This window comes from Streptomyces sp. BK340 (assembly GCF_007827595.1).
Lineage (GTDB): Bacteria > Actinomycetota > Actinomycetes > Streptomycetales > Streptomycetaceae > Streptomyces.
This window is the reverse complement of record NZ_VISR01000014.1, coordinates 1-114204: the sequence shown is the minus strand read 5'-3', so window position 1 is coordinate 114204 and position 114204 is coordinate 1. Positions and strand designations below refer to the sequence as shown.

General features: G+C 72.0%; 103 protein-coding genes, 1 rRNA gene and 2 pseudogenes (1 of these 106 only partly in view). 39 read left to right on the top strand and 67 right to left on the bottom strand.

The window, feature by feature from the left end; genetic code table 11:
• On the top strand, positions 1-140 hold the end of the coding sequence (locus FB157_RS24245) for a helix-turn-helix transcriptional regulator (RefSeq protein ID WP_145882728.1). It extends 568 nt beyond the left edge of the window; the window shows 140 of its 708 coding nt (coding positions 569-708); its start codon lies off the left edge, out of view; the stop codon is at positions 138-140.
• Between the two features lie 324 nt (positions 141-464).
• Positions 465-1397: a DMT family transporter gene (locus tag FB157_RS24240; RefSeq protein WP_145882727.1), complete on the top strand. Its 933-nt coding sequence runs from the start codon at positions 465-467 to the stop codon at positions 1395-1397.
• A gap of 3 nt (positions 1398-1400) precedes the next feature.
• On the opposite strand, the gene FB157_RS24235 is transcribed toward FB157_RS24240, so the two are convergent.
• From FB157_RS24235 to FB157_RS24190, 10 genes are all read right to left on the bottom strand, one after another.
• Complete coding sequence (locus FB157_RS24235; RefSeq protein WP_145882726.1) at positions 1401-2483, bottom strand: Zn-dependent alcohol dehydrogenase; 1083 nt, start codon at positions 2481-2483, stop codon at positions 1401-1403.
• A 15-nt stretch (positions 2484-2498) separates the two neighbouring features.
• On the bottom strand, positions 2499-3887 hold the full coding sequence (locus FB157_RS24230; protein WP_145882725.1) for an aldehyde dehydrogenase family protein: 1389 nt from the start codon (positions 3885-3887) through the stop codon (positions 2499-2501).
• 196 nt (positions 3888-4083) lie between these two features.
• Positions 4084-4581: a hypothetical protein gene (locus FB157_RS24225; protein WP_145882724.1), complete on the bottom strand. Its 498-nt coding sequence runs from the start codon at positions 4579-4581 to the stop codon at positions 4084-4086.
• Positions 4578-5957, bottom strand: coding sequence for an ABC transporter ATP-binding protein (locus FB157_RS24220; protein ID WP_145882723.1), 1380 nt, complete (start codon positions 5955-5957; stop codon positions 4578-4580). The genes FB157_RS24225 and FB157_RS24220 overlap by 4 nt, the downstream gene beginning before the upstream one ends.
• 218 nt (positions 5958-6175) lie before the next feature.
• Positions 6176-6862: a class F sortase gene (locus FB157_RS24215; RefSeq protein ID WP_145882722.1), complete on the bottom strand. Its 687-nt coding sequence runs from the start codon at positions 6860-6862 to the stop codon at positions 6176-6178.
• Positions 6849-7562: a hypothetical protein gene (locus tag FB157_RS24210; RefSeq protein ID WP_145882721.1), complete on the bottom strand. Its 714-nt coding sequence runs from the start codon at positions 7560-7562 to the stop codon at positions 6849-6851. Before FB157_RS24210 ends, FB157_RS24215 begins: the two co-directional genes overlap by 14 nt.
• A gap of 157 nt (positions 7563-7719) precedes the next feature.
• Positions 7720-9114 carry a CitMHS family transporter gene (locus FB157_RS24205; RefSeq protein ID WP_145882720.1) on the bottom strand — a complete coding sequence of 465 codons (1395 nt, stop codon included), beginning with the start codon at positions 9112-9114 and terminating at the stop codon, positions 7720-7722.
• A gap of 123 nt (positions 9115-9237) precedes the next feature.
• Positions 9238-11469 carry a molybdopterin oxidoreductase family protein gene (locus tag FB157_RS24200; RefSeq protein ID WP_145882719.1) on the bottom strand — a complete coding sequence of 744 codons (2232 nt, stop codon included), beginning with the start codon at positions 11467-11469 and terminating at the stop codon, positions 9238-9240.
• Between the two features lie 140 nt (positions 11470-11609).
• Positions 11610-12227: a TetR/AcrR family transcriptional regulator gene (locus FB157_RS24195; RefSeq protein ID WP_145882718.1), complete on the bottom strand. Its 618-nt coding sequence runs from the start codon at positions 12225-12227 to the stop codon at positions 11610-11612.
• Positions 12228-12312: 85 nt separating this feature from the next.
• On the bottom strand, positions 12313-12849 hold the full coding sequence (locus FB157_RS24190; RefSeq protein WP_145882717.1) for a hypothetical protein: 537 nt from the start codon (positions 12847-12849) through the stop codon (positions 12313-12315).
• 155 nt (positions 12850-13004) lie between these two features.
• On the opposite strand from FB157_RS24190, the gene hmgA reads away from it, so the two are divergent.
• The 3 genes from hmgA to FB157_RS24175 are packed head-to-tail and all read left to right on the top strand — an operon-like array spanning position 13005 to position 16327.
• Complete coding sequence (hmgA, locus tag FB157_RS24185) at positions 13005-14342, top strand: homogentisate 1,2-dioxygenase (protein WP_145882716.1); 1338 nt, start codon at positions 13005-13007, stop codon at positions 14340-14342.
• Between the two features lie 45 nt (positions 14343-14387).
• A complete protein-coding gene (locus FB157_RS24180) occupies positions 14388-15137 on the top strand; it encodes a GntR family transcriptional regulator (protein WP_145882715.1) in 750 nt (249 codons plus the stop codon).
• A 26-nt stretch (positions 15138-15163) separates the two neighbouring features.
• A complete protein-coding gene (locus tag FB157_RS24175) occupies positions 15164-16327 on the top strand; it encodes a type ISP restriction/modification enzyme (protein ID WP_145882714.1) in 1164 nt (387 codons plus the stop codon).
• On the opposite strand, the gene FB157_RS24170 is transcribed toward FB157_RS24175, so the two are convergent.
• Positions 16209-16679, bottom strand: coding sequence for a nucleotidyltransferase domain-containing protein (locus FB157_RS24170; RefSeq protein ID WP_145882841.1), 471 nt, complete (start codon positions 16677-16679; stop codon positions 16209-16211). The two genes, FB157_RS24175 and FB157_RS24170, sit on opposite strands and share 119 nt — an antisense overlap.
• Positions 16680-16931: 252 nt before the next feature.
• Positions 16932-17642, bottom strand: coding sequence for a TetR/AcrR family transcriptional regulator (locus FB157_RS24160; RefSeq protein ID WP_145882713.1), 711 nt, complete (start codon positions 17640-17642; stop codon positions 16932-16934).
• Between the two features lie 63 nt (positions 17643-17705).
• On the opposite strand from FB157_RS24160, the gene FB157_RS24155 reads away from it, so the two are divergent.
• The 3 genes from FB157_RS24155 to FB157_RS24145 are packed head-to-tail and all read left to right on the top strand — an operon-like array spanning position 17706 to position 20682.
• A complete protein-coding gene (locus FB157_RS24155; protein ID WP_145882712.1) occupies positions 17706-18662 on the top strand; it encodes an ATP-binding cassette domain-containing protein in 957 nt (318 codons plus the stop codon).
• Positions 18659-19441 carry an ABC transporter permease gene (locus FB157_RS24150; RefSeq protein ID WP_145882711.1) on the top strand — a complete coding sequence of 261 codons (783 nt, stop codon included), beginning with the start codon at positions 18659-18661 and terminating at the stop codon, positions 19439-19441. Before FB157_RS24155 ends, FB157_RS24150 begins: the two co-directional genes overlap by 4 nt.
• Positions 19442-19485: 44 nt before the next feature.
• Entirely contained in the window at positions 19486-20682 is a 1197-nt protein-coding gene (locus tag FB157_RS24145; RefSeq protein ID WP_145882710.1) for a CaiB/BaiF CoA-transferase family protein, read from the top strand.
• A gap of 53 nt (positions 20683-20735) precedes the next feature.
• On the opposite strand, the gene FB157_RS24140 is transcribed toward FB157_RS24145, so the two are convergent.
• The 3 genes from FB157_RS24140 to FB157_RS24130 form a co-directional block, all read right to left on the bottom strand.
• Complete coding sequence (locus tag FB157_RS24140; protein ID WP_145882709.1) at positions 20736-21002, bottom strand: hypothetical protein; 267 nt, start codon at positions 21000-21002, stop codon at positions 20736-20738.
• Between the two features lie 126 nt (positions 21003-21128).
• A complete protein-coding gene (locus FB157_RS24135) occupies positions 21129-21947 on the bottom strand; it encodes an anti-sigma factor domain-containing protein (RefSeq protein WP_145882708.1) in 819 nt (272 codons plus the stop codon).
• Positions 21944-22486 (bottom strand): sigma-70 family RNA polymerase sigma factor, encoded by a 543-nt coding sequence (locus tag FB157_RS24130; RefSeq protein ID WP_145882707.1) that lies wholly within the window; start codon positions 22484-22486, stop codon positions 21944-21946. Before FB157_RS24130 ends, FB157_RS24135 begins: the two co-directional genes overlap by 4 nt.
• 211 nt (positions 22487-22697) lie before the next feature.
• Between FB157_RS24130 and FB157_RS24125 the strand changes: the two genes are divergently transcribed.
• From FB157_RS24125 to FB157_RS24110, 4 genes are all read left to right on the top strand, one after another.
• Positions 22698-24239, top strand: a complete 1542-nt coding sequence (locus FB157_RS24125; protein WP_145882706.1) for a DUF4331 domain-containing protein — start codon at positions 22698-22700, stop codon at positions 24237-24239.
• A gap of 98 nt (positions 24240-24337) precedes the next feature.
• The gene (locus FB157_RS24120) at positions 24338-25834 is read left to right on the top strand and encodes a lipopolysaccharide assembly protein LapB (protein WP_145882705.1); all 1497 of its coding nucleotides are present in this window, start codon (positions 24338-24340) and stop codon (positions 25832-25834) included.
• The gene (locus FB157_RS24115; protein ID WP_145882704.1) at positions 25831-27468 is read left to right on the top strand and encodes a sulfite exporter TauE/SafE family protein; all 1638 of its coding nucleotides are present in this window, start codon (positions 25831-25833) and stop codon (positions 27466-27468) included. The genes FB157_RS24120 and FB157_RS24115 overlap by 4 nt, the downstream gene beginning before the upstream one ends.
• Before the next feature lie 45 nt (positions 27469-27513).
• Positions 27514-29115 carry a serine/threonine-protein kinase gene (locus FB157_RS24110; RefSeq protein ID WP_145882703.1) on the top strand — a complete coding sequence of 534 codons (1602 nt, stop codon included), beginning with the start codon at positions 27514-27516 and terminating at the stop codon, positions 29113-29115.
• A 3-nt stretch (positions 29116-29118) separates the two neighbouring features.
• On the opposite strand, the gene FB157_RS24105 is transcribed toward FB157_RS24110, so the two are convergent.
• The gene (locus tag FB157_RS24105) at positions 29119-29925 is read right to left on the bottom strand and encodes an SGNH/GDSL hydrolase family protein (protein ID WP_145882702.1); all 807 of its coding nucleotides are present in this window, start codon (positions 29923-29925) and stop codon (positions 29119-29121) included.
• Between the two features lie 286 nt (positions 29926-30211).
• Here FB157_RS24105 and FB157_RS24100 point away from each other — a divergent pair, with 286 nt between their 5' ends.
• The 5 genes from FB157_RS24100 to FB157_RS24080 all read left to right on the top strand — a co-directional run bounded on the left by FB157_RS24100 (position 30212) and on the right by FB157_RS24080 (position 37575).
• Positions 30212-30646, top strand: coding sequence for a hypothetical protein (locus tag FB157_RS24100; protein ID WP_261386489.1), 435 nt, complete (start codon positions 30212-30214; stop codon positions 30644-30646).
• A gap of 391 nt (positions 30647-31037) precedes the next feature.
• Positions 31038-31859: a glycosyltransferase family 2 protein gene (locus FB157_RS24095; protein WP_145882701.1), complete on the top strand. Its 822-nt coding sequence runs from the start codon at positions 31038-31040 to the stop codon at positions 31857-31859.
• On the top strand, positions 31856-32896 hold the full coding sequence (locus tag FB157_RS24090; RefSeq protein ID WP_261386488.1) for a glycosyltransferase family 2 protein: 1041 nt from the start codon (positions 31856-31858) through the stop codon (positions 32894-32896). Before FB157_RS24095 ends, FB157_RS24090 begins: the two co-directional genes overlap by 4 nt.
• 34 nt (positions 32897-32930) lie before the next feature.
• The gene (locus tag FB157_RS24085) at positions 32931-33731 is read left to right on the top strand and encodes a polysaccharide deacetylase family protein (RefSeq protein ID WP_145882700.1); all 801 of its coding nucleotides are present in this window, start codon (positions 32931-32933) and stop codon (positions 33729-33731) included.
• Positions 33724-37575 (top strand): polysaccharide biosynthesis C-terminal domain-containing protein, encoded by a 3852-nt coding sequence (locus FB157_RS24080; RefSeq protein WP_145882699.1) that lies wholly within the window; start codon positions 33724-33726, stop codon positions 37573-37575. The genes FB157_RS24085 and FB157_RS24080 overlap by 8 nt, the downstream gene beginning before the upstream one ends.
• An 18-nt stretch (positions 37576-37593) precedes the next feature.
• Here FB157_RS24080 and FB157_RS24075 read toward each other — a convergent pair whose 3' ends face one another.
• Positions 37594-39015: a GH39 family glycosyl hydrolase gene (locus FB157_RS24075; RefSeq protein ID WP_145882839.1), complete on the bottom strand. Its 1422-nt coding sequence runs from the start codon at positions 39013-39015 to the stop codon at positions 37594-37596.
• 110 nt (positions 39016-39125) lie between these two features.
• On the opposite strand from FB157_RS24075, the gene FB157_RS24070 reads away from it, so the two are divergent.
• Both FB157_RS24070 and FB157_RS24065 read left to right on the top strand, forming a co-directional pair.
• Positions 39126-40220 (top strand): DUF5925 domain-containing protein, encoded by a 1095-nt coding sequence (locus tag FB157_RS24070; RefSeq protein ID WP_145882698.1) that lies wholly within the window; start codon positions 39126-39128, stop codon positions 40218-40220.
• Positions 40221-40269: 49 nt separating this feature from the next.
• Entirely contained in the window at positions 40270-41040 is a 771-nt protein-coding gene (locus FB157_RS24065) for a DUF72 domain-containing protein (RefSeq protein WP_145882697.1), read from the top strand.
• 5 nt (positions 41041-41045) lie between these two features.
• On the opposite strand, the gene FB157_RS24060 is transcribed toward FB157_RS24065, so the two are convergent.
• Positions 41046-41417, bottom strand: a complete 372-nt coding sequence (locus tag FB157_RS24060) for a GntR family transcriptional regulator (protein ID WP_145882696.1) — start codon at positions 41415-41417, stop codon at positions 41046-41048.
• A 72-nt stretch (positions 41418-41489) separates the two neighbouring features.
• Here FB157_RS24060 and FB157_RS24055 point away from each other — a divergent pair, with 72 nt between their 5' ends.
• Entirely contained in the window at positions 41490-42455 is a 966-nt protein-coding gene (locus tag FB157_RS24055) for a GNAT family N-acetyltransferase (RefSeq protein ID WP_186581660.1), read from the top strand.
• The gene (locus tag FB157_RS24050) at positions 42436-42936 is read left to right on the top strand and encodes a DUF402 domain-containing protein (protein ID WP_145882695.1); all 501 of its coding nucleotides are present in this window, start codon (positions 42436-42438) and stop codon (positions 42934-42936) included. Before FB157_RS24055 ends, FB157_RS24050 begins: the two co-directional genes overlap by 20 nt.
• A 39-nt stretch (positions 42937-42975) precedes the next feature.
• On the opposite strand, the gene FB157_RS24045 is transcribed toward FB157_RS24050, so the two are convergent.
• Positions 42976-43596 carry a class I SAM-dependent methyltransferase gene (locus tag FB157_RS24045; protein WP_145882694.1) on the bottom strand — a complete coding sequence of 207 codons (621 nt, stop codon included), beginning with the start codon at positions 43594-43596 and terminating at the stop codon, positions 42976-42978.
• A gap of 138 nt (positions 43597-43734) precedes the next feature.
• On the opposite strand from FB157_RS24045, the gene FB157_RS48645 reads away from it, so the two are divergent.
• Complete coding sequence (locus tag FB157_RS48645) at positions 43735-43869, top strand: hypothetical protein (protein WP_145882693.1); 135 nt, start codon at positions 43735-43737, stop codon at positions 43867-43869.
• 22 nt (positions 43870-43891) lie between these two features.
• Here the strand turns inward: FB157_RS48645 and FB157_RS24035 are convergent, their stop codons facing one another.
• Positions 43892-44341, bottom strand: coding sequence for a GNAT family N-acetyltransferase (locus FB157_RS24035; protein ID WP_145882692.1), 450 nt, complete (start codon positions 44339-44341; stop codon positions 43892-43894).
• 179 nt (positions 44342-44520) lie between these two features.
• Here FB157_RS24035 and FB157_RS24030 point away from each other — a divergent pair, with 179 nt between their 5' ends.
• Complete coding sequence (locus FB157_RS24030; protein WP_261386496.1) at positions 44521-45243, top strand: hypothetical protein; 723 nt, start codon at positions 44521-44523, stop codon at positions 45241-45243.
• Between the two features lie 362 nt (positions 45244-45605).
• Positions 45606-46625 (top strand): lytic polysaccharide monooxygenase, encoded by a 1020-nt coding sequence (locus FB157_RS24025; RefSeq protein WP_145882691.1) that lies wholly within the window; start codon positions 45606-45608, stop codon positions 46623-46625.
• Positions 46626-46680: 55 nt separating this feature from the next.
• On the opposite strand, the gene FB157_RS24020 is transcribed toward FB157_RS24025, so the two are convergent.
• Together FB157_RS24020 and FB157_RS24015 are read right to left on the bottom strand one after the other, a co-directional pair.
• Complete coding sequence (locus FB157_RS24020) at positions 46681-47544, bottom strand: triacylglycerol lipase (RefSeq protein ID WP_145882690.1); 864 nt, start codon at positions 47542-47544, stop codon at positions 46681-46683.
• A gap of 170 nt (positions 47545-47714) precedes the next feature.
• On the bottom strand, positions 47715-48161 hold the full coding sequence (locus FB157_RS24015; protein ID WP_145882689.1) for a MarR family winged helix-turn-helix transcriptional regulator: 447 nt from the start codon (positions 48159-48161) through the stop codon (positions 47715-47717).
• An 85-nt stretch (positions 48162-48246) separates the two neighbouring features.
• On the opposite strand from FB157_RS24015, the gene FB157_RS24010 reads away from it, so the two are divergent.
• Positions 48247-48621 carry a cupin domain-containing protein gene (locus tag FB157_RS24010; protein WP_145882688.1) on the top strand — a complete coding sequence of 125 codons (375 nt, stop codon included), beginning with the start codon at positions 48247-48249 and terminating at the stop codon, positions 48619-48621.
• A gap of 17 nt (positions 48622-48638) precedes the next feature.
• On the opposite strand, the gene FB157_RS24005 is transcribed toward FB157_RS24010, so the two are convergent.
• The 9 genes from FB157_RS24005 to FB157_RS23965 form a co-directional block, all read right to left on the bottom strand.
• A complete protein-coding gene (locus tag FB157_RS24005) occupies positions 48639-49649 on the bottom strand; it encodes a DNA polymerase thumb domain-containing protein (RefSeq protein WP_145882687.1) in 1011 nt (336 codons plus the stop codon).
• Complete coding sequence (locus FB157_RS24000; protein ID WP_145882686.1) at positions 49646-53086, bottom strand: DNA polymerase III subunit alpha; 3441 nt, start codon at positions 53084-53086, stop codon at positions 49646-49648. The genes FB157_RS24005 and FB157_RS24000 overlap by 4 nt, the downstream gene beginning before the upstream one ends.
• 218 nt (positions 53087-53304) lie before the next feature.
• Positions 53305-54387 carry a S1 family peptidase gene (locus FB157_RS23995; RefSeq protein WP_145882685.1) on the bottom strand — a complete coding sequence of 361 codons (1083 nt, stop codon included), beginning with the start codon at positions 54385-54387 and terminating at the stop codon, positions 53305-53307.
• A 316-nt stretch (positions 54388-54703) separates the two neighbouring features.
• Positions 54704-55603, bottom strand: coding sequence for a S1 family peptidase (locus FB157_RS23990; RefSeq protein ID WP_145882684.1), 900 nt, complete (start codon positions 55601-55603; stop codon positions 54704-54706).
• Between the two features lie 201 nt (positions 55604-55804).
• Positions 55805-56587, bottom strand: a complete 783-nt coding sequence (locus tag FB157_RS23985) for a DUF1684 domain-containing protein (protein ID WP_145882683.1) — start codon at positions 56585-56587, stop codon at positions 55805-55807.
• 14 nt (positions 56588-56601) lie between these two features.
• Complete coding sequence (locus tag FB157_RS23980; RefSeq protein ID WP_145882836.1) at positions 56602-57741, bottom strand: LLM class flavin-dependent oxidoreductase; 1140 nt, start codon at positions 57739-57741, stop codon at positions 56602-56604.
• Between the two features lie 32 nt (positions 57742-57773).
• A complete protein-coding gene (locus FB157_RS23975; protein ID WP_145882682.1) occupies positions 57774-58535 on the bottom strand; it encodes an amino acid ABC transporter ATP-binding protein in 762 nt (253 codons plus the stop codon).
• Complete coding sequence (locus FB157_RS23970) at positions 58532-60292, bottom strand: FAD/NAD(P)-binding domain-containing protein (protein ID WP_145882681.1); 1761 nt, start codon at positions 60290-60292, stop codon at positions 58532-58534. The genes FB157_RS23975 and FB157_RS23970 overlap by 4 nt, the downstream gene beginning before the upstream one ends.
• Positions 60289-61146, bottom strand: a complete 858-nt coding sequence (locus FB157_RS23965; protein WP_145882680.1) for an amino acid ABC transporter permease — start codon at positions 61144-61146, stop codon at positions 60289-60291. Before FB157_RS23965 ends, FB157_RS23970 begins: the two co-directional genes overlap by 4 nt.
• A 423-nt stretch (positions 61147-61569) precedes the next feature.
• On the opposite strand from FB157_RS23965, the gene FB157_RS23960 reads away from it, so the two are divergent.
• Both FB157_RS23960 and FB157_RS23955 read left to right on the top strand, forming a co-directional pair.
• Positions 61570-62511: an ABC transporter substrate-binding protein gene (locus tag FB157_RS23960; RefSeq protein ID WP_186581659.1), complete on the top strand. Its 942-nt coding sequence runs from the start codon at positions 61570-61572 to the stop codon at positions 62509-62511.
• Between the two features lie 239 nt (positions 62512-62750).
• Positions 62751-63188, top strand: a complete 438-nt coding sequence (locus FB157_RS23955) for a cell division protein SepF (RefSeq protein ID WP_145882679.1) — start codon at positions 62751-62753, stop codon at positions 63186-63188.
• A 39-nt stretch (positions 63189-63227) separates the two neighbouring features.
• Here the strand turns inward: FB157_RS23955 and FB157_RS23950 are convergent, their stop codons facing one another.
• Both FB157_RS23950 and FB157_RS23945 read right to left on the bottom strand, forming a co-directional pair.
• Entirely contained in the window at positions 63228-64412 is a 1185-nt protein-coding gene (locus FB157_RS23950) for an acyl-CoA dehydrogenase family protein (protein ID WP_145882678.1), read from the bottom strand.
• Between the two features lie 67 nt (positions 64413-64479).
• Positions 64480-66129 carry an MFS transporter gene (locus FB157_RS23945; RefSeq protein ID WP_145882677.1) on the bottom strand — a complete coding sequence of 550 codons (1650 nt, stop codon included), beginning with the start codon at positions 66127-66129 and terminating at the stop codon, positions 64480-64482.
• A 261-nt stretch (positions 66130-66390) separates the two neighbouring features.
• Here FB157_RS23945 and FB157_RS23940 point away from each other — a divergent pair, with 261 nt between their 5' ends.
• Both FB157_RS23940 and FB157_RS23935 read left to right on the top strand, forming a co-directional pair.
• Positions 66391-67596: a mannosyltransferase family protein gene (locus FB157_RS23940; protein WP_145882676.1), complete on the top strand. Its 1206-nt coding sequence runs from the start codon at positions 66391-66393 to the stop codon at positions 67594-67596.
• 239 nt (positions 67597-67835) lie between these two features.
• A complete protein-coding gene (locus tag FB157_RS23935) occupies positions 67836-68870 on the top strand; it encodes a phosphatase PAP2 family protein (protein WP_145882675.1) in 1035 nt (344 codons plus the stop codon).
• A gap of 113 nt (positions 68871-68983) precedes the next feature.
• On the opposite strand, the gene FB157_RS23930 is transcribed toward FB157_RS23935, so the two are convergent.
• The 3 genes from FB157_RS23930 to FB157_RS49690 form a co-directional block, all read right to left on the bottom strand.
• Complete coding sequence (locus FB157_RS23930; protein WP_145882674.1) at positions 68984-69199, bottom strand: I78 family peptidase inhibitor; 216 nt, start codon at positions 69197-69199, stop codon at positions 68984-68986.
• 388 nt (positions 69200-69587) lie between these two features.
• On the bottom strand, positions 69588-70586 hold the full coding sequence (locus FB157_RS23925) for a YafY family protein (protein ID WP_145882673.1): 999 nt from the start codon (positions 70584-70586) through the stop codon (positions 69588-69590).
• Between the two features lie 91 nt (positions 70587-70677).
• Positions 70678-70785 (bottom strand): LysM peptidoglycan-binding domain-containing protein, encoded by a 108-nt coding sequence (locus FB157_RS49690; RefSeq protein ID WP_398947197.1) that lies wholly within the window; start codon positions 70783-70785, stop codon positions 70678-70680.
• A gap of 49 nt (positions 70786-70834) precedes the next feature.
• On the opposite strand from FB157_RS49690, the gene FB157_RS49685 reads away from it, so the two are divergent.
• On the top strand, positions 70835-71140 hold the full coding sequence (locus tag FB157_RS49685; protein WP_398947195.1) for a pentapeptide repeat-containing protein: 306 nt from the start codon (positions 70835-70837) through the stop codon (positions 71138-71140).
• On the opposite strand, the pseudogene FB157_RS49680 reads toward FB157_RS49685, so the two are convergent.
• Positions 71104-71409: pseudogene (locus FB157_RS49680) on the bottom strand (transglycosylase family protein); the annotation flags it as partial. The gene FB157_RS49685 and the pseudogene FB157_RS49680 sit on opposite strands and share 37 nt — an antisense overlap.
• A 539-nt stretch (positions 71410-71948) precedes the next feature.
• On the opposite strand from FB157_RS49680, the gene FB157_RS23915 reads away from it, so the two are divergent.
• Together FB157_RS23915 and FB157_RS23910 are read left to right on the top strand one after the other, a co-directional pair.
• On the top strand, positions 71949-72734 hold the full coding sequence (locus FB157_RS23915) for a hypothetical protein (protein WP_145882834.1): 786 nt from the start codon (positions 71949-71951) through the stop codon (positions 72732-72734).
• Between the two features lie 147 nt (positions 72735-72881).
• Positions 72882-73277, top strand: a complete 396-nt coding sequence (locus FB157_RS23910) for a hypothetical protein (protein ID WP_145882671.1) — start codon at positions 72882-72884, stop codon at positions 73275-73277.
• A gap of 64 nt (positions 73278-73341) precedes the next feature.
• Here FB157_RS23910 and der read toward each other — a convergent pair whose 3' ends face one another.
• The 5 genes from der to aroH form a co-directional block, all read right to left on the bottom strand.
• Positions 73342-74826, bottom strand: coding sequence for a ribosome biogenesis GTPase Der (gene der / locus FB157_RS23905; RefSeq protein ID WP_145882670.1), 1485 nt, complete (start codon positions 74824-74826; stop codon positions 73342-73344).
• A gap of 77 nt (positions 74827-74903) precedes the next feature.
• Positions 74904-75491, bottom strand: coding sequence for a 1-acyl-sn-glycerol-3-phosphate acyltransferase (locus FB157_RS23900; RefSeq protein WP_145882833.1), 588 nt, complete (start codon positions 75489-75491; stop codon positions 74904-74906).
• A 53-nt stretch (positions 75492-75544) separates the two neighbouring features.
• Positions 75545-76240, bottom strand: coding sequence for a (d)CMP kinase (cmk, locus tag FB157_RS23895; RefSeq protein WP_145882669.1), 696 nt, complete (start codon positions 76238-76240; stop codon positions 75545-75547).
• Positions 76241-76338: 98 nt separating this feature from the next.
• Complete coding sequence (locus tag FB157_RS23890) at positions 76339-77424, bottom strand: prephenate dehydrogenase (RefSeq protein WP_145882668.1); 1086 nt, start codon at positions 77422-77424, stop codon at positions 76339-76341.
• A complete protein-coding gene (gene aroH / locus FB157_RS23885) occupies positions 77421-77783 on the bottom strand; it encodes a chorismate mutase (RefSeq protein ID WP_145882667.1) in 363 nt (120 codons plus the stop codon). Before aroH ends, FB157_RS23890 begins: the two co-directional genes overlap by 4 nt.
• 223 nt (positions 77784-78006) lie before the next feature.
• Between aroH and FB157_RS23880 the strand changes: the two genes are divergently transcribed.
• Complete coding sequence (locus tag FB157_RS23880; protein WP_145882666.1) at positions 78007-78387, top strand: Rieske (2Fe-2S) protein; 381 nt, start codon at positions 78007-78009, stop codon at positions 78385-78387.
• Positions 78388-78408: 21 nt separating this feature from the next.
• On the top strand, positions 78409-79161 hold the full coding sequence (locus tag FB157_RS23875; RefSeq protein ID WP_145882665.1) for a DNA polymerase beta superfamily protein: 753 nt from the start codon (positions 78409-78411) through the stop codon (positions 79159-79161).
• Here FB157_RS23875 and FB157_RS23870 read toward each other — a convergent pair.
• The 12 genes and pseudogenes from FB157_RS23870 to FB157_RS23815 all read right to left on the bottom strand — a co-directional run bounded on the left by FB157_RS23870 (position 79087) and on the right by FB157_RS23815 (position 92690).
• Positions 79087-79757 (bottom strand): annotated as a pseudogene (locus FB157_RS23870) (DNA polymerase beta superfamily protein). The gene FB157_RS23875 and the pseudogene FB157_RS23870 overlap by 75 nt on opposite strands.
• A 7-nt stretch (positions 79758-79764) precedes the next feature.
• Positions 79765-80787, bottom strand: a complete 1023-nt coding sequence (locus FB157_RS23865; protein ID WP_145882664.1) for an ADP-ribosylglycohydrolase family protein — start codon at positions 80785-80787, stop codon at positions 79765-79767.
• On the bottom strand, positions 80784-81503 hold the full coding sequence (locus FB157_RS23860; protein WP_145882663.1) for an NUDIX domain-containing protein: 720 nt from the start codon (positions 81501-81503) through the stop codon (positions 80784-80786). The genes FB157_RS23865 and FB157_RS23860 overlap by 4 nt, the downstream gene beginning before the upstream one ends.
• Before the next feature lie 197 nt (positions 81504-81700).
• Positions 81701-82822: a pseudouridine synthase gene (locus tag FB157_RS23855; protein ID WP_145882662.1), complete on the bottom strand. Its 1122-nt coding sequence runs from the start codon at positions 82820-82822 to the stop codon at positions 81701-81703.
• Entirely contained in the window at positions 82822-83475 is a 654-nt protein-coding gene (scpB, locus tag FB157_RS23850; RefSeq protein ID WP_145882661.1) for an SMC-Scp complex subunit ScpB, read from the bottom strand. Before scpB ends, FB157_RS23855 begins: the two co-directional genes overlap by 1 nt.
• Positions 83472-84689 carry a ScpA family protein gene (locus tag FB157_RS23845; protein WP_145882660.1) on the bottom strand — a complete coding sequence of 406 codons (1218 nt, stop codon included), beginning with the start codon at positions 84687-84689 and terminating at the stop codon, positions 83472-83474. The genes scpB and FB157_RS23845 overlap by 4 nt, the downstream gene beginning before the upstream one ends.
• Positions 84690-84727: 38 nt before the next feature.
• Complete coding sequence (locus FB157_RS23840; RefSeq protein WP_145882659.1) at positions 84728-85279, bottom strand: hypothetical protein; 552 nt, start codon at positions 85277-85279, stop codon at positions 84728-84730.
• Positions 85264-86397, bottom strand: a complete 1134-nt coding sequence (locus FB157_RS23835; protein WP_145882658.1) for a ParA family protein — start codon at positions 86395-86397, stop codon at positions 85264-85266. The genes FB157_RS23840 and FB157_RS23835 overlap by 16 nt, the downstream gene beginning before the upstream one ends.
• A 413-nt stretch (positions 86398-86810) precedes the next feature.
• A complete protein-coding gene (gene ald, locus FB157_RS23830) occupies positions 86811-87935 on the bottom strand; it encodes an alanine dehydrogenase (protein ID WP_186581658.1) in 1125 nt (374 codons plus the stop codon).
• 139 nt (positions 87936-88074) lie between these two features.
• A complete protein-coding gene (locus FB157_RS23825; protein WP_145882657.1) occupies positions 88075-90150 on the bottom strand; it encodes a tetratricopeptide repeat protein in 2076 nt (691 codons plus the stop codon).
• Positions 90151-90313: 163 nt separating this feature from the next.
• On the bottom strand, positions 90314-90940 hold the full coding sequence (locus tag FB157_RS23820) for an NUDIX hydrolase (protein WP_145882656.1): 627 nt from the start codon (positions 90938-90940) through the stop codon (positions 90314-90316).
• A 100-nt stretch (positions 90941-91040) separates the two neighbouring features.
• A complete protein-coding gene (locus FB157_RS23815; RefSeq protein ID WP_145882655.1) occupies positions 91041-92690 on the bottom strand; it encodes a CTP synthase in 1650 nt (549 codons plus the stop codon).
• 527 nt (positions 92691-93217) lie between these two features.
• Here FB157_RS23815 and FB157_RS23810 point away from each other — a divergent pair.
• The 3 genes from FB157_RS23810 to FB157_RS23800 all read left to right on the top strand — a co-directional run bounded on the left by FB157_RS23810 (position 93218) and on the right by FB157_RS23800 (position 98183).
• On the top strand, positions 93218-95020 hold the full coding sequence (locus FB157_RS23810) for a glycoside hydrolase family 15 protein (RefSeq protein WP_145882831.1): 1803 nt from the start codon (positions 93218-93220) through the stop codon (positions 95018-95020).
• A gap of 75 nt (positions 95021-95095) precedes the next feature.
• Positions 95096-96478, top strand: coding sequence for an FAD-binding oxidoreductase (locus FB157_RS23805; RefSeq protein ID WP_145882654.1), 1383 nt, complete (start codon positions 95096-95098; stop codon positions 96476-96478).
• 49 nt (positions 96479-96527) lie between these two features.
• Positions 96528-98183: a PucR family transcriptional regulator gene (locus tag FB157_RS23800; RefSeq protein WP_145882653.1), complete on the top strand. Its 1656-nt coding sequence runs from the start codon at positions 96528-96530 to the stop codon at positions 98181-98183.
• Here the strand turns inward: FB157_RS23800 and FB157_RS23795 are convergent.
• The 7 genes from FB157_RS23795 to FB157_RS23765 form a co-directional block, all read right to left on the bottom strand.
• Entirely contained in the window at positions 98180-99316 is a 1137-nt protein-coding gene (locus FB157_RS23795; RefSeq protein ID WP_145882652.1) for a glycosyltransferase family 4 protein, read from the bottom strand. The two genes, FB157_RS23800 and FB157_RS23795, sit on opposite strands and share 4 nt — an antisense overlap.
• Positions 99317-99647: 331 nt before the next feature.
• Positions 99648-100403, bottom strand: a complete 756-nt coding sequence (locus FB157_RS23790) for a hypothetical protein (protein ID WP_145882651.1) — start codon at positions 100401-100403, stop codon at positions 99648-99650.
• 10 nt (positions 100404-100413) lie between these two features.
• The gene (gene recN, locus FB157_RS23785; protein ID WP_145882830.1) at positions 100414-102132 is read right to left on the bottom strand and encodes a DNA repair protein RecN; all 1719 of its coding nucleotides are present in this window, start codon (positions 102130-102132) and stop codon (positions 100414-100416) included.
• 134 nt (positions 102133-102266) lie between these two features.
• Entirely contained in the window at positions 102267-103829 is a 1563-nt protein-coding gene (locus FB157_RS23780) for a protease pro-enzyme activation domain-containing protein (protein WP_186581657.1), read from the bottom strand.
• A 165-nt stretch (positions 103830-103994) separates the two neighbouring features.
• Entirely contained in the window at positions 103995-104897 is a 903-nt protein-coding gene (locus FB157_RS23775) for an NAD kinase (protein ID WP_145882649.1), read from the bottom strand.
• Complete coding sequence (locus FB157_RS23770) at positions 104894-105709, bottom strand: TlyA family RNA methyltransferase (protein ID WP_145882648.1); 816 nt, start codon at positions 105707-105709, stop codon at positions 104894-104896. The genes FB157_RS23775 and FB157_RS23770 overlap by 4 nt, the downstream gene beginning before the upstream one ends.
• A gap of 56 nt (positions 105710-105765) precedes the next feature.
• Positions 105766-106074, bottom strand: coding sequence for a hypothetical protein (locus FB157_RS23765; RefSeq protein ID WP_145882647.1), 309 nt, complete (start codon positions 106072-106074; stop codon positions 105766-105768).
• A 42-nt stretch (positions 106075-106116) separates the two neighbouring features.
• Between FB157_RS23765 and FB157_RS23760 the strand changes: the two genes are divergently transcribed.
• A complete protein-coding gene (locus FB157_RS23760) occupies positions 106117-106464 on the top strand; it encodes an SCP2 sterol-binding domain-containing protein (RefSeq protein WP_145882646.1) in 348 nt (115 codons plus the stop codon).
• Here FB157_RS23760 and FB157_RS23755 read toward each other — a convergent pair.
• From FB157_RS23755 to FB157_RS23740, 4 genes are all read right to left on the bottom strand, one after another.
• Positions 106448-107260 carry an ABC transporter ATP-binding protein gene (locus tag FB157_RS23755; RefSeq protein ID WP_145882645.1) on the bottom strand — a complete coding sequence of 271 codons (813 nt, stop codon included), beginning with the start codon at positions 107258-107260 and terminating at the stop codon, positions 106448-106450. The two genes, FB157_RS23760 and FB157_RS23755, sit on opposite strands and share 17 nt — an antisense overlap.
• A 59-nt stretch (positions 107261-107319) precedes the next feature.
• The gene (locus FB157_RS23750) at positions 107320-108357 is read right to left on the bottom strand and encodes an iron chelate uptake ABC transporter family permease subunit (protein ID WP_145882644.1); all 1038 of its coding nucleotides are present in this window, start codon (positions 108355-108357) and stop codon (positions 107320-107322) included.
• A complete protein-coding gene (locus tag FB157_RS23745; RefSeq protein WP_145882643.1) occupies positions 108354-109397 on the bottom strand; it encodes an iron ABC transporter permease in 1044 nt (347 codons plus the stop codon). Before FB157_RS23745 ends, FB157_RS23750 begins: the two co-directional genes overlap by 4 nt.
• Positions 109398-109464: 67 nt before the next feature.
• A complete protein-coding gene (locus FB157_RS23740) occupies positions 109465-110493 on the bottom strand; it encodes an HAD hydrolase-like protein (protein WP_145882642.1) in 1029 nt (342 codons plus the stop codon).
• A 73-nt stretch (positions 110494-110566) separates the two neighbouring features.
• Between FB157_RS23740 and FB157_RS23735 the strand changes: the two genes are divergently transcribed.
• Positions 110567-111850 (top strand): DUF1015 domain-containing protein, encoded by a 1284-nt coding sequence (locus FB157_RS23735; RefSeq protein ID WP_145882641.1) that lies wholly within the window; start codon positions 110567-110569, stop codon positions 111848-111850.
• 74 nt (positions 111851-111924) lie between these two features.
• Here FB157_RS23735 and FB157_RS47975 read toward each other — a convergent pair whose 3' ends face one another.
• Together FB157_RS47975 and rrf are read right to left on the bottom strand one after the other, a co-directional pair.
• Positions 111925-112752, bottom strand: coding sequence for a tetratricopeptide repeat protein (locus FB157_RS47975; protein WP_222440959.1), 828 nt, complete (start codon positions 112750-112752; stop codon positions 111925-111927).
• 1359 nt (positions 112753-114111) lie between these two features.
• Positions 114112-114204 (bottom strand): 5S ribosomal RNA (gene rrf, locus FB157_RS23725); the annotation flags it as partial.

The window sequence follows — 114204 nt, the reverse complement described above, 5'->3', positions numbered from 1 at the left end:
CGGGCGCCGCGTTGTGCCGGCACGCGCTGGACGTGGGCTGGTGCGTGCGGATCGGTTCCGAGCGGGCGGTGAGGGTGACTCCGTCGGGGGAGCACGAGCTATTTGAGTTGCTCGGTATTGAGGCGGCGGGGTTGGGTTGAGTCCGGCTACGGGGGTGTGGGTTGGGTGGTGTGCCGGGTGCGGGTGCGTGGGGGCTGGTCGCGCCCACGCGGCGGAGCCGCATGTCGACACAGTCCCGCGCCCCTGACGAGTTGCGGTGCGGCCGGCTGCACAGGCGCCGCGACCCGGTCATCCTCACGTAGCTGCGGGCAGTCGTGCCGCTGGGGGCGGCACGGGTGGGCGCAGCGGCACCCGGCCGGCGCCGGGGAGCGTCCCCACCTCCGCCCGGCCACAGCGACGGGGAACCAGCGACACCGTCCGATTTCCGCCAGCCCGTAGCCCTTTCGCTGCCTAGCCTCAGGAGCATGATGAACAGCGCCCCACGCCAACAGCTGCTCGCCACCGCCGCGGCCGTCGTCTCCGTCGTGCTCTGGGCCTCCGCCTTCGTGGCGATCCGGACCGCGGGGGACGCCTACTCGCCGGGTGCGCTCGCGCTCGGACGGCTCGTCGCGGGGGCCGTGGCGCTGGGCGTCATCTGTGCCGTACGGCGGGAGGGGTTGCCGCCCAGGAGCGCGTGGCGGGGCATCGGACTGTCCGGGGTGCTGTGGTTCGGGTTCTACATGGTGGTCCTGAACTGGGGTGAGCAGCAGGTGGACGCGGGCACCGCCGCTCTCGTCGTGAACGTGGGCCCGCTGCTGATAGCCCTGCTCGGTGCCAGGCTGCTCGGCGATCCGATGCCGCCCCGGCTGCTGGCGGGGATGGCCGTGTCGTTCGCCGGTGCCGTGACCGTGGGGCTGTCGATGTCGGCCGGGGGCGGTTCCTCGGTGTTCGGGGTGGTGCTGTGTCTGCTCGCGGCGGTGGCCTACGCCGGCGGGGTCGTCGCGCAGAAGCCGGCCCTCGGGCACGGAAGTGCCCTGCAGGTGACGACCTACGGGTGCCTCGTCGGTGCCGTGGTCTGCCTGCCGTTCACCGGACAGCTGGTGCGGGAGGCCGCCCACGCGCCGGTGTCGGCCACCCTCGACATGGTGTATCTCGGTGTCTTTCCCACCGCTCTCGCCTTCACCACCTGGGCCTACGCCCTCGCCCGCACCACCGCCAGCCGGATGGGCGCGACGACGTACGCCGTTCCGGCGCTGGTCGTGCTGATGTCGTGGCTGGCGCTCGGCGAGGTGCCGGGGCTGCTCACGCTGGTGGGCGGGGCGCTGTGCCTCGCGGGCGTGGCGGTGTCCCGGTCCCGGATGCGCGGGCGGACCCGGCGGGTCGCGGCCGGGGAGCCGCGACCCGAGAAGGTCGGCTGACCGTCAGAACACCACCAGGGAGCGGCCGCCCTTGCCCGCCAGCATGTTCTCGAAGGCCGCCGGGATGCCCTCCAGGGCGATCCGGTCGGTGACCAGGGCCGAGAGGTCCAGCCGGCCCTCCCGTACGTGTTCGGCGAGCACCGGGAGGTCGCGGGCCGGGTCGCTGTTGCCGTAGACGCAGCCGGACAGCGTGCGGCCCCACTGGAAGATCTCCAGGGCGTTGAAGGTGACCTCCTGGTCCTTGCCGCCGATGCCGACGACCGTCGTACGGCCGCCCCGGCGGGTGGACTCCCAGGCGGCGCGGATGGTGACCGCGCGGCCCACGCACTCCACGGAGACGTCGACGCCCTGCTTGTCGGTGAGGGCGCGGATCTCGCGGGGGGTGGTGTCGGAGGCGAGGACGAAGTCCGTGGCACCGGCGGCGCGGGCCAGTTCCTCCTTCTCCGGCGAGACGTCGACGGCGATGATCCGGGACGCGCCCGCGATGCGCGCGGACTGGAGGGTGGCCAGGCCCACTCCCCCGACGCCGAACACCGCGACCGTCTCGTCCGGGCGGACCCCGGCCGAGTGGTGTACGGCGCCGTAGCCGGTCAGGACGGCGCAGCCGAGGAGGGCCGCGTCGGTGAGCGGGACCCCCTCCGGGAGGGGCAGCACGCAGGAGGCGGCGACGACGGTCTCCTCGGCGAACGCGGCCACGTTCAGACCGGGGTGGAGGTCGGTGCCGTCGGCGGTGCGGGCGTAGACGTCGGCGGTGCCGTTGAGCGCGTTGGCGCACAGCCAGACCTCGCCGAGCGTGCAGGCGTGGCAGGTGCCGCAGGACGGCGCCCAGTTGAGGACGACGGGGGTGCCGGGCGACACGTGGGTGACGCCCTCGCCCACGGCCACGACGGTTCCGGCGCCCTCGTGGCCGAGGACCACCGGGGCCGGCACCCGCAGGGTGCCGTTGGACAGGGACAGGTCGGAGTGGCAGACACCGGCGGCGGCGAGGCGGACGCGGACCTGCCCGGGGCCCGGCTCGGGCAGCTCGATGTCGGTGATCTTCAGCGCGGCGCCGATGGCGGGCAGGACGGCGGCTCGTACGGCCATGGGTCGTGGACTTCCTTAGAACTGGAGGGACTTGGTCTGGAGGTACTCGGCGAGCCCGTGGCTGCCCAGTTCCCGGCCGACGCCGGACTGCTTGTAGCCGCCGAAGGGGGCGAGGGGGTTGAACCGGCCGCCGTTGATGTCGACCTGACCGGTGTCCATACGGCGGGCGAAGGCCACGGCCTCGGCCTCGTCGCCGGCCCAGACGGCGCCGGCGAGGCCGTAGACGGTGCCGTTGGCGATGCGCAGGGCGTCCTCCTCGTCCTCGTAGCGGAGGATCGAGAGGACCGGGCCGAAGATCTCCTCCTGCGCGATCGTCATCTCCGGGGTGACGTCCGCGAAGACCGTCGGGCTGACGTAGCAGCCCTTCTCGCGCGGGGATTCGGGGCCGCCGGCGACCAGGCGGGCGCCCTCGGCGACACCCTTCTCGATGTAACCGCGCACGCGTGCCTGCTGCTTGGCGTTGACGACCGGTCCGATGCGCTCGCCGTACTTGGCGGCGGCCGCGGCGGCCAGTTCCACGGCCTCGTCGTACCGGTCGCGGTGGACCAGCATCCGGGTCCAGGCACTGCACGTCTGGCCGGAGTTGGACATGACGTTGGCGACGCCGACGTTGACGGCCTTGGCGAGGTCGGCGCTCGGCAGGATGACGTTGGCGGACTTGCCGCCCAGCTCCAGCGCCACCTTCTTGACGGCCGCGCCGGCGACCGCGCCGATCTGCCGGCCGACCGCGGTGGAGCCGGTGAAGGAGACCAGGTCGACGCCCGGGTGCTCGGCGAGCGCCTGTCCGGCGACCGGGCCGAGGCCGGTGACGAGGTTGAACACACCGGCCGGTACGCCCGCCTCGTGGACCGCCTCCGCGAAGAGCTGGGCGGTGAGCGGGGTGTCCTCGGCGGGCTTGAGGACGAGGGTGCAGCCCGCGGCGAGCGCCGGGGCGACCTTGGCGACGATCTGGTGGAGCGGGTAGTTCCAGGGCGTGATCGCGCCCACGACGCCGATCGGCTCGTGCAGGACGGTGGAGTTGCCGACCTTCTCCTCGAAGGAGTGGGTGGCGGCCAGGCCGGCGTAGGAGCCCGCGACGGCGATCGGCACGCCCGCGTGGACCGCCTGCGCGAACTGCGGCGGGGCGCCCAGTTCAGCGGTGACCGTCTCGGCGATCTCGTCCTTGCGGGCCGCGAGCGCGTCCCGCAGCGCGGCCAGGCGCGCGGCCCGCTCGGCCGGGGGTGTGGCGGCCCAGGCCGGGAGGGCGGCGCGTGCGGCACGTACGGCGGTGTCCACGTCCAGGGCGCTCCCGGCCGGGACCCGGCCGATGACCTGCTCGTCGGCCGGGTTCACGACGTCGATCACGTCCCGGCTCTCGGCGGGGCGCCAGGCGCCGTCGATGTACAGGCCGTCATGTGCCTTCATGCTGCTTCCTCCCGGCAGGGCTGCGTCGTCCGGCAACAAACTAGCGGCGTTAGTTTTCAGGCGCCATACACGACCGGACGTCCCCGGGATATCAGAAGTCGGCCTGACCCCGTTCGTCCACCCCGCCCACGGGCTCCTGGCCGAAAGCCTTCCCGTAGGCGAGTTCAGCGCACCGGGCGGCGCAGCGCACGGGGTCCTATGTGCCGGACAGAGCGCGCTCGAAGAACGTGAGGACGTGGTCGCGCACCAGGGGTACCGAGCGCGCCGGGTCGAGCGCGCCCACCATCTGGTCGCGGCCCTCGCCGGTCATCGGGCCGTCCGCCTGGAGCCGGGGCACCATGGCGGCGAAGTCGCTGAACACCCAGTGCATCGCGTCGTCGATCTGCCGCCTCCGGATGCGCCGGCCCGGGTGGTCGAGCATGGCCGGCCAGGAGCGGTCGATGTCCGCGTCGCGGAAGCCGGCGGTGCCCAGCAGGAGCATCGGCCGGTCCATTCCGTACCGGGCCACGGGATACAGCTGCGCCGGCCCGCCGGGCCGGTCCGACGGGTGGTCGAGATAACCCTCCAGGTTGACCACCGCGCGGATGCGCCGGTCCTCGTACGCGGCCCGGGCAGCCGCCGTACCGCCCGCCGAGTGCCCGTACATGCCCACCCGGGCCAGGTCCAGCGCCTGCGGGAGGTGCCTGGGCCTCACTCCTCCAGGTCCGGCAGCCGTGCCGGAGACGGGCAGATCCGTTCGCCGTGCCGGTCGAAGACGAAGAGGTGGGCGATGTCGACGAGCAGGGGGACCTGCATGCCGTGCCGGAGCTGGATGTCCGGGGTGGTGCGCACGACCAGGTCGCCGGGCGTCCGGCCCTCCGCGGGCACGCGGGCGAGGCCCTCGTCGGGCGGGTCCTCCAGGACCACGACCGGCCCGGCGCGCAGGGCACCGGCCCGGTCCCTGAGCCGGTCCAGGACCGTGGAGCCCTCCCGGCGGCGGCGCCGCGCGGGGCGGCCGGACGGGCGCGGGGCCTCCAGCTCCGGTACGACGGCCGGGCTCGAACCGGTGTTGAAGTGGACGAGGACCTCGTGCCCCTGGAACTCCACGTGCTCCACCAGGCCACTGATCGCCACCTCGCCGAGCCGGGGGGCGGCGGGCCGTGGGAGTCCCCCACGTCCGCGCGAAGCCGAGAACTCGGGGGAGATCCGGACCGCCTCCGAGCGCAGCCCGACGATCACCTCACGGCCCTGCTGCACGCGCAGCAACCGGTGGTCCAGGGAGAGGGGTTCGGGCAGGCGCAGCGCCTGCCTGCCGAGGCTGATGGTCATGGCGCCGTCCAGCGGGGCGCGGACCACCCCGCGCAGCAAGTTGATGCGCGGGGTGCCGACGAAGGCCGCGACGAAGACGTTGCGGGGCAGCGCGTACACCTCACGCGGGCTGCCGACCTGCTGGAGCACCCCGCCGCGCAGGACGGCGACCCGGTCGCCGAGCGACATGGCCTCGGCCTGGTCGTGCGTGACGTACACCGTGGTCACGCCCAACTCGCGGGTGAGCTGGGATATTTCGGCCCTCAGGCGGTTGCGGAGCTTGGCGTCGAGGTTGGACAGCGGCTCGTCCATCAAGAAGGCTGAGGGGTGGCGGGCGATGGCCCGGCCCATGGCGACGCGCTGGCGTTCGCCGCCGGAGAGCTGACCGGGGAAGCGGTCGAGCAGGTCCTCGATGCCGAGCATCCGGGCGGTCGCGTCCACGCGCGGGCGGGGGTCGGCGCCGGGGGCCTCGATGCGCAGCGGGAAGGCGATGTTGTCGCGGCTGGTCATGCTCGGGTAGAGGGCGAAGTTCTGGAAGACCATCGCGATGTGGCGGTCGGAGGGCAGCCAGTCGTTGGCGTACTCGCCGTCGAGGAGCAGTTCGCCCTCGTCGATCTCCTCGAGTCCGGCGATCACGCGCAGCACGGTGGACTTGCCGCAGCCGGAGGGTCCGAGCAGGACCAGGAACTCGCCGGGCGCGATGTCCAGCGAGAGTCGGTCCACCACGCGGGTGCCCCGCGTGTAGGACTTGCTCACGTCGTGCAGAGAGATGGCGCGTGTCATAACTGGTGCCCCCGGGGGCTGTCCGGAGCGCCGCTGCTCCGTGGGTCCGAAGGCCGCGTGCGGGTCGTACGAGGCCTGTGGGTCACGGAAGTTAACGGAATGCGCTCGGCCGGGGAAGACGGGGCGCGGCATCGGGGTGCCGCGCCCCTGGCAGGGGCGGAAACGGACGACGGGATTCGGGTCGCCGGGCGTGGTCGGCCGCCGGGCGCGCCGTGCGGTCATCTCGTCGCGGTCAGGTGGGCGAAGACCACCACGTTGCTCGTGTAGCCCGTGCGCCGGGTGAACAGGCCGCCGCAGGTGAGTACGCGCAGCTCCGGGCGGCGGGCCGGGCCGTACACCTCCTTGTCGGGGAAGCCGGTCTTGTCGAAGACCTTCACCCGGTCCACGGTGTAGACGGCGGTACGGCCGTCCGCCCGCTCGGCCTCGATCGGCTTGCCGGGCTTCACCTGGGCGAGCGCGGCGAAGACGGCGGGGCCGGTCGTGGTGTCGCGGTGGCCGACGGCGATCGCGGTGCCCGACTCCCCCGGTGTGGCGCCGCCCTGGTACCAGCCGATTTCCTTCGGCCGGTCGAGCGGCGGTGTCTCCAACTGCCGGTCCCGGTCGAGCCGTAGCCCGATGACCGGTGCGTCGATCCCGAGGGACCGGATGCGGAGGGACGTGGGGCGGGACCGGGGCAGCGGGCGGGGCGGGGGCGTCGGGGCGGAATCCTCCCGGCCCGCGCCCCGCCCGTCGGTGCGGTCGGAGCCCGGGGCGGCCGGACCGCCCGCCTGGAGGGAGGCCGGTCCGTCGTCCCCGCCGCACCGGACCCCCACCGTCACCAGGACGGTCACGAGCAGGGCCGTCCTGGCGAGACGGTAGGCGCGGGTCCGGTACCACGGCCTGCGTCTGCGCCTACGCGGCGCCATGCGGCCGTCGGCGGATCAGCCGGAGGTACGCCACTCCGCTGACCGCGACCAGTCCCACGGCCGCCGCCGCGGCCACGGGCGAGAAGGCGCCCGAAGTGTCGATCAGGCCGCCGCCGCCCGCGTGCACGCCGCCCTTCGGGCCGTCGTTGTGGTCGCCGCCCTGTGCCCAGGCCGCGTCGTCGCGCTGGTCGCTCTGCTGGTCCTTCTGCTGACCGCCCTGCTGGTCCTTCTGCTGGTGGTCCTCGATCTGGCCCGGAGCGTGCGCCCCGTCGTCCTTGGCCAGGTCACGGCAGTTGACGCGGAAGACCTTCTCCTTGGTGGCGCCCGCGACCACCCAGGTGATCTTGTACTGGCCGTCCGCCAGCCCCAGCGGGTCGGTGTGCCCGGCACCGCCGGCGAGCGGGACGGCACCCGTGACGGTGGCGGACGTGGGCAGCGGGGGCTGCGGCGTGATGGTGTACGGGATGCTGGCCAGGGTGTCGAAGTTGACGGCGTCGAGATAGAACCTGCAGACCTGCGACTCGTCCTTCCCCGTGCCGGGAAGCGCATAGACCCGGTGGACCCTGATGTCGCCGTTCTCTCCTTGGGCCACCGCGGTCGGCGCCGCCACCCACGACGCTCCCGCCGCGGCGAGGGCGGTGAGGACGACGGTGGCGCCCGCGCGGGAGCCGACGGCACGTGGGAGTGTCAGGGTGGGCATGCGCATTCCTCCGAGTTCAGACGATTTTCATACAAATCGCTCTTTCGTCTGGACTCTGCTTCACGAGCACCGTGCCCCGCGGCATCGACGCCCGGCGCGCCGTCAGATATCGCTCGTGCGGCGCAATACCGGGCGCCATGGACGCGTGCTCGGGAGATCAGACGATGCCGAAGAGGATCCCCGCCCCGAGCACCACGAGGGAGGTCAGGGCGGCCCACTTCACGACGAACCTGGTGTGGTCGCCGAACTCGACCTTGGCCATGCCGACGAGGACGTACACGGCCGGGACGAGCGGGCTGGACATGTGCAGCGGCTGGCCGACGAGCGAGGCGCGGGCGATCTCGACGGAGGAGACGCCGTGCGCCTGACCGGCCTCGGCGAGCACCGGCAGGATGCCGAAGTAGAAGCCGTCGTTGGACATGAAGTACGTGAGCGGGATGCTCAGCACGCCGGTGACGAAGGCCATGTGCGGGCCCATGCCGGCGGGGATGTTGTCCACCAGCCACGTGGCCATGTGGTCGACCATGCCGGTGCCCTGCAGGACGCCGGTGAAGACGGCGGCGGCGAAGACCATGCCGGAGACGTTGAGGACGTTGTCGGCGTGCGCGGCCAGCCGGGCCTTCTGGTCCGGCATGTGCGGGAAGTTGACGGTCAGCGCGAGCGCGGCACCGAGCAGGAACAGCACCGGGATCGGCAGCCACTCCATGATCATGGCGGTGAGCAGGGCGACCGTGAGCAGCGCGTTGAACCAGTAGAGCCTGGGGCGCAGGGTGGCACGGTTCGGGTCGAGGCCCTGGAAGCGCTCGTCCTCGGGCTCGTCGGGCAGGTCCGCGCCGGCGCCGGAACCACCCGTGCTCCGGGCGCCCTCGCCGCTGCCGGCACCGACCAGCACGGTCTCCGTGCGGGTCTGTGCCACCAGCGCCTCGTCCAGCGTCAGCACGCCGAGCCGCCCCCGCTCGCGGCGGCCGAGGACGTAGGCGAGGACGAACACGAACAGCAGGCCCGTGGCGAGCGCCGGGATCATCGGCACGAAGACGTCGCTCGCGTCCAGCTTCAGCGCGGTCGCGGCCCGTGCGGTCGGACCGCCCCAGGGCAGCGTGTTCATCACTCCGTTGGCCATGGCCGCCACACCGGTCATCACGACCAGGCTCATCCTCAGGCGCTTGTACAGCGGGTACATCGCCGAGACCGTGATCATGAAGGTGGTCGAGCCGTCGCCGTCGAGCGACACGATCGCGGCGAGGACGGCCGTTCCGACGACGATCCGCAGCGGATCGGCCTTGCAGAACCTCAGGATCGCCCGGACGACCGGGTCGAAGAGGCCGACGTCGATCATCACACCGAAGTAGACGATCGCGAACATGAGCATCGCCGCGGTGGGGGCGAGGCCGGTGACGCCGTCGATGACGTAGTCGCCGAGCCTGGCGCCCTTACCGACGAAGACGCAGAACAGTGCCGGGATCAGCACGAGCGCCGCGATCGGCGACATCTTCTTCAGCATGATCAGGACCAGGAAGGTCGCGATCATGGCGAAGCCGAGGATGGTCAGCATGAGTGGATACCTAACGTTCGCCCTTGAACATCCCACCTGGGGCCGGCGGTGCGACGACGTTAGGTCCCGTCAAACGGCGTTAACAAGACGTTGACACGCGAGCAATAAGCGCAAAACTCCAGGTCACAGCTGTGCGGTGAGTTCGACGGGCACCCCGTTGAGGACCGCGTTGCCCGACAGCGGGTCGAGCAGGCTGCCGTCCAGGAGCTGGTTGACGTTGACCCCGGGCTCCCGGACCGCGTGGCTCATCCGGGTCCCGGGGCGGTCGTGCCCCCAGCCGTGCGGCAGGCTCACCACGCCCGGCCGGACGCCGTCGGTGACCTCGGCGGGGGCGACCACCTCTCCCCCGGCCCCCTTCACCCGTACGTCCGCCCCGTCCCGCACGCCGAGGCGCTCCGCGTCCTCGGGGTGGATGTGGAGGGTGCAGCGGTTGCTGCCGCCGGTGAGGGCGGGCACGTTGTGCATCCAGCTGTTGTTGGAGCGCAGATGGCGGCGGCCGACGAGGACCAGCTCCGCGGGGCGTTCGCGCAGGGCGGCCCGGAGCCGGGGCAGGTCGCCGGCGATCGGCTCGGGCAGCAGCTCGACCCTGCCGCTCGCGGTCTTCAGCGGCTGCGGCAGCCGGGGCCGCAGCGGGCCGAGGTCGATGCCGTGCGGGTGCGCGAGCAGCCGGTCCAGGTTCAGCCCGTCGGGCCGTACGCCGAAGCCGTCGCCGTAGGGGCCGAGGCGCAGCATCAGGTCGAGCCGGCGCTCGGGGCCGGTGTCCCCGGTGAGCTGTGCGGCGAGTTCCTTCGGGTCGCGGCCGTGCACCGGGGAGTGGGTCTCCTGGACGGCCTTGCCGAGGGTCTGCTCGATCACCATCGCGTCCACCGCGCCCGGGTCGGCGCCGTGCATGCCGAGCACGGCCAGGGTCAGCCGGGCGAGGATCTCCGTCTCGGCCATGCGGCCGGGTTCCAGGGGTACGGCGGGGCGGCTGTAGCGGACCTGGTTGCGGACGGCGAGGGTGTTGAAGGCGAAGTCGTGGTGCGGGCTCTGCGCGGGCGGCGGCGGGGGCAGCACCACGTCGGCGTGGCGGGAGGTCTCGTTGAGGTAGGGGTCGACGCTGACCATGAAGTCCAGCGAGTCCAGGGCCTTGTCGAGGCGCCGGCCGTCGGGGGCGGACAGCACCGGGTTGGCCGCGATCACGACGAGCGCGCGGATGGGCTCGCCCGCCTCGGTGGCGGTGTCGATCTCCTCGGCCAGGGCGGAGAGCGGCAACTCGCCCTTGGCCTCCGGAAGTCGCCGCACTCGCGAGTGCCAGCGGCCGAGCGCGAAGCCGTGTCCGGGGCCCGCCGGGCGGGGCGTCCTGTCGGTGGCCGCCTGCGGGAACAGGGCGCCGCCCGGCCGGTCCAGGTTGCCGGTGAGGATGTTGAGGACGTCGACCAGCCAGCTCGCCAGCGTGCCGTGCGGGACGGTGCAGCTGCCGATGCGGGCGTAGACGGCGGCGGTGGGGGCGGCGGCGAGTTCGCGGGCGAGCGTGCGGATGAGGGCGGGTTCGACGTCACACGCCCCCGCGACGGCCTCGGGGGTGAACTCCCTCAGCGAGTCGCGGAGTTCGGGCAACCCCTGGACGTGCGGGGCGAGCCGCCCGAGGTCGGTCAGGTCCTCCTCGAACAGCACGGTGGCCATCGCGGCGAGCAGCAGTGCGTCGGCTCCGGGCCGGACGGCGATGTGCCGGTCGGCGAGCTTCGCGGTCCGGGTGCGGCGCGGGTCCACGACGGTGAGCCGGCCGCCGCGGGCCCTGAGGGCCTTCAGCTTGCCGGGGAAGTCGGGTGCGGTGCACAGACTGCCGTTGGACTCCACGGGGTTGGCGCCGATGAGGAGCAGATGGTCGGTGTGGTCGAGGTCCGGCACCGGGATGGCGTGGGCGTCGCCGAAGAGCAGCCCGCTGGAGACGTGCTTGGGCATCTGGTCGACCGTGGAGGCGGTGAACAGACTGCGGGTGCGCAGCGCGCCGAGCAGGACCGGCGGGTAGAGGGCACCGGCCATGGTGTGCACGTTGGGGTTGCCGAGGACGAGCCCGAGGGCGTCGGCGCCGTACCGCTCCACGACCGGGCGCAGGCCCGCGGCGACCGCGTCGAAGGCCTCCTCCCAGGTGGCCTCGCGCAGGGTGCCGTCCTCGCGGACGAGCGGGGTGCGCAGCCGGTCGGGGTCGCCGTCGACAGCGCCGAAGGAGGCGCCCTTGGGGCAGATGAACCCCTTGCTGAAGACGTCCTCGCGGTCGCCGCGGGCGCCGGTGACTCGGGTGCCCTCGATGGTGAGGGTCAGCCCGCAGGTCGCCTCGCACAGGGGGCAGATTCGCAGGGCGGTGCGGGACACGGGTCCTCCCGGAGGGTCGGCGGCGGCCGTACCGCTGGGGCACAGGCGGGCTCCGGCCGAGCATACCGACCGGTAGGCATGGAGGGGAGCCCCTTGTCGCCGCCGGGATCTTCACGAGCGGCCCGGCCGGGACGAAAGGCTCAGTCGAGCACACGCCCCAGGTACGCCCGCAGCAGCTCCCGCGTCTCGTGGATGATCGCCTCGTCGCCCTGGGGGTCGATCCGGAAGGCCAGCTGCACGAGGGTGTCCGCGCTCTCCACGGCGACCAGGAAGACGCGGCGCAGCTCGTCGTCCGGGGTCCGGCCGAGAAAGCCGGCGAGCAGGTCGGTGAGGCGGTCGGCGACCCGGGTGTTGGGTTCGGCCTCGCGGACGCCGACCGGGATCTGGTTGCCGAAGTCCACGAGGGAGAAGCCGGGCGCGGTGCGCTTCATGCTCAGGTACTCGTCCAGTACGGCGTCCATGGCATCCCGCCAGTCGCCCCGCCGCGCCTCCTGGAGGCGCTGCGTGACGCGCTCGGTGTACCGCTCCAGGTTGCGCTGGGCGAGGGCGTCGGCCATCTGCCGCTTGTTGCCGAAGAAGCGGTAGACCGAGCCGATGGGCACTCCGGCGCGCAGGGCCACCGCACGGGTGCTCAGCTCGTCGTAGCCGACCTCGTCGAGGAGGTCGGCGCAGGCGTCCAGGATCCTGGTCAGCCGTTCGGCGCTGCGCCGCTGGACAGGCGCGCGACGAAGCGATGTCGCGTGGGGCACGGACTTCATGATGCCTTTCCGCCGGGGTCCGGTGAACCTCGCCCCCCAGTACGGAAAAGGGTGCCCGTTGCACTCATCAGGGAGGCGCCCATCCTCATCGGGGTGTCGCCGCCGGCCCCGTCTCCGCGCCGGACGCCGTGATGTCGGCGGTGCTCTGGACCGGGTCGCCGTGCACGGCCCACACCGTGCCGTCGTCGGCGTACAGGCGGGCGGTGACGTGATGGGTGCCGTGCGGGACCAGGCGGGGGGTCAGGTGGTACTCGGGTGCGCGCAGCCGGGAGACCTGGCGGCCGTCGACGAAGAGGGACGCGAGGCCGTGCCCGGGGACCGCCTTCGACCGTTCGCCGGCCGCGGAGAAACGGAAGTGGCGCAGCCTCAGCCGCACGTCCCAGCCGCCGGCGGCGTCCGGGGTCACCTCGACACCGACCTCGGGCGCGTCCTCCTTGCCGACCTCGCGCAGATGCCGGCCGGTCTCGTCCGTGTCGTCCAGGACCTTGCCCACCGGAGAGGGCGAGACGGCACCGGCGCCCCCGTGCGCCCCACCGGTCCCGCAGCCCTGCACCCCGAGCGGCAGCAGGACGCAGACCGAGAGCAGGGTCAGGGCTCTGCGCCTCCACGACGTCCACGACATGCCCGGGAGATTAGAACAACGTTCCGCCAACCGAATCCCCCTCAAGTCTGGTTCCGGCCTCGCCCCGGGAGGGAGGAGGGCCCGAAGCCCTCTTGCGCCCGCCCGCACTCATTCCTACGGTGATGCATAGGAATGAGGAGCGCAAGGGAGCGATCATGAGCGGGGACGCACGGAAGACCGCCGAGGGACTGTCGTATCTGTCCGGGTTCGGCAACGAACACGCCTCGGAGGCGGTGCCGGGCGCCCTGCCCGAGGGCCGCAACTCGCCGCAGCGCGCGCCGCTCGGCCTGTACGCCGAGCAGCTGAGCGGTTCGGCCTTCACGGAGCCGCGGTCGCACAACCGCCGCTCCTGGCTGTACCGGGTCCGCCCGTCGGCCGCGCACCCGGCGTTCACCCGGACCGGCAACGGCGCGATCCGCACCGCTCCCTTCACCGAGACCGTGCCCGACCCCAACCGGCTGCGCTGGAACCCGCTCCCCGAGCCGCCGGCCGGCACGGACTTCCTGGCGGGCCTGTGGACCCTGGGCGGCAACGGCGACGCGAGCCAGCGCTCCGGCATGGCCGTGCACCTGTACCACGCCAACTCCTCGATGGAGCGGGTCTTCTCCGACGCCGACGGGGAACTGCTGATCGTGCCGGAGCGCGGCGGACTGCTGCTGCACACCGAGTTCGGCAGGCTCCATGCGGAACCGGGCCATGTGGCGCTGATCCCACGTGGGGTGCGCTTCCGTGTGGAGCTGCTGGACACCGCGCCGGACGGCGGGCAGAGCCCGACGGCACGCGGCTATGTGTGCGAGAACTACGGGGCGCCCTTCCAGCTCCCCGACCTCGGGCCCATCGGAGCCAACGGGCTCGCCAACGCCCGGGACTTCCGGGCACCGGTCGCCGCGTACGAGGACGTGGAGGGCCCGGTGGAGGTGGTGAACAAGTTCTGCGGCAACCTCTGGACGGCGACGTACGACCACTCGCCCCTCGACGTGGTCGCCTGGCACGGCAACCATGTGCCGTACGTCTACGACCTGCGCCGCTTCAATGTGATCGGCACCATCTCGTACGACCACCCGGACCCCTCCATCTTCACGGTCCTGACCTCCCCGTCGGACACCCCGGGCCTGGCCGGCGTCGACTTCGTGGTCTTCGCGCCGCGCTGGCTGGTGGGCGAGGACACCTTCCGGCCGCCGTACTTCCACCGGAACGTGATGAGCGAGTACATGGGTCTCGTCGAGGGCGCCTACGACGCCAAGGCGGAGGGTTTCGTGCCGGGCGGCGGCTCGCTGCACAACATGATGTCCGCGCACGGCCCGGACCGGGAGACCTTCGACAGGGCGAGCGCCGCCGAACTGAAGCCGCAGAAGATCGACGACGGGCTGGCGTTCATGTTCGAGACGCGCTGGCCGGTGACGCTCACCCCGCACGCGGCCGGGGCGGACCACCTCCAGCAGCGGTACGACGACGTGTGGCAGGGACTCGAACGTCACTTCCGCGCGCTGTGACAGCTGCGTTGCACAGAACGTTCCTCAACAGGTACGGATAGCCATGTGACCTCCTTCGCTCCGGATTCGATCGTCCTGAACCGCAAGCTGCCGCTGTGGTACCAGGTGTCGCAGTCGCTGCGCGCCTCGATACTCGGCCGCTCGCCACGGGATCCGCTGCGCCTGCCCACCGAGGAGCAGCTGGCCGAGCACTACGGGGTCAGCGTGCTGACCATGCGGCAGGCGCTGAAGGAACTGGAGGACGAGGGGCTGATCAGCCGGCACCGGCGGCGCGGCACGTTCATCGAGCCGGACGTGCAGCGCGGTGCCCCGGTGCGGCTGCTCGGCTCGGTGGACGCGATCGTGGCCCAGCAGTCCGGTATGACGACCGAGCTGCTGGACCACGGCAGCGTCCCCGTGCCGGCCGGTCTCGCCGAGCACTTCCCCGACCTCACGGAGGTGGCCACGTACCACCGCCTGCGCAGCGACGAGAAGACCGGCGAGCCGACCAACCACGCCCTCAACCACGTACGACCCGAACTGGCCGCGCGCATCGACCTGGACGACCTGGTCCGCTGGCCGATGACGAAGGTGCTGCGGGACGTCGTCGGGGCGGACATCAGCCGCATCACGGACACCGTGGAGGCGAGGCTCGCCGACCCGGAGACGGCCCGCCTGCTGGAGGTGCCGCTGCTCAGCCCGATCCTGCACTACACGGGCGTGACGTACGACGCCGGAGGCCGGGTCCTGGACGTGGCGGTCATCCACTACCGGGGGGACCGCTTCTCCTTCACGGTGACCCTGGACGCCACCTGACCCGGCGCGCGGAAGCAGGCCGTACCATGCCCAGCGTGACGCACGACGACGCTCCGCTGCTCGCGGACCTCATGCCGTGGTCCGTCGCACCGCTGCGGCCGGGCCGCGCCTGGCCGACGGCACCCGACGCGGCGTCCCTGAAGGCCCGCTGGGCCGCCCTACTCAAGTCCGAAGGGCCGGACCGGGAGGCCCTGTTCGAGCCGACACGCTCCCGTACGCCGCAGTCGGCGGTGGGGCAGCTGCCCGGCCAGTCCACCGGCACCGAACGGCTGGCGCGCGCCGAGGGCCCCTGCGCCGAACCGGTACGGGTCCTGGCGGCACCCTTCGACGAGCAGTGGCTGATCCCGGACCACCGGCTGATCGACACGGCCCGCCCGGAGTTGTGGCGGGTGGCCGACGAGCACCAGGTGTTCGTGGTGGAGGCGGGCACGGAGACCACCGGGCACACCCCCCTCCTGGCGACCGCCCTCCTGCCCACCCTGCGCACCGGCCTCATCCGCCCGCTGTACCGCCGCCCGGGCGGCACGGAACCGAACCTGGCGCCGGGCCTGCTGGACCACCTCTCCGCCCGGCTCGGCACACGCCCCAGCCCGCCGGACGTACTGGCCTGGATCCTGGCGGCGATCCGCCCCGACCTCACCGTGCCGCTCACCGAGGACCCGGAACTCTGGTCCGGGGGCGTCGAGCTGGGCCACCGCATGCTGTGGCTGATGCGCCGCGACGGGGACCGCCCCAGACTCCCCGGCGGCCGCCGCCCCTACGTCCGCGCACCCCTCCCTGCCCGCCCCGCGACCGTCGGCTTCGACCGCGACGAGGAGACCCTCCACCTCGACGAGGGCCGCATCTCCCCCGTCCCGCCGGGGGCCTGGGACTACGAGGTGTCGGGCGCCCGCGTCCTGGAGGCCTGGTTCGCCACCCGCACGGCCTCGCCCGAGCCCGGCACGCTGGCCGCCATCCGCCCGACCGTCTGGCCCCAGCCCTGGACCTCCGAACTCCTCGAGCTGATCACGATCCTGGCCCTGCTGTCGGAGCTGCGCCCACGGCGGGCCGGCCTGAAGCCGGTCTCGACGATCACCGCGGCGGACCTCCGCAAGGCGGACGTCCTCCCGGCGCCGGACTCGTCCCACCGCCCCGCCTCGGTCCTGGACCACCACGAGGAGGGCCCGGAGGGCCAGTTCGCGCTGCTCTAGCCGCGGCTCGTCCAGGGCGGCCCGCAGCCGTGGGCCAGGGAGTTCCGGCCCAGGGCCCGCCGGCGACCGTGATCCGCCCCTGCGCGTCCCGGTCGAGCAGGGTGAAGCTGCTGTCCAGGCCGTCCTTGGCGAAGTCCAGCCGGAGATCCGCGGGCGGCCCGGGCACCGGCCGGTGGCCGGCCCGGGCCGGGACGGTGGCGAGGCGCGGCGCGTCCCAGGCCCAGGCGAACCAGTCGATGTCCCCGTGATCGCGGGTGACCTCACCGAGAAAGAAGTCCATGGCCCAGCCGCCACGCAGCCACAGCTCGATGCCGTCACCGCGAGCCGCCTCCAAGTCATGTGCGATCAGCATGAGTTGACGTTCGGCCCGCTCCTGATCCATCAGTCCCACCGAGACCCCCAGCGGCGGGGCGGCACCGGCCGCCCGGGCTAGGTCCTGTCGTCAAATTCCCGTCGTCGCCCGAAGGGCGGCCTCGCGGCGTCTGGTGCGTGCTCTCGGCGTGCCGGGCGGAAGTCCTCGTACTGGACGTACTTGGGCTTTCGCCCGGTGCGGCGAGAGTGCGTGCCAGGCGTCGTGGGGCAGACGGGAATTTGACGACAGGGCCTAGCGCGGCTCGAACGCATCCAGCACCCGCTCCAACGCCCGCTGGAAGACCGCCTCCAGATCGACCGGCCCCGGATCCTCACTGAACGCAGCCGCCAATCTCGGATACGCGCCGGAGGCGAGCCGGCCGCTCAGGTACGCGGTACGTGCCGCGTTCTCCTCGTCCTCCGACCAGGGCAGCGCGCGCACCCGCTCGGCCGTGTCGAACTCGTTGCGGACGTAGGTGGTCACCACGCCGTTCAGCATGGCGATGAGCTCGAATTTGGTGCCGTTGGACACCTCCAGCGGGCCCAGGCAGGCCAGGCAGTGCTCCAGATAGCGAAGGGCGTGCGGGCTGAAGCCGTAGACCGGGGACATCAGGCGCGGCACCCACGGGTGGCGGTGCATCAGCGCGCGGGTCTCGTGCGCCACCCGGAGCAGATCCGCCCGCCAGTCCCCACCGGGCTCCCACAGGACGTGCTCCGCGCTCACCGCGTCCATCATCAGCTCGTACAGGTCCTCCTTGCGGGGGACGTAGTTGTAGAGCGACATGGTGCCGCAGCCCAGCTCGGCCGCGACGTGCCGCATCGAGACCCCGTCGAGCCCCTGCGCGTCGGCGATCCGGACGGCCGCCGCCGCGATGTCGTCGCGGGTGTGGGCCGGCTTCGGGCCCCGGCCGGTGCGCTCGGGGCGCGCCCAGATCACTTCGGGGACGGCCCCTCGGACTGTCATCGGTCATCACCTCGGCCACCATCGTAGTTACGTACGGCGTACGCAGTGCGCTATGGTCGCGACATGACTACTACGTACGGTGTACTCAGTGAGGGGCTGGAGAAGCGCTTCGGCGCCGTGCACGCCCTGCGGGGGCTCGACCTCGCCGTGGGACAGGGGACGGTGTGCGGGCTGCTGGGCCCGAACGGCGCGGGGAAGACGACGGCGGTACGGCTGCTGACCACACTGCTGCGGCCCGACGCCGGCTCGGCGCGGGTGGCCGGGCACGACCTGGTGCGGGACCCGGCCGCGGTACGGCGCCGGATCGGGGTCGCCGGGCAGTACGCCTCGGTCGACGGGGACCTCACCGGCCGGCAGAACCTGCGGCTGTTCGCGCGGCTGCACCGGGTGCGGGGGCCGGCCGGCCGCGCGGACGAGCTGCTGGAGCGGTTCGGGCTGGCCGAGGCCGCGGACCGCAGGGCGGCCACCTACTCCGGCGGCATGCGGCGCCGGCTGGACCTCGCGGCGAGCCTGATCCGCCGGCCCGACGTGCTCTTCCTCGACGAGCCGACCACTGGCCTGGACCCGGTCGGCCGCACCCGCATCCGGGAGGCGGTGCGCGACCTGAAGGCGGACGGCACGACGGTGCTCCTCACCACGCAGTATCTGGAGGAGGCCGACCAACTCGCCGACGACATCGCCCTGGTGGACCGGGGCAGCGTCGCCCACACCGGGTCGCCCGCCGAGCTCAAGGCGCTCATCGGGTCGCATGCCGAGGCCGTCGTCGCGAACGCCGACGGGCTGCTGGACGCGGCCGGCGTGCTCGACCGACTCACCGGTTCCGCGCCCGTGTTCGACCATGAGCGCAACGCCGTCGGCGCGGTCACCACCGACCCGACCCTCACCCTGCCCCGCCTGGTGCGCGAACTGGACGCGGCCGGCGTGCCGTTGCTCGACGCGAGCCTGCGGCCGCCGACCCTCGACGACGTCTTCCTGCGGCTCACCGGAGAGTCCGCCCACGACAGGGAGCCGGTGGCATGAGCGCGTTGACCCACGACGGATGGGCGATGACGGGCCGGCAGCTGCGCCGGGTCCGCAACAGCCCCGGCCTCGCCGTGCTGACTCAGCTGATGCCGGTGAACATGCTGCTGTTCTTCGGCTACGTCTTCGGCAGCGCCCTGGCGATGCCCGGCCGCGAGTACCGTTCCTTCCTCGTGCCGGGGCTGCTGGCCGCGACCGCCGCCGGCGGGCTCATGACCGGAATGTTCCAGGCCGCCGCGGACACCCACCGGGGCGTGATGGACCGCTTCCGCACGATGCCGGTGAGCCGGGCCGCCGTGCCGCTCGGGCAGGCGGTGGCGGACCTCGTCGTCACCACCCTCGGCACCGTTCCCCTGCTGCTGGTGGGGCTCGCGGTGGGCTGGCGGATCGAGGGCTCCGCGCCCGCGGCCGCCGGAGCCGTGGCGCTGCTGCTGCTCTTCCGGTTCGCCTGCACCTGTGCCGGGATCTTCCTGGGGCTGCTCACCCGCAGCGAGGACGCCGCAGGGCAGCTCGGTGCCTCCTCCTTCGTGCTGCCGCTGCTGTCGAACGCCTACATTCCCACCGGGAACCTGCCCGGCCTGCTGCGCACGCTCGCCGAGTGGAACCCGATCAGCGCGGTGACCACCGCCCTGCGGAAGCTGTTCGGCGACGCGCGCGTCCCGGCGGACTCCGCCTGGCCGGTGGCCCACCCGGTCGCCGGGGCGCTGCTGTGGAGCCTGGTCCTGATCGCCGTGTTCCTGCCCCTGGCCGTACACCGGTACGCGCACGGCGAGCGATGACCCACTGCTGACAAAGCCGCCGGTCAGGGGAGATCATCCACCCCATGGACCTTCTCCCGCTGCCCCTGGAGGGCATCACCGTCGTCGCCGTCGAACAGGCCGTGTCCGCGCCCTTCGCGACCCGGCAGCTCGCCGACCTGGGCGCCAGGGTCATCAAGGTGGAGCGGATCGACGGCGGCGACTTCGCACGCGGGTATGACACCGCGGCCCGGGGTCTGGCCTCGCACTTCGTGTGGTGCAACCGGGGCAAGGAGTCCATCGCCGTCGACCTCAAGGACCCGCGCGGCCTGGACGCCGTACGGCGTCTGATCGCGGACGCGGACGTGTTCGTGCAGAACCTCGCCCAGGGGGCCGCGGCCCGGCTGGGGCTCGACGCGGCCACGCTGTGCGCGGCGGATCCGCGGCTGATCGCCGTGGACATCTCGGGGTACGGCAGCTCGGGGCCGTACGCGGACAAGCGGGCGTACGACATGCTCGTGCAGTGCGAGGCGGGGCTGGTGTCGGTGACCGGTACGCCCGGGCAGCCCGTCAAGGCGGGGATCCCGGCGGCGGACATCGCAGCGGCCATGTACGCCTTCTCGGGGGTGCTGGCCGCGCTGGTGCGGCGCGGCACGACCGGTCGGGGCGGACCGGTCGAGGTGTCCATGCTGGAGGCGCTCGCCGAGTGGATGGGGCATCCGCTGCACCACGCGATGCACGGGGGTGAGCCGCCGGCCCGTACCGGCCTCGCGCATGCCGTCATCGCGCCCTACGACGCCTATGCGACGGCTGACGGCGGGCGGGTGCTGCTGTCGGTGCAGAACGACCGCGAGTGGCGGCGGCTCGCCGAGCAGGTCATAGGACGGCCGGAACTGGCGACGGACCCGGCCTGCGCGACGAATGCGGCCCGGGTTGCCAACCGGGAGCGGACCGACGAACTGGTCGCCGGGGCGCTCGGCGCGCTGAGCGCGGACGAGGCGCTGGCCCGGCTGGAGCGGGCAGGCATCGCCTGCGCACGGCTCAGGGATCTGCAGGAACTCGCGGATCATCCGCAGCTGGCGGCCAGGGAGCGGTGGCGTCAGGTGGGTTCGCCGGTGGGGCCGCTGAAGGCGTTGCTGCCTCCCATCACACTGCCGGGCGGGGACGAGGCACGGATGGGTGATGTGCCCGCGCTCGGACAGCACACCGGGGCGCTGCTGCGTGCCGTGGGGATGACGGACGACGAGATCGCAGCGTTGCGCCGGGACGGTGTGGCGGCCTGAGCGCGGGCCTCCTGGATCAGGTTCCAGGGACTGCCGGTTCGCTCAGTGACTGCTCAGTGTCCGCCGAACAGCGAGCGGCGCAGCCGGCGCAACGGCGCGAAGAGGGAGACGCGACTGACCCGCCTGCCTCGGTCGCTGCGCTCGTGCGGGGTGTCACGTGCCGTCAGCTCGCGCATCAGCGAAGTCGCCTCGGCCGCCTGCTGGTGCGGTATGGCGGGACCCGCCAGCACCGAGAGATGGCGGTCGAGGCGCGAACTGGTCGCGCTGCTCCCGCAGGTGATAGCAGGGACCCTGGCCCTACTGCGTGTTATCTGCTCCATGTCACTCCCCACCCGTACGAGTCCACCCGGCCCGGGCAGAGTAACCCTATCCCCCCGGTGGGGCACGCGTGTATCGCGCCCACAGGATTCACCTTCCCCGCAAGGCTGTTGACCATCCCTCGACGACTACTCTCCGAATCCGACCGATTTCAGGGTGAGTTGGACAAGCGGCTGGCCGGTGGGCTGTGCTGACCCTCCGTCAGGCTCGACGGTTACAGCGAGTGACGTCGAGGATTTGCCGAGACCCTTGGCGACCAAGGGCGTGTCGACCGCGAAGAGCCCGAGGGAGCGCGGTTGCACATGGGGGCGCATGAGCCAGAGCTGGTGCACGCGGCCGCCGGACGGGGTGCCGTATCCGCTGAGGGTGACGACGGCCCGCCCCTGGGATGCGGAGGCGATTACTCCGATACTGCGGCCCCGCGCGTCCTCGCTGCTCGCGGCGCGGGCGTCGGGAGCAGCCAGAACGTGTGCGATCTCACGTGCCTGAGCCCGTTCGGCGTCGAGCCTGCCCTGGGTGCGGTCCGCCTGGACGGCGAAGAGGGAGGCGACGACCAGGGCCGCGGCGGCGGTCGCCGTGGCGAACGGGACGAAGAGGGGGCGCCCGCGGGGCGTACGGGTGCGCGACGGCGGAGGCTGGGTGCCCCAGACGTGCGGCGGCAGCTGGGGCGCGCGCTCACGCGCGGGCGCGGGCGCCTGCTCCTGCGGGGTGCTGCGGACGGCGGCCAGGACCCGGTCACGCAGGGCGGCCGGCGCGGGGGCCGCCGCGGACCAGGCGAGGCGCACCGCGTCCTCGGACAGGGCCCGCACCTCCGCGGCGCAGCGGTCACAGCCCTTCAGGTGTTTCTCGAAGCGGCGCCGCTCGGCGGGGTCGAGGGCGTCGAGCGCGTAGGGAGCGGCGAGCGAGTGCAGGTCCTCGCGGCCCAGGATGCGGCCGAGGATGCTCATGCGGCACCTCCCAGGCACTCGCGCAGCCGGGTGAGTCCGTCGCGCATCCGCGTCTTGACCGTGCCCAGCGGCAGCTTCAGCCGCTCGGCCACCTCACGGTACGTGTAGCCGTCGTAGTAGGCGAGCGTCACGGACTGGCGCTGCAGCGCGGTGAGCCGGTCCAGGCAGCGGCGCACCCACTCGCGCTCCAGGCCTGCCTCGACCTCCTCGGACACATGGTCGAAGGCGGGTTCCCCGGCGCGCAGGGCCTCGCGCTGTTCGCGTTCGCCGGCCGCGCGGGCGCTGCGCACCCGGTCGACGGCACGGCGGTGGGCGAGGGTGAGGATCCAGGAGAGGGCGCTGCCCCGGGCGGGGTCGAACCGGGCGGCGGAGCGCCACAGTTCGAGCAGCACCTCCTGGGCGACCTCCTCGGACTGGGCGGGGTCGCGCACCACCCGTCGCACGAGCCCGAACACCGGCCCGGACACCAGTGCGTACAGATCCTCGAACGCTCGCTGGTCACCGCCCGCCACGAGCACGAGCAGTTCGTCCGCCTCCACCCCGTTCCCCCTTCCGTGGCCGCAGCCGGCCGCCCTGCCTCTGACTCCACGCATCCGCACGAGCGCACACCTCCGGCGGGTGATACGGATCAGCATGCCGAAAACGCGGGTTTGAAAACCCGAAAAGATTTTTTCCGCCGGACCAATCCGATCCGCTCCTCGGCTCCGTATACCCGTCCGTCAAGGCAAGTTGGCACTGAGGACGGACGGCATGACACCTCTCATCTCCAGGAGCGGCACGGGACGCAAGGGCCTGGTCACGCTCATCTGTGGTGCGCTGGCCGCCGGAGGGCTCGCAGCCGCCGGCGTCGCCACGCTGGAACCCGGGGCGGCATCCGCCTCCTCGCACCGGGAGGCCCCGCTGATCTCGGGGACCCCGCAGTACGACAACACGGACCTGTACGCGTTCGTGAGCCCGGACAAGCCGGACACCACGACGATCGTGGCCAACTGGATCCCCTTCGAGGAGCCGGCCGGCGGACCGAACTTCTACACGTTCGCGGACGACGCGCAGTACGACATCCACGTCGACAACAACGGTGACGCGCAGGGCGAGCTGCTCTTCCGCTACACGTTCAAGACGCACGTCAAGAACAAGAACACCTTCCTCTACAACACGGGGGCGGTGAAGAGCCTCGACGACCCGAACCTGAACATCACGCAGACCTACAACATCGACCTGGTCAAGCTGCACAACCAGAAGGTGGTCTCCAAGACGAGGCTCGCGGACAACGTGCCGGTCGCGCCGTCGAACGTGGGCAAGGCGTCGATGCCGGACTACGCCAAGCTGCGGTCCCAGGCGATCTACAAGACGGCGGGCGGCGGCGCGACCTTCGCCGGCCAGGCCGACGACCCGTTCTTCGCCGACCTGCGGGTCTTCGACCTGCTCTACGGCGGGAACCTCTCCGAGGTCGGACGGGACACGCTCAAGGGCTACAACGTCAACACGATCGCGCTGCAGGTGCCCAACGACCTGATCCGCGAGTCGTCCAAGCAGCCGATCGTCGGCATCTGGTCGACGACGCAGCGGAGGAACGCGCAGGGTTACTACGAGCAGGTGTCCCGCCTGGGCAACCCGCTGGTGAACGAGGTCGTCAACCCGCAGAAGGACAAGGACAAGTTCAACGCGTCCCAGCCCTGGTACGACGCGCAGTTCCTGAAGAACGTGACCAACCCCGAGCTGCCGAAGCTCATCGAGTCGATCTACAAGATCAAGGCACCCGCCGAGCCGCGCAACGACCTGGTCGACGTGTTCCTCAAGGGCGTCAAGGGCCTCAACCAGCCGCCCTACGTGAAGCCTGCGGAGGAGCTGCGCCTCAACACCTCGATCAAGCCGAGCATGCACCCCAAGCGGCTGGGCGTCCTCGACGGTGACAACGCGGGCTTCCCGAACGGCCGTCGCCTCTCGGACGACGTGATCGACGCCTCGCTCCAGGTGGTCGAGGGCGAACTGGTCGGCTCCAAGAACGACCTGGGCGACGCGGTCGACAAGAACGACAAGGGCTTCGAGAAGTACTTCCCGTACGTGGCCGAGCCGACGGCCGGTTCCCGCGGCGCCCTGGCCAAGGGCACGTCCGGCAACGCCGACGTGCGCAGCCAGCTCGGCGACGCCCTGCAGCCCGCCGGGTCCTCCTCCGACGGCTCCGGCAACACGATGCTGATCGCCGCCTCGGCGGCCTCGGGTGCGGCCGGGATCCTGCTGATCGGCACCGCCTTCGCCTGGTGGCGCCGTCGGATGCAGCGTCCGTACTGACCCGCATCCCCCCTGACCGGCGCGGCCCGTATCCCCCTCCCCCACGGCGGGCCGCGCCCTTTTTCTTCCGAGCACGACCAGGCGACCGAGGAGAGGGCATGTCCCCGCGTACGAACGACGACGAGGCCGGCGAGCAGCCGGTGAGCACGGGCGGGGATGCCGCTTCGACACCTGCCGCTTCGGCACCTGCTCCCGAGGCCGGTCCGGCCGGGTCCGACCCGGAGCCCGGGGATCGACGCGTCGCCGCCGTCCGCCGGTTCGCCGCCACCGGGCGGCGCTGGCGGGCTCTCCAACTGGGCAGTTGCGCGGCGCTGCTGGCGGTCGCGCTGACCGGCGCGGCGATCGCCGTCGGGGCGGCGCGCGACGGCGGGCCCGCGGTGGCGGCCGCCTCCACCGCCGTCGATCCCGGGGTGCTGGGCAGCGGGAACCTGGACGCGAGCATCGCAGCGCTCCAGGTGCATCTGCGGTCCCAGCCGAGGGACTACGGCAGCTGGGCCACCCTCGGCCTGGCCTACGTCGAGCAGGCGCGGACCAAGGGCGACCCGGCCCGCTACCCGCAGGCCGAGAAGGCCCTGAAGCGGGCCCTTGACCTCTCGCCCGGCAACGACCAGGCCCTGGCCGGCCGGGCCGCCCTCGCCGCCGCGCGGCACGACTTCAAGGACGCCCTGACCTACGCGGACCATGCCCTGAAGCAGAACCCGTACAGCGAGCGCGCCCTGTCCTTGCGCATCGACGCCCTGGTGGAACTGGGGCGGTACGCCGAAGCGGACAAGGCCGCGAGGACCGCAGACACCCGCAAGCCGGGCGTGCCGGTCTTCACCCGGTACGCGTACGTGCACGAGCTGCGCGGCGACGTGACGACCGCCCGGCGGGTGCTCAAGCAGGCCCTGACCGCGGCCGCTTCACCGGGCGATGTCGCGTACGTGGCCGCCCAGCTGGGCCAACTCGCCTGGAACCAGGGCGACTACGACACCGCGCTCACCTACTACGCCCGGGCCCTGGCCGCCGACGAGAACTACCTCCCCGCGCTGGAGGGCCGCGCCCGCGCCCAGGCGGCGAGCGGCGACCGGGACGAGGCGATCAAGGGCCTGCAGACCGTGGTCGCCCGCTATCCGCTGCCCGGACCGCTCGTCGAACTCGGCGAACTGTACGAGGCCCGTGGCGCAGCCGGCGACAAGGCCAGGGCGCACGACCAGTACGCGCTCGTGGACGCCTGGATCGCCCTGGCCCGCGCCAACGGCGTCAACGCCGACCTCGACACCGCGCTGGCCGCCGCCGACCACGGCGACCGGACGGCCGCCCTGCGCGCGGCCCGCGCCGAGTGGGCCCGTCGGCACACCGTGCACACCGCGGACGCCCTCGGCTGGGCGCTGCACGTCAACGGGCGTGACAAGGAAGCCCTTCGCTACGCCCGCCGGGCCACGGCCACCGGCTACCGCAGCGCCGCCTTCCTCTACCACCGCGGCATGATCGAGCTGGCCACGGGCCGTGCCGAGGACGGCCGCGCCTCATTGAAGGCGGCCCTGGAACTGAACCCCGGCTTCTCCCCCCTGGGCTCGGCCCGGGCCCGCAAGGCGCTGGAGGCCGCCAAGTGAACCTCCGTCGCCCGCTCGCCTGCGCCGCGGCGGTCCTCACCGCCGCGTGCGCCCTCGTGCTCACACCGGCCACGGCCGCGAGCGCGCACCCTCTCGGCAACTTCACCGTGAACCGGTACGACGGTCTCGTCGCCGCACCCGGACAGCTCCGGGTCGACCATGTGGAGGACCTCGCCGAGATCCCGGCCACCCAGGCCAAGCCGGACATCAAGCGCCTGGGTCTGTCCACGTGGGCCGAGCAGCGGTGTGCGGCGGCCGCGAAGGGCAGCGGCGTGACCGTCGGCGGACACGCCGCCCCGCTCACCCCCGGCTCCGCCCGTGCGAGCCTGCGGCCCGGGCAGGCCGGGCTCAACACGCTGCGTGTGGAGTGCCGGTTCACCGCGCCGCTCCCCCGGGGGAAGTCCGTCGCTCTCGGCTTTCACAGCGCGGGTGTCACCACCGGGCCCGGCTGGCGCGAGATCACCGCTCGCGGTGACCGCATGACGCTCACCGCGACGGACGTGCCGAAGAAGTCGGTCTCGCACGAACTCACCAGCTACCCCAAGGACTTGCTGTCCTCTCCCGCCGACACGGCCACCGCCTCCCTGCGCGTGCGCCCCGGCGGCCCGGCCCTCGCGCGGGAGCGGCAGGACGCCCCGGGCGCCTCCGTACTGCCGCGGGGCGCCGACCGCTGGACCCGCGCACTGGACGACCTCGTCGCCCGCCACGACCTCACCCTCGGCTTCGCCGCGCTCGCCCTGCTCATCGCCGTCGTCCTGGGCGCGATGCACGCCCTCGCTCCGGGGCACGGCAAGACCCTGATGGCCGCGACGGCGGCCGCGCGCGGAGGCCGGGCCCGGATGCGGGACGTGCTGCCCCTGGCCGCCTCGGTCACGGTGACGCACACCCTCGGTGTGGTCGCCCTGGGCCTGCTCGTCACGGCCGGTTCCGCCGCCACGCCCTCGGTCATCGCCTGGCTGGGCATCGCCAGCGGCGTCCTGGTGCTCGTCGCGGGCGCGAACCTCGTACGCCGGGCCTGGCGCACCCGCGCACCCGCGCACCCACACCCCCACGCCCACCCCCACCCGCATACGCACGAGGAAGCAGAGGACCGCCCGCTGGCCCTGGTGGGCGCACACCAGGACCAGGAAGCAGCCCACCCGCACCATCACCACCACGACGACGGCCACCATCACCACCATGAGCACGGGCACGGGCACGGGCACGGGCACGAAGACGGGCACACGCACGGGCACGAGCACGGCGTGGTGCACACCCACGGCGGCCACACCCACAGCCACCCCACCGCCCCCACCCTCCGCGGCACGATCCTGCTCGGGTTCGCCGGCGGTCTGGTGCCCAGTCCCTCCGCGGTCGTGGTGCTGGTCGGTGCCGCGGCGCTCGGGAAGGCCTGGTTCGGGCTGCTGCTCGTCGTGGCGTACGGCGCCGGGCTCGCGCTGACGCTCACGGCGGCCGGGTTCGCCGTCGTCCGGCTGGGCTCGGGCGTCACCCGGGTGCTCGACCGGCGCCCGCGCTGGACCGCCCACCCGGTCGCCACCCTCGTGCGCCGGACCCTTCCGCTCGCGTCCGCGCTGGTCGTCGTCGCCCTGGGTGCCGGATTGGTGCTCAAAGGGGCCGCATCCGCACTCGGCTGAGCTACTTTTGTGGAGAATTCACGTGAGATGCCGTGGGGGTCGCCCGTGTCCGAAGAGCCGGACCGTGAACGTGTGATCGCGGGCCGCTACCGCCTGCTGTCCCCGCTGGGCGAGGGCGGCATGGGCACCGTGTGGCGCGCCCGTGACGAGGTGTTGCACCGTGAGGTGGCCGTCAAGGAGGTGCGGGCCCCGGCCGGTCTGGCCGCCTCGGACGTCGAGCGGATGTACGCCCGCCTGGAGCGCGAGGCGTGGGCTGCGGCGCGGGTCGCCAACCGCAATGTGGTCACGGTGTACGACGTGGCCATGGAGGGCGGCCGGCCCTGGATCGTGATGGAGCTGGTGCGCGGGCTGTCCCTCGCCGACCAGCTGGACGCCGAGGGTCCGCTGCCGCCGCAACGAGCCGCGCACATCGGTGCCGAGGTGCTGGCCGCGCTGCGTGCCGCGCATGCCGCCGGAGTGCTGCACCGGGACGTGAAGCCGGCCAACGTGCTGCTGGCCAACGACGGCCGGGTCGTCCTCACCGACTTCGGCATCGCGACGGTCGAGGGCAGTTCGGCGCTGACCATGACCGGTGAGGTGATCGGCTCGCCCGAATTCCTCGCTCCGGAGCGGGCCCTGGGCCGTACACCGGGCCCGGAGTCGGACCTGTGGTCGCTGGGCGTGCTGCTGTACGCGGCCGTCGAGGGCAACACCCCGTTCCGGCAGGACACTCCGCTGAGCACCCTGCGTGCCGTGGTGGACGAGGAGTTGCCGCCGCCGCTCCGGGCCGGACCGCTCGCCCCGGTCATCGAGGGCCTGCTGCGCAAGGACCCCGCCGAGCGGCTGTCGGGCGATCGGGCCGAGCACGACCTGCGGATCGTGGCAGCGGGCGGGACCCTCGGTCCGGCGCGCACGGAGCCGGTGCAGGCGTCTCCGTACGCCCCGACGATGGCGGCCGAGACCCAACGGCCTTCTTCCACACCGCCGATGCCCCTGCCCACCCGGTACCCGGAGCCGGAGACCACCGCCGTCGAGCCGCGCCGCAACCGGCGGGCCGGCGTGGTGCTGGTCGTCGGACTCCTCGCGGTCGTCCTGGCGGCGGCGGGGCTGACGTACGCGCTGCTCGACCACAAGCACCGCGGCGGTGGCGGGAACACCGGCGCGCACACCAGCCGGGCGAGCGGCGCCACGCACTCCCCCCGCCCGAGCACGAGCGCCCACTCGGACACCGCGGCGCCGCCGCCCGCCCAAAGCAGCAGCGCCACGGCGAGCAGTCAGCCGGCCCAGTCCGTGCGGGTCACCCTGGCCGGCGCGCACACGGAGTACGACGGACCCTGCCCGCCGCCCACCGCGCAGGCGCCCACGTTCACGGCGACGTTCACGGTGGGGCGGGTGCCCGCGCAGGTGGAGTACCGGTGGGTGCTCGCGCACGGGTCGGTCTCCGACCCGGGGTGGAAGACGCTGTCGTTCCCCGCGGGCGGCGGGAAGACCCAGCAGGTGCAGGTGGTCGTGACCGCCTACTCCGACAGCGGGACGATCGAGAACGAGATCAGCGTGGAGGTGCGCAGTCCGGTGCGGACGACCTCGGACTCGGTGCCGTTCACGGTGACCTGCGCAACGACGGAGACCCCGACGGACGGGGCCTCCGCTTCACCTTCGGCCTCGTGAGGGTCAGGCCGCGTTCGTGAGCACCGGCAGGTAGCCGCCGGACTGGCCGGCCGCGGTGGGGTGGTACGACTCGCCGATGGAGAGCCAGTTGACGCTGTGCAGCCAGGAGTCGCCGGAGCAGATCTCGTGGCCGGTGAACGTGGTGCGGACGTCACCGAAGACGAAGTTGTGGTCCAGGACGCGCTTCTGGATGGCGGCGTCGATGTAGTCGGCCGCGCCGTTGATCGCGGACCGCTTGGTCTCGGAGAGGCCGAGGCAGGTCTGGCCGAGCTGGTAGAAGCGGGGGTAGCCGATGACGACCACCCGGGCGGACGGGGCTTTGGCGCTGATCGCGTTGTACACGGCGTCGAGCTTGCCGGGGAGCGTGGAGTCGACGTAGGCCTTCGCCGTGTTGATGCGGGACAGGCACGAGCTGTCGGACTGGAGCACACAGGTCGTCATGACGTCGGCGAAGCCGGCGTCGTTGCCGCCGATGGTGATCGAGACCAGTGCGGTGGAGGAGTTGAGCGAGCCGAGCTGATTGGCCAGCACGTCGTCCGTCTTGGCGCCCGAGCAGGCGTTGAAGGCGAACGAGGACGGGCTGTGAGCGGCGTTCCACAGGTACGGGTACGCCTTGGTGCTGCGGTCGCAGCTGCCGCTCGAACTGATGTAGCTGCCCGCTCCGACTCCGGAGGAGTAGGAGTCGCCGAGCGCCACGTAACCGCCGTTCGCGGCAGCCGTGGAGGCCTGCGCCGTGGCGGCCCCGGTGAGGGCGAGGCCGGTGGCGAGGAGAAGCGAGGTCACGTATGCCGCAAATCGGGAACGTCTCATGGAACCTCCCTTTAGCAGGATCTCTGCCACAACTGTCGTAGCAACTACGCGTGTTGACTGGAAGTGTTCATGCCAAGACTTTTTAGGCCTCAACGACGTCTCGACGGGATCGACTCAGGACGTTCACGCCCGAGATATTGCGTGTACACGTCATCCCTGTTGACAGCACGTCACCCGAAGGCCCCTGGGGAACACATGTGTACGAGGAGATGTCGTCTTGACGGCCCACCGGAGCCTGCGCCACATTGAAGCCCGGCATCAGGGGCGTCGGGGGGCAAAGTCGCCAATGCAGACCTTACGTATCAAGACACCTTCGCCGGACGGCGCCGGAGACGACGCCGAGCGGGCGCGGCCAGGTCCGGGGAGGGACCTGTCTCCGCTGCTCGCGGGGGCGGCCACGGCGGTGGGCGCGGTCGGCGCGCTGCTCGCGCTCATCGGCTCCGACTCACCGCTGCGCGGTCCGTGCACGTTGTTCTTCCTGCTCGCGGCGCCGGCCGTGGCGATCGGGGCGGCGCTGCGCGGGCTGGATCCCTTCGGCCGGGTGCTCACCGCGCTTGCGGGCTCGGTCGCACTGGACATGCTGGTTGCCCAGGGCATGCTCGCCGTGCACCGCTGGTCGGTCCGCGGCGGCGTGGTCGCGGTGGCCGCGCTCAGCGCGCTGCTGCTCCTGCTCGTCCTGGGCCGGGAGAAATTCCGTTCGAGGAAATCGAAGCAAGAGTAAAGAAGCCGGGCCAAAGTTACGTAATGCCCAAACCAACAAAACCGTGAGAAGCGGTTCCAGGTCTTGCGATTCTGCTTCAATCGTCAATACCGTCGTACATCTCACCCGCATCGGTACGTCAGCACACGGTTCAGGGGAGGGCTCAGGGCCGTGACGTTCCGGCGCGGGGCGCGGTAGGGGGGTGCCGTGCTCGGTGACCGTACTTGTGACCGAGCCGTGCCGCGCGACCGGCTGTCGTCCTTTTTCCGGCAGCCCGGCCAGCTTTGCCAGCTCATCTGTGTGCGCGGAGACCGTCTCGCCGTGCCGCGGATGAGAACCCCCCTTTCGAACCGGGCTGAAGATCCGGGCCACCCAGGGGCGGGCGGTCCACCGGACGAGAGGGACCACAGTCATGAGTTCTGTCCTGCATCCGCCGAGTTCGGGCCAAGATCCGTTAATGGCCACCCACTACCGGCCCATCTCCTCTCACCTGGCGATCACTCCGCCGGTGAGCGTGGTGATTCCCGCCATGAATGAGGCGGAGAATCTGCCCTACGTCTTCAAGACCCTTCCGGACTGGATACACGAAGTCGTTCTTGTGGACGGCAACTCCACCGACGACACCGTCGAAGTGGCCCGCTCGCTGTGGCCCGGCCTGCGCGTCGTCGAACAGCGGGGGAAGGGCAAGGGAGATGCCCTGATCACCGGATTCGAGGCGTGCACCGGCGACATCATCGTGATGGTCGACGCGGACGGCTCGGCCGACGGCAACGAGATCGTGTCCTACGTCTCCGCCCTCGTCTCGGGCGCCGACTTCGCCAAGGGCTCACGCTTCGCCAACGGCGGCGGCACGGACGACATGACCTTCATCCGCAAGCTCGGCAACTGGGCGCTGTGCACCGTCGTCAACCGCAAGTTCGGCGCCCGCTACACCGATCTCTGCTACGGGTACAACGCGTTCTGGCGGCACTGCCTCGACAAGATCGACCTCGACTGCACCGGTTTCGAGGTCGAGACGCTGATGAACATCAGAGTGGTCAAGGCGGGGCTGAAGGTGCAGGAGATCCCCAGCCACGAGTACCTCCGCATCCACGGCACCAGCAATCTGCGGGCCGTGCGCGACGGGCTCCGGGTGCTGAAGGTCATCCTCGCGGAGCGCTCCAACCGGCGTGCCCTGCTCCGCCAGGCCCGTCAGGAGCGACTGCTGAACACCGGGCGGGGAGAGGTGTCTTGAGAGATCCCGGCATCTCCGTCGTGATCTGCGTGTACACCGAGGACCGCTGGGAGGACATCCTCGCGGCGGTCTCCTCGGTGCGCGCGCAGTCGTATCCGGCGCTGGAGACGCTCCTGGTCGTCGACCACAACCAGGCCCTGCTGGAACGGCTCGGCCGCGCGTACCAGGAGGCCGGCGACGTGCGCGTGCTCGCCAACGCCGGCCCGCGCGGTCTGTCGGCCGGCCGCAACACCGGAGTCGCCGTCTCCCACGGCGACGTGATCGCCTTCCTGGACGACGACGCCGTGGCCGAACGGGACTGGCTGCGCCGCTTCGCCGAGGGATACACCGACCCGCGGGTGATGGCGGTCGGCGGCCGTACGCTGCCCGTCTGGGCCTCGGGCCGCCGTCCCGCCTGGTTCCCGGAGGAGTTCGACTGGGTGGTGGGCTGCACCTACCGGGGACTGCCGCCCGGGCGGGTCCGGGTGCGCAACGTGCTCGGCGGAAACGCCTCCTTCCGGCGTACGGCGTTCGACGCGGCGGGCGGCTTCGCGACGGGCATCGGCCGCGACGGCGACCGGCGCCCGCTGGGCTGCGAGGAGACGGAGCTGTGCATCCGCCTCACCCGGGCCCGCCCCGACGCGGTCCTGCTCATCGACGACCGCGCGGTGATCCACCACCGGGTGCCCGCCGCCCGCGAGCACTTCGCGTACTTCCGCACCCGCGCCTACGCCGAGGGCCTGTCCAAGGCACTGGTGGCCCGCAGCGTCGGCGCCGCCAAGGGGCTCGAGTCCGAACGCCGTTACACCACCCGGGTCCTGCCCGCCGGTATCGCCCGCGGCCTGCGGGACGCCCTGCTCGCCCGCCCGGGCGGCGCCGGACGCGCGGGCGCGATCGTCGCGGGGGTGCTCACCGCGGCGGGCGGCTACGCGGTGGGCAGCGTGCGGGCGCGGCGCGGCGGGCCGGCGTTCTCCGTCGTGCCGGTCGCGCCCGTCGCGCCGGCGAGAACGCCGGGGAGCGACACGGGCACGGGGACGGAGGAAGGGGAACGTCCATGAGCCGCAGGGGCGTACGGATCGAGGGGGAACGCCCATGAGCGACACCGCCGTACCCATCCTCATGTACCACGCGGTGGCGAGCGCGCCGAACGACGCCACCCGGGCCCTCTCGGTCGCACCGGAGGCCTTCACCGAGCAGATGGCGCTCATCGGTGACCTGGGCCTGACCCCGGTCACCACCGCCGACCTCGCCGCCCGCTGGCGGTCCGGCCGCCCGCTGCCCGAGCGGCCGGTGCTGATCACCTTCGACGACGGCTACGAGGGGGTCCACCGGCACGCCCTGCCCGTGCTCGCCAAGCACGGCTTCCCGGCCACGCTGTTCGTCTCCACCGGCTGGATCAGGGGCGCGTACGACACCGGAGGCGGCCTGGACGCCATGCTCGACTGGCAGCAGGTGCGCGACCTCGCCGACACCGGGATCGAGATCGGCGGGCACAGCCACTCCCACCCGCAGCTCGACCAGCTCGACGACGCCGCCCTGCGTGCGGAACTGGTCCGCAGCACGGAGATCGTCACCGCCGAACTCGGCGCACGACCCGTGTCGTTCGCCTACCCGTACGGCTACTCCAGCCGCCGCGTCCGGGTCGCGGTGCGGCAGGCCGGCTACGCCCAGGCGCTCGCCGTCGGCAACGGGCTCGCCCGCCGCCGCCAGGGGCCGTACGCCCTGCGACGCGTCACCGTCCGTCGCGGCACGGACGTCGAGGAGTTCGAGCGGCTGCTCCAGGGCCGCGCCATCACCCGTAACTTCGCCAAGGACCGCGCGCTGACCAAGGGGTACGCCCTCGTCCGCAGAGCCCGCCAGGTCCACCGGAAGGCCATCCGTTCCCGTGTCTGACACGACCACCACGACCGAGGCCGCAACACCCGAGGACCAGGCGCCCGAGCAGTCGGGGCGCCGCCTCCGCCTGCCCGGGACGGGCCGGGGGTCCGGCGGCAGCCAGCTGTTCCGCAACGCCTACGCGCTGATGCTCAACACCGGCATCTCCGCCGTCCTCGGGCTGGGCTTCTGGCTGGCCGCGGCACGCTACTACTCCGAGTCGGCGGTCGGCCAGGGCTCCGCCGCCATCGCCGCGATGAAGCTGCTCGCGGGGCTGACCGCGGTGACCCTGACCGGCGCCCTGGCCCGCTTCATCCCGGTGTCCGGGCAGCGCACCGGGCGGCTCATCTTCCGTACCTATGCCGGCAGTTCGCTGGTCGTGGCGGTGGCGGCGGGGATCTTCCTGCTGACACTGAACGCGTGGGGGCCGTCGTACCGCTTCCTGCACGGGCCGCTCAACGGGCTCGGCTTCGTCCTGGCCGTCGTCGCCTGGAACCTGCTCACCCTCCAGGACGGCGTGCTGACCGGGCTGCGCAGCGCGCCCTGGGTGCCGGTGGGCAACACCGTGTTCTCGGCGGTGAAGCTGGGGCTGCTCGTCGCGTTCGCCGTGGCGATCCCGACCACCGGCGTCTTCGTGTCCTGGGTCGCCGCGATCGCCACCTCGGCGGTGCCACTGGGCTGGCTGGTGTTCCGGCGGCTGGTGCCCCGGCACGTCAGGGCGACCGAGGACCACGCCAGGCCGCCGTCCATGAAGGAGATCGGGCGGTTCCTCGCCGGCGACTACACCGGCTCACTGTTCTCGCTCGCCGTGGTCTACCTCGTCCCGGTGATCATCGCCTCGCAGGTCAGCTCCGCGGACAACGCGTACTTCTACATCACCACCACCATCGGCGGCACGACCAACCTGCTCGCCATCAACATGGGCGCCTCCCTCACGGTCGAGGGCTCGCACGACCCGGGGCGGCTCGCCGCCGACACCCGTGCCGCGCTCCGGCGGATGGCCCGGATCATGCTGCCGATCGCGACCGTGCTGTTCGTCGGCGCCCCCTGGATCCTGGGCGTCTTCGGCACCGGCTACGCGGACGCGGCGACCCCGCTGCTGCGCTGGTTCGCGGTGGGCGCGGTGCTCCGGGTCGTCATGGAGACGTACTTCGCGGTGCTGCGCGCGCAGAGCCGTACCGGCGGACTCGCCTGGCTGCAGGGCCTGTTGTGCGTGCTCGTGCTCGCCCTGACGCTGCTGCTCCTGCCCCGGATGGGTCTGACCGGAGCGGGCGTCGCCGAGATCTCCAGCCTCGCGGTGATCGTGGCGATCGCCGCGCCGAAGCTGTGGCGGACCATCCGCTCCACACCCTCTGCCCGGTCGGACACGGCGGCACCGGACGGGGACCTCGCCGACCTGGGGGCGCTCCCCCACCCTCGGCTTCGCTCGGGCAGGGGGACCCCCACGGCCCCGGCCGTGGCCTCGGCCCCCCGGCACCGTCCGGCCTGGGCGCTGGACAACGACACCCTCGCCCTCGGCATCCACGTCGACTTCGACCACGTCGAACGCCGGCCGGACGTCCGCCCCGGCCCCGGCACCCCACCTGCGGGCACACCCGTGCCGCGGCCGGTCGAGGAGCCGGAACCGGGCGCGGAGGCATCGCTGGGTCCGGCCGAGGCGGCGCTGCTGAGGGAGGCGGAGGCCGACGCGCCGTTCGAGAAGGGGCTGCTGAAGGAGGCGGAGGCCGACACGCCGTTCGACGCCGTGCCGTCCGAGAATGCCGTGGTGGACGAAGTCGCCGCCGAATCCCCGGACACGGCCGTGGACGGAGCCGTGGACGGGAAGCCGTCCGCCCCGCCCGCGCCTTCGGGGCTCACCCGCTCCGGTGTCGTCCTCGGCTGTCTGCTGGTCGCCGCGCTCCTGCTCTACTGGGTGCCGGCGCTGCGCCTCGGCGAGGCGGACCTCGACGGGATGGGCGGGCTCGGCCTGGTCTCCGTGCTGCCGCTGCCGACGCTGGTGGGGGCGGCCCTGCTGATCACGGTGTTCGCCTCGCTGCTCTGGCTGCGCCGTGAGCACCGGGCCCTGCTGCTGGTCACGCTGCTGGCGACCGTGGTGTCCCTGCACGCGTTGCCCGCGGTGCTGGAGACCGAGCCGCGGTTCGCGACGGCCTGGCAGCACCTCGGCTTCATCGACTACATCGACCGCACCGGGTCCGCCGTGCCGGATCTGGACGCCCGCTGGAGCTGGCCGGGATTCTTCGCGGTGGCCGCGTTCGTCGCCCGGGCGTGCGGCACCGACGACTTCACGGAGATCATCCGCTGGTGGCCGACGGCCGTGCAACTGGCCTATCTGGCACCGATGTTCCTGCTCACCCGGTCGCTGCGGGCGAGCTGGCGGGCCAAGTGGACCGGCGTGTGGCTCTTCGTGCTCAGCGGCTGGGTCGGCCAGGACTACTTCTCCCCGCAGGGCTTCACGTTCCTCCTGTACCTCGTCTTCGTGGCGATCCTGCTGGTGTGGTTCCGCGCTCCCCACATGGTCTGGACGAAGTTCCGCCCGGGAGAGGCCGAGGTCGAGCCCACCGACCGGCGCGGGCGGGCCGTCCTGCTCATGGTGCTGATCGGCCTGTACGCGGCGAGCGTCCCGGCGCACCAGCTCACCCCGTTCGTGATGCTCGGCGTGCTCGCCGCACTGGTGCTGCTCGGCAGGTCCGAACTGCGCGGGCTGCCCGTCCTGTTCGCGGTGCTGGTCGCGGTCTGGGTCGGCTTCATGGCCGAGCCGTACTGGTCCGGCCACTTCGACGACCTCTTCGGCGGGGTCGGCGGCGTCGGCAGCAACGTCTCGTCCTCGGTCTCCGGCCGTATCCAGGGCGGGAACCCGACGCACAAGCTGGTCCTGTACACCCGGGTCCTGCTGGCCGGCTCGGTGCTGGCCCTCGCCTGCTGGGGCTGGTGGCGGCGGCGCTTCCACCGGTACCGCGAACGGTCCCTGCCGGTGCTCACCTTCGTCCCGTTCCTGGGCTTCGGCATGCAGTCGTACGGCGGCGAGATGGCGCTGCGCGTCTTCATGTTCGCGGCGCCGGGCGCCGCCCTGCTCGGCGCGCTCGCCCTGTTCCCGCGCACCGGCGCCACCGCGACGGAACGCGAGAAGGGGCGGGGCAGCCTCGCCCCGCTGGCCGCGCTGCTCGCCGGGCTGCTGCTGATGGGCGGCTTCCTGGTGGCCCGGTGGGGCAACGAGTCGTTCGAGCGGACCCGGCCGGGCGAGGTCGCGGCGATGGACTGGGTGTACGCCCACGACCGGCCCACGGTACGGCTGCTGTGGCTGAGCCAGGACACGGTCAACGACGTGACCCCGGCCATGCCGTGGGGCGCCCGGGACATGGAACGGGTGAACTACGTGCCGACGCAGGCACCCGTCGACCCGGTGCTGGTGTCCGGACTGGTCAAGGCGCTCAAGGACGCGGGCCCGAACTCGTACCTGATGATCAACGAGAGTCAGGCCACCTATCTGCAGCTGGACGCGGGTTACTCGGCGACCTGGAAGTCCCGGCTGATCCGCACCCTGGACAACCGGCAGGAGCTGACGAAGGTCCTGGTCAACGACGACGTCACCGTGTACGCGCTGGGCAGGCAGCCGGCGGGCCCGGTGCCGAAGCCGAATCCGGGCCGGATCGGGCCGCAGGTGACGTGGACGTCGTGGTCGGTGGTCGGCGCGCTGGCCGCCGTCGCGCTGATCCTGCTGCTCACCGCGCGCGAGGTGGTCCGGGTCGCGGCGCGGCCGAGCACCGGGCAACTGCGGTGGCTGCAGGGCAGCTTCTGGTTCTCGCTGCCGCTGCTGGCCGTGGTGCTGGCCTCGCTGGTGCAGCGGTTCCTGACGATGAAGTGACGGGTACGGTGCGGTGGCTCAGCGGTCGAGCCACCGCACCTCGTACGCGTGCATGTCGAACCGCTTCCCGTCGACCTGTGCGCTGATCGGCCGGTCGAGGGTGTTGACCACGAGGACCGTCCTGCTGTCCGCCAGCACCCGCACGTTGGGCACGTCGTCCCGGGCGACGGGCACCGTCTCGTACCGGGTGCCCGGCGGGAACGCCCGGTCGAACCGGGACACCAGGTCGTACATGGGCAGTTCCCTGCCCCCGCCGGGCGTGTCGGTCGCCGTCCACAGACAACCGGGGCAGTCGGCGCCCGTCTTCTCCTCCGGGTTCCAGTAGAAGCCGGAGCCGGCGCCGCCCTTGACCATGGCGATCATCGCGGTGGCGTGCACGGCGAGGCGACGGGCCTCGGACCAGCCGCGGCGTTCGTCCTTGCCGTCGGCGGGCTCGACGTAGTACTCGGCCCACCACAGGGGCAGGTCATGGGTCTGCTGCCGTACCCACTCGCCCACCGCGGTGAGCTTGTCGGTGGCCGCGAACTCGTCGGGCAGCAGATCGTCGTCGTTGGTGTAGCTGGAGCCGTCGACGACCACGAAGTCGGCGCCCGCCCGGTGGCTGTTCCAGTAGCCGAAGGCGTCGAGGACCCGCTGGTCCATGGCGCCCCAGGCACCCCGCAGGGCGGTCGACGCGTTCTCCTTCTGCCGCGGGTCGACACTGTCCATGACCAGGTAGGGCCCGCCGACCATGATGTCCTTGTCGACCTTCTTCAGCGCCTTGTAGACGAGGTTGTACATCCTCGTGTAGCCCTCGTAGTCCCAGCGGCCCTCGGCGTTGTTCCAGAAGCCCTTGAACTCGTTCCACACGATGAAGTGGCGCACGTCGGGATAGCGCTTGGCGACGGTCGCGGCGAGGTCGGCGAAGTCCTGGTAGTGGTCCGGGGTGGGCGCGGTCTCCAGGGCGGCCCGGCTCCAGTCGGTGTTGTCGACGCCGGCCCTGCCGCCCTTCATCCAGTCCGGCGAGCAGCACAGCGTGACCACGGGGGTGCCGCCCGACCTGCGGATGAAGTCGATGCGGCGGTCCATGGCGCCGAAGTCGTAATGTCCCTTCACCGGCTCGGGGTTGTCGGCGCCCCAGCCCATGAGCGCCTGGTCCTGCGGCAGCCCGCCGTTCTTGGCGAGCAGCCCGGCGACCCGGCCGGTGGCCGCGCCGCTGCCCTGGTCGGCGCTGTACTGGGTGTGGGTGAAGCCCCAGCCCACGTACGGCTCCGGGCGCTCGGGCGAGGTGGCGGGCGTGCCGTGGACCTTGTCGCCGTCGCGCGAGGTGCCGGCGGTGCTTCCGCCGCTCGGCAGTGTGTTGATCAGGGTGACGATCAGGGCCAGAGCGGCCGCACCCACACCGAGCAGGGCGGTGAGCCGCCACCGACGAGTCCCCGTATACCACTCATGACGTCCCATCATGGACAACAGTAACGGCGGGGGCCACGTACGGGGCAGGCCTTGGGAACACCCGGGACAAGGGGTGGAAATGCCGTGCACGGAGGGCATCGGTGCCGGATCATGGCGGCATGGCCGTGAACCCGCACGACGCTCTGCCGATCCGGCTCAACGTCGACGACTCCGACTCCCCGTCCGACGTCGTCGACGCGCTGTTCCTCGGCCGCTTCGCGACGGGCGAGCAGCCTTACTCGCACGCGGCGAACATCGACCGCGTGCGCTCCGGCGCGACCCTGCTGCCGGAGGGCGCCCGGGTGCTGCGGGTCGCCCGCGACGAGGACCGCAGCGCGACCCTCGCGGAGGGCGACGGCTGGACCCTGCTGGTCTCGCGCTGGAACCGCGGCGCGGACGTCACGGTGACCGCCACCAGCGCCGAGCTGGCGAAGACGGTCCTCGACCGGGCCACGGACGGCGCGGCCGACGAGCCGGAACCGCAGCCGGAGAACGTGACCATGGGCTTCTGGTACGTCTCCCCGCGGCGCGGCCCGCACCGCACCACCCGCCAGATCTCCGCGGGCACCTGGGACGAGGTGCGCCCCAACTACACGGCCCCCGTGGCGGACGCGATGGACCGCCTGATGAAGACGACCCCACAGGACATCGCGGGCCGGCTGCTCCTGCTGCACGGCCCGCCCGGGACCGGCAAGACCTCCGCACTGCGCACGCTCGCCCGCTCCTGGCGGGACTGGTGCCAGGTGGACTGTGTGCTGGACCCGGAGCGGCTCTTCTCCGACGTCGGCTATCTGATGGACATCGCGATCGGCGAGGAGGACGGCGCGGGCAAGGGCCGCTGGCGGCTGCTCCTGCTGGAGGACTGCGACGAGCTGATCCGCGGCGAGGCCAGGCACACCGCGGGCCAGGCCCTGTCCCGGCTGCTCAATCTCACCGACGGCCTGCTCGGACAGGGCCGCAACGTCCTGGTCGGCGTCACCACCAACGAGGACCTGGAGCGTCTGCACCCGGCCGTGGTCCGCCCCGGCCGCTGCCTGGCCCGCATCGAGGTGGGCCCGCTGACCCGCCGCGAGGCGGTGAACTGGCTGGGCACCGAGGAGGGCGTCGGCCGCGAGGGCGCGACCCTGGCCGAGCTGTTCGCACTGCGCCGGGGCACGGCACCGACGTCGGTGCCGGGGGCGCGGGAAGACGCGGACGCGGGGCTGTACCTGTAGCGGCGGGGCTGTACCTGTAGCCGATCGCCGCCGGTGCTTTGATGGACGTATGACCCTGTTCGTCGGCACGTCCGGGTGGCAGTACAAGGACTGGCGGGGGGTCCTGTACCCGGACGGCTGTCCGACCCGGCTGTGGCTGGAGGAGTACGCGACGCGCTTCGCCACGGTGGAGATCAACAACGCCTTCTACCGGCTGCCGACGAGGGAGAACTTCGAGGCCTGGCGGGACCGGGTGCCGGACGACTTCGTGGTGGCGGTGAAGGCCAGCCGGTACCTCACGCACATCAAGCGGCTGAGGGACCCCGAGGAGCCGGTCCACCGCCTGATGGCCCACGCGGCGGGCCTGGGCGCCCGCCTCGGCCCGGTCCTGCTCCAGCTCCCGCCCACCCTGCGCAGGGACCCGGACCTGCTGGACACCTGCCTGGCCTGTTTCCCCGCCGGCACGAGAGTCGCTGTCGAGCCACGCCACGACTCGTGGTGGACACCCGAGGTGCGCGGGGTCCTGGAGTCCCGGAACGCCGCGCTGTGCTGGGCGGACGTCCAGGCCCACCCGGTGACTCCGCTGTGGCGGACGACTGACTGGGGCTACATCCGCTTCCACGAGGGCCGGGCCCGGCCGTGGCCGCGCTACGGCCGGCGGTCCCTGGAGACGTGGGTGGACCGCGTCGCGACGACCTGGTCCGACGCCGAGGACGTGTACGCGTACTTCAACAACGATCCGGGCGGGGCGGCGGTGGAGGATGCGGTGGCGTTCGGGAGGACGGCGGGCAGGGCGGGTCTGACGGCGACGCGCACACCGGAGCTGACGACCCACCGCTGACCGGCTCAGCCCTCCCCGTAGGCCGCCCGCAGGGCATCGCGCACGGCGGCCGACGCCTCGTCCTCGGTCAGCCCGAGCCGCCGGACCCGCTCCGCGTAGGCCTGGGCGGCCAGCGACGCCTCACGCACCGCGGCCGAGCCGGCGGCAGCCACGAACGTGCCGTTGCGCCCCCGCGTCTCGATCACCCCGTCGCCCTCCAGCGCCCGGTACGCCTTGGCCACGGTGTTCACCGCGAGCCCCAGCGACTCGGCCAGCCCCCGCACGGTCGGCAGCCGGTACCCCGCCGGCAGCGCCCCGGACCGCGCCAGCTCGGAAATCTGCGCCCGCACCTGCTCGTACGGCGGCGCGCTGTCATCGATGTGGATCTTCAGGCTCACACGGCCGATTGTCCCGTACCCGCCGGAAAATCAGAGGCATCCGCCGCACATCTCCCCGTACGGTGCCTGCTCATGACTGTGATCGTGCGCGACCTGCAGCCCGATGCCCGAGCCGACACCGAGGGCTATGCCCGGGTCCGCCATCTCGCCCTGCCGTACATCCTGTTCACCCCGGAGTCCGTCCGCCACACCCTCGCCCAGAGCCACCCCGACGCCCGCTTCCGCGCGCTGATCGCGGTCGAGGACGGCGAGGTGATCGGCGCGGCCGGGGTCTCCCTGGCGCACGACAGCACGGAGCCTGGCCAGGGGTACCTCAACATCTACGTGCGCCCGGACCGCGTCCGCCGCGGTGCCGGCCGGCTCCTTGCCCGGACCGCCGAGGAGCACCTCGCAGCCGTGGGCGCGACCAAGCTGTACACCTGGGTCCTCGACGAGCCGGCGCATCGCGCCTTCGCCGAACGGCACGGCTACACCCGGGGCCGTCCCGCGCACTTCCTCCGTCTGGACCTGGCGCACGGCACCCTGCCGCCTCTCCCGGAGGTCCCGCCCGGCGTGGAACTGCGCACGGCCGCCGACTTCGCGGACGACCCGCGGCCGCTGTTCGAGCTGGACGCGGAGACCGTGTCGGACGAACCCGGCGAGATCAGCGTCGAGTTCACGGACTACGACGCCTGGCTGGAGCAGAACTGGAAGCATCCGCTGCTGCATCCCGAGCTGACCATGGCCGCGGTCGTCGACGGCCGCCCGGTTGCCTTCAGCGTCGCCTACACCGACGGCGCCACCCTCCCCCACGCTCGAACAGGCTCGCGCGGGGGGACCCCCATGACCACCGCGATGACCGGCACCGCCCGGGCTCACCGCGGGCGTGGCCTGGCCAAGCTCGCCAAGATCCACTCCCTGTACCGGGCGCGTGCCGCCGGCCTCACCGAGGCCTTCACGGGCAACGACGCCGGCAACGACCCGATGATCGCGATCAACAAGTGGCTCGGGTACGAAATCTGCGCGACGGAGGTGCGCTATGTCCGCGAACTCGGCTGAGACCACGGCCCGGGTGGAGGTCGTCCTGGTCAAGGGCGGCCGTACGAAGATCCGTTATCCGGCGGAGCTGCTGGCCGACGACGGCGTCCGCGTCTCGGTCCGCGCCCCGTGGGCGGGCGAGGGCGTGCGCGACTTCGGCTTCGTGCGGTTCGAGGCGGGCGACGTGTTCACCGAGCACTACTGGCGGGACCGCTGGTACTCGGTGAAGGAGGTCCGGGCCGGGAACGGCACCCTCAAGGGCTGGTACTGCGACATCACCCGCCCGGCCGTCCTGTCCGGCACCGAGCTGGTCGTCGAGGACCTCGACCTGGACCTGTGGCGCTCCGCCGACGGCACGGACGTACGGCGTCTGGACGAGGACGAGTTCGCCGAGAGCGGGCTGGCGGAGACGGACCCCGGGGCCGCGTCCGCCGCCGTGGCCGCCCTCGACGAACTGGAGGCGCTGGCCCGCGAGGGCGGCTTCGAGAAGCTGCTGGCCTGACGCCTCGCAGACCCCGCCGGGCTGCTCCGCCGGCGCTGTCTACACCGTCGCGACCACCGCATACCGCTCGTCGTCCACTGTCTTCCCCCACAGCACGGAGTCGTCGGACAGCCGCTCCACGCGCACGTGCCCGGCCACGGGCTCCAGCAGGGCGGTGAGCCGCCCGACGGGTATGCCGACCGGGGCGAGGGTCCCCCAGACGCCCTCGACCAGGACGAACCGGCCTCCGGGCCGCAGCAGGGTGCGCCAGTGCCGCAGGACGCGCGCGGGGTCGGGCAGCGTCCACAGCACATGCCGGACGAGGACGACGTCGTACCGCTGCTCCCCCACCGGCGGCGCGGCGGCGTCCCCGTGCAGGACCGCCGCGTCCCGCCCGGCGAGCTTGGCCCGGGCCCGCTCGACCATGGCCGGCGAGCTGTCGACGCCGGTCACCCGGTGCCCCTGCTCGGCGGCGAGCAGCGACAGGCTGCCGGTGCCGCAGCCGAGGTCCAGGACATCGGCGGGGCGCTCGGGCAGCCAGGACCGGAGCAGGGCCGCCCAGGCGGCGCGCACCTCGGGTGCGCGCAGGCCGTGGTCCGGCTCGTCGTCGAAGGCGCCGGCCGCCGTGTCCCAGTCCACCTCGGCACCCACCGCAACCATGTGCTCACTGTCGTTCGTCATTCCCCCAGAGTGACACCCGCCACTGACAGTCCCGACGTGACAGCCGCCACTGACAGACCGGCACCGATGAGGAACTCTCGCCCAAAGGGTCCACCTCCGTGACACCGCGGATCCAGGTGGGCGCTGAAGGAGGCAGCCATGCGCCGAGTGACCGTGCAGAAGCCCCTGAAGAGGACGGAAAGCCGCCGGATCCGCGAAGAGGCGGAGGAGCGTCCCACGGGGCGTCCGGAGGTGCGCAAGGACATCGCACGCACCTGGTGGCCGGACAGCTGACGGAGCCGGCCGGTGTCCGGTGTCAGACCAGTCGTTTCCGGTAGTGGATGCGGTCGTACGGCCCGTCCACGCGCCGTTCCACGACGTCGTAACCGAACCTCGGATAGATCTTCTGGTTCTCCCACATCAGCGCGTTCGTGTAGAGCCTGACCTCGGGCAGACCGAGCGCTCGCGCGTGTGCGTCCACGAACTCCAGCAGGCGCCGTCCCACCCCCTTGCCGTGCGCGTCGGGGCGGACGGCGATGCTGTCGAGAAACAGGTGGTCGTCGTGGGCCTCGACGACGACGAGCCCGACCGCCGGCTCCCCGCACACGAACACCCGGCCCGCGGCCACGTCCGCCGCGTGGTCCGCCTCCATGGGCTGCGGCACCACCCCGATGCGCTCGATGTAGCGGCGGTACGCCGCGTCGGTCACGGCCTTCACGGCCGGAACGTCGGCAGCCCGGGCGGGCCGGATCTCATCGTTCGTCATGATCGGAAGGCTATCCACCTCAGCGCAGTCCGAGCGTCGGAGGCTCATGGCACGCGTACGGGCTTTCCCTTCGCCGCCGAGCCCGTCGAGCACGACGTCGACGCCCTTCCCGGGGAACTCGCGCACCCGCTTCGGACGGACAGTAGCCGAGTCAGCCAGGCATTCACCCCTGCAGGGTGATGCTCACGGCCCGAAGCGGCGACGAACGTGGTTGGCGTGAGGTCGGCCAGACGTTCGGCAGGGAGTTCCCGATGTCAACTACCCACGAGACCAGGCAGCTCGACGAGGTCCGCAACGCCCGCTACGGAGAGATCATCCTGATCAGCCCTGGGGAACGGGGAGAGCTTCGGGCCGAGGTGTACAACACCATGGGCCTCAACGACTGCCCGCCTGAGAAGTGGTCGGCTCTGGATGCAGGCAGCGTTGCCCGCGAAGCCGAGGTGCCTGCCGCTTGGTTGAACGGTCCACGGTTCTGGCTGATGGACCGCATCACCGTGTCCAGGGTCGGCGACATCCACTCGTTCCAGGGGCTGGAGGCACGCCGGGTCGCCGCACTGGAAATTCCCGCGGGCTTGGACCTCAACAGCAGGGGAAGCGAGCGCTTCTACAAGGACGTGGTGATCGACCGGGACACCGAATGGCTGTTCGCCGCGGGCAAGCCCGTCTATCAACTGCGCGATCCCGATGGCCGTACGTACGTGATGCAGGCGTACTCACACATCGTGGACGACACCCTAGACCTGGACGCGCTTGCCGGGCTGGCGGACCGGCTGCACCTCCCGGATGGATGGACGTACCGCGAGGACACCCCGGCACACGACCTCTCGCTGCGTACCGTGACCGGAGAGGCGCACGTCGTGCAGGACGAGCTCGAGAACACCTACATGCTCGTGACACAGTGAGGCGCCCAGGACGGCCGTCGAGCATGCGATCAAGCACGAAGCCGAGCGTGTGAAGACCCTGGCGCGCGACTTCGTGCAGACAACCACACGGGTGGCAGCAGCTGCGGTGTGTCGGGAGCCAACCGAGGCGTACGACTGCGGACGAACACGGACTGCCACGGTCGGCTGCACTGCTCAGGAGCAGGTGCCCTGGAGCTCCCCACCCCTCCTTCCTCAGCCCCCCGTTAGCCCCGCCTTAACAGGACCATAAGGATCTCCATCACTCGCCCCCAACAGGCGATTTCACGGTTTCTTGGGGCTAGCTTCTGATCGCCCCCTACGGGATCCACCCCACCCCCGAGGACCGTTCCGAGGAGTTCCCCATGCCCTGCCCCACGCTCTCGACCTCGTTCGAGCAGGGGACACGCCGACGCCGTAGGGCCGCCGTCGTCGCCGTCCTCGGCAGCGCCGCGCTCGCGCTGTCCGTCGCGCCCGCCTCCGCGCACGGTTCGATGGGCGATCCGGTCAGCAGGGTGTCGCAGTGCTACGCGGAGGGCCCGGAGAGCCCCAGGTCGGCCGCGTGCAAGGCCGCGGTGGCGGCGGGCGGTACGCAGGCGCTGTACGACTGGAACGGCATCCGCATCGGCGACGCCGCCGGACGGCACCAGGAGCTGATCCCGGACGGCAAGCTGTGCAGCGCGAACAACGAGGAGTTCAAGGGGCTGGACCTGGCCCGCACGGACTGGCCGGCGACGAGTGTGCGCAGCGGGTCGTACACCTTCGAGTACCGTGTGACCGCCCCGCACAAGGGGACCTTCGAGGTCTACGTCACCAAGCCCGGCTACGACCCGGCGAAGCCGCTGGCCTGGGGGGACCTGGACCTGGAGCACCCGGTCGCGACGGCCACCGACCCGGTCCCCTCGGGCGGCTTCTACACCTTCTCGGGCACCCTTCCCGAGCGCTCGGGCAAGCAGCTGCTGTACGCGGTCTGGCAGCGCTCGGACAGCCCGGAGGCCTTCTACTCCTGCTCCGACGTCGACTTCGGCGGCGGTTCGGCGGGCGGCACCACCCCCGCTCCGAGCGCGTCCGCGCCCTCCGACGAGCAGATCGCGGACGGTGCCGACAAGTCGACGATCGAGCACCACGGGCACGGGGACGACGACGCGAGCACGTCCGCGGAGCCGGCCACCGCGTCCCCGGCGTCCCCGGCGTCCCCGGCGTCCCCGGCGTCCCCGGCCAACGCGCCGAAGGCCGCCGGGACTTCGGAGAACCTCGCCGAGACCGGTGCCTCCACCGGCACCACGTACGTGGCGATCGGCGGTGCGGCGGCACTGGCGCTGGGTTCGGCGGCGCTGTTCATGTCGGTGCGACGGCGTGCCACGGGCGGCCGCCACGGGCGGTGATCCAGGACTCCGGGGCCTGTCCGGCGGCTCAGGTCGGACAGGCCCCGGCGACGCGTCAGCTGAAGGCCGACGCGCAGGTGGTGGCCTTGGCGTGGGCCGGGTCGAGGGCGTTGGCCACCTCGTGGAAGGCGATCCGGTCGAAGAGGCCGATCGCCACGTGCTCGGAGAGGTCGAGCGGGCACAGGTCCTGGAGCAGGACGTTGTGGACGTCCGAGCCGCTCAGGTACTGGTCGCGCCAGGGTGTGGCCACCTCGTCGTACTTGGTGGCGATGACCGTGTAGTGCACTCCGGGGACGGTGTCGCCGCCCGCGTTGAGCTTGGTGAGGAAGGCGGATCCGGCGATCTGGTCGGCGAGGCCGGGGGTGGTGGCCTTGATCAGGTCCTCGGCGCCGGGGAAGTACGGCAGCAGGTTGGTGAGGCCGTCCAGGTTGGTGCCGTGGTTGTCGGGGGCCAGGCCGACGAGGGAGTTCACCTTGGCGGATCCGCCGAGGAACTTCAGGTAGTAGCGGGGCATCATGCCGCCCTGGGAGTGCCCGACCAGGTCGGCCTTGCCGGCCCCGGTCGCGGAGAGCACCTTGTCGACGAAGGCGGACAGCTGCTCGGCCGACTTGTCGATGGGGCCGAGTCCGTAGAAGAGCGGGACGCCGGGCAGCTGGCCGTAGTCGAGGGAGTAGACGCAGTATCCGCGCGTCTTCAGATACGGTGCGAGGGACAGCCAGTTGTCGATGGAGTTGCCCAGGGTCCCGTGGACCAGGATCACCGGGCGGGGATGGTCGGCGGAGGGCTTGCAGGAATAGTCGTTCCAGCCACTGCTGGGAGCGGCGTCGGCGGCGTGGGCGGTGGCGGCGGGGACGGCGGCCACGGCGGCGGTCAGGAGCAGCGCTGCGAGGGGTCTGAGCACTCGCTTCCAGGGCAGCATCGTGTGATCTCCTTGCGGCTCAAGGGAGGTGCGACGGCCTAACCCTGTGATCCGGATCACGAGGATGCTGTTCACTCGTCAAGTTACGGGCGAGTAGTGCAGCTGTGAAGTTACGCGTCAGTAAAAACTTCCAGTGGTAACCAGAGACTCGTCCAGCGGTCGATGAACCGTCACCAGGCAGGCCTGATCGGACCGTAGGGCGCGATCCATGTCAAACGCTCCCGCAACGCCCGCACTTCACCCTCGCCCAGCAGTTCGACCCACGCGCCCACGACCTCGGCGGCCGCCTCTTCCGCGGCCCGGGTGCAGGCCCAGCCCTGCTCGGTGAGCACGATGAGCCGGGCTCGCGCGTCCTCGGGATGCGGGCGCCGCTCGACGTACCCCTTGCGTACGATCTCGTCCACCAGCTGGCTGGCGGCCTGCTTGGTCACTCCGAGGTGTGCGGCGAGGTCGGTGACGGTGGCGCCGTCGGGCGCGAGCCGCGCGAAGGCGAAGCCGTGAGCCGGCCGGAGGTCCGTGAAGCCGCGGGCCACGACGCCGTCGTGGATGCGTTGCGTGAGGTCGCCCGCGACGGCGAGCAGGGCTGCGGACAGGGCCATGGCTTCGGAGTTCTGCACGCAGGCATTGAAACACCCTTGACGGATCGGTCAAGCAGCTTGACTATATAGTCAAGCTGCTTGACCAAATGAATCGGAGACCACCTTGCCAGTCGTCCGCTCGTCCGAGGCCGTGACCCACGAGATCCATGGCGCCCGCTTCGTCTCGTACGCAACACCCCTGACCGGGAGCAAGGAACTCTGCGCCTGGCGGGGCGAGATCCCCGCGGGGACCGATGCACCCGCCCACACCGTCAACCGGGAGGAGATCTTCCACCTGCTCGTCGGCGAACTGCTGATCACCCTGGACGGCCGCACCGAGCGGATCTCCGCCGGCGACACGGTGATCATCAACTCCGGCGCCACCCTGGCCGTGCAGAACCCCACCGACCACACCGCAATCTCCTGGGTCACCACCTCCGTCGGCCTCACGGCGGAGCTGGCCGACGGCACGGTCATCACCCCGCCGTGGGCCAACTGACGCCACCACAAGGGTGATTACGCCGCCAGCGCCCCCGGCATCACGGCCCGTGGCCCGAACTTCGCCCGGGCCCGGTCCGCGACCTCCTCGATGCGGCGGACCTTCTCGTCAACGGGGTCGAAGGTGAGCTGGTAGGAGGCCTGGCCGGCGGGGGCCAGGCCCTCGGCGCGCAGGGTGAGCGCGCGGACCCGGGCGCGCTGGAGGCCGAGCGCCTCGTACATGCCGTAGGCCGTCCTCGTCAGGGCCGCCGAGTGTGCGGTCGGTTCCCCGAGGGCGCGGCTGCGGGTGGTCGAGGAGCGGTCGGCGTAGCGGACGGTGAGGGCCAGGGAGCGGCAGATCCTGTCCCCCGCACGCAGCCGGGCCCCGAGTTCCTCGGCGGCGGACAGCAGTGCCGTGCGGTGCCGGCCCGGGTCCAGTTCGTCGAGGTCGAAGGAGCGGCCGGCGGCGAGGACGGTGGTCCCCCCGCCGGAGCGAAGCCGGGAGTGGGGCAGGGAGACGGCGTTGGACGCGACCCGCCCCCGGTCGATGCCGCTCGCCTTCTCGCGCAGCTCGCGCCCCGCCTTCGCGCCGATCAGCCGCTGCAGCGTGGACAGGGGCGCGGCGGCGACCAGCCCCAGCGTGTCCAGGCCGTACTCGCACAGGGTGCGGGCGGTCGCCGTACCGACGCCGGGCAGCACGGACACGGGCCGTCCGGCAAGGAAGTCCGCGACGGCGTCCGGCTCCTCGGGCACGGCGCAGGTCACCCCGGGACGGGCGTCGCGCAGCGCCACACGGGCCAGCATCGGCCCCGGTCCGGCACCGATCACGCAGTCGACGCCGTACAGCGCGAGGGCCCGGACCCGGATCACCGAGGCCAGCTCCACGGCGCTGCGCCCGAAGTACCGCTCGGCACCCCGGAGATCGGCCAGCGCCCCGTCCGGGGGCAGGGCCTCCACGACCGGGGTGAACTCCTCCAGCAGCCCGAGCAGCCCGGGCAGGGCCGCCTCGCACATCGGCGGCAGCTGGAAACGTACGCAGAGGATGGTCATCCCGCACTCCCCGGACTCTGGTGCCACAACTTCCGTACCGCTGAAGGCCCTTGTGGGGCCTCCTGACCCGCGGGCCGCAGGTCGGCCCACGGATGCATCTCGTACCCGGTCGGCAGACGGATCCGGCGGCCGCCCGTCGGGTCCTCCCCGTCCGCGCCCTCCCGAACGGGCTCGGCCAGCCGGGCGGCCACCTCGTCGAGACCGCCCTCGGTGCGCAGTTCGACCAGTTCGGCGAGGTTCCAGGCGGCGGAGCCCACCACGCTCAGACTGCGCGGGCCGCGCCGCTGCACCACCCCGCGCACCAGCAGCAGCCAGGAGTGGAAGACGGTGTGCGCGCAGGCGTCGTGCGAGTCGTCGAAGAAGGCGAGGTCGACCAGGCCCGTGCCGTCGTCCAGCGTGCTGAAGATGACCCGCTTGCCGGACCGGATCGGCGGGGTCTGGGTGGCCGCCTTGGCTCCCGCGACCAGCACCGTCTCCCCGTGCCGGGCCTCGCGCAGCCGACGCGCGGACACCACGCCCAGCTCCTCGAGGAACTCCCGGTGGTCGTCCATCAGATTGCGCGAGGCGTCCATGGACAGCACGCCCAGCTCGGCGCTGAGCCGCTCCGCCGAGTTCAGGTCGGGCAGCCCGGCCGAGGCCGTCTCCCTGCCGCCGGCCAGGGGGAGCTGACCACCGCCCCCGCCCCGGGCACCCCGGTGCAGCTCGGTCAGATGCAGCTGCAGATCCCGCCGGTTGGCGCCGAAGGCGTCCAACGCGCCCACCTGTGCGAGGCGCTGGGCGAGGGGACGGCTCGGCCGCGCCCGCTCCCAGAAGTCGAGCAGCGAGGCGTACGGCTGCGCGTCCGCGATCCGCTTCGCCTCGGCCTCGCTGATGCCGTACACGTCGGAGAGCGCGAGCCGCAGCCCCCACACCCCTGATTCAGACACCAGTTCGATCCTGTGGGCCACGCCGGACACGTTCACGTCCAACGGCAGGATCGGCACCCCGCGCCGCCGCGCGTCCGCCAGCAGCAGCCGCTTCGGATACATCCCGGGATCATGTGTGAGCAGCCCGGCGCAGAAGGCCGCCGGGTGATGGGCCTTCAGCCACGCCGACTGGTACGTCGGCACGGCGAAGGCGACCGCATGCGCCTTGCAGAAGCCGTACGACCCGAACGCCTCGACGATCTCCCAGGTCCGCTGGATCGTTTCCGCGTCATACCCGTTGGCCGCCGCCTGCTGCGCGAACCAGACCCGGATCCGCCCCTGCGACTCCGGATCGGACAGCCCGCGCCGCACCGCGTCCGCCTCGGCCCGGCCGCAGCCGGTCATGATGTCGACGATGTGGATGATCTGCTCGTGGAAGACGACGACCCCGTACGTCTCCTTCAGCGGCCCCTCCAGATCCGGGTGCGGATACCGGATCGGCGCCCGCCCGTGCCGTGCCTCGACGAACGGCCGCACCATGTCGGCGGCGACCGGCCCCGGCCGGAACAGCGAGATGTCGACGACCAGGTCGTGAAAGGTGGCCGGCTGGAGCCGCCCCACCAGATCCCGCTGCCCGGGCGACTCGATCTGGAAGCACCCCAGGGTCTCGGCGGACCGGATCAGCCGATACGTCGCCGGGTCGCCCTCCGGCACGGCATCGAGATCGATCCGCTCCCCCGTCGCCCGCTCCACCTCGGCGACCGCGTGCGCCATGGCCGACTGCATCCGTACGCCCAGCACGTCCAGCTTGAGCAGCCCGAGGTCCTCCACGTCCTCCTTGTCGAACTGCGACATGGGGAACCCCTCGCCGCTGGTCGGCACGACCGGCGTACGGGCGAGCAGCGAGGCATCGGACAGGAGCACCCCGCACGGATGCATGGCGATTCCGCGCGGCAGGGCGTCGAGGGCCTCGACCAGCTCCCACATCCCGTCGTAGCGCGCACCCTCCTGCTGAAGCTCCCCCGCCAGCCGCTTCAGCTCGGGCAGCTCCTCCAGCGCGGCACGGGCGTCCCGGGCCCGGATGTGCGGGAAGGACTTGGCGATGCGATCGATGTCGGCGGGGTCCATGGACAGGGCGGCCCCGACATCACGAATCGCGTGCCGCACCCGATAGGTCTCCGGCATGGCGACGGTCGCGACCCGCTCGGTGCCGAACCGGCCGATGATCGCGCGGTAGACCTCCAGCCTGCGCGCGGACTCCACGTCGATGTCGATGTCGGGCAGGGCGAGGCGGCGCTTGGACAGGAAGCGCTCCATCAGCAGCCCGTGCTCGACCGGATCGGCGTGCGCGATCCCGAGCAGATGATTGACGAGGGAGCCGGCACCGGACCCGCGGGCGGCCACCCGGATCCCCATGCCCCTTACGTCGTCCACCACTTGGGCAACCGTCAGGAAATAGGAGGCGAAGCCGTGATGGGCGATGACGTCCAGCTCGTCGTTCATCCGTGCCCAGTACTCCCGGCGGTCGGCATAGCCGCGCAGCACCATGCCCGCGGCGGCCCGCGAGGCGAGCGCCCGCTGGGCGGTACGACGCCCGGCACCGACCAGATGCGCCTCGGGGAAATGAACGCTCCCCATGCCGAGGTCGTCCTCGGGATCGACCAGACACTCGGCGGCCGTGGCCCGGGTCTGCTCCAGCAGCCGGTGAGCGGTGTCGCGCCGGTAGCCGGCCGCCTCCACCACCCGCTCGGCGACCCGCAGCATGGCCTGCGCGTCCTTCAGCCAGGCCTCACCCGAGTCCAGCTCCTTACGAGGATCGATCGGAACCAGCCGACGAGCGGCATCCAGTACGTCGGCGACCGGCCCCTGACCGGGATCGGCGTACCGCACCGCGTTGCTGAGCACGGGCCGGACCCGCTGTTCGGCGGCGAAGCCGACCGTACGGGCGGCCAGCCGCAGAGAGCCGGGCCCCGTACCTTCACGACCGTGCCAGACGGCCTCCAGGCGCAGCGCGTCACCGTAGACCTCACGCCAGGGGACGAGCAGTTTCGCGGCCCGGTCGGGACGCCCCGCGGCAAGAGCGCGTCCCACATCGGAGCCGGGCCCCAGCAGCACACTCAAACCGTCGCCGCGATTGCCGTCCCAGGGCAGCAACGGCGCGCCCTCGCCCTCGTGGGCCGCCGTGACGATCCCGCACAGATCGGCCCAGCCACGGGCACCGTCCCGGGCGAGGAAGGTCACCCGCGCTGCCGACTCGTCGACAAAGGCACCACCGCGCACCGGAGCCCGCCGCCGCTCACGCCGCGCGACCACCGGCTCGCCCACCGCGAGATTCACGCCGAACAACGGACGGACCCCGGCCTTGGCGCACGCCTTGGCGAACCGCACCGCGCCCGCAAGGGTGTCGCGGTCGGTGAGGGCGAGAGCGTCCATGCCCCGCTCCGAGGCACGCTCGGCGAGCCGCTCCGGGTGCGAGGCCCCGTATCGCAGGGAGAACCCGGAGACGGTGTGCAGATGCGCGAAGCCCGGCACACGCACCTCCCGCACTCGTGAGCCCCGAACGACTCTCGAACATCTGTTCCCACCCCCACCATACCTCCATTCCCGAACAAGTGTGCGACATCCGTTCGAGCGCCTCTCACCTGCGCGGATGCCGCCGAGGACCGCACCCGAGCGGGCCGCCACAGGCATGAGACAGCGAGTCCCGCCCCACACACGGGACGGGACTCGGCGAAGCGGAAGCCGGGGCGTCAGCCGATCTGCGCCCCCGTGGCCGAGAGCGCCTCGGTGACCGGCTGGAAGAAGGTCTGGCCACCGGAGGTGCAGTCACCGCTGCCGCCGGAAGTCAGCCCGATCGCGCTGCTGCCGGAGAACAGCGAGCCACCGCTGTCGCCGGGCTCGGCGCACACGTCGGTCTGGATCAGACCGCTGACGGTGCCCTCGGAGTAGTTGACGGTGGCGTTCAGTCCGGTGACCGTGCCGTCGTGCACCTTGGTGGTCGAGCCGCTCCGGGTGACCTTCATACCGACGGTGGCCTCGGCCGCGCCGGTGATCTGCTGGGCGGACCCGTTGTAGAGGTCGACCTCGCTCGGGTGATCCACGCCCGAGGTGTACTTGACCAGCCCGAAGTCGTTGCCCGGGAAGCTGGACTGCGCGTTCTTGCCGATGACGTCGCCGGAGGAGTCCGACCAGGTGGAGATGGCCTCGGTGCAGTGCCCCGCGGTCAGGAAGTACGGCTGCCCGTCCTTGACCACGTTGAAGCCGAGCGAGCAACGCCCACCCGATCCCGTGATGGCGTCGCCACCGGCGACGAAGGCCTTGAACTCACCCTTCGACCGCCTCAGTTCGGCCTTGGCCCCGAGCCCGTCGACGGCCTTGCCGAGCTTCGCCCACTCGCCCGCGGACACCGTCCTGTCCGCCGTGACGACGACCTTGTCGGTGACCGGGTCGGTCGCCCACGAGGTGCCGGGAATGGTGGCGTCCCTCTTCAACACCGCCCGTGCGCTGTCGAGTTCGGCCAGCGAGTGGGCGACGATTCTGGCCTTGGCGCCGGCCGCCCGGACGGACCTGGCGGCGGTGGCGTCGAGCACGTTGACGACGAGGCTCTTGGTCCGGGCGTCGTAGTAGCTGCCCGCGGTGTCGGACCCGAGGTCCTTGACCAGCGCCGAGGCGAGCTTTCCGGCCGCCGGAACGGACAGAACCCGCGCCTCCGGGGCGGACTTGGCGGGCTCGCTGGCGTTCGCAGTCTGGAAGGTGACACCCGCGGCGACCAGTGCGGCGATTCCCGCGCCGGTCACGACGGCCCGCCGCCCGGGTATGCGTCGGTGCTGCAACTCACGTCCTCCTGTGGGGGGTCGGCCCGGGAGGTTGTGGGGACCTCGAGGGCCGGAAGGCTGGTTGACGGGCGCCCACTCTTCCGAACCGCACAGGGAGCACACAAGGTCGACTTCAGGACGCGCGCACGAAGTGACCGCACACCCCGGCGGACTTGGGCGCACGACGGTCACCCCAGGGAATTCGCATTGCAAACACTACGCGCGAGTAACCAGTCGGCGGACAGTGACGGTTGCCCCTGGCCGGAATGCAACCTTCCCCGGACCGGAACGAGCCCCCGCACGCAACCGTGCGGGGGCTCGCGGAGGGACTGACTCAGGGAAGGGTCACACCGTAGTAGCTCAGCGCCTCGGTGACCGGCTGGAAGAACGTCGTACCGCCGGAGGTGCAGTTGCCGCTGCCGCCGGAGGTCAGACCGTAGGCCACGCTGCCCGCGTAGAGCGGACCGCCGCTGTCACCGCCCTCGGCGCAGACCGTGGTCTGGATCAGGCCGTAGACGATGTCACCGCTGCCGTAGTTGACGGTCGCGTTCAGCGCGGTGACCCGCCCGCTGTGCGTACCGGTGGTGGAACCACGCCGGTAGACGGTCGTGCCCACGGACGGAGTGGCCGCACTGCTGATGGTCTGGCTGCCCACGGCACTCGGGTGCGCGATCGAGGAGTTGGTGTAGCGCACCAGCGCGAAGTCGTTGCCCGGGAAGCTGTAGCCGACGTTCGTGCCCAGCGTCGTGGTGTGGCCGGAGTTGCTGTACCAGGTCGAGGCGACCTCGCCGCAGTGGCCGGCGGTCAGGAAGTAGTACGTGTTGCCGCTGCGCACGTTGAAGCCGAGCGAGCAGCGGTAGGAGCCGCCGTAGATGGCGTCGCCGCCGCTGATCAGCTTGTTGAACTTGCCGGACGTGTGCTTGATGGTCAGCGCGCTCGCGTCGGCGCCGGCCTGCCGCTTGATCTTGGCGATCTCGGCCTTGGAGACCGTGCTGTCGACGGTGACGACGACACGGTTGGTCCTGGCGTCCACCGCCCAGGCCGTGCCGGCGATGTCGGCCTTGAGGACGGAGTCGCTCGCCTTGGTGAGCTGGGCGGCGCTGAACGTGTGGGCGTCGCTGGCGTTCGCGGTGGGGGCGGCGAACGCCGCCGCGGCCAGGAAGCCGGTGGCCACGGCGATCAGCCGGGTCCGTCTTGCGATACCGCTGCGGGGAGTGGTGCGCTTGATCCTCACGTTTCGTTCCCTCCCAGGGGAAGTCGGGGGCCCGCGTGGGGTCGGGGCCCGTGAGGCGCAGCCAGGGACCGGTCCTGGGTTCCGAACACGCATGCCCCTGACAAGCGCTGAGGGGGAGTATTCGGCCGAACGGCCGGTAGGCACAAGGGTGCCTTTCGGCCGTCAACATTTGAACCACCTGCCCACACCACCCCCCTGACGTCAGCTCAGGACGCGCTCCCCCGCCTCGATCGCCACGTCCAGCCGGTTGCCCGGCGGCGGGAAGGGGCAGATGAAGTGACCGGCGAAGGCGCACGGCGGGAGCTGGGCGCGGTTGAAGTCGACCGTGGTACGGCCCTCGGCGTCCGGTGCCTGCGGGAACAGGAACCGGAAGCGGAAGCTGGTGTCACCGCCGGTGGCGTCGCCGAACACCGCCCACAGCCGGCCGTCGCCCTGCTGCGCGACCTGGAGCGTGAGATCACTTCCGGCCAGGGTGAAGGCGAGTTCCCCCGCGAGGGCGAGCCCGCGCTCCCGTCCGTCCGCGTTGCCGACCCGCACGGTGCGCGTGCCGTCGTACGGCGTGAAGCGCCCCGGCACCGACCAGCGCGGGTCGTACGGGGTTGCCTCGATGCCCTGGAAGGCGCGGCGGGCCTCGGCGGCGGGATCGTAGACCCGCACTCCCCACACGTCCTCGCGGACCAGCACGACCAGCCGCTTCTCACCCAGCGCGACCCGCGACTCGTCCTCCGGCCCGAGGTCGGCCGCGAGGTGGACCTCGCCGGCGAAGGGCCGGCCGTCCAGGGTCAGCCCGTCGCCCTCGGCGGCGGCGAGCACCACCCCGTCACCATCCGCCACCCACGTCCCGGGAATGTCCGGAAGTCGCCCCTCCGGATAGTCCTCGACCCAGTGCGTGGCGGTCAGCGCGAGCGGCCCATAGGGCGCCGAGATCCTCTCCACGCGCTGCTCGTGCCACCGCTTCCATGCGTCCGGTGCGTCGCCGGTCATACGATCCGTTCCTTTCATACGCGCCCGACCGTCCCACGGCGGGTCGGGCAGCCCGAGGTGTGAGCACGGGGTTGTGCCCCGGTATTCCGTGCGTACTGGTCCAGGCCCAGGTGCTCGCGCAGGGTGCTGCCCGGGTAGAAGGTGCGGAACAGGCCGCGGTGCTGGAGCAGCGCCACCGTGCCGTTGACCAGCCGCTCCAGGTCACGGCGCGGCTCGACGGGCACGAGGTGGAAGCCGTCGGTGACGTCCGCCGCGTGCCAGGCGGCGATCAGCTCCGCGAGGTCGACGGGACCGCCCCGGTACAGCGGACCCTGCGCGGTGGGCCGGGGCCCGCCTCCGCCGTGCCCGGGCTCGGCCGCGTACTCGCCGTCGCCGAGGTCGACGAGCAGGCTCACCAGGACGCGCAGGGCACCCGGATTCCTGCCGAACTCCTCAGCCTGGTCCCGCAGCTGTCTGCGCAAGGCGCCGGCCTGCGTGGGATCGGCGACCCGGACCAGGGCCACGTCGGCGTACCGCGCCGCGGTGGAGCGGGCCGGTGCCGCGGTGGCGTCGACCACGAGGGTGGGGTGGCGGCGCTGCGGAGGCCGGGGCAGCTCAGGGTCTCGGCGCCGCATGCCGTCCTCCCCGCTGTCCCACAACCGCCCGACCTCCTCGGCGACTTCGCCCGCCTCCTGCCACAGCAACGCAGCCGGGGCGGCGTGCCTTCGCCCGGAGAGGCGGGCCTCGTCCTCCGTGGCGGACACGTCGATCCGCCAACCGGCCCTGCCGCGGCCTGCCCGGTCGAGGGAGGCGAGGGCGGACCGGACTCGGAAGGGCTCGGTGTGCGCGGTCGCGACGGCGATGGCGGGGACCAGCCCGATCCGCCGGGTGGCGGACGCCACGCGCGACAGCACGGCGAGCGCGTCGGGCCCGGGACACGCGTCGGACCCGGGGCGCACCTCGGGTGCCGGGCGCACATCGGACCCGGGGCGCACCTCAGGTGCCGAGCGCCCGTCGGGCCCTGAGTGCGCGAAGGAGTCGTCCAGCGTCACGAAATCGAGCCCACCGCGCTCGGCGAGCTGCGCCAGCTCTACGCAGGAGGCGGCGTCGAGCGAGCCCGGCTGATCGACGGCGGCGGCAAGATGCAGCAGTCCACGCCCGTACCGCCCGCTCACGGCACCGTAACCAAAGGCCACCACTCCCTCCCTCACAGCACCTTCGCCAGGAACGCCCGAGTCCGCTCCTCCTGCGGAGCGCCCAGCACCTCGTCCGGCGGCCCGGCCTCGACGACCTTCCCGTCGGCCATGAACACCACCGTGTCGGCGACCTCACGGGCGAAGGCGATCTCGTGCGTGACGACGATCATCGTCGTGCCCTGGTGCGCCAAGTCCCGTATGACGTCCAGGACTTCACCGACCAGCTCGGGATCCAGCGCCGAGGTCGGCTCGTCGAACAGCAGCAGCTTCGGCTCCAGCGCGAGCGCACGCGCGATGGCGACCCGCTGCTGCTGACCGCCGGACAGCTGCCGGGGGTAGGTGCCGGCCCTGTCGGCGAGCCCCACCCGCTCCAGCAGCCGGCGTGCCCGTTCCACGGCCTCCTTCCGGGGCCGCTTCAGCGCGGACACCGGTGCCTCGATGACGTTGTCGAGGACGGTGAGGTGCGGAAAGAGGTTGAAGTTCTGGAAGACGAAGCCGATGTGCGTGCGCTGCTTCAGCACCTCGCGCTCGGGCAGTTCGTACAGCTTGTCGCCGCTGCGCCGGTAGCCGATCAGCGAGCCGTCCACGCTGATCGTGCCCCGGTCCACCTTCTCCAGGTGGTTGATGGTGCGCAGCAGTGTGGACTTGCCGGAACCGGAGGGGCCGAGGACGACGGCGACCTCGCCGGCCCGCACCTGCAGGTCGATGCCCTTGAGGACGTCGAGCGAGCCGAAGGCCTTGTGCACCGACCTGATGTCGACCATGACGCTCATCGCGCGAACTCCTTGACAGGTGAGGCACTCAGGAAGGCCAGCGCGGCCCGCGCCGTCGCGTCGTTCTGCCGGAACGCGGGCCCGCCGGTGCGTGGCCGGGTGAAGACGCCGGGCGTGCGGGCGTCGGTGAACGGGCCGAGCGCGAAGCGCCGTGGATGCGGCCGGCCGGCCCCGTCGAGGATCCGGCCGTCGGCGGGGTCGACGCGCAGCAGCCCGCCGGGGGTCTCGGCGGCCCCCTCGGCGTGCAGCTCCCGCAGCAGGGTGTCGCGGGCCCGTCCCACGGTCGGCTCGGGCAACCGGGCCTCCACCAGCGCCCGCGCCTCGACGGAGTGTCCCGGCACGGTGGGACTGGAGGCCCGGAACACCCCGTCCTCGGCGGTGACGGTCATGTCGGCGCCGACGAACCGCAGGATCCCGGCCCGGGACAGGGCGAGCAACTGCCGCAGCCGGGGGCCGGGCGGCCCGGACGCCAGGTAGCTGAAGAAGCCGTGCCACCAGGGACCGATGTTCCCGAGCCGCACCAGTTGCCCGTAGACGGACAGCAGCCCGAGGAAGACTCCCAGGTCGGCGCTGTGCGCCGGATCGTGACGACGGCTCAGGTCACTCTCGACGTAGCCGCGCAGGCCCTCCTGGAACTCCTCGTGCGAGGCGTACCGCACCCCGTCGAGCGGGTGGTCGAGCGCGGCGAGGTCGAGGCGGTCCGCCGGGTCGGGCACGGCGGTGGCGACGAGCGCCGCGGTCTCGACGGGGTCGGCGGCGGCCGCGTACCTCTCCTCGAAGTCGGCCCAGGTCATCGCCGTACGCTCGGCGTGGGCGGTGAACAGCCGGTGGTAGTGGGCGAAGCCCAGCTCCTTCTCCACCAGTGGCCACACATCGCGCCGGAAGTCGAAGCCGCCCGGCCTGGCCAGCAGCGCCTCGACCTCGGGCGGGCCGAGGAAGCGGGGCAGCGCGGGCCTGGGGCCGGTCCAGTCGTAGCCGATCTTCGCGTGGTACGGCACTCCGCGCCGCGAGCCGACGTAGAGCACCGGCTCACGGCCCGAGGGGACGTAGGTGTCACCCTCGTAGCGCCCGCCCCGCCCCTCGGTGAGCAGCACCATCAGGTCGACGAAGGCCAGCCCGAAGCCGCGTACCAGGACGGGTTCGCCGGCCTTCAGCGGGGACAGGTCGCTGTCGGCGGTGAAGTCGGGCGGCAGGTGGACCAGGCCGTGTTCCCGCGCGTACGCGGCCGGCTCGGCCAGGTCCGGGTCGGGCTCCGAGTCGAGGTGTCCGAGCGCGAGGACGACCAGGTCGGCGAGCAGGGGACGCGGACGGCCCTCCAGCCACACCTGCTGGCGCCCTTCGCGCGAGCCGGACACCCGCAGGGCGCGCCGGGGATGGTGGTGGACGGTGACGCCCGGGGGCAGCTCGGCGACGGCCCGCTCGTACACCCAGCTCAGATAGCGGCCCTGCAGCTGCCGGTCGGCGAAGGTGCGGCCGTCCAGCCGCGCCCATTCGTGCAGGGTGGGGCCCTCCCGCACCGGACCGGCCATCTGCACCGTCCCGTCGGTGAACATGGTGACGTCCTCGGCGTGCGAGTTCATCCACAGCAGCGGCGACTGGGCCGCGCGCCAGATGCGTCCGCCGCCCGGCGGATGGGGGTCGACCAGATGGATGTCGAGGCCCGAACCGGCGTACAGCTCGGGTGCGTTGGCGGCGATCCGCTCGAGGAGTCCGGTCCCCCGCGGCCCGGCTCCGACGATCACCAGCTGCGGCCTCATCGGGCGGACTCCGTCCCGCGCGCGTAGTGCTTCTCGACGTAGTACTGCCCGACGCCGAGGACCGAGGTGACGATGGTGTACCAGAGGGTGGCGACCATCAGCAGCGGGATGACCTGGTAGGTGCGGTGGTAGATCAACTGGGTCGAGAACAGCAGGTCGTTGACGGCGATGACGCTGACGATCGAGGTGCCTTTGAGGGCGCCGATCAGCATGTTCCCGGCGGGCGGCACGATGGAGCGCATGGCCTGCGGCAGCACGATCCGCCGCCGGCGCCGCCATCGGCTCAGGCCGAGCGCCTGGGCGGCCTCGATCTGCCCGCGGTCGACGGAGAGGATGCCGCCCCGGACGACCTCGGCGGCGTAGGCGGCCTCGTGCAGGGTGAGGCCGATCACGGCCACAGCGACGGGGCTGAGCAGGTTGACGGTCTTCACCCCGAGGATCTGCGGGTACAGCGCCCCGATGTTGAACCAGAGCAGCAGCTGCACCAGGATCGGGATCGACCGGAAGAGCCAGACGTACCCCCAGCTGACCGCCCGCAGGACGGGGTTGGCGGAGAGCCGGAAGCCGGCGAGCAGGGCTCCGAGGGCGAAGCCGAGGACCATGACGACGGCGGTCAGCCACAGGGTGAGCCACAGTCCGCGCAGGACGGAGTCCGAGGTGAAGTAGTCGGCGACGACGTTCCACTGGAACGCCTGGTTGCGCAGCACCGAGTTGACGGCGAGCCCGAGCAGCACCAGGACGGCGACGGCCGCCGTCCACTGGCCGAGCCGGCGCCGCGGGACGATCGTCAGGGCATCCGCGGGCCCGGGAATCTCCGGTGCGGCGGGGAGCTTGGCGAGGGTGTCGGAAGACATGGGAAGGCTCCGTGACGGTGGGTGCCTTCACACGGGCGCGCCGTGCGGCGCGCTTACGGCCGAGCCCCTCAGCAGGGCCGTCCGTCGAGAGTACGTGGGCGTTTCCCGGCGCTGTCAAGGCCGTCCACACTGTGAGCCGCACGTCTCAACTCAGTTGACGCAGAACCGGATGCCTGTTCCACTTGCCCCATGCATCCACAGCAGTGGCTGGTCACCCGCTCCCACATCGACTTCGGTCGCGTGTGGTCCTCCTCCTGTTGAGCTGACCCCCTGCGCGCCCGCCCATGAGCGGGCTCCTGCGCTCTCCCTGCTTTTTCCTTCTCCTCGGCTGCCTTTCTCCTCAGCCCTCTTTCTCCTTCGCCTTCACACGCGCACCCCTCCCCTCGCGCCTCTTCACGCCTTCCGCTCCCAGGAGACCGCTCGATGCCTGCCCGTCGCCTTTTCCTGCCCTTCGCCGCCATCACGTCGGCCGCCCTGCTGCTCACCGCCTGCGGCTCCGGGTCCGGCGGCCCGGGCGGGACAGCGGCCGCCGACGTGGCGGCCGGGTCCGGCGAGGTGCCCACCACGGACGTGGTCTCCGCCGTCAAAAAGGACGACGCGGCGGCGAAGTTGCTGCCGGCGGGCGTCAAGAGTCTCACCGTCGCGGTCAGCGTCGGCGGCACCCCGCCCGGCACCACCTACCTGAACGACGGCAAGACCCTGACCGGCCAGGACGTCGACTTCACCAGAGCGGTCGCCAAGGTGCTCGGCATCGGACTCAAGGTGGAGCAGGCGAGCTTCGAGGCGATCCTGCCCGCCCTGGACAGCGGCAAGTACGACTTCGGGGCGAGCAACTTCGGCGTCACCGACGAACGCCGCAGGACCATCGACTTCGTCACCTACGTCAACGACGGCCAGGGCTTCGCCACCCGCAAGGACAGCAAACTGTCCAGAATCACCGACCTCGGGCAACTGTGCGGCCTCGATGTGGCCACCAGTGCCGGTACGACCTTCGAGGCCACGCTGGAGGAGAACAAGCACGTGTGCGCCGACGCGGGCAAGAAGGCGTACCAGGTGCAGACGTACTCCGAGGAGGGCGCGATCTGGTCCTCCCTGCAGCAGGGCCGCAGCGACGTCGTGATGTCCACGATCAACGGCCTGCGCTACGCCGTGGCCCACCAGCAGGGCCTTAAGTTCCTCAACGAGTACCACCGCCTGGACGTCGGCTTCGCCTTCAAGAAGGGCACGAGGCTGGCCCCGGCCTTCCGGGCGGCGGTGAACCGGCTGATCGACGACGGCACGTACGGCAGGATTCTGAAGAAGTGGGGGACGACGGGCTCGTCGATCGCCGAGTCCCGGATCAGCCCGCCGGAGCTGAAGAACTGACGTTCATTCACCCGTACGCTCCGTGCATCACCCATCCGCGCCCGACAATCATATTTCACTCACAGTCAGCAGCCGTATGAGTCAAGACCCTTGGGGCACAAGGACTCTCGACGGATCGTCTCTGCACCAGTACCGTCACAAACCCCCCGCGCGGCGTCTATCCACTTGGCGCGCCGTCCGCATCATGGATGACCATAGGGATGCGGAAGCAAGAAGGACTGCTGTGAGAGGAGGCGTCCATGGGATCGGTACGCAAGGCGAGTGCGTGGCTCGGCCTCGTCGACGACAACGATGACGAGCGCTACTACGACGACGACTACTCCGAGGGCGCCGAGTCCGGGGACGCCTGGGTCACGGACCCGCGGGTGAAGGTGGCCACGGACACGGCCGAGGAGAAGGGCCGCCGGATCGGCACGGTCACCCCGGACAGCTTCCGGGACGCCCGCGCGATCGGCGAGCTGTTCCGGGACGGGGTCCCGGTCATCATGAACCTCACGGTGATGGAGCCCGCCGACGCCAAGCGCGTGGTGGACTTCGCGGCCGGGCTGACCTTCGGTCTGCGGGGCACGATCGAGCGGGTGGCCAACCGGGTCTTCCTGCTGACCCCCGCGAACACGGAGATCATCAGCGGTGAGCCTGCGGCGCGCCGCGAGGACGGCTTCTTCAACCAGAGCTGAGGCAGGGCCGCTCACCGGCCCTGCCTCGGCCCCGAGGGGTCAGCGGAAGGCGTCGAGCCCGGTGAGCGCCTTGCCCAGCACGAGCTGGTGCATCTCGACGGTGCCCTCGTAGGTGAGCACCGACTCGAGGTTGGTCGCGTGCCGCATCACGGGGTACTCGAGGGAGATCCCGTTGGCACCGAGGATCGTCCGCGCCGTACGGCAGATCTCGATGGCCTCGCGGACGTTGTTGAGCTTGCCGAAGCTGATCTGCTCGGGACGCAGGCGGCCGGCGTCCATCCGCCGCCCCAGATGGTGGGCGAGCAGGATTCCCTTGTGCAGTTCGACCGCCATGTCGGCGAGCTTGGCCTGGGTGAGCTGGAAGCCGCCGATGGGCCGCCCGAACTGCTCCCGCGTCTTCGCGTACTCCAGGGCCGCCTCGAAGCTGCTGCGCGCCGCGCCCATCGCTCCCCAGACGATGCCGTAGCGGGCGTGCGACAGACAGCCGAGCGGTCCGCGCAGGCCGGTGACCTCGGGCAGCACGGCGGTGGCGGGCAGCCGTACGTCGTCCATGACGAGTTCGCTGGTGACCGAGGCCCGCAGGGACCACTTGTGCTTGATCTCGGGCGCCGAGAAGCCGGGGCGGTCGGTCGGTACGACGAACCCGCGGATGCCGTCCTCGGTCTGCGCCCAGACGACGGCCACGCCGGCCACGGACCCGTTGGTGATCCACATCTTGCGGCCGTTGAGGATCCAGTCGTCGCCGTCGCGCTTGGCGTGGGTGCGCATGGAGGCGGGGTCGGAGCCGTGGTCGGGCTCGGTGAGCCCGAAGCAGCCGATCACCTCGCCGGAGGCCATCCGGGGCAGCCACTCCTGCTTCTGCTCCTCGCTGCCGAACCGGTGGATCGCGTACATGGCGAGCGAGCCCTGCACGGAGACGAGTGACCGAATGCCCGAGTCGGCGGCCTCCAGTTCGAGACAGGCGAGGCCGTACTGCACGGCGGACGCGCCCGCGCAGCCGTACCCGGTGAGCGACATGCCGAGGGCGCCGATCCCGCCGAGTTCGCGCGCGAGTTCCCTGATGCCGGGCAGCTCGCCCTTCTCGTACCAGTCGGCGACGTAGGGCAGCACGCGGTCGGCCGCCCAGCTGCGGACCGTGTCCCGTACGGCCAGGTCCTCCGGTTCCAGGAGGTCGTCGATCCCGAGCGGGTCGGCGGCGTCGAACGGGGGCAACTTCGCGGACATGGAACACCCTCCGGCACACTGAGGCACGGTGAAAACTAGCAACGCTAGTTACGCTGTGCGGCCGACGTTACGGCGCGGCGTCCCGCACGTCCAGAGCCGCCACGGCGACCCTCGGCTTCTCGGCCCCCCGCGGGGCCGGCAGCTCCACCCCGGCGGACTCCTCCCCGGGCTCCTCCCCGCACTGCATGATCCGGGGCAGCCGCAGCGCCATCACCGCACCCAGCAGCAACAGGCCCGCGCTCACCAGCAGGGTCACATGCAGTCCGTGCACGAAGGAGTCCCGCGCCGCCCGGCGCAGCGCGGCCCCCACGGGCCCGCCGAGCCGCCCGGCGACGTCGTAGGCCTCGCCCAGCGAGTGGCCCGCCGCGTCCGACGCGTGCGGGGGCACGCCCGGCACCGACGCGAGACCGGGTGCGTAGGCCGCGTTCATCACGCTGCCGAGCAGCGCGATCCCGATCCCGGCGCCGAGCTGGTACGACGTCTCGCCGATCGCCGCGGCCCCGCCGGCCTGGTCGGCCGGGGCCTCGCTCAGCATCGACTCGTACGCCCCGAAGAGGGTCGTCTCCAGGCCGAAGCCGAGCAGGACGAAGCCGAACAGCAGCAGGCCCGCGTTGTCGGTCGCGCCCATCGCGGTCAGCGTCAGGACGGCCGCGGCGGTGAGACAGAAGCCGAAGCACACCATCCGGCGCGGTCCGAAGCGGCGCAGCATCCGCGCACCCGCGAGGCCCGCCGCCATGGCCGCGACGGTCAGGGGCAGCAGCCTCAGGCCCGTCTCCAGCGGCGACAGACCGAGCACCAGCTGGAGGTACTGGGCGGCGATCAGCTCCAGGCCGACCAGCGCGAGCATCGCCAGCACGATGCAGCCGACCGAGGTGCTGAACGCCGGCCGCCGGAACATCCGCAGGTCCACCAGCGGGTGCGAGCGCCGGCCCTGCCGCCGTACGAAGAAGAAGAGGAGCGCCGCGCCCACCACCAGCGGCACCAGCGTGAACGGGCTCGCCGGCGACTGACCGCCGCCGAGCTGCTTCACGCCCAGCACGACCCCGAACAGACCGACCGCCGCCATCAGTGCGCCGACCACGTCCCACGGGCCGCCCCGGTCGCCGCGCGACTCGGGCAGCAGCAGCCGGCCGACCGGCAGGCTGACGAGCATCAGCGGGATGTTGACGAGGAAGACCGCACCCCACCAGAAGTGCTCCAGCAGGAAGCCGCCGAGCAGCGGACCGACCGCCGCGCCGACGGCCGCGACCGCGCTCCAGATGCCGATGGCCAGCGCGCGCTCGCGCCGGTCCGGGAAAACCTGGCGGAGGATCGACAGGGTCGCGGGCATGATCATCGCGCCGCCGACGCCGAGCAGCGCCCGGGCGAGGATCAGCATCTCGGCGGTCTGCGCCAGAGCGGCCACGGCGGAGGCGACGCCGAAGAGGGCGTAGCCGAGGAGGAGGATGCGCCTGCGGCCGACCCGGTCGCCCAGGGTGCCGAACAGGATCAACAGGGAGGCGCAGACCAGCGGGTAGACGTCGACGATCCAGAGCAGCTCTATCGCGCCGGGCCTGAGGTCCTCGGTGACGGCGGGGACCGCCACGTGCAGCACGGTCGCGTCGAGGGCGACGAGCAGCAGGCTGACGCAGAGGACGACGAGGACGACCCAGCGGTTTGCACCGGCCCCGGTCGCCCGACGGCGCAGCCGTACGGCAGCCGTGGTCGTCCCGGACATGTACGTACCTCCCAGATGATCCCTCGCGAGCGGCGGATCGGCGGGGTGGGGACTCCCCGTCGTAACGGCCGGAGAGGAGCGGCGTCTCCGGCCCGCGCAAACCCACGCGAGTGACTCGTCAGCGTACGCGAGTTCACCGCGGGGCCACGTGGCGGACCTCTCACACGCAGGACCGAACCCGTGTGGCGTACGCCACTGCGCCCGCTCTTGACCACGCCCCGGCGGGCCGTCCGGTTCCCCGTCCGGTCGATAATCGAGCTCGTGACCGATCTTGACACGCGCGTGGCACCACCCCGCACCCCCGCTCTGCGCCGGGCGGCGCCGGCCCTCCTCGGGTACGCGGCCGTCCGCGCGCTGGGGCTGGTCGCGCTGGCCGTGTGGAGCGGCGCGCGCGGCAAGAGCGCGTACAAGCTGCTGACCGCGCGCTGGGACTCCCTCTGGTACACCCGGGTCGCCGAGCTGGGCTACGGCTACCAGGTGCGGCTGCCGAACGGCGACATCCACTCCAACCTGGCGTTCTTCCCGCTGCTGCCCTGGCTGGAGCGGCTGCTGCACGCGCTCACGCCACTGTCGTACGCGGACGCCGGTTTCGTCGTCGGCCTGCTCGCCTCGCTGGCGGCGGCCTGGGGGATCTTCGCGGTCGCGGAGTGGGTGTACGGGCCGAGGACGGGGCTCTGCGCGGTTCTGCTGTGGGCGGTGCTGCCGGTCGGGATCGTGCAGTCGATGGCGTACAGCGAGTCCTTGTTCACGGCACTGGCCGCGTGGTCGCTGTACGCGGTGCTGACCGGCCGGTGGGTGAGCGCGGGCGCGCTGGCGGCGCTGGCCGGGCTGACCCGGCCGGTGGGACTCGCGGTGGTCGCGGCGGTGTGGGTGGCGGGCGTGATCTCGTTCGTGCGAGACCGAAGCACACCGGGATCGCAGGGCGCACGCGACACAACACGCGCCCCTTCTTTCACTACCAGCGCATCCGTCTGGCGACGCGCCCTCGGCATGCTTCTCGCGCCCCTGGGCGCCGCCGGCTATGTCCTATGGGTCGGTCATCACACCGGCAGGGGTCCGCTCGGATATCTCGATGTGCAGGCCGGGTGGCGCAACGGGTTCGACGGCGGGTACGCCTTCGCACGCTTCGTAGTCGACAAGTTCACGTCATTTCCGTCGGCTCTCGCCGGCGCGGGCCTGATCGTCGGAGTGGCTCTGCTGATCTGGCTCTATGTGACCGGCGTGCGCCAGGGCCAGCCCGTCGCACTGCTGGTGTACACGGGTGTCGTCCTGGCCCTCGCCCTGTGCGCGTCGAGTTACTTCGGGTCGAAGCCGCGGCTGCTGATGCCGGCCTTCCCGGTGCTGTTCCCGCTCGCCCGCGCCCTGGCCCGGCTGCGCACGTCCAGATCGGCGCTGGTCACGGTGGGTGTGGCGGTGGTGACGGCGGTCTACGGCGCCTTCTGGCTGAACGGCTCCGGTCCCCCATGATCGACTTCGGCGGGTCGATGAGCACCCTCTGAATTCCACCCCATGATGCGGTGAACGAATTCATAAGCGCCATAAAACCGGCCCCCCGGCATGATCAAAGGAATTGCAGGAAGCAGGCTCACAGGATTGCGGAATCCCAGGAATTCGGACCGCTCCTGAGAGGTTTCCCACATCACATCGTCATCACAAAGCCGCTGTTTCGCCCGGGAACAGAGCTCACTCGCTGTAACGTCGATTGGGTGCGTACCGAACGAAACCTCACCCGGAGTCTGGACCGGGTGTTCGCCAGGCTGGACCGTGAGCCGGAACGACCGGCTCACATCGACGTGCCGAGGATGAGCCGGCACCGGGTCGTGCTGTTCACGGCGACCCTCGCCTTTTACCTGGCGATCGTCTGGGCCGTGGTGATCACCTCCTGGCTGGTCCGGCTCGACTGGCAGGTCATGTTCTTCCGGCCCTACCAGCAGTGGCCGCAGATCCACGCCTTCCTCGACTACTACGTGGTGCTCGGCCAGCGCGGCCCCACCGCCGTGATGGTCGCGGCCTGGCTCGGCTGGCGCTCCTGGCGGCAGCACACGCTCCGCCCGCTGCTGACCCTGGCCACCTCGCTGCTGCTGCTCAACATCACGGTCGGCGCCGCCAAGCTCGGCATGGGGCGGCTCGGTCCGCACTACGCGACCGTGATCGGCTCGAACGAGATGGGCCTGGGCGGCGATATATTTCCCAGCGGCCACACCGCCAACGCGGTGGTGACGTGGGGAATCCTGGCCTATCTGGCCTCCACCCCGAGAGCGCGCCGCTGGCTGTCCGCGCTCTCCGCGGTCACCTCGCTCGGCGTCGGCCTCACCACCGTCTACCTCGGTACGCACTGGCTGAGCGACGTGCTGCTGGGCTGGGCCGCCGGCCTCCTGATCCTGCTCGCCCTGCCCTGGTTCGAGCCGCTGATCGCCAAGGCCGAGACCGCGCTCTTCGACCTGCGCGACCGCTGGCGCGCCCGCCGCGGCGCCACGGTGCCCGCACCGGCCGTCCCGGTCGCGCCCGCGCCGGTGCTGCTCAAGCCGCGCCCGCTGCCCGCCGAGCAGGGCGTCGCCCCGGCGCGCGAGCCGGTGTCGCCGGTGCGCGGCTCCCGGGCCCCGATCCATCTGGCCCCGGGCCCGCACACGGCCCGTTCGGAGCGCACCCCGGTCACACCGGCGGGCAGCCGCCGACCGCCGCACGCCGACCGCCTCCCGCGCGGCACCCCCCAGCCGGCCCGCCCCCTGACGGGCAACTGACGCTCGACCACGGCGGCGGGTCCGGTACGCACAGCCGACCCCCGCCATGACGAAGGCCCCGCTCCCGGGAAGAGGGAGCGGGGCCTTCGTCGCCTTGGCCTGCGGGAGCGGGGTCAGCCCTTCCAGGCGCGGGCCACCCGGCCGTCCCGCACCTCGAAGTTGAGCCGGCCCACCCGGTACTCCATGGTGATGATCGTGCCCGGCGGCAGCGACCGTACCGTCGGCCACCCGCGCTCCCGAGCGAGCCGCTCGGCGCGCGCGGCGTCGAGGCCGACGTACCCGTCCGGACTGTCCTGGGGCTCCGCTGGCGGAGTGGGAATCGGTGCCATGCGGCCACGCTAGGCCGCATCGGACGACGACGGAAGCCGGAACCGGCGGACCGCGTCCCGGGGCCCCGCGAGATCCCTCTCCGGTCCCTCCCCTGTCCCTCCCCGGTCACACTTCTGTCACAGGTTCCCGACACGCGTTTCCGTCGCCGTGACATCAGCTGCTGCCGCAACGGGCATCACACGTACGGGGGTTTCCGTACCGCTCGCCGGGGCAATCGAACAGAATTCCCGCGTGTCGGAGCAGCCCCTCGAATTACCCGCCGGAATAAGCCTCGATGCGGATCGGAGCGGGGTCCGGGTGCGATTCCCCGCGGAATCCGGTGCCATGCCCGGCGAGCTGACACCGCATAGGAAATTCACGGATTCGGCACACAACCCGACGTACGCGTCAGTCGGTCCCGGATGCGCCCCGCGGTCCCGCGGCCCGCGCCAGTGCGGCGTCCAGCCGGTCCCGGACCCTGCTGATCACCTCGTTCAGCTCGACGGGCTCCAGCACCTCGAAGGGGAAGCCCGTCATCATGATGTGAATGACCATCACCTCCAGGTTCGGGGCACCACTGCGCAGGATGCACGTGTCCTCTCCGTCGGCCTCCAGCATCCCCGCGGACGGCGAGATCCGCTCGGCCGCCACCCGCAGCGGCACCAGCAGCCGGACGGTGGAGTGCGTGGCGTACGCACTCGTGGAGACGCCCTTCGACACATAGGCGGCGAGATCCTCGGCGGGCGGCTCGCGCGGGTCGAAGCGCGGGCCGTGCGGCGGCTTCGGCGTGATGCGGTCGACGCGGAAGGTCCGCCAGTCCTCCCGTTCGACGTCCCAGGCGACCAGGTACCAGCGCCGCTCGGTGCACACCAGCCGGTGCGGCTCGACGGTACGGCGGCTGGCGCTGCCCTCGTGGCTCAGGTACTCGAAGCGCAGCCGCTCGGCATCCCGGCACAGGTGGGCGAGTTCGGTGAGCACGGCCGGATCGACGGGGGCCGACGGCGGACCGCCGCGCAGCATCGGCACGGTGAAGGCGTTGAGGGCGCCCACGCGGCGGCGCAGCCGGTCCGGCAGCACCTGTTCCAGTTTGGCCAGGGCGCGTACGGAGGTCTCGCCGATGCCCTCGATGCCCTGTCCCGCCGCGGTGCGCAGTCCGACGGCGACGGCGACGGCCTCGTCGTCGTCCAGCAGCAGCGGGGGCAGTTCGGCGCCCGCACCGAGCTGGTAGCCGCCGCCGGTGCCGGGGCTCGCGTTGACCGGGTAGCCCAGTTCGCGCAGCCGGTCCACGTCCCGGCGGACCGTGCGCGGGGTGACACCGAGCCGCCCGGCGAGTTCGGCGCCGGACCATTCGCGGTGGGCCTGGAGCAGCGAGAGCAGGCGCAGCAGTCGTGCCGAGGTCTCCAACATGGGGCCGAGTCTGCCAGCCGATGCGGACAGCCGCTGTCCTCGTTCGGGACAGCGGCTGTACCGGCCGGGTGCCGGGCACCCGTCGTGTGCGTCAGAGCGCGAGGCGCTGGCCGGGCACGATCAGGTTCGGGTCGCCGCCGATGACCTTCTCGTTGGCGGCGTAGATCCGCTGCCAGGTGGTCCCGTGCCGGGTGGCGATGGCGCTCAGGGTGTCGCCCTCGCGGACGGTGTAGTCACCGCGGGACGCACTGCGGCCGGTCTGGCCGGTCGCGCGTTCCGGCGCCTTCGCCGGAACGGACCTGGCCGGGGCGGACCTCGCCGGCGCGGACTTCGCCGGCGCGGACTTCGCCGGCGCGGACTTCGTCGTCGCGCTGCTCTTCGAGGCGCTCGTGCCCGAGGTGCTCGTACTCGGGGAGCCGGCCGCCGGTGCCGTGCCGGAGGCTCCGGCCCGGGCCGAGCAGACCGGCCAGGCGCCCCAGCCCTGGGCGCCCTGGACCTTGGTGGCGACGGCGATCTGCGCGCTCCTGGAGGCCTGGTCGGCCGTCGGGGCGTAGGCGGTGCCGCCGTACGCGCGCCAGGTGCCGGCGGAGAACTGGAGCCCGCCGTAGTAGCCGTTGCCGGTGTTGATGTGCCAGTTGCCACCGCTCTCGCACTGGGCGATGCGGTCCCACACTCCGTTGTCCGCCGCCGCGGCGTTGCCTGTGACGGCCAGCAGCCCCAGCGGGGCCAGCAGCGCCGCCCCGGCGAGGGCGGCCGTCGTACGGCCCTTGCGGGCGCTGTCGTGACGAGCGGTGTTGCGGGTGGTATCGGCACACTCGGACATGTAATTCCCTCTCCACGAACCCGGGCTCCCCCAGGCGGAGCACGCCTCCCCGCGTAGGACCGCGGTTCGCCGCGCCCGCCCCGTCCGCCGCGGCCGGTGCCTGATCGTGCTCATTCCGGTGCCGGCCGGCGGACGTACCCGAGCGGTGCTCGCTGCACACGGCGGAGGAATCTAGGGAGATGGGGCCGCCGATATCAACCAAGTCCCTGTCATTCCAGGCCAGTTGGCCGTTACCCTGGGTATCGGCGATTTTCGGCCAGCCGTTTCATCCGCCGATTTCACGATTTTTCGACCACCCGCTCAGGCGATCTGTGACTCACTTCACCCATTCAAGTTCCTTGACTGCGCGACGAGTTGACGGTGAGTGGCCGATTCCGTGCTGAAGGTGACCCTGTGCGGTGATTGGTTCGATTCCGTCGCACCCTGGGCGTGACCACCACCACAGGACGCCCGTTGTCTTCTTCATGAGCCCGGATCCCCGGGGCTCAGGGCCGGGAGCCACCCGGCCGACCCAGCACCGCATCCCGATGGGAGCCACCGTGCCGCGCATGCTCGACGTCAGTGACGCCGTACGCGCCGAGATCGGCGACGAAGAAGCCGACCGGCTGCTCGCCGGAGAGAACGCCCCGGGCAGTTACGACTGCACGTCCTGCCGCACCCCGGGCGACTCCGAGCAGGAGCGCACCAGCACCGTTCTGTTCGTCGGCGACGAGACGGCCGTGCTTGCCTTCGCCCACGCCAGCTGTCTGCCCTCGCAGGTCGTCCAGGTCACCGAGGAGCAGCTGCAGGGCGCGGTCCGCTCCATCGGCGGCAGCGCCGCCGGGGTGAGCGAGTCGCACCGGGCGGTGCCCGAGCAGGCCGTGCTGGGCGTGACCAGCGGACTCGTCCTCGTCGAGGGCGAGTTGCACCCCGCGCTCGTGGTCGAGCCGACCGCGCCCATCGTGCGCCCCGGCTCCATGGCGGCCGGTGACGACTTCCTTCCGCTCCTCATCGAGCAGGGCTTCATGCCGGTGACCGAGCTGGCGACCGTTCCGCCGGTGCTGCACGGCTGGTCGGTGCTGCTCGCCGTCGGCCAGCTGCACGCGGTGCTGCAGCCGGGCGCCAACGGGGGGCAGCCGGTGGCCTGGTGGCAGGCGCATCAGCCGCTGCAGGTGACGGACAGCTGGCGGGCCGCCGCCAACAAGCACCAGCAGGTGCTGATGTTCGCCGCGCCGGTGGGGTCCATCGGACGGCAGCCCCGGGAGGACCTGCTGCGGGAGGCGCTGGACAAGGCCGCGGCGAACGGGAAACTGGTGGCCGCGGCCCTTCCTCTCGCGGGTACCTGACGGCCGGCTGAGGGGCGGGCAGCTGCCGTGCGTTCGCGGGTGCGTCGTGGTTTCGCGCACCCATTCGGCGGAGCCGCACGGCGATGCGGCCCCGCGCCCCGATTTGTCCGACCGCATCTCTTCAGGGTGCCGGTCGTTTGGACATACGTGCACGCATACGACTCTTCCTCCCGCCGGTCCTCCTACCCCTCCGTTCCGTCCGCGCGGGCGGGGCAGGAGGGGATCGGCGGGTCATCGGCCACGCCGATCTACGACTCGCTCTACGCGGAGTGGGTCAAGACCTTCCGTACGCTGCCGGGTGACCGCAGCGGCGAGGAGGGGCTCGACTTCACGGCGTTCGGGAACATGCCGCACGGCACGGGCTCGTACGGCGGACACCGGCCGGGGTCGTTCAGCAGTTCGTACAGCGCCTACAGCGCGGGGGCCTACAGCGCGCGACAGCAGTCGCAGTGGCAGCGGATCGGCACCCTCGGGCGGCAGCACGACACCGGGATGCACCATGTTCCGGCGGGACTGCCGCCGGCTCCGCGCCGGAGTGTGTGACGTACATACGGCGAAGGGCGGCTCCTGGAGCAGGAGCCGCCCTTCGTGACGGGCCGTGGAGGTACTACTTCTTCTTCGTGCCGCGCTTCTCGCGCACCCGCACCGAGATGTGGATCGGGGTGCCGTCGAAGCCGAACTCCTCGCGCAGGCGGCGCTCGATGAAGCGCCGGTAGCCCGCCTCGATGAAGCCGGAGGCGAACAGGACGAACCGCGGCGGCTTGGTGCCCGCCTGCGTGCCGAACAGGATGCGCGGCTGCTTGCCGCCCCGGACCGGGTGCGGGTGGGCCGAGACCAGCTCGCCGAGGAAGGCGTTCAGACGGCCGGTGGGCACGCGGGTCTCCCAGCCGGCGAGCGCGGTCTCGATGGCCGGGACCAGCTTCTCCATGTGGCGGCCGGTGCGGGCCGAGACGTTGACGCGGGGTGCCCAGGCGATCTGGGCCAACTCGGTCTCGATCTCCCGCTCCAGGTAGTAGCGGCGCTCCTCGTCGAGGGTGTCCCACTTGTTGTAGGCGATGACCATCGCGCGGCCGGCCTCGACGGCCATGGTGATGATCCGCTGGTCCTGCACGGAGATGTTCTCGGAGGCGTCGATCAGGATGACCGCGACCTCGGCCTTCTCCACGGCCGCGGCCGTGCGCAGGGACGCGTAGTAGTCGGCGCCCTGCTGGAGGTGGACGCGCTTGCGGATACCGGCGGTGTCGACGAACTTCCAGGTCACACCGCCCAGTTCGATCAGCTCGTCGACCGGGTCGCGGGTGGTGCCCGCCATCTCGTTGACGACGACGCGCTCCTCGCCGGCCACCTTGTTCAGGAGGGAGGACTTGCCGACGTTCGGGCGGCCGATCAGGGCGATGCGGCGCGGTCCGCCGATCGCGGCGCCGCCGAAGCTCTGCTCGGGCGCGGTCGGCAGGGCCTCCAGGACGGCGTCGAGCATGTCACCGGTGCCGCGGCCGTGCAGGGCCGAGACCGGGTGGGGCTCGCCGAGGCCCAGCGACCACAGGTAGGCCGCGTCGGCCTCGCCGCTCGGGCCGTCGACCTTGTTCGCGCACAGCACGACCGGCTTTCCGGCCTTGCGCAGCAGTCGTACGACGGCCTCGTCGGTGTCGGTGGCGCCGACCTTGGCGTCCACGACGAAGACGACCGCGTCGGCCGCCTCGATCGCGTACTCGGCCTGGGCGGCCACGGAGGCGTCGATGCCGAGGACGTCCTGCTCCCAGCCGCCGGTGTCGACGACCTTGAAGCGGCGGCCCGCCCACTCGGCCTCGTAGGTGACGCGGTCGCGGGTGACGCCCGGCCGGTCCTCCACGACCGCCTCGCGGCGGCCGATGATCCGGTTCACCAGGGTCGACTTGCCGACATTGGGGCGGCCGACGACGGCGAGCACGGGCAGCGGACCGTGGCCCGCCGCCTCGATGGCGCCCTCGACGTCCTCGATGTCGAAGCCCTCTTCGGCGGCGAGCTCCATGAACTCCGCGTACTCGGCGTCGCCGAGCGCCCCGTGCTCGTACTCGTGCTCGGCCGAGCCGTCGGGCTGGATCTGGTCGTTCATGAAGTCCGTACCTCGTCGTTCATCGTGGTGATCGGTGGAGCGGCCCGTCAGGGTCTGATCCACTACTCAAGTGTCGCTTAGCGCCCGGTCAGGCGCCTGGCGTTTTCCAGGTGGCTGGTGAGCTGCTTCTGGATGCGCTCGGTCGCCTCGTCCAGCGCCCTGCGCGTGCGCCGGCCGCTGCCGTCGCCCGCTTCGAACGGGTCGCCGAAGACCACGTCGACGCGGGAGCGCAGCGGGGGCAGTCCCTTTATCAACCGGCCCGGCTTCTCGGAACTTCCCAGGACCGCGACGGGCACGATCGGTGCCCCGCTGCGTACCGCGAAGTAGGCGAGCCCGGCCCGCAGCGAGGCGAAGTCGCCCTCGCCCCGGGTGCCCTCCGGGAAGATGCCGAGCACTCCCCCGTTGTCGAGGACGCCGAGGGCCTCGCTGATCGCCGTGCGGTCGACGGAGGTGCGGTCCACCTTCAGCTGGCCGATGCCGCTCAGGAAAGCGCCCAGCGGACCGACGAACGCCTCCTTCTTGATCAGGAAGTGCGTCGGCCGGGGCGAAACGCCCATGACCATCGGGCCGTCGATGTTGTGCGAGTGGTTCACGGCGAGGATCGCCGGGCCGCTCGCGGGCACCCGCCAGGCGCCGAGCACGCGCGGCTTCCACAGCCCGTTCATCAGGCCGACGCCGATGCGTCTCCCGACCTCGGCGCCCCGCTCGGACGGAAGGCTCACTTCCCGGCTCGCTTCTCCTCGACCAGGGTGACGACGCACTCGATGACCTGGGCGAGGGTGAGCTCGGTGGTGTCGACCTCGACGGCGTCGCCGGCCTTGGCGAGCGGCGAGGTCTTGCGGCTGGAGTCGGCCGCGTCCCGCTTGATCAGCGCCTCGCGGGTGGCGTGGACGTCCGCGCCCTTCAGCTCGCCGCTGCGGCGGGCGGCACGGGCCTCCGGGGAAGCGGTGAGGAAGATCTTCAGGTCGGCGTCCGGCAGCACGGTCGTACCGATGTCACGGCCCTCGACCACGATGCCGTACTCCGCGCCGGAGGCCAGCGAGCGCTGCAGCTCGGTGATCCGGGAGCGCACCTCGGGCACCGCGCTGACCGCGCTGACCTTGGAGGTGACCTCCTGGGTGCGGATCGGGCCGGCCACGTCGACGCCGTCGACCGTGATGGTCGGGGCGGCCGGGTCGGTGCCGGAAATGATCTCAGGCTTGCCGGCGACGGCCGCGATCGCGGTCGGGTCCTCCAGGTCGATGCCGTTGGTCACCATCCACCAGGTGATCGCCCGGTACTGGGCGCCGGTGTCCAGGTAGCTCAGGCCGAGCTGCGCGGCGACGGCCTTCGACGTGCTCGACTTGCCGGTGCCGGAGGGGCCGTCGATCGCGACGATCACGGGCTTGGCGGTCGGGGCGGCGCCGTTTTCCACGGGAGGGCACCTTCCTGGTGAAGGGTGGCGGGCGGGTGGGGGACGCGAGGGCGTCCCGCACAAGGTTACTGGCTCCCGGGAGGCGCCCTCACCGGGCTTTACTGCCGCAGGGCCCAGCCCCGCTCCCGCAGGGCCTCCTTCAGTACCGGTGCGGCCTTCGGCTCGACCATGAGCTGGACCAGACCGGCCTGCTGTCCGGTCGCGTGCTCGATGCGTACGTCCTCGACGTTGACCCCGGCCCGTCCCGCGTCCGCGAAGATGCGGGCCAGCTGGCCGGGCTGGTCGTCGATGAGGACGACGACGGTGTCGTACACGCGCGGCGCGCTGCCGTGCTTGCCCGGGACCCGTACCTGCCCCGCGTTCCCGCGGCGCAGCACGTCCTCGATGCCCTGGCTGCCCTCGCGCCGCTTGTCGTCGTCGGAGGACTGCAGGGCACGCAGGGCACGCACGGTCTCGTCCAGGTCGGAGGAGACGTCGGCGAGGAGGTCGGCGACCGGGCCGGGGTTGGCGGAGAGGATGTCGATCCACATCCGGGGGTCGGAGGCGGCGATCCGGGTCACGTCCCGGATGCCCTGCCCGCACAGGCGTACGGCCGCCTCCTCGGCGTGCTCCAGGCGCGCGGCGACCATGCTGGAGACCAGGTGGGGCATGTGGGAGACGAGGGCGACGGCCCGGTCGTGGGCGTCGGCGTCCATGACGACCGGCACGGCCCGGCAGTGCGAGACCAGTTCCAGGGCGAGGTTCAGCACCTCGGTGTCGGTGTCCCGGGTCGGGGTGAGCACCCAGGGGCGGCCCTCGAAGAGGTCGGCGGTCGCGGCCAGCGGGCCGGACTTCTCCCGGCCGGACATGGGGTGGGTGCCGATGTAGGAGGAGAGGTCGAGGCCGCGGGCCTCCAGCTCGCGGCGCGGGCCGCCCTTGACGCTGGCCACGTCGACGTAGCCGCGCGCCACCGACCGGGCCATGGCGTCCGTGAGGACTCCGGCCACGTGGGCGGGCGGGGCGGCGACGATCGCGAGGTCCACCGGGCCGTCGGGGGCCTCGTCGGTGCCGGCGCCGAGTGCGGCCGCGGTGCGGGCCTGCTCGGGGTCGTGGTCGTCGAGGTGGACGACGACGCCCCGCTGGGTCAGGGCGAGCGCGGCGGAGGTGCCGATGAGCCCGGTGCCGATGACGAGTGCGGTCCTCACTGGGCGATGTCCTTGCGCAGGGCGGCGGCGGCGCCGAGGTAGACGTGGGCGATGTCGGCGCGCGGTGTGTCCGACTCGATGTGCGCGAGCACCCGGACGACCCGCGGCATGGCGCCCTCGATGTCCAGTTCCTGGGCGCAGATCAGGGGGACGTCGACGATGCCGAGCTTGCGGGCGGCGGCCGCCGGGAAGTCGCTGTGCAGGTCGGGGGTGGCCGTGAACCAGATGCTGATCAGGTCGTCGGTGGTGAGCCCGTTCCGCTCCAGGACGGCGGTGAGCAGGGCGCCCACCTGCTCGTCCATGTGTCCGGCCTCGTCCCGCTCGAGTTGGACGGCCCCCCGGACCGCTCGTACCGCCACGGCGCTGCTCCTTGCTGACATGCGTTTCGGCTCTTGGTCCGTCCAGCGTAGTCAGCCCACGCCGGCCGGGTGCGCGGCGCCCGCCGGCTGAGACGCGGGCCGACCCGGTGACCGCGGTCCGCCGGCCCCCTCACTTCCTTCGGCTTGGACACCTTTGATGCAAAGATGTCGCACCTTGCGGCTTTCTTCCTGTCGAGGTTCCTTCGACCTTCGGAGTGACGAGATGACCCACAGCACGACGCGGCGCACGGTTCTCGCGACGGGCGCGGCGGCGCTCGCCGCCGGCTGCGGCGGCGAGAACTCCACGGCGCCCGGCGGCCAGCAGCTGACGCGGACCGGTGACGTCCCGGAGGGCGGCGGCACGATCTTCAAGGAGCAGAAGGTCGTGATCACGCAGCCGACGAAGGGCGACTTCAAGGCCTTCTCGGCGATCTGCACCCACATGGGGTGCACGGTGAACCAGGTGGCGGACGGCACCATCGACTGCCCCTGCCACGGCAGCAAGTACGACATCGCCGACGGCGCGGTGGCGCACGGCCCGGCGACCAAGCCGCTGCCGCCCAAGACGATCAAGGTGGAAGGAAATTCGATCCACCTGCTGTGAGGGCGCGCGTACGCTCCGGGAATGCAGCCCGAGAACGCCGAGGATCTGGTACGCGACCACACGATCTACGCCTGTGTCATGGGATCGCGGGCCTTCGGCCTGGCCACGGACACCAGCGACACCGACCGCAGGGGCGTCTTCCTCGCCCCCACCCCGCTGTTCTGGCGGTTCGAGAAGCCGCCCACGCATGTGGAGGGACCGGGCGAGGAGCGGTTCTCCTGGGAGCTGGAGCGGTTCTGCGAGCTGGCGCTGCGCAGCAACCCGAACATCCTGGAGTGCCTGCACTCCCCGCTGGTGGAGCACGTGGACGACACCGGCCGTGAGCTGCTGTCCCTGCGCGGCGCCTTTCTGTCCCGGCGCGCCCACGGCACCTTCGCCCGCTACGCCGTCGGCCAGCGCCGCAAGCTGGACGCCGACATCCGTACGACGGGCGCCCCGCGCTGGAAGCACGCGATGCACCTGCTCCGCCTGCTGATGAGCTCCCGCGACCTGCTGCGCACCGGAGAGCTGCGGCTCGACGTCGGCGACCGGCGGGACCCGCTGCTGGCGGTGAAGCGGGGCGAGGTGCCCTGGGCGCAGGTCGAGGCGTGGATGGTCCGGCTCGCGGACGAGTCCGAGGAGGCCCTGCACCGCACCCCGCTGCCGCCGGAGCCGGACCACGCGCGCGTGGCCGACTTCCTGCACCGGGTGCGCCGTGCGTCAGCCTGCCCGCCGGACGCGCACCACGAAGTCGTGCAGGGCGGCGTGCGCGCTGGGCGCGTCGGGCAGGGCTGAGGCGGCCTGCGCCGCGTCGAGCACGGCGTGCAGCCGCTCCACGTCGGCCGCCACACGCGCGTGCTCGACGTCGGCGCTGCCGTGCTCCTGCTCCGCCTTGGCGGCTGTCAGCTCGGGCAGGCAGCCGGGTGCGTCCACCTGCTCCAGGAGCGTGGGCAGACGGGCCTGCACCTCGCGGTAGTGGTGGGCGTGGTGACCGGTGAGCACGCCCGGCACCAGGGCGATCAGCTCCCGGTGCTCCTCGGTGGTGTGCGCGACCGGGGGAGAGAGCAGCTGCTCCAGCACATGGCCGTTGCGCCGGAGCATCAGCCGGACGAACTTGCGCACGTGGTGGGTGACGAGATCCATCTCTACACCGAACCGCACCCACGCCAGCGACCGCGTCTCCTCCGGCTCGCGCAGCCCCACCAGGTCGGCGACGGGCAGCAGGTGGGCGTCGCGCAGGTCCAGGTCGGAGTCCTGGGACGGGAAGCCGTAGAGGTGCGCTGCGGAGACGGTCGCGAACAGCTGGGGGTACCCCCAGGCCCTTGAGGCACTGCAGGAGGGTCGGGCTGTTCGGCGATCACCGGCGTCAGGTCCATGTCGAGGCCGTCCATCGTGGGCCTAGGCGTCCCAGAGCGCTCCCAGGGCCAACAGGTCCCCCCGGTACTCGATCCGGTCGGCCCACTCGGTGGGCCAGGCGTCCGCGCCCAGCCAGGCGCCCGCGAAGGCGCCGGCGAGACAGGCGATCGAGTCCGAGTCGCCCGAGGAGCAGGCGGCCCGGCGCAGGGCGGTGAGGGGCTCGTCGGGGAAGAGCAGGAAGCACAGCAGCCCGGTGGCGAAGGCTTCCTCGGCGATCCAGCCCGCTCCGGTGGCCAGGCACGGGTCGGTCTCCGGGGAGACGGTGCGCACGGCCTCCTCGACGCGGTCGAGGATCTGCAGGCACTCGTCCCAGCCGCGCCCGACGAAGTGCTCGGGGCCAGGGTCCTGGGAACGGGTCCACAGGTCGCCGAGCCAGGTCCGGTGGTAGCGGCTGCGGTTGTCGTGGGCGTACGAGCGCAGCTGTCCGACGAGTCCGGCCGGGTCGGTGCCCCGGGCGAGCAGGTGGACGGCGCGGGCGGTCAGGTCGGAGGCGGCCAGCGCGGTGGGGTGTCCGTGGGTGAGCGCGGACTGCAACTGGGCCGCGCCGGCGCGCTGTTCGTCGCTGAGGCCGGGGGCGAGCCCGACGGGGGCGACGCGCATGTTGGCGCCGCAGCCCTTGGAGCCGATCTGGCTGGCGTCCTGCCAGAGCCGGCCCTCCTCCTTCAGCAGACTGCACGCGGTCATGCAGGTGCGGCCGGGGGCCCGGTTGTTCTCCGGCGACTGGTACCAGTCCACGAACTCCTCGCGCAGCGGCCGTTCCAGCCGCTGCGGGGCGAGCACACCACGGTCCATGGCGGTCCTGAGGGCGCGCCCGAAGGCGAGGGTCATCTGGGTGTCGTCGGAGACGATGGCGCGCCGCGGCAGCTCCATCTCCCGCCAGGGGCCGCACTTGGCCAGGATCGAGGGCACGTCGTTGAACTCGGTCGGGAAGCCGAGGGCGTCCCCGAGGGCGAGTCCGATCAGGGATCCGGAGGCGGGGCGCTTGCTCGCGTGGAACGTGGTCATGCGGGGCGTCCTTCCCGGGACGGTCGGAGGAGGGGCGGGTGCAGGGTGGTGGCGGCGCCCGCGCGGTAGAGCGCGGCCGGCTTGCCGCGGCCTCCGGTCAGCCGGGCGGCGCCGGGGACGGGCTCCACGAACCCGGGCGTGGCAAGCACCTTGCGGCGGAAGTTGGGGCGGTCCAGGGCCGTGCCCCACACCGTCTCGTAGACCTGCTGCAGCTCGCCGAGGGTGAACTCGGGCGGGCAGAAGGCGGTGGCGACGCAGCTGTTCTCCAGCCGGCCGCCGATCCGCTCGTGGGCGTCGGCCAGGATCCGTTCGTGGTCGAAGGCGAGCGGCCGGGCGGAGTCGTACGGCAGCCAGCGGGCCTGGGCCGCGTCACCGCCGCCGCGCGGCTCGGGAGGCTCGGGCAGCAGCGCTGTGAAGGCTACGGACACGACCCGCATCCGGGGGTCGCGGCCGGGCTCGCTGTAGGTGCGCAGCTGCTCCAGGTGCAGCCCGGAGACGTCGTCGAGCCCGGTCTCCTCGGCGAGTTCGCGCCGGGCCGCCGTCTCCGCGGACTCGTCGGGCAGCAGGAAGCCGCCGGGCAGCGCCCACTGGCCGGCGTACGGCTCCTGCCCGCGCTCGACCAGCAGCACGTGCAGGGCACCGGCGCGGAGCGTGAGGACGGCGAGGTCGACGGTGACGGCGAAGGGTTCGTAGGCGTACTTGTCGTAGCCCTCCATGTCCCGGTCACCCCCTCAGGGGCCGGCCTCGACGGCCGGTCCTGTTGTCAGCCCGACTAATAGTCGCTACGACCATAAAGCCGCCGCTCCGCGATCCGCAAGCCCCTGAGGGCTCCCTGGCGCCCCGTTCCCGGATACGCCGACGGCCGGTCCCGGAGAACCCGGGACCGGCCGTCAGAACGCCATTCAGGCGCCTCCTAGAGGTCGACCTCCTTCATGAGCATCCCGACCTCGGTGTTGGACAGGCGGCGCAGCCAGCCCGACTTCTGGTCGCCCAGGGTGATCGGGCCGAAGGAGGTGCGCACCAGCTTCTCGACCGGGAAGCCGGCCTCGGCGAGCATGCGCCGCACGATGTGCTTGCGGCCCTCGTGCAGGGTCACCTCGACCAGGTAGTTCTTGCCGGTCTGCTCGACGACCCGGAAGTGGTCCGCGCGCGCGTAGCCGTCCTCCAGCTGGATGCCGTCCTTCAGGCGCTTGCCGAGGTCACGCGGGATCGGGCCCACGATGGCGGCGAGGTAGGTCTTCTTCACGCCGTACTTCGGGTGGGTCAGCCGGTGCGCCAGCTCGCCGTGGTTGGTGAGCAGGATGACGCCCTCGGTCTCGGTGTCGAGCCGTCCGACGTGGAAGAGCCGGGTCTCGCGGTTGGTGACGTAGTCACCGAGGCACTGGCGGCCCTCGGGGTCCTCCATCGTCGAGACGACACCGGCGGGCTTGTTCAGCGAGAAGAACTGGTACGACTGGGTCGCCACGGTCAGGCCGTCGACCTTGACCTCGTCCTTCTCCGGGTCGACACGGCGGCCCTGCTCCAGGACGATCTCGCCGTTGATCTCGACGCGGGCCTGCTCGATCAGCTCCTCGCAGGCACGCCGGGAGCCGTAGCCCGCGCGCGCGAGGACCTTCTGCAGCCGCTCGCCCTCCTGCTCGGCCCCCGGGAAGGTCTTGGGCAGCTTGACGTCCTTCTTGCCCGCGTAGCGCTCGCGGTTGCGCTCCTCGGCGCGGGCGTCGTACTCACGGGAACTCGCCGGAGCCGTACGGCCGCGCCCGGTGCCCTGGCTCTGCCTGGGCCCGCCCTTGGCGCCGCCGCGCGCCGAAGCGCCACGACCCGACTTCGGGCCGTCCTGAGTGGCGCCGGGGCCTACGTCGTAGCGCCGCTCCTCCGGGCGCGGCTTCTTCGGCCGGCCGCCCTGACTGTCGTCGCGGGCGTTCCCGGCGCCGCGGTAATTACCGCGGCCACCGCTGCTCCCGCCGCGGCCGCCGCTGTTGCCACCACGGCTCCCGCCGTTGTTTCCGCTGCTGTTCCTGCCGCTACTGCTTCGCATCAAAGTTCCGTCTTGTCGTCTGCGTCCTCGGAATCCGGAGCGTCCGGATCGAACGACGGTACGCCCTCCTGGGTCTCGGCCTCGATCGCCTCCGCCTCCGGCAGGAAGGGCGCGAGCTCCGGGAGCTCATCCAGGCCGCGCAGGCCCATCCGCTCCAAGAAGTAGTTCGTCGTCCTGTACAGGATCGCACCTGTTTCGGGTTCCGTGCCCGCCTCCTCGACCAGACCGCGCTGCAGGAGGGTGCGCATCACACCGTCGCAGTTGACTCCGCGCACGGCGGAGACGCGGCTGCGGCTGACGGGCTGGCGGTAGGCGACGACGGCCAGCGTCTCCAGTGCCGCCTGGGTCAGGCGGGCCGTCTGGCCGTCCAGCACGAGCCGCTCGACGGCGGGCGCGTACGCGGCGCGGCTGTAGAAGCGCCAGCCGCCCGCGACGAACCGCAGCTCGAAGCCCCGGCCCTGCACGGTGTAGTCGTCGGCCAGTTCCCGCAGCGCGTCCGCGATCTGCCGCTTCGGCCGTTCCAGGATCCTGGCCAGGTGCTCCTCGGTCGCGGGCTCGTCCACGACCATGAGGACCGCCTCCAGGGCGGGCCTGAGGTCGAGATCGGCGACGGTACGGAGTCCCGCCGGGCGTTCCGCGGTCTCCTCGCTCATGCCTTCTTCTCCTCCTTGGGCTCCTCGGGCGGCCGGTCGAACTCGTCGGTGACCATCGGCGCCGCGTCCCCGTCGCCGCCGGTCCAGCGCACCAGCAGGTCGCCGAGCGCGGTCTCCTGCTCCAGGGCCACGGCCTTCTCGCGGTACAGCTCCAGCAGCGCGAGGAAGCGGGCCACGACCGTGAGGGTGTCGTCGGTGTCCTCCACCAGCGCGCGGAAGCTGGCCTCGCCGAGTTCTCTGAGCCGCGCGACCACGATGCCCGCCTGCTCCTGCACGCTCACCAGCGGGGCGTGGATGTGGTCCACGTACACCTGCGGCTTGGCCTTGGGCTGCATCGCCTTGACGGCGAGCCTGGCGAAGCCTTCGGGGCCGATGCTGATGACGACCTCGGGCAGCAGCTCGGCGTGCTGGGGCTCCAGGCCGACGGTCCGCGGGTAGCGGCGGGCCTCCTCGTCCAGGCGCTGGTTGAAGATGTCGGCGATCTGCTTGTAGGCGCGGTACTGCAGCAGCCGCGCGAACAGCAGGTCCCGGGCCTCCAGCAGCGCGAGGTCGGCCTCGTCCTCGACCTCGGCAGTGGGCAGCAGCCGGGCCGCCTTGAGGTCCAGCAGGGTGGCGGCGACGACGAGGAACTCGGTCGTCTGGTCCAGGTCCCAGTCCGGCCCCATGGCCCGGATGTGTGCCATGAACTCGTCGGTCACCTTGGAGAGCGCGACCTCGGTGACGTCCAGCTTGTGCTTCGAGATGAGCTGGAGGAGAAGGTCGAAGGGGCCCTCGAAGTTGGAGAGCCGGACCTTGAAGACGCCGTCGGAGGGGGTGGTGCCCTCGGGCTCGGCAGCCACCGGCGAAGCCACGCGCTCCGGCTCCGGTTCCGGCTCCACGACCATCAGCGAAGCCACGACCTCGGGCCGGGTCTCGGACTCAGGCCCAGGCTCGGTCTCGGCCTCGGGCTCGGGCTCGGTCTCGGCAGCTTCCAGCGGTGCTACGGACTCGGTCTCGGCGGCTGCAAGCGGCTCTTCGTCCTCCGGCTCCGCAGCGTCCAGCAGCGCAACGGGCTCCGACTCGGCAGCGTCCAGCGGTGCCGCTGGTTCCACTGGTTCCGCGATCGGCGGCGCCGTGGCCTCGGGTCGTTCGGGCCGTGTGGTCCCCGGACCCCGTCCGAGCGCACGTCTGCGGCCGGCCGCGGGGCCGGGGGCGGGAGCGTCGTTCGAGGTCATGGCCGTCGCAGGCTACCGCTTACGGCCCGCGACGCCGACTACCGACCCCGCAGCCTGCGCACCAGGATGCTCGCGTCCCCTCGGGACTCCAGGTCGGCCAGGACGACGGCCACCGCCTCGCGGACGATGCGGCCACGGTCGACGGCCAGCCCGTGCTCGCCTCTCAGGACCAGTCGCGCGTGCTCGAGGTCCATCAGCTCCTCGGCGGAGACGTACACGGTGATCTTCTCGTCGTGCCGCTCGCGCCCACTGGGCCGCCGGGCCGCCGCCCGTCCCCGCTTGCGGGGCTGCGCGGCGGCGGCAGAACCTTCCTGCTCGGCCTGGCGCCGGGCCGGCCGCGTGCGGGACTCGCCGGCCTCGGCCGGTTCCGCCTCCGCCGCGACATGCTCGGCGCCCTCTCCGTCACCGCCCTGGACGGGCACCGACGGCGGTGCGTCCTCGGCGGCGGCCACCTCGTCGCTCTCCCCCGCGGGAGCCGGCACCCGGGCCTCGCCGTTGGCCGTGCGCCGGGGCGTGGACGGCTGGAGCGCCATCCCCCCTGTCGTACGGAACAGCTCGTCGGCCCCGGGCAGACTCACTCGGCGTGACACCGGGCGAGCACCTCCCTGGCGAGCTGGCGATAGGCGGCGGCACCGACGGAGTTGGAGGCGTACGTGGTGATCGGCTCACCGGCGACCGTGGTCTCCGGGAAGCGGACCGTGCGGCCGATGACCGTGTGGTAGACGTGGTCGTCGAACGCCTCGACCACACGGGCCAGCACCTCGCGGCTGTGGACCGTGCGCGAGTCGTACATCGTGGCCAGGATGCCGTCCAGTTCCAGCTCGGGGTTGAGCCGCTCCTGGACCTTCTCGATGGTCTCGGTGAGCAGCGCGACACCGCGGAGGGCGAAGAACTCGCACTCCAGGGGGACGATCACCTTGTGGGCGGCCGTCAGCGCGTTGACCGTGAGCAGGCCGAGCGAGGGCTGACAGTCGATCACGATGTAGTCGTAGTCGGGCAGCAGGGGCTTCAGGGCCCGCTGCAGCGTCGACTCGCGCGCGACCTCGGAGACCAGCTGGACCTCTGCGGCCGACAGGTCGATGTTGGACGGCAGCAGGTCCATGTTGGGGACCGCGGTCTTCAGCAGGACCTCGTCCGCGGACATGCCCCGCTCCATGAGCAGGTTGTAGACGGTGAGGTCGAGCTCCATCGGGTTGACACCGAGACCCACCGACAGCGCGCCCTGCGGGTCGAAGTCCACGAGCAGCACGCGCCGGCCGTACTCCGCGAGCGCGGCACCCAGGTTGATGGTCGACGTCGTCTTGCCGACGCCGCCCTTCTGGTTGCACATCGCGATGATCTTCGCGGGGCCGTGGTCGGTCAGCGGGCCCGGGATCGGGAAGTACGGCAGCGGGCGTCCGGTCGGGCCGACGCGCTCACGGCGCTGACGGGCAGCGTCGGGCGCGAGCGTGGCCGCGTACTCCGGGTCCGGCTCGTATTCGGCGTCGGGGTCGTAGAAGTGCCCCTCGGGCAGTTCGTCGTAGTCGGCGAAGTGGTTGTGGGGCGCGCCACTTCCGTCGCCGGCCATGGCGTTCACGTGATGGCCATCCATGCTCTGGTGTGCTGTCCGGGCGGTCTGCTGACCCGGACTCTGGTGGGCTGCGAAGGTGCGCACAGCTACGGAGCCGACAGCCTCGAATCCCGCGGAGCCCTGGCCCCGTACAGGCATTCCTGGTTGACCACCCCCGGGAGAAAATGTCGACTCATTCACAAGTCGTCTTACCTCCTTGGTGACCAGGAAACTTCTAGACAAGGTCAGCGTGGCACTATGCCGACGGTTGGCGACTCTATGGCGTGTCGGCGGTCCGCAGCAACACAATCCGCCGGACCCGGCAGGATGTGTCGGCAATGAAACATCCCGCTGTCAAGGGCGTACGGCCGTCGCACAGCAGGTTTCACGGGTGTGCGAATCGGTCGAAGGGTTACGTTCGAGGCGAGTTGACCGAGAGCCGCAAAGTGACCATACACACATCCGGCCGGACCTTGTCGGGCAAGGTCCGGCCGGGTGCGCGGTGTTGACGATGTGTGTTGACGAATCGCCTTTTACCTGTCGGTGACTTAGAGACTCACCAGGTCGCAGGCTCAGCCGAGCACGGTCTCCAGCTCGACGTGCTCCAGGCCGAGGGCCTCGGCGACCTCCTTGTAAACGACCTTGCCGTCATGGGTGTTGAGACCCTTGGCGAGCGCGGCGTCGCGGCGCAGCGCCTCGACCCAGCCGTTGTTGGCCAGCGAGACGATGTACGGCAGCGTCGCGTTGGTGAGGGCGTTGGTGGAGGTGTTCGGCACCGCGCCCGGCATGTTGGCGACGCAGTAGAAGACCGAGTTGTGGACCCGGAAGGTCGGCTCGGCGTGCGTGGTGGGACGCGAGTCCTCGAAGCAGCCGCCCTGGTCGATCGCGATGTCGACAAGGACACTTCCGGGCTTCATGCGGGACACCAGCTCGTTGGTGACCAGCTTCGGGGCCTTGGCTCCCGGGATGAGGACGGCGCCGATGACGAGGTCGGCGTCCAGGACGGCCTTCTCCAGCTCGAAGGAGTTGGACATGATGGCCTTGACCTTGCTGCCGAAGACCTTGTCGGCCTCGCGCAGCTTGTTGATGTCACGGTCGAGCAGGGTCACGTCGAAGCCCATGCCGACGGCGATCTGGGTGGCGTTCCAGCCGGAGACACCGCCGCCGATGACGACGACCTTGGCCGGGGTCACGCCCGGGACGCCGCCCGGCAGCACGCCACGGCCGCCGACCGGAGCCATCAGGTGGTAGGCGCCGACCTGCGGGGCCAGACGGCCCGCGACCTCGGACATCGGGGCGAGCAGCGGCAGCGCGCGGTTCGGCAGCTCGACGGTCTCGTAGGCGATGGCCGTGGTGCCGGACTCGATGAGCGCGTCCGTGCACTCCTTGGAGGCGGCCAGGTGCAGGTAGGTGAAGAGGATCTGGTCCTTGCGGAGGCGGTGGTACTCCTCCGCGATGGGCTCCTTGACCTTCAGCAGCAGGTCCGCGGCGGCCCAGACCTCGTCGGCCGTCTCCAGGATCCCGGCACCGGCGGAGACGTACTCGCTGTCCGTGATGGAGGAGCCGAGGCCGGCGCCCCGCTCGATGACGACCTGGTGGCCGTTGCGCACCAGCTCGTGCACACCGGCGGGGGTGATGGCCACCCGGAACTCGTTGTTCTTGACCTCGCGGGGGATGCCGACCTTCACGTCGATCACGGTCCTTGGCTCAGAGGGTATGGGGGGTGCATTACAAGACATACCCAGGCATGCGGGGGCATACCGGGAGACACCGCAGGAGAACGAGCGGCAGAGCCAGTTTAATGAAGGTGTTCTGAGTGTCTAGCCTTTCATTGCATCAATCTTTGTTGGATGCACTACGGATTTCGCAGGCGTTAGCGTCCCCTTGCGGGCCGGAGTCCTCCTCCGGGTGCTCCTCGTTCAGCATGCGCTCCGCCGTCGCGCGGTGCAGGCGGGCGGCCGTGGGGTCGCCGAGCCGGTCCAGGGTGTCGGCCAGCCTGAGCTGCAGCGCGGCCTGCAACCGGACCTCGTCGGCGCGCCGCGCCCACTCCACCGCCTCCTGGCAGGTGCGCAGCGACTCCTCGGGCCGCCCCGCGTACTCCTGGACCCGGGCCAGCTCGCTCAACGCCCGGGCGTGAGCGGCGACATCACCGTCCTTGCGGTACCCGGAGACGGCAGCCCGCCAGTTCCTGAGCGCCTCGCCGTAGCGGCCCGCGTAGGTGTGGGCGGTGGCGATCCGGCCGTACAGCCGGGCGGCCTCGGTGCGCTCGCCCCGGGCCAGCCGCTCGGCCAGGGCCCGGCCGAACCAGTCGGCGGCCCGGTCGTAGTCCCCGAGCTCCTGGTACGCGCCGCCTACGGATTCCATCGCGCGGCGGGTCGCGTACGGGTCGTTCGCCTCGCGTCCGGCGTCCACCGCGGCCCGGTAGCGGGCCAGCGCGTCCCGGGTGCGGCCGGTCTGCGCGTCCAGATCGCCCAGGTTCAGCAGGGCCGCGGCCCGCTCCCGGTGCAGCCCGCGCCGCTCGGCGACATCCAGGACCAGGCCGTGGACGCCGTACAGGTCGGGCGCGGCCGCCTGCGTGCCGAAGTGCGCCGCCATGGCTCTGACCAGCTGGGACATCAGCCGGCGGGCGAGGGTGTCCAGCTCGCCGTCGGCCACGGCCACCCGGACGGCGGCCAGCAGGGCGGGCCGGCGCACGCGCAGCCAGTCCTCGGCCGCCCGGGGGGTGGGGAAGCGCAGCGCCTTGGGCATCTCCTGCAGCTTCTCCCGGGCCTGCGGGCTGTCCGTCTCGGTGATGCCCCGGCACGACTGCAGCAGCCGTACGGTCCGCTCCAGCATGCGGGCCCGGGCCAGCTGCAGCTCCGCCGGGCGCTCCTGGCTCTCGGCGAAGGAGCGCAGCAGCGGGTGCAGACAGCCGGGGATGTCGTACTCGGGCAGCGGGGAGTCCACCGCGCGTACCAGGCCGAGCAGGACGAACTCGTCCAGGGCGGCGCGCGCGGCGCCCACCGAACAGCCGGCCAGCGCTGATGCGGTGTGCGGGTCGATCAGCCCGGCCGGCGCCAGCGAGAGCAGTCGCAGTATCCGGGCCGCGGGGCCCGCCAGCTGGTCGTGGACGAGCCGGAAGACACGGGCCAGCGGGGTGCTGTCGGCGCCCTCGGCACCCGGGGCGGCGTCGGTGTGCATCCGCTTGGCGAGGTCGGAGACTGCCGCCTGGGGCCGGGAGGCGAGCCAGCCGCCGGCCAGGGTGAGCGCGGCCGGGTGGCCCTGGCACGCCTCGGCCAGGCTCTCGGCGGAGCGCGGGTCGACGGTGATGCGGACCGAGCCGGTGTAGCGGGTGAGGAGTTCCACCGCGGACTTGGTGTCCAGGCCGCCCAGGGTGCAGGGGCGGACGTCCGCGATGCCGGTGAGCGGACCGCCGGAGACGGCGACCACCAGGCAGTCCGGGGCGTCCGGCAGCAACGCGTCGACCTGCTCGGCCCCGGCCGCGTCGTCCAGCAGGAGCAGGACGCGCCGCCCGGCGAGGGCCGCGCGCAGCTTCTCGGTCAGGTCGTCCTCGGCGGCCCCGGCGGGTGCCTGCACCTCCAGCGCGGCGAGCAGCTCGCGGGCGGTGCGCTCGATCGGTACGGGGGTGCCGTCGGGCTCGCTGAGCCTGGCCCGCAGCACTCCGTCGGGGTAACGCTCGGCGACCTTTCGTACGAGTTCCTCGGCGAGCGCGGTCCGGCCGGAGCCGGGGCGGCCCGCGATGAGGAGCACGCGCGCGCGGGGTGCCTTGCGGCCGGAGAGGGTGTCCAGGCCCGCGCGCTCGATGTCGGCACGCAGTCCCTTCAACTCCCGTGTGCGGCCCAGGAAATGGTCCGCCGCGGCCGGGTGCGCGGACAGCCGCCCGCCGTCTGTGTCCACCGCCTGATCCGTCACGGGCCACGCTCCCGTCCCACCGCACGCGCAAGCCCGCCGGATCTTCCGGTACGGGCGTTTTCCAGAGCCTAGTTCACGCTCTGCGACGTTCCGGGAAGAGCACGGCGGGCACGTCGCCCGATCGGATCAGGCGATCGTCACACCAATGCGCGGACGGGTGAGTTCAGGACTCGAAAGGGCGCGCGGGCCACGGCGCGTCGGCCGGGCGCAGCGCGTCGAGTCCCTCCCCGCCGCGGGCCGCCACCAGGGAGAGGACGCCGACGACGAGGCAGTTGTTGTGCACGTCACCGGCGAGCACCAGGCGCACCAGCTCGTCGACCGGCACGCGCGCGTGCTCCATGTCGGTCTCCTCGTGCTCCGTCTCGAAGCGCGCCCCCTCGGCCTCGGACAGATTCCGGGCGAGGAAGATCCGAACGGCCTCGTCACAGCCGCCGGGGGTGGTGTACACGTCGGACAGCACCCGCCAGTCCTCGGCCTTGACGTGCGCCTCCTCGTACAGCTCGCGCTGCGCGGCGTGCAGCGGGTTCTCGCCGGGCACGTCGAGCAGGCCGGCCGGGATCTCCCACAGCTTGTGCCGCACCGGGTGGCGGTACTGGCGGATCAGCAGGACGCGGTCCTCCTCGTCGAGGGCGAGGACGGCGACCGAGCCGGGGTGCACCTGGTAGTCGCGGCGGACCACGGAGCCGTCGGGCATGACCACGTCGTCCGTGCGCACGGAGGTCTTGTTGCCCCGGAAGGGGGTCTCCGTCGCCCGGATCTCCCACTCCTCGGGGGTGTCCTTGATCGTCATGCCCTGTCCTCCCACACGCTCTCAAAAAAAGCCCGGCACAAGTGAAGCCGGGGTGCGCACCTTCGAAGGTATGCACCCCGGCCACCGTACAACTGGTGTGTTACTTGGAATTCTTCCGCTCGACGGCGGCCTTCACCAGGCCGGCGAAGAGCGGGTGCGGACGCGTCGGCCGCGAGCGCAGCTCGGGGTGCGCCTGCGTGGCGACCAGGTAGGGGTGGACGTCACGCGGGTACTCGACGTACTCGACGAGCTTGCCGTCCGGCGAGGTGCCCGAGAAGAGGATGCCGGCCTTCTTCTCCAGCTCCGCGCGGTAGGAGTTGTTCACCTCGTAGCGGTGACGGTGCCGCTCCTCGATGTACTCCTTGCCGTCGTACACCTCGCGCACGATGGAGCCCTCGGCCAGCTTCGCCGGGTACATGCCGAGCCGCATCGTGCCGCCCATGTCACCCTCGCCGGCGACGATGTCCATCTGCTCGGCCATGGTGGAGATGACCGGGTGGGCGGTGGCCGGGTCGAACTCGGTGGAGTTGGCGTCCGGGATGTCGGCCAGGCTGCGCGCGGCCTCGATCACGATGCACTGCAGGCCGAGGCAGAGGCCGAGCAGCGGGATCTTGTTCTCGCGGGCGAAGCGGATGGCGCCGACCTTGCCGAGCACACCGCGGTCGCCGAAGCCACCGGGGATGCAGATGCCGTCGACGTCGCCGAGCTGCGCCTTGGCCCCGGCCGGGGTCTTGCAGTCGTCCGAGGTGACCCACTTGATCTTGACGCGGGCCTTGTTGGCGAACCCGCCCGCGCGCAGCGCCTCGGTGACCGACAGGTAGGCGTCGGGCAGGTCGATGTACTTGCCGACCAGGGCGAGGGTGATCTCGTGGTCGGGGTTGTGGACGCGGTCGAGCAGGTCGTCCCAGGTCGTCCAGTCCACGTCCCGGAAGGGCAGGTCGAGCTTGCGCACGACGTAGGCGTCCAGGCCCTCGGTGTGCACGACCTTCGGGATGTCGTAGATCGAGCGGGCGTCGGGGCAGGCGACGACGGCGGCCTCGTCGACGTCGCACATCAGCGAGATCTTCCGCTTGATCGCGGTCGGGACCTCGCGGTCGCAGCGCAGCACGATCGCGTCGGGCTGGATACCGATGTTGCGCAGGGCGGCGACGGAGTGCTGGGTCGGCTTGGTCTTCAGCTCGCCGGAGGGGCCGATGTACGGCAGCAGCGAGATGTGGACGACGAAGACGTTGTCCCGGCCGACCTCGTGGCGGACCTGGCGGACGGTCTCCAGGAACGGCAGCGACTCGATGTCGCCGACCGTGCCGCCGACCTCGGTGATCACGACGTCCACCTCGTCGGTGGCCATGCGCCGGATCCGGTGCTTGATCTCGTTGGTGATGTGCGGGATGACCTGCACGGTGTCGCCCAGGTACTCGCCGCGCCGCTCCTTGGCGATCACCGTGGAGTAGACCTGACCCGTGGTGACGTTGGCGGAGCCGTCCAGGTCGCGGTCGAGGAAGCGCTCGTAGTGGCCGATGTCCAGGTCGGTCTCGGCGCCGTCGTTGGTGACGAACACCTCACCGTGCTGGAAGGGGTTCATCGTGCCCGGGTCGACGTTCAGGTACGGGTCGAGCTTCTGCATCACGACGCGCAGGCCACGGGCCTTGAGCAGCATGCCCAGGCTGGAGGCGGTGAGGCCCTTGCCGAGCGAGGAGGCGACACCCCCGGTGACGAAGATGTGCTTGGTCGTCGTAGATTTCGGCGGCATGGCCAAGAGGGGGCTCCCGTGGTCGCTGTCTGTGCTGTGCGGCTGCCACCCGGAGATTTCCGGAGGTGCCGTCGCTGCGGTTCGGGGGTTTGTCGCCCACCGGTCCACGGGCTACCAGCGTATCAGCGCCTGGACGGGATGGCTTCCGGCCACGCTCCGCGCTCTTACTGACACGTTACGGCGCCACGTGCGTATACGCAGGTATGCAGTGGTCACATCGATATCACCCGCTGGTCACTCGTTCGGCCCACACAGGTTGCCCGGAGCGGCGCGCAGATCATCTACGTGCGTCGTATCCTGCTCGGACACTCGCTGCCGAGCCGGCCGGAACGACGGCACACCCCCGCCTGCATCACCCGGAACAACGAGAGCGCGGCAGTTCGTTGAGCTAAGACTGTCGTGTTGCCTCAGGGCTCGGCAGGCTGCTTTGCTTCACCGCTCAACGACGCACAACAACGACCCCTTGACCGCACTAGCGACAGCCCCCCTTGTGCGGGGGTGACGTGGCCGTTCGACTGGAGTTGCACGTGGCCGGGCGCATCGAAGACTACGCACTCATCGGAGACATGCAGACCGCGGCACTGGTCTGTCGGGACGGCACGGTCGACTGGCTGTGCCTGCCCCGCTTCGACTCGCATGCCATCTTCGCCGGCCTGCTGGGCACCGAGGAGCACGGCTTCTGGCGGCTCGGCCCGGCGCACGCGGCCGACGCGCAGCCCCCCACGGCCGCCCGGCGCAGCTACCGCGGCGACTCGCTGATCCTGGAGTCGGAGTGGGACACCCCGCGCGGCACCGTGCGCGTGACGGACTTCATGCCGCCGCGTGACGGCGCGCCGCAGCTGATCCGGATCGTGGAGGGCGTCACCGGCCGGGTGCCGATGCGCTCCGCGCTGCGGATGCGGTTCTCCTACGGCCGGGTGGTGCCCTGGGTGCACAGGCACGAGGGCCGGACGGTGGCGGTCGCCGGACCCGACTCGGTCTGGTTCGACACGCAGGCCGAGACCTACGGGAAGTCGCTGACCACCTACGCCGACTTCACGGTCGCCCCGGGTGACCGGATCGCGTTCACCATCTCGTGGCAGCCCTCGCACAAGGAGCCGCCGCCGCTGCCGGAGCCGGAGCAGTCGCTGACGGCGACGGAGGACTTCTGGCGCGAATGGGTCGAGCACTGCACGTACCACGGTCCGTACCGCGAGGCGGTGGTCCGCTCGCTGATCACCCTGAAGGCGCTGACGTACGCCCCGACGGGTGGCATCGTCGCGGCTCCGACCACCTCGCTGCCCGAGGACATCGGCGGCGTCCGCAACTGGGACTACCGCTACACCTGGCTGCGGGACGCGGCGATCACCCTGTCCTCGCTGCTGCGCACGGGCTACCGCGAGGAGGCCCGGGCCTGGCGCGAGTGGTTGCTGCGCGCGGTCGCGGGCGACCCGGAGAACCTGCAGATCATGTACGGCATCGCGGGCGAGCGCGAGCTGGGCGAGGCCGAGCTGGACTGGCTGCCGGGCTACGAGGCCTCCGCCCCGGTCCGGGTCGGCAACGGCGCTGCGCACCAGCTCCAGCTGGACGTGTACGGCGAGGTCACCGAGGCCCTGCACCTGGCGCACATGACGGGTCTGGCCCGCAACGACTACGCCTCCCTGCTCCAGCTGAAGCTGATCCGCTATCTGGAGGACCACTGGCAGGAGCCGGACGAGGGCATCTGGGAGGTGCGCGGCCCGCGCCGGCACTTCGTGCACTCGAAGGTGATGGCCTGGGTGGCGGTGGACCGCACCATCAAGCTGATCGAGTCCGGTGACGCGGACGGCCCGCTGGAGCGCTGGAAGGAACTGCGCGACGACATCCACCGGGACGTGTGCGAGAAGGGCTACGACCAGGAGCGCAACACGTTCACCCAGTCCTACGGCTCCAAGGAGCTGGACGCCTCGCTGCTGCTGATTCCGCAGATGGGCTTCCTGCCGCCGGACGACAAGCGGGTGATCGGCACCATCGAGGCGATCCAGCGGGAGCTGTCCACCACGGACGGGTTCATCCTGCGCTACCCGACGGAGGGCGAGAGCGAGGGCGTCGACGGTCTTCCGGGCGACGAGGGCGCCTTCCTGGCCTGCTCCTTCTGGATGGCGGACGACCTCGCGATGATCGGCCGGGTGGACGAGGCCCGCAAGCTGTTCGAGAAGCTCCTCGCGCTGCGCAACGACCTCGGTCTGCTCGCCGAGGAGTGGGACCCACGGCTGCAGCGCCAGGTCGGCAACTTCCCGCAGGCCTTCAGCCACGTGCCGCTGATCGACACCGCGCTGCGGCTGACGGCCTCCGGGGCGTACGGCGGCTGAGCGCGACCGGGTGACCGGGTGACCGGGCCTGCCTAGGCTGGAAGCGAACTACCCCCGGTGCGGAAGGGGGCGGCCATGGCTTCCCTCTCGAAGGCGGGCGCGGCCCTCGCCGCGCTGCGCGAGGATCTGGCCGGTGAGGTGTTCGCCCCGGGGGACGCGGGCTACGACGCGGCGCGTGCCGTCTTCAACGGGATGATCGACAAGCGTCCGGCCGTGATCGCGCAGTGCGCGGACGCGGCCGACGTGGTCCGGGCGGTGCGCTTCGGACGGGATCTCGACCTGCCGATCGCGGTGCGCGGGGGCGGGCACGGCCTGGCCGGTACGGCCCTGGGCGACGGCGCGCTCGTGGTGGATCTGCGCCGGATGCACCAGGTGACCGTGGATCCGGCGAGCGAGGCGGTCCGCATCGAGGGCGGCGCCACGATGAGCCGGCTGGACCGGGCCACCCAGCCGTACGGCCTCGCGACCACCGGCGGCCGGATCTCGTCCACGGGCGTCGGCGGGTTCGTGCTGGGCGGCGGCACCGGCTGGCTGGACCGCGCCTTCGGCCTGGCCGTCGACAACCTCATCGCGGTGGAACTGGTGACCGCCGACGCCGAGCAGGTGCACGCCAACGCCGACGAGAACCCCGAGTTGTTCTGGGCCCTGCACGGCGGCGGCGGCAACTTCGGCGTCGCCACCGCGCTCACCCTGGAGCTGCACGAGCTGCCCGAGTTCGCCGTCGCCCTGCTGCTGTACCTGCCGGAGGCCGGCCCGGACGCGGTCCGTACCTTCCGGGAGGTCCTCGGCGCCGCCCCCGACGAGCTGGGCGGCGCGGTGCTGTACCTCACCGGCCCGTCCGCCGAGTTCGTACCGGAGCACCTGGCCGGGCGGCTCGTGTGCGCCGCGCTGCTGACGTACGCCGGCGGCGAGGAGGACCTGCGCAAGCTGGCCGAGCCGCTGCTGGCGCTGCCGCACGAGTCGCAGCTGGTCGGCACGGTGCCCTACGTGGACCTGCAGTGCATGCTGGACGTTGCGCCGGGCCTGCGGAACCACTGGTCGGCCGAGTGTCTGACGGGTCTGCCCGACGAGCTGGTGGACGTCTACTGCACCCGGGCCGCGGACATGCCCGTGCCGACCCCCACCCGGCACATCGTCTTCCCGCAGGGCGGTGCGATCGCCGCCGGTCCGCACCAGTACCCGGTGCCGTACCGGGACGCGCCCTGGACCGTGCACCCGTTCGCCGTCTGGGCGGACCCGGCCGACGACGAGCGGGCCGTCGCCTGGGTGCGGGACGTGCGCGCGGGTGTCCGGCCGTGGAGCACGGGCGATGTGTACCTGAACCTCATCGGCGAGGAGGGCGCCGAGCGGGTGCGCGCGGGCCTCGGCGCCGGGAACCTGCTGCGGCTGGAGAAGGTGAAGCGGGCGTACGACCCGGACAACGTGTTCCGCTTCAACCACAACATCCGTCCGGTGTAGCCGGCTCCCGAGCTGTCGTCCGGACGTTTGCGCAGGTAGCGTCCGCTCCATGGACAGCGGTACGGAGAGCAGATTCGCCACTCAGGGCGCCGGGATCACCGTTCAACGGGCGCTGGAGCTGCCGGGACTGCGCAGTGGGCTCCCGGAGATCCTGGCGGGCGCCGACCGGCTGGGGCGCACGGTCCGCTGGGTGCACGCGGGCGAGGTGCCGAACATCGCCTCGCTGCTCAAGGGCGGCGAGCTGCTGCTGACCACGGGATACGGCCTCGGGACCCGCCCGGCCGAGCAGCGCGCGTTCGTGCGCACGCTCGCCGAGCGCGGGATCGCCGCGCTGGTGGTGGAGCTGGGCCCGCGCTTCACCCGGCTGCCCGCGGCCCTGGTGGACACCGCCCGCAGCGCGGGGCTGCCGCTGGTCCAGCTGCACCGCGAGGTGCCGTTCGTGACCGTCACCGAGGAGATCCACACCGAGATCGTCAATGGCCACTACGCGCTGCTGCAGCGCGCGGAGGAGGTGCACCGGCGGTGTACCGAGGCGCTGTTGGGTGGTGGCGGGGTGCCGCAGGTGCTGGGCATCCTGGCCGACTTCAGCGCCAACCCGGTGTTCCTGGAGACGGTGGACGGCCGGCTGCTGTACGCCGCCGGGTCCGGGCCCGAGGGTGCGGATCCGCTGCAGGTGTGGGAGGGGCTGCGGGGTCCGCACAAGGACGCGCCGCCGCCCGCAGGTTCGGTGCTCGTGGACGTGCCCGGCGGCGGGCCGGGAGCGGGGCCGGGGCCGGGGTCGGTACGGGCCCGGCTGGTGCTGCTGCCGGTGCGCTCGCCGCTGGCCCCGGTGCACCGGATCGCCGCCGAGCGGGCCGCGGGCATCCTGGCCGTGGTGCTGATGCAGGCCCGGCAGGAGGAGGAGCTGGCGGCGCGCGGTCGCGGCGACTTCCTGACCGACCTCGCCGAGGGCCGTATCACCGCCGACGACGCCCCGGCACAGGCCCGGGTCCTCGGCTTCAAGCCCGGCAACAGCCCGCTGCTGCCCGTGGTGATGCGGGTCGGGGACTCGCTCTCCCCCGGCGGAGGCTGGGCGGTGCTGGCGCGGGCCGTCGCCGAGGAGCTGGCCGCGGTGGGCGTGCCGGTGCTGCTGGGTGTGCGGCCGGTCGAGGGCCGGGTGCCGGTGCTGCTCGGGCTGCGCTCGGAGTCGGAGCGCTCCGCCGTCGCGGACCGGGTGGCGGCGGCGCTGCGGGCGGGCGTCGAGCGGGCCGGGATGCAGCGGCCGGGCGCCCCGCCGCCGGTCGTGGTGGTCGGGGTGGCCGGTGGCTGGGCGGCCGCGTCGGCGGGCCTGCGGCACGCGGCGGAGACGGCGACGGCGGCGCAGGGCCTGACCGACCGCCCCTGGTACGACGCCCGCCGCCTGGACATCGACCTGCTGCTGTGGCGGCTGCGGGACCACCCGGACCTGGCGGCCTTCGTGGAGCGCGCGATCGGCCCGCTGCGCGACCACGACCACCGCTCCAAGCCGCCGCTGCTGCCCACCCTGGAGACCTATCTGGCGCACGCGGGCCGCAAGGCGGAGACCGCCCGCGAGCTGCACCTCAACCGTCAGACCCTCTACAACCGGCTCGGCCGCATCGGGGAGTTGCTGGGCACCGACCTCGACGACCCGCAGACCGTACTGGCGTTGAGCCTCGCCCTGCGGGCCCGTCGGCACGTGCCCTAGGGAAGCGGCCTCGGCTGGGTCAACTCGTCGTAGATGCTGAGGACTTGGGCGACGGTCTCGTCCTCCGTCGGCCAGCTGGCCGCCTGTAGCGTGCCCCGTTCCCGCAGCAGCTCGCGCCGCTCCGGATCCGCGAGCAGCCGTACGACCGTGTCCGCGAGCGCCTCGGCGTCGCCGTACGGGACGAGTTCCGCGGCGTCGCCGACGAGGTCCGGGACACCGCCCACGCGCGTTGCGACGAGCGGCACGCGCGCGTGCAGCGCCTCCTGGGCGAGGACGGACCGGGACTCCCAACTGCTGGTCAGCAGCGCGAGATCGGCGGCCGCGAGCAGCTCGGGCACGTCCTCGCGCCGTCCGACGAGCCGCACCGGCAGCTCCTCGTCCTCGATCCGCCGCTGCAGCACCGGCCGCAGCGGCCCTTCCCCCGCGACGACGACCAGCGGTACCGGGTCGAGGTCCCGCCAGGTGCGGGCCGCGTCCAGCAGCACCTCGTAGCCGCGCTCCCGGTCGAGGGAGCCGACCGCCATGAGCAACGGGCGTCCGGTGGCGCCGAGTTCGGCGCGGGTCTTGGGCCGCAGCCGGTCGGGGTCGTCGTGGTCGACCGGGCGGCGCCGCCCGGGCAGGCCCACGGCCGCGAGCCGGGCGTCCCGGGCGCCCGTCCGGCGCGCCCGGTCGACCAGGTCGGAGGTGGTGCCGAGCACCACGGCGGCCGTCCTGACCACGCGCCGCTCCAGCAGCCGCAGCAGATGCGCCCGCGCGCCCTCGGCCCGGGCCCGGTTGTGCCAGGTGACTACCAGCGGGGTGCGGCGCCCGCTGAGCGCGAGCACGGCACGGAAGGAGGCGTGCAGCCCGTGCGCGTGCACCAGGTCGGCGTCGGCGCAGGCCGCCCGGAGCGCGGCCACGGAGCCCGGGTCGCTGCTGCGCGGTACGTGCACATGGTCGGCGCCGGCCCCGGTGAAGTCGTAGGCGTGATCGGCCTCGGCGGGGGCGCACACCGTGACCCGCACGCCCCGGGCGACGAGCCCCTCGGCCAGGGAGCGCACGTGCGCACTGCTGCCGGCGTTGCCTCCGCCCAGCACCTGCACGGTGCGCAGCGGCGACTGGCCGTGCGGTGCGTTGCTGCTCACGGGGCTCACGAGGCCGGTGCTCCTGACTCGGCGCGGGCGGTCACGAAGAAAAGTACTGAAGGAAGAAACGTACTGAAGGTATCGGGCGGAGAGGGGCGGAAGGACGTACCGCGCGCATCCCGCGCGGGCTGCGTTCGACCCGCCACCCGCGCCGCATTGCCCCGCCGCCCGCCCTGCGTTCCCTGCCAAGCATGCCAGGACGTACGGCCGTTCCGGGCACTCCGGGGAGGCGCACAGCGCGGCGGGCCGGAGCAGTGCGCCGGAGCACGTCACCCACACGGGTGAAGAGGACCCCGGCTCGGCGGTACCGCCGGTGCGGCCGTACCGCGAGGTCAGAGGCTCACAGCGCGCGCACCCCGGCACTCACCCGGTCCCCGTACGCCGCGGCCGCCACCACGGCAACGGCGTGCGCGAGCAACCCCGCGCTCCGGTTGCACGCGACCACGGCGGCACCGAGCGCCGCCCCCAGGGCGTGCGCCCCGGCGTCACCGATCATCACATGCTCCCCGAGGTCGTCGGGCAGCACGGCCGCGGCACCGCCCAGGGCAGCCGCGGTCAGCTCCCCGCCCGGCCCGCCGCGCAGCAGCCCCGGCGCTCCGAGCGCGAGCACCGCCCCGGCGGCCCGCCCCGGCCGTACGTCGACCAGGTTCACGAAGTGCGCGGCCCCGGCGATCACGACACCGGCCAGCACCTTGTCGAGGAGCCGCTCCTTCATCAGGGCGCCCGCGACCAGCCCGGCGGCGGAGATCCCGAACAACTTCACGGCCCCGCTGGTGACTTCTCCGTCCCGCAGCGCGCCCAGGTGCGCCCGGAACCCGCGCCGCGGATCCCCGGCCCCGGCGACGTCGTCGTAGGCCCCGCAGGCCCCTGCGGCCAGCACCGCGAGCCCGGCACCGGGGTGTACCCGGGCGGCGGCGACCGCCGTGCCGAGAGCCGAGGCGGGCCCGGCGTACAGCCCGACGGTCCGCCCCGCGTAGTTCTTCCGCTGCCAGCGCTCGCGCCCGCCGGGCGGCGCGGCACGCAGGAGCACCTGGCCTGCCCGGGTGAGCGCGGCGGACAGCAGGAACGAGCGGGACCTTCGGGCGCGGTCGGTCATCCCGGCAGCGTCACAGATCCGCTCGGGCCGTGGCCAGCAGCTCCTCCGCGTGCGCACGCGCCGTCTCCGAGTCCTCCTGGCCGGCCAGCATCCGGGACAGCTCGCGGACCCGCTCCTCGCCCTCCAGGACCTTCACGCCGGAACGGGTGACCGAGCCGTCGTTGGTCTTCTCGACCAGCAGCTGGCGGTCGGCGAAGGCGGCCACCTGGGGCAGGTGGGTGACCACGACGACCTGTGCGGTCCTGGCGAGCTTCGCCAGGCGCCGCCCGATCTCCACCGCGGCCTTGCCGCCGACACCCGCGTCGACCTCGTCGAAGAGGTACGTCGGCACGGGGTCGGTCCCCGCGAACACGACCTCCACGGCCAGCATCACGCGGGACAGCTCACCGCCGGAGGCGCCCTTGGCGATGGGCCGGGGCGGCGCGCCCGGGTGCGGGGCGAGCAGCAGCTCGACCTCGTCCGCGCCCGCGGGCCCGTACGCGACCGTGCGACCGTCGACCTCGACGCCCTCCGGGTCCTCGGTCTGCCGGATGTCGAAGGACACGCGGGCGTGGGGCATCGCCAGCGAGGCCAGCTCGGCGGTCACCGCGGCGGCGAACCGCTCGGCGGCCTCCGTCCGGGCGTCCGTCAGCGCCTGGGCCAGCCCGCCCAGTTCCGTGCGGAGCGCGTCCCGCTCGGCGGTCAGCTCGTCGATCCGCTCGTCGTCGCCGTCCAGCTCGGTGAGCCGCGCGGCACTCTGCTCGGCCCAGGCGAGAACGGCGCCGATGTCGTCGCCGTACTTGCGCGTGAGGCCGTTCAGCGCGGCCCGGCGCTCCTCCACGGCGGCCAGCCGCAGCGGGTCGGCGTCCAGGTCGTCGGCGTACCCGGCCAGCTCACCGGCCACGTCGCCGAGCAGGATCCCGACCTCACCGATCCGGTCGGCGAGGGCGGCGAGGGCGGGATCGTGGGAGCGGACGGCCTCCAGGGCCCGGTGGGCGCCCGCGACGAGGGTCGAGGCGTCGATGCCCTCGGGGTCCTCGGGATTGCCCGCCAGGGCGGCGTGCGCGGCGGTGGCGGCGGACGACAGCGCCTCGGCGTGCCCGAGCCGCTCCGCCTCCTCGGCCAGCTCCACGTCCTCCCCGGCCCGCGGCTCCACGGCCGCGATCTCCTCCAGCCCGTACCGGAGCATGTCGGCTTCCTGGGCGCGCTCACGCGCGCGCGTGACGATCTCCTCCAGCTCGGCGGAGACCGCCCGCAGCCGCCGGTAGGCCTCGGTGTACTTGGCCAGCGGCACGGCAACGCCGTCGCCCGCGTACCGGTCCAGGGCCTGCCGCTGCCGGGACAGCTTCAGCAGCCCCTGCTGGTCGGTCTGCCCGTGCACGGCCACCAGGTCGTCGGCCAGCTCGGCGAGCAGTCCCACGGGCACGCTCCGCCCGCCCAGGTGCGCCCGCGAGCGCCCCTCGGCGGAAACGGTACGGCTGATCAGCAGGGCACCGTCGTCCAGCTCGGCCCCGGCCTCCTCGGCGCGTACGACGGCGGCGGCGTCCGCGGGGACGGCGATCCGCCCCTCCACGACCGCCTTGCCGGCCCCGATCCGCACGAGCGCCGGGTCGGCCCGCCCGCCGAGCAGCAGCCCGAGGCTGGTGACCACCATGGTCTTGCCCGCACCCGTCTCACCGGTGACGGCGGTGAACCCCGGCGACAGCTCGACGACAGCGTCGTCGATGACCCCGAGCGACCGTATCCGCATCTCCTCCAACACGGAGAAGACCTTACGAGGTCGCGGGGCCGGAGTGCGACGGGCCCCGGCCCCGTTCTGTGAAGGTGCAGGTGACGAATGCGGATCGGTCCCGCATTGTCACCCGGGCGAGTGCGGTGCTCTGCCTACAGTCCCTTTTCCAGGGCCATGCCGTCGGGTACGCCCCAGCCGGTCACGGCGTCGTACCCGGGCTTGACCGGGTAACCGACCGCGGGCGGGTGCGAGGCGTTGTCGTGACCCTCGGCGATGTCACGGCAGGCGGCCTGGCCGAGCGGCACGCCGTTGTTGCCGCTTCGGTAGAGCAGCGGAGTGAGGAAGCGCTGTTGCTTCTGCTGCGGCAGCAGCGCGTTGACGCGCGCGTACAGGGCGGCCCACAGCGGGGCGGACGCGCTGGTGCCGCCGTTGGGCTCCGGCGCGCCGAAGAGCGTCAGGTCGTAGAACGGGGGGCCGGCGAGCGCCGCGACGTCCGGCACGACCCGCCCCTTGAAGGCGCCCGGGTTCAGCGAGTCGACGTTGATCTGCTGCTGATAGTCCGGACGCTCGAACTTGGTCGAGACGCCGCCACCGCTCGAGCCGCTGCCGGGCTTGCCCCGGACCCGGCGCCCCGGCGCCACCCACCAGGAGACCTCCGTGCCGGACGCGTCGATCATGGTCCCGCCCACACTCAGCACGAAGGGACTGCTGCTCGGGAAGTCGACATGTGCCCGGCCGTCCATGACCTGGTCGCCCGCGCCGTCGTCGCCGGAGGAGACACAGACCGTGGTACCCCGGTCCGCCGCGCCCTCGAGACGCTTGTTGATCTGGTCGAGCGCGGTGCCCGACCAGTTGGGGTCGTCCTCCGCGAGGCCCCAGCTCACCGACAGCGTCACCGGCTGCTGCGCGATGACCCGGTCGAGCACCTCGATCCAGCCCCTCTGGTCGAAGTCCGCGAAGTAGACCGAGATCTCGGCCGCCGGACAGAGGGCGGCGACGATCTGCACGTCCATCATCACTTCGCCCGCCGCCTCGAGCGCGAACTTCTGCTCCGCGGGCGGCAGCTGCCGGGCCTCCTGCAGCGACCTCGGCGGATCGAAGTCCACGGGCACCACCTCGACCCGCGGCACCGGCCGGTTCTGGGCGGCACAGAAGGCCCTCAGATCATCGTCGAAGTAGCAGCCGCCGAACTCGGCGATCGCGATCTTCTGCCCGGCCCCGTCACCCGTCGGGAAGTTGTACAGCAACTCGAGGTCTTCCGGTGTGAACGACCCCTGGAAGCCCGAGCCCCCGGCGACCAGGCGCCGGGCCACCTGGCGCTGGTCCAGTCCGAAGACGCCGGTCACGATTCCCTCGAGCTCGGCCGGGATCTTCAGTTCACCCTCGCGGCCGCGGAACTCGCCCTGCTCCGCGCTGTGGTAGATACCGAGGTCCGCCTTGAAGGCGGCGTTCATGGCAGCCGCGGAACCGCTCGCCACGATGCTGCCCGGCTCGAGCCGTTCCTCGTCGACGGTGAGGCCGTACCGTTCGAGTACGGCCTTGGTCTTCGCGGCGTCCTGGAGTCGTCCCTCCGGGACCTGGCCGGCGGGCGCCACCTTGCCGCGCAGGGTGACGGTCACCGTCACCGGGTCGTGCGCGTCGGCGTCTCTCAGCCGGGTCGCGTCGGCCTTGGCCGGGCGGGTGCTCCCGGCCAGCGCCACATGCTGTTCGCTCATCGTCGTCTCCTTGATGGCGGCATGCCGCTGGCCGGGCCCACCGCCTCGGGCCGAACTGTTCATGGGCAGATATAACCGGACATTGCCGGGAACATATGCCAAGAACGTTCGGGCCACCCGGACAGGGCATCGCCTGCCCGGGACGGAGTACGCGTGGACGAGCGCCTAGTGCGCCCCCCGCCACCCATGGGTCGGCAGCGCGAACTTGGCCACCAGCCGATCGGTGAACGAAGCGTGATGCAACCGGGCGAGCCGGACCGGCACAGCCCCCCGCCGGACCTCCACCCGTGCCCCGGGGGGCAACTCGATGGTCCGCCGCCCGTCGCACCACAGCACCCCGGGCGGAATGTGCGGCAGAACCTCCACGGCGAGCACCGAATCCGGCGAAGTGACCAGCGGCTTGGCGAACAGCGCATGGGCACTGATCGGCACCATCAGCAGCGCCTCCACCTCGGGCCACACCACCGGCCCCCCGGCGGAGAAGGCGTACGCCGTGGACCCGGTCGGCGTCGACAGCACGATCCCGTCACACCCGAATGCGGTGACCGGCCGCCCGTCGATCTCGAGCACGACCTCGAGCATCTTCTCGGCGCCGGCCTTCTGCACGGCCGCCTCGTTCAGCGCCCAGTCCGTGTGCACGATGTCCCCGTTGCGGTGCACGACGACATCGACGGTCATCCGCTCCTCGACCTCGTACGACCGCGCGACGACCCGGTCGACCACCCGGTCGAGGTCGTCCCGCTCGGCCTCCGCGAGGAACCCCACCCGTCCGAGGTTGACCCCGAGCATCGGCACCCCGGACGCCCGGGCGAACTCGGCGCCGCGCAGCAGCGTCCCGTCGCCGCCGAGCACTATCAGCAGCTCACAGCCGTCGAGGCACTGCGGTGTCGCCTCCTTGACCAGCTCGACCTCTTCGGGCAGCGGCAGGTCGCGCGCCTCCTCCTCCAGCACCCGCACCCCGATGCCCTGCCCCAGCAGTCCCTTGACCACGAGTTCCGCACTGCGGATCGCCGCGGGACGCCCGGTGTGGGCGAGCAGGAAAACAGTACGCGCTCGGTTCTGTGTCAACGCGGCCCCTCCGCCACTGCACGGTCAACGTCGGCCGGGTCCAGTTCGGGGGCACCGGACCGAAGCCAGAGAAAGTACTCGACATTGCCCGAGGGACCGGGCAGCGGACTGGCGGTGACTGCACGCACCCCGAGCCCCAGCTCCCAGGCCTTCTCGGCCACCCCCCGCACGGCCTCCGCCCGCAGCTGCGGACTCCGTACGACACCCCCGCTGCCGAGCCGCTCCTTCCCCACCTCGAACTGCGGCTTGACCATCATCACCAGGTCGGCGTCCGGCTTCACGCACCGCTTCAGGGCGGGCAGCACCAGCCCCAGCGGGATGAAGGACAGATCACCCACGACAAGATCCACAGGTTCCCCATCGATCGCATCGAGCGTCAACTCGCGTACGTTCGTACGGTCCTTGACGGTGACGCGTTCATCGCTCTGGAGAGACCACGCGAGTTGGCCGTATCCGACGTCCACGGCGACCACGTGCGCGGCGCCCGCGCGCAGCAGGACGTCGGTGAAGCCTCCGGTGGACGCGCCGGCGTCCAGCGCGCGCCGCCCCTCGACCACGAGCCCCTGCGGTACGAAGGCCTCCAGGGCGCCCGCGAGCTTGTGCCCGCCGCGCGACACGTAGTCGGGATCGCTGTCGTCGGACTGCACCACGATCGCCGCCGCGGTCTCCACCTGCGTGGCCGGCTTGGTCGCCACGGTCTTGCCGACGGTGACCCGCCCGGCGGCGATCAGCTGGCTGGCGTGCTCGCGCGAGCGCGCGAGCTTCCGGCGGACCAGCTCCGCGTCCAGACGGCGGCGTGCGACTCCTGCCACGTTCGGTTCAGCTCCTGCTTTCGTATGACGATTCAAAAGGTGTGACCCGAAGGGTCTCATCGAGGGGCGGCGGTCGGGTGACCGCCGGGAGCCGGAGGTCCCGGGCGGGTGTCGAGCGCGGTGAGCGCGTCGCGCAGCCCCCCGTGTACATCCTCGTACACCTCCAGATGTCCGTCGGTGGCGAGGTGGTCGGCGTCACCCAGCCGCTCCAGCTGGGCGTCGACCTCGGCGTCACCGGTCGGGGTACGGGGGACGTTCAGGGGGGCGGGGGCGGCGGGGTCGTACTCGGGTTCGACATCGGCCGCGGCCTCCGCCCCGGCCATGAACTCGGTGCCGACCTCGGCCTCTGACACGGACTCGCTCATGCCCAGACGCTACCCCGAACCGCTGGGGTACCGTCGTGCGCGATGGCCACGATCGAGGAGTGCCGCGCCGCACTGGGAAAGCTCTCGGACAACATGCAGGGCTCCGAGGGCGGCGTTCGCGCGGCCGCCGCCCTGGACCGCTCCGTGAGCTGCCACATCACCGACCTGGACGTCACCTTCGCCGGCCGGCTCACCGGCGGCCGGATCGAGGTGGACGAGACGCACCCCGGGCCACCGCGCGAGAAGGCGCAGATCAGGCTCGCCATGGCCGGCGACGACCTGGTGGCCCTGGTGAACGGCGAGCTGAACTTCGCCACCGCCTGGGGCTCGGGCCGGGTGCGGCTGGAGGCGAACCTGCTGGACCTGTTCCGGCTCAGGAAGCTGCTGTGACCCGCGCCGTGCGTGCCTTCCTGGCGGCCGGAACCACCAGCGGGGTCCCGGTCTCGGGGTCGTCGATGATCTGACAGCGCAGCCCGAAGACCTCCTCGACCAGCTCGGCCGTCACGATGTCGTTCGGGGCGCCCTCGGCGATCACCCGGCCGCCGCGCAGGGCGATGAGGTGGGTGGCGTACCGGGCGGCGTGGTTGAGGTCGTGCAGTACGGCGACCAGGGTGCGGCCCTGGGTCTCGTGCAGCTCCGCGCACAGGTCGAGGACGTCGATCTGGTGCTGGATGTCCAGATAGGTGGTCGGCTCGTCCAGGAGCAGCAGCGGGGTCTGCTGGGCGAGCGCCATGGCGATCCACACGCGCTGGCGCTGGCCGCCGGACAGCTCGTCCACGTACCGGTCGGCGAGTTCGGCGACGCCCGTGCGGGCCATGGACTCCTGGACGACCCGCTCGTCCTCGGCCGACCACTGCCGCAGGATGCCCTGGTGCGGGTAGCGGCCGCGGCCGACGAGGTCGGCGACGGTGATCCCGTCCGGCGCGACGGACGACTGCGGCAGCAGGCCGAGGGTCCGTGCGACCTTCTTGGCGGGCATCGACTGGATGACCTGCCCGTCGAGCAGCACCCGGCCGTGGCTCGGCCTGAGCATCCGCGACAGCGCCCGCAGCAGCGTCGACTTGCCGCACGCGTTCGGGCCGACGATCACCGTGAAGGAGTTGTCGGGGATCTCCACCGACAGCTGTTCCGCGATGACGCGCTGGTCGTAGGCGAGCGTGACGTTCTCGGCGGACAGGCGGTTCACTGTGCTCCTTCGGGTGTTCTTGATCGCTGAGCCGCTCGTGTCCGGCTGTCCCGAGCCGCTCATATCCGGCCCGCCCTGCGCTCGGTGACCAGCAGCCACAGCAGGTAGACGCCGCCGAGAACCCCGGTGATCACGCCTACGGGCAGCTGATCGGCGCCGAAGGCACGCTGCGAGGCCCAGTCGGCGGTGACCAGGAGGGCGGCGCCCATGCACAGGGACGGCAGCAGGTTCGGGCCGGGAGACCGGGTCAGGCGACGGGCGAGCTGGGGTGCGGTGAGGGCCACGAAACCGACCGGGCCGGCCGCGGCGGTGGCGGTCGCGGTGAGCAGGACGGCGGCCACCATCAGCAGCGCCCGTACGCGCTCGACGCGCACGCCGAGGGCGTTCGAGACGTCGTCGCCCATCTCCGTCATCCTGAGGCCGCGCGCGTTGACGAGGACGAGCGGCACGAGTACGGCACACAGCCCGAGCAGCGGCCAGACCTGGTCCCAGTCGCGGCCGCCCAGCGACCCCGTCATCCATACGACGGCACGGGCGGCGTCGACGATGTCGGACACGGTGAGCAGATAGCCGTTGATCGCCGTGACGATCGCGGAGACCCCGATTCCGACCAGGACCAGCCGATAGCCGTGCACGCCCTGCTTCCAGGCGAGCAGATAGATGGCGAGCCCGGTCACCAGTCCGCCGACGAGCGCGCCCACGGTGACCTGGGCCGCGCTCCCGGAGAACAGCACGATCATCACGAGCGCCCCGGCGGTCGCCCCCTGTCCGAGGCCGAGCACGTCCGGGCTGCCCAGCGGATTGCGGGTGACGGCCTGGAACAGCGCCCCGCCGAGCCCGAGGGAGGCACCGACCAGCAGCCCGACCAGGACCCGTGGCAGCCGCAGCTCGTTGACGATGAACTCCTGGCCGGCGTTGCCGTTGCCGAGCAGCGTCCTGACCACGTCGCTCGCCGGGATCGGGAAGTCGCCGGTGCCGATCAGCACGACGCTCGCGGCGAGCGCGGCGAGCAGCAGCAGGGCGACGACGACGACGGCCCGGACGTCCAGCCGCAGCGACAGCCCGCCCGGCGTCCTGATGACACGGTTGGTCCTCACAGCTGGGCCGTCCTCCGCCGTCGTACGAGAAAGATGAAGACCGGGCCGCCGATGATCGCGGTGACGATGCCGACCTGGAGCTCCGAGGGGCGGGCCACGACCCGTCCGACGACGTCGGCACCGAGCAGCAGCACGGGTGACAGGACCGTCGCGTACGGCAGGATCCAGCGCAGGTCGGGGCCGGTGAAGGAGCGCACGACGTGCGGGACCATCAGGCCGACGAAGACGATCGGACCGCAGGCCGCGGTCGCGGCGCCGCAGAGCACGGTGGCGGCGAGCATGGCCAGTGTCCGGGTGCGGGCCAGGTTGGCGCCGAGGGCACGCGCGGTGTCGTCGCCCATCGCCACGGCGTTCAGCGGGCGGGCCAGGGCGAGCGCGAGGAGCGTGCCGGCCGCGATGAACGGCAGCACCTGCACGGTGGCCGAGTCGGTGGCCGAGGCCAGCGAACCCACCGTCCAGAAACGCATCCTGCCCAGCGCCGCGTCATCCGTGATCATCACGGCCTGGAGATAGCCGTACAACGCGGCGCTGATCGCCATGCCGGCCAGCGCCAGCCGTACCGGGGTCGCGCCCCTGCTGCCGCCGAGGAACCACACCAGCGCGCCGACCGCCGCCGCCCCGCCGAAGGCGAACCACACGTAGCCGGTGAGGCTGGTGACGCCAAAGCAGGTGATGGCCGTGACGACGGCGGCGGACGCACCGGCGTTGATGCCGAGCAGTCCCGGGTCGGCCAGCGGATTGCGGGTGAGCGCCTGCAGCACCGCCCCGGACAGGCCGAGCGCGGCACCGGCCAGCAGACCGAGGAGCGTACGCGAGAGCCGCTCGTCGACGACGACGTCACCGTACGTCCCCGTGTCGTGGAACAGGCCGTGCCAGACCTGGTCCGGCGTCAGCGCTTTCGCCCCGATCGCGATGCTCGCCAGGGCGACGAGCATCAGGATCGCGACGGAGAGGAGGAGCCCAAGGGCCCGCACCGCCCGGCGGGTTGGGGGCGCGGGGGCGGTCTCCGCGCGCTGTTCCGGAGAACTGTCGACCAGCACGAGGTTAGGTTAGCCTACCCTCGCATACGATCTCGATCCCGAGGTTGATCCCGGGATTGACGCGCGGTCAGAGCCCGAGCCGCGCCAGCGCCTTCCCCCCGTCCAGCTCGCAGGAGCCGTCCCCGGCCGCCGTCCAGGCCGCCGCGCACAGGGCCCGCAGCCCGTCCAGGGCATCGCCCTCGCCCGCCAGCTCCAGCTGATCCGCCCCGGCGGTCGCCGTCCAGCCCCCACAGCGGAACCCGGCCCCGTCCTCGGTGACCTCCGGCTGGCCGGTGAGCAACCCGCGCAGATCGGCGTCCACGTACGTCGGCCGGTGCTGCGGCGGCGCGGCGAGCAGCTGCCGGCCGTCCGTGACCCCGGTCAGCACCAGCAGCGAATCCACCTCACCGTTGAACGCGCCCTCGATGTCCGTGTCCAGCCGGTCCCCGACCACCAACGGCCGCTTCGCGCCCGTACGCAGGATCGTCTCCCGGTGCATCGGGGGCAGCGGCTTGCCCGCCACCTGGGGCTCCGCACCCGTCGCGATCCGGACGACCTCCACGGCCGCCCCGTTGCCCGGCGCGATGCCCCGCCCGCTGGGAATCGTCAGGTCGGTGTTGGACGCGAACCACGGCAGCCCGCGGGCCACGGCGTACGACGCCTCGGCGAACCGCCCCCACGTCAGCTCGGGCCCGCCGTACCCCTGCACCACCGCCGCCGGATCGTCGTCCGCCGACTCCACCGGCGTCAGACCGCGCTCGCGCAGCGCCACCCGCAGCCCCTCACCGCCGATCACCAGCACCCGCGACCCGGCCGGCACCTGCTCGCTGATCAACCGCGCGACTGCCTGCGCCGAGGTGATGACGTCGTCCGCACCCGTCGGTATCCCCAGCTCCGTCAGGTGCTCCGCCACGGCGTCCGGCGTGCGCAGCGCGTTGTTGGTGACGTAGGCCAGATGCATCCCGCCCGCGCGGGCCTCGGCCAGCGAGTCGACGGCGTGCACGATCGCGCTCCCGCCCGCGTACACCACCCCGTCCAGATCGAGCAGCGCCGTGTCGTACGCCTCGCTCAGGGGCTGCCCGCTGCCTTCGGGCCTCGTCGTGACGCCCTGGCTCATTCCACATCGCTCCTTGCTCGACGGTCTCTCCCCCGATCATCCCGCACACCACTGACACACGTACGATGCCGGGATGAACACTGCAGGTCACTCGGAAGCAACGGCGCGCCGAGGCCTGGAACTCACCCCGTTCCGCGGCCTTCGATACGACCCCGACCGGGTCGGGAGCCTGGCCTCCGTCACCTCCCCGCCGTACGACGTCGTCATCCGCCCCGACGGCCTGCACTACCTCGAGGCCGCGGACCCGTACAACATCGTCCGTCTGATCCTCCCCCAGGCCGGCACGCCCAGCGCCCGCAACGAACAGGCGGCCGACACCCTGCGCCGCTGGCTCGCCGAGGGCGTCCTCACCGCCGACCCGGTCCCCGCTCTGTACGTGTACGAGCAGCGGGACGGCAACGGCATGCTCCAGCGCGGCGTCATCGGCGCTCTACGCGTGTCAGAGCCCGTGGAGGGCGTGGTGCTGCCGCACGAGGACGTCATGCCCCCGGTGGTCGCCGACCGCGCGGCCCTGATGCGCGCCACCCGCGCCAACCTGGAACCCCTGTTGCTGACCTACCACGGCAACGGCACGGCGGCCGAGGTCGTCGAGCGCACGGCGGAACAGCCCCCGCTGCTGGCCACGACCACCGAGGACGGCTTCCACCACAGCCTGTGGTCGGTCACCGACCCCGCCGACGTGGCCCGCATCCAGTCCGATCTGGCCCACCACCAGGCCCTCATCGCCGACGGCCACCACCGCTGGGCCACCTACCGGCTGCTGCGCGCCGAGCACCCCTCCCCCAGCCCCTGGGACCACGGCCTGGTGCTGCTGGTCGACACCGCCCGCTACCCGCTGCGCGTCCGCGCCATCCACCGCCTGCTGCACGGCCTGCCGGTCGCGGACGCGGTGGCAGCCCTGGAGGGCCTCTTCCGGGTACGACGCCTCGACGTGTCGCTGGCCGAGGCGCTGGGACTGCTGGCGGACGCGGCCGGCACCGGCAACGCCTTCCTGCTGGCCGGCGACGGCGCCTTCCACCTCGTCGACCGCCCGGACCCGGACCTGCTGGCCCGCACGATCCCCGAGGACCGCCCGGCCGCCTGGCGCTCCCTGGACGCCACGGTCCTGCACGCCACGCTCCTCGACCACGTCTGGCACATCCCCGAGGACTCCCCGGCTCACATCGCCTACATCCACGACACGGCCGCCACGGTCGCCAAGGCGGAGCGCGACGGCGGTACGGCCGTCCTGCTGCACCCGATCCACGAGGACGTCGTACGCGACCTGGCCCGCCAAGGCGTGACGATGCCCCGCAAGTCGACGTCGTTCGGCCCGAAGCCGGCGTCGGGGCTGGTCCTGCGGGCCCTGGAGATCTGACAGATCCGACGGCGCGCATGCGAAAGGGCGGGACCGGTCGGTCCCGCCCTTCGTCATGTCGTCACCCGCTCGGGTCAGTCCTTGTCGTCGTCCTGAGCGGCGGTGGCGTCGGCAGAGGCAGCGCTGTCATCGCGCCGGTCCTCGTTGCCACCCTCGTCCTCGTTGTTCTCGCTCCCGCTCGCGTTTTCGTTCTCGTTCTCGTTCTCGTTCTCGTTCTCGTTCTCGTCGAGGGCGTCGACGAACTCCACGCCGTCCAGCTCGGCCAGCCGGTCGGAGGCGTCCGTGCTGCCGTCCCGGTCCGCCTCGACGGCCTTGGCGAACCACTCGCGCGCCTCGTTCTCCCGGCCTGCGGCCAGCAGGGCGTCGGCGTAGGCGTAGCGCAGCCGCGCGGTCCACGGCTGGACGGAGTTGGAGGCCAGCTCCGGGCTCTGCAGGGTCACGATGGCCGCGTCCAGCTGACCCATGTCACGCCGGGCACCCGCCGCGACGAGCCGCATCTCGACCTGCCCGGCCTTGTCCAGCTTGTGCACCTCGGGGGCACCGGCCATGTCCAGCGCCTTCTCCGGCCGCCCGAGCCCACGCTCGCAGTCGGCCATCACGGGCCACAGCTCGACGCTGCCGGTCATGCGCCGCGCGGCGCGGAACTCGGCCAGAGCCTCGCTGTACTTCTGGTTGGCGTACGCCGCGAACCCGGCGGCCTCACGTACGGCGGCCACACGAGAAGCCAGACGCAGGGCCACCCTGGAGTAGCCGTAGGCGCGCTCGGGCTCCTCGTCGATGAGCCGCGCGACCATCACCAGGTTCTTGGCGACGTCCTCCGCGAGCGTCTTGGGCAGGCTCTGCAGCTCCTGCCGGACGTCCTTGTCGATCTCGTCACCGGTGACGTCCTCCGGGAACGGCAGCCGCTTGATCGGCTCACGGTCCCGGTCGCGGTCGTCGCGGAAGCGGCTGCCCCCACGCCGGTCGTCACGACGGTCACCGCGGTCGCCGTAGCCACCACCACGGCTGTCGTCGCGGCGGTCGTCACGCCCGCGGAAGCCGCCCGGCCGACCACCGCGGTCGTCACGGCGGGGCCCACGGCCGCCTCGGTCGTCCCGGCCACGGAAGCCACCGCGCTCACCGCGGTCGCGGTCATCACGGCGGTCATCACGGCGGTCATCACGGCGGTCATCGCGGCGGTCATCGCGGCGGTCATCGCGGCGGTCATCGCGGCGGAAACCGCCACGGTCGCCGTAGCCACCGCCGCGGCTGTCGTCGCGCCGGTCGTCACGGCGGAAGGCGGGACGGTCGTCACGGCGGTCGTCGCGCCGATCGTCACGGCGGTCATCGCGACGGAAGCCGCCACGGTCGTCGCGGCGCGGTCCGCGGTCCCGGTCGTCACGCTGGTACGACGGACGGGGACCCCGGTGGTCACCCTCACGACGGTCGTCGCGGCGGTCGTCGCGACGGAAACCACCGCGGTCGCCACGGTCGCCGTAGCCACCACCACGGTTGTCGTCACGGCGGTCGTCACGGCCACGGAAGCCACCGCGCTCACCGCGGTCGCGGTCATCACGACGGTCGTCACGGCGGTCATCGCGGCGGTCATCGCGGCGGAAACCGCCACGGTCGCCGTAGCCACCGCCGCGGCTGTCGTCGCGCCGGTCGTCACGGCGGAAGGCGGGACGGTCGTCACGGCGGTCGTCGCGCCGATCGTCACGGTGGTCATCGCGACGGAAGCCGCCACGGTCGTCGCGGCGCGGTCCGCGGTCCCGGTCGTCACGCTGGTACGACGGACGGGGACCCCGGTGGTCACCCTCACGACGGTCGTCGCGGCGGTCGTCGCGACGGAAACCACCGCGGTCGCCACGGTCGCCGTAGCCACCACCACGGTTGTCGTCACGGCGGTCGTCACGGCCACGGAAGCCACCGCGCTCACCGCGGTCGCGGTCATCACGACGGTCGTCACGGCGGTCATCGCGACGGTCATCGCGACGGTCGTCGCGACGGAAACCGCCACGGTTGTCGTCACGCCGGCCGTAACCACCGCGGTCGGTACGGTCGTTGTCCCGGCGGAAGCCACCACGGTCACCACGGTCACTGCGGTAGCCGCCGCGATCGCCGCGGTCACCACTGTCCCGTCGCCGTTGGTCGCGCTCCGGCCGGTCTTCGGGAGAGTTGGTGGACATCGGTGACTCCTGTCTTCGGTACCGCAAGCATTGTAAAAACAAAAGGACCCCTGGTCCCAGCTGAACGCTGGGACCAGGGGTCCTCCAAAGATTGTTCGGCGGCGTCCTACTCTCCCACAGGGTCCCCCCTGCAGTACCATCGGCGCTGTGAGGCTTAGCTTCCGGGTTCGGAATGTAACCGGGCGT

Coding starts and splice junctions, on each gene's coding strand:
- FB157_RS24235 (WP_145882726.1), bottom strand. CDS start 2,483: ATGGCCGTACGAGCCGCCGTCCTGCCCGCCATCGGCGCCGCGCTGAAG.
- FB157_RS23975 (WP_145882682.1), bottom strand. CDS start 58,535: ATGAGCGTCATGGTCGACATCAGGTCGGTGCACAAGGCCTTCGGCTCG.
- FB157_RS24050 (WP_145882695.1), top strand. CDS start 42,436: ATGTCCGCGAACTCGGCTGAGACCACGGCCCGGGTGGAGGTCGTCCTG.
- FB157_RS23845 (WP_145882660.1), bottom strand. CDS start 84,689: ATGACCTCGAACGACGCTCCCGCCCCCGGCCCCGCGGCCGGCCGCAGA.
- FB157_RS23945 (WP_145882677.1), bottom strand. CDS start 66,129: ATGTCCGGGACGACCACGGCTGCCGTACGGCTGCGCCGTCGGGCGACC.
- FB157_RS24160 (WP_145882713.1), bottom strand. CDS start 17,642: ATGACAGTCCGAGGGGCCGTCCCCGAAGTGATCTGGGCGCGCCCCGAG.
- FB157_RS23765 (WP_145882647.1), bottom strand. CDS start 106,074: ATGAGCGAGTCCGTGTCAGAGGCCGAGGTCGGCACCGAGTTCATGGCC.
- hmgA (WP_145882716.1), top strand. CDS start 13,005: ATGAGCGGGGACGCACGGAAGACCGCCGAGGGACTGTCGTATCTGTCC.
- FB157_RS24020 (WP_145882690.1), bottom strand. CDS start 47,544: ATGCTGCCCTGGAAGCGAGTGCTCAGACCCCTCGCAGCGCTGCTCCTG.
- FB157_RS24150 (WP_145882711.1), top strand. CDS start 18,659: ATGAGCGCGTTGACCCACGACGGATGGGCGATGACGGGCCGGCAGCTG.
- FB157_RS24100 (WP_261386489.1), top strand. CDS start 30,212: ATGCAGACCTTACGTATCAAGACACCTTCGCCGGACGGCGCCGGAGAC.
- FB157_RS24025 (WP_145882691.1), top strand. CDS start 45,606: ATGCCCTGCCCCACGCTCTCGACCTCGTTCGAGCAGGGGACACGCCGA.
- FB157_RS24215 (WP_145882722.1), bottom strand. CDS start 6,862: ATGGCGCCGCGTAGGCGCAGACGCAGGCCGTGGTACCGGACCCGCGCC.
- FB157_RS24030 (WP_261386496.1), top strand. CDS start 44,521: ATGCTCACGGCCCGAAGCGGCGACGAACGTGGTTGGCGTGAGGTCGGC.
- scpB (WP_145882661.1), bottom strand. CDS start 83,475: ATGAGCGAGGAGACCGCGGAACGCCCGGCGGGACTCCGTACCGTCGCC.
- FB157_RS23805 (WP_145882654.1), top strand. CDS start 95,096: ATGGCTTCCCTCTCGAAGGCGGGCGCGGCCCTCGCCGCGCTGCGCGAG.
- FB157_RS23760 (WP_145882646.1), top strand. CDS start 106,117: ATGGCCACGATCGAGGAGTGCCGCGCCGCACTGGGAAAGCTCTCGGAC.
- FB157_RS23880 (WP_145882666.1), top strand. CDS start 78,007: ATGACCCACAGCACGACGCGGCGCACGGTTCTCGCGACGGGCGCGGCG.
- FB157_RS23900 (WP_145882833.1), bottom strand. CDS start 75,491: ATGAACGGGCTGTGGAAGCCGCGCGTGCTCGGCGCCTGGCGGGTGCCC.
- recN (WP_145882830.1), bottom strand. CDS start 102,132: ATGCGGATACGGTCGCTCGGGGTCATCGACGACGCTGTCGTCGAGCTG.
- FB157_RS23815 (WP_145882655.1), bottom strand. CDS start 92,690: ATGCCGCCGAAATCTACGACGACCAAGCACATCTTCGTCACCGGGGGT.
- FB157_RS24190 (WP_145882717.1), bottom strand. CDS start 12,849: ATGTCGTGGACGTCGTGGAGGCGCAGAGCCCTGACCCTGCTCTCGGTC.
- FB157_RS24145 (WP_145882710.1), top strand. CDS start 19,486: ATGGACCTTCTCCCGCTGCCCCTGGAGGGCATCACCGTCGTCGCCGTC.
- FB157_RS24065 (WP_145882697.1), top strand. CDS start 40,270: ATGACCCTGTTCGTCGGCACGTCCGGGTGGCAGTACAAGGACTGGCGG.
- der (WP_145882670.1), bottom strand. CDS start 74,826: ATGAACGACCAGATCCAGCCCGACGGCTCGGCCGAGCACGAGTACGAG.
- FB157_RS23960 (WP_186581659.1), top strand. CDS start 61,570: ATGCCTGCCCGTCGCCTTTTCCTGCCCTTCGCCGCCATCACGTCGGCC.
- FB157_RS24155 (WP_145882712.1), top strand. CDS start 17,706: ATGACTACTACGTACGGTGTACTCAGTGAGGGGCTGGAGAAGCGCTTC.
- FB157_RS23740 (WP_145882642.1), bottom strand. CDS start 110,493: ATGAGCCAGGGCGTCACGACGAGGCCCGAAGGCAGCGGGCAGCCCCTG.
- FB157_RS23930 (WP_145882674.1), bottom strand. CDS start 69,199: ATGGCACCGATTCCCACTCCGCCAGCGGAGCCCCAGGACAGTCCGGAC.
- FB157_RS24210 (WP_145882721.1), bottom strand. CDS start 7,562: ATGCCCACCCTGACACTCCCACGTGCCGTCGGCTCCCGCGCGGGCGCC.
- FB157_RS23985 (WP_145882683.1), bottom strand. CDS start 56,587: ATGACCGGCGACGCACCGGACGCATGGAAGCGGTGGCACGAGCAGCGC.
- FB157_RS24240 (WP_145882727.1), top strand. CDS start 465: ATGATGAACAGCGCCCCACGCCAACAGCTGCTCGCCACCGCCGCGGCC.
- FB157_RS23800 (WP_145882653.1), top strand. CDS start 96,528: ATGGACAGCGGTACGGAGAGCAGATTCGCCACTCAGGGCGCCGGGATC.
- FB157_RS24085 (WP_145882700.1), top strand. CDS start 32,931: ATGAGCGACACCGCCGTACCCATCCTCATGTACCACGCGGTGGCGAGC.
- FB157_RS23780 (WP_186581657.1), bottom strand. CDS start 103,829: ATGAGCGAACAGCATGTGGCGCTGGCCGGGAGCACCCGCCCGGCCAAG.
- FB157_RS24220 (WP_145882723.1), bottom strand. CDS start 5,957: ATGACACGCGCCATCTCTCTGCACGACGTGAGCAAGTCCTACACGCGG.
- FB157_RS24195 (WP_145882718.1), bottom strand. CDS start 12,227: ATGAAGTCCGTGCCCCACGCGACATCGCTTCGTCGCGCGCCTGTCCAG.
- FB157_RS24140 (WP_145882709.1), bottom strand. CDS start 21,002: ATGGAGCAGATAACACGCAGTAGGGCCAGGGTCCCTGCTATCACCTGC.
- FB157_RS23955 (WP_145882679.1), top strand. CDS start 62,751: ATGGGATCGGTACGCAAGGCGAGTGCGTGGCTCGGCCTCGTCGACGAC.
- FB157_RS24075 (WP_145882839.1), bottom strand. CDS start 39,015: ATGGGACGTCATGAGTGGTATACGGGGACTCGTCGGTGGCGGCTCACC.
- FB157_RS23860 (WP_145882663.1), bottom strand. CDS start 81,503: ATGGAGGGCTACGACAAGTACGCCTACGAACCCTTCGCCGTCACCGTC.
- FB157_RS23950 (WP_145882678.1), bottom strand. CDS start 64,412: ATGTCCGCGAAGTTGCCCCCGTTCGACGCCGCCGACCCGCTCGGGATC.
- FB157_RS24055 (WP_186581660.1), top strand. CDS start 41,490: ATGACTGTGATCGTGCGCGACCTGCAGCCCGATGCCCGAGCCGACACC.
- FB157_RS24170 (WP_145882841.1), bottom strand. CDS start 16,679: ATGCTGATCGCACATGACTTGGAGGCGGCTCGCGGTGACGGCATCGAG.
- FB157_RS48645 (WP_145882693.1), top strand. CDS start 43,735: ATGCGCCGAGTGACCGTGCAGAAGCCCCTGAAGAGGACGGAAAGCCGC.
- FB157_RS23855 (WP_145882662.1), bottom strand. CDS start 82,822: ATGCGAAGCAGTAGCGGCAGGAACAGCAGCGGAAACAACGGCGGGAGC.
- FB157_RS23835 (WP_145882658.1), bottom strand. CDS start 86,397: ATGCCTGTACGGGGCCAGGGCTCCGCGGGATTCGAGGCTGTCGGCTCC.
- FB157_RS24205 (WP_145882720.1), bottom strand. CDS start 9,114: ATGCTGACCATCCTCGGCTTCGCCATGATCGCGACCTTCCTGGTCCTG.
- FB157_RS24125 (WP_145882706.1), top strand. CDS start 22,698: ATGACACCTCTCATCTCCAGGAGCGGCACGGGACGCAAGGGCCTGGTC.
- FB157_RS23970 (WP_145882681.1), bottom strand. CDS start 60,292: ATGAGGCCGCAGCTGGTGATCGTCGGAGCCGGGCCGCGGGGGACCGGA.
- FB157_RS23865 (WP_145882664.1), bottom strand. CDS start 80,787: ATGACCACGTTCCACGCGAGCAAGCGCCCCGCCTCCGGATCCCTGATC.
- FB157_RS23925 (WP_145882673.1), bottom strand. CDS start 70,586: ATGTTGGAGACCTCGGCACGACTGCTGCGCCTGCTCTCGCTGCTCCAG.
- FB157_RS24095 (WP_145882701.1), top strand. CDS start 31,038: ATGAGTTCTGTCCTGCATCCGCCGAGTTCGGGCCAAGATCCGTTAATG.
- FB157_RS24135 (WP_145882708.1), bottom strand. CDS start 21,947: ATGAGCATCCTCGGCCGCATCCTGGGCCGCGAGGACCTGCACTCGCTC.
- FB157_RS24035 (WP_145882692.1), bottom strand. CDS start 44,341: ATGACGAACGATGAGATCCGGCCCGCCCGGGCTGCCGACGTTCCGGCC.
- FB157_RS24005 (WP_145882687.1), bottom strand. CDS start 49,649: ATGACCATCCTCTGCGTACGTTTCCAGCTGCCGCCGATGTGCGAGGCG.
- FB157_RS23965 (WP_145882680.1), bottom strand. CDS start 61,146: ATGTCTTCCGACACCCTCGCCAAGCTCCCCGCCGCACCGGAGATTCCC.
- FB157_RS23790 (WP_145882651.1), bottom strand. CDS start 100,403: ATGACCGACCGCGCCCGAAGGTCCCGCTCGTTCCTGCTGTCCGCCGCG.
- FB157_RS23875 (WP_145882665.1), top strand. CDS start 78,409: ATGCAGCCCGAGAACGCCGAGGATCTGGTACGCGACCACACGATCTAC.
- FB157_RS24105 (WP_145882702.1), bottom strand. CDS start 29,925: ATGAGACGTTCCCGATTTGCGGCATACGTGACCTCGCTTCTCCTCGCC.
- FB157_RS24230 (WP_145882725.1), bottom strand. CDS start 3,887: ATGAAGGCACATGACGGCCTGTACATCGACGGCGCCTGGCGCCCCGCC.
- FB157_RS23735 (WP_145882641.1), top strand. CDS start 110,567: ATGAACACTGCAGGTCACTCGGAAGCAACGGCGCGCCGAGGCCTGGAA.
- FB157_RS23820 (WP_145882656.1), bottom strand. CDS start 90,940: ATGACGATCAAGGACACCCCCGAGGAGTGGGAGATCCGGGCGACGGAG.
- FB157_RS24070 (WP_145882698.1), top strand. CDS start 39,126: ATGGCCGTGAACCCGCACGACGCTCTGCCGATCCGGCTCAACGTCGAC.
- FB157_RS24175 (WP_145882714.1), top strand. CDS start 15,164: ATGCCCAGCGTGACGCACGACGACGCTCCGCTGCTCGCGGACCTCATG.
- FB157_RS24120 (WP_145882705.1), top strand. CDS start 24,338: ATGTCCCCGCGTACGAACGACGACGAGGCCGGCGAGCAGCCGGTGAGC.
- FB157_RS24045 (WP_145882694.1), bottom strand. CDS start 43,596: ATGACGAACGACAGTGAGCACATGGTTGCGGTGGGTGCCGAGGTGGAC.